Consider the following 82672-nt stretch of genomic DNA (forward strand, 5'->3'; position numbering starts at 1 on the left):
CATCAGAAAGGTGCTTCTTTCGGCCGGTGGAACAGTGCGTCAACAACACTATTTTCCCAGCTCAGAAGCACCTTTCGTCGATTAAACACACCCTACAGGCCCCACCCTCATGAAAACCCCGGGCTAGCATGAGAACTCTAGGGCAGGGCAACGTTCACGAGTTCTGACCGGCTCCCCGTCTCCAGGTCCTCGGTAAGGACCAGCGCACCGACCCCGGGGCAGTGATACTTATGCTCGCGTGCATTCTTTTCTAGCGGCGTCCAGTCGTAGACCTTGACGCAGTCAGTGTAGGTGCCGGATTTCGTGGTGACGGTCTCGCCGGCAGCCACCGTGTCCCGTATGTCTTCCGCATGACCAGCGTAAAATTCCTGCCGGTAGGAATCGCCGACGCGCTGCTCGGCCTTCATCCAGATGCCGGCTTTTGCCCCGTCTCGTCCATGTAAAAAGCTGCCGGAGTGGTTCAACAACATCCCGTTCCAGTAGTTGTCCACGTCCTCGCCGAAGTACCATACGTCGCCGTCTTTGTGCTGCGCCAGGTAATCCCGGGTTTCCTCGACGAGCTGCCCGTTCTTGTATTCCCTATCCAGATACACCACCGTCTCCACGCCCTCTATCGTCATGGTCTCCGGCAGGATTTCGATTTCAATCCTCTCGGTGACCTTTCCTTGCTCGGTGGTCTCGTAAGTCAATTTCTTGCCGACAGGGAGGGCGAAGTATTGATTGGTTATATTGGTGGTGAAATCGGCAGGGTTGATCTGCGGGTTGTACTCCGCGGCCCTGCTCCTTCGTGTGCTGTCGAAGGCAAACAGTGCCACCCCGCCAACAACCAGCAACAGGACGATGACACCAAAGAGGATCTTGGTTCGTGGATTCATGACCTTTCCCACTCCTTCTGAGTAGAAATTCCTGCAGGGGGTCAGAGCACTGTCGCTTGCCCATGGCCATAGACAAAAGGTAGTGCAGTCCGCACTGAACCAGAACACCCTTCGCAGACTGACTTCTGGGGAGGCTGCGCCATATGATGCTGGAAAGTTTTCCTCCCCGGTCTAGAGCAGGATGAAACCGAGCCTGCAGTAACCCAGTCGACAGATCTTGTCACGCAGTTAATGGCGCGTTCACACTGTCCATAGAACCTGTCCAACAGGCCTTCGTAGGGTCGAAGGCATGGATAACATTTCACGCAGATCCGTTCTTTCCGCAGGCCTCGGGGCCGGACTCGTCGCCGCCTGGCCCGGTGCCGCCGTCGCCGCTTCCACCGCGGACGACGCCGGCCTCCGCACCGATCCGTTCCAGCTCGGCATCGCCTCCGGCGAACCGTGGCCGGACGGCTTTGTGATCTGGACCCGGCTGGCGCTGGACCCCATCGCCGGCGACGGCCTCGGCGGGATGCCCTCGCGCAAGGTTGCGGTGGCTTGGGAAGTGGCAGAGGACGCCGGCATGCGCAAGGTGGTGGCCCGCGGCGTCGAGAATGCCCGGATCGAGACCGCGCACTCGGTGCACGTGGAGCTGAAAGGCCTCCGGCCGGGACGTGAGTACTTCTACCGGTTCCGCACCGGACGGCACGTCAGCGCCGTGGGCCGTACGCTCACCAGCCCGGCGCTGCACGAGACGCCGGCGGCGCTGGCCATGGCTTTCGCCAGCTGCGCCCAGTACGAGCACGGCTACTTCACCTCCTACAGCCGGCTGGCCCAGGACCAGCCGGATCTGGTGCTGCACCTGGGCGACTACCTGTACGAGTACAAGAAGGACAGCTACGTGATCGGCGGCGGCAACCCGCGCGACCACGAAGGTCCCGAGACCTCCAGCCTGGCCGGCTACCGGCAGCGCCACGCGCAGTACAAGGCCGACGCCGACCTGCAGGCCGCGCATGCGGTCGCGCCGTGGCTGGTGGTGTGGGATGACCACGAGGTGGACAACAACTGGGCGGACGAGATCCCGGAGAATAACGACGCGGCTCAGCTGAACGACACCACCGAGCGGTTCCGGCAGCGCCGCACCGCCGCGTTCCAGGCGTACTACGAGAACATGCCGCTGCGGGCGTCATCAGTGCCGACCGGGGTCGACATGAAGATCTACCGCACCATCCAGTGGGGCCAGCTGGCCAACTTCCACATGATGGACACCCGGCAGTACCGCGATGACCAGCTCGCCGGGGACGGCTGGAAGAAGAACGTGGCCGGACGCCTCGCCGAGGACCGCACCATCACCGGCGCGGAGCAGGAAAAGTGGCTGCTGGACGGCTTCAAGAACTCCACCCAGCGCTGGGACATCCTGGGCCAGCAGGTCTTCTTCGCCGAGAAGGACAGGAACCAGGCGCCGGAGATCGACGACGTCTCCATGGACGGGTGGGACGGCTACGCCGCCTCGCGCCGCCGCATCACCCAGGGCTGGGTGGACGCCAAGGTACGCAACGCCGTCGTCCTGACCGGCGACGTGCACCGCAACTGGGCCAACGACGTCAAGGTGGACTACAAGGACCCGGCCTCGCCCGTGGTGGGCTCGGAACTGGTGTGCACATCGATCTCGTCCACCGGTAACGGCACTGGCTCCACCACGGACCCGGTGCAGGCCTGGAACCCGCACCTGAAGTTCTACAACGACAACCGCGGCTACGTGAACACGAAGATCACCAAAGACGCGATGACCGCCGACTTCCGGGTGCTGGACTACGTCACGACGCCGGGATCCCCCGTACGCACCAAGGCCTCCTTTGAGATCCGGGACGGGGTGCCGGGGTTGCAGTAGCGCCACTCCCCAGTCCGGCGCCTCTTACAAGACGCAGTTGGGCTGGTACGCCGGATCAGCAGGCCCCGACACCATTCCCAATGCCTGGGCCACGAGCTGGTGTACCACGGGGTCGTTGGGCGTCTGGTCATGTTCGATCGGGTCGGCCGGGCATTTGTCCTGGATGGTGATGTTGGTGACCTGCCGCGCCGGCCCGTTGAGGAACTGGCTGTTGTAGGGGATGACCACTTCGTCGTTCACCGTGGAGATGACGGTGTAGGAGGGTCCCGCAACCGTATCGCCGATGGAGTTGAGCTTCTGCATAAAAGCCGATCCCGCCTGCTGGTCTGCGCAGGCGGCACAGCCCACGCCGGTGTAGTTGGGGTCCGGGACAGCGCCCGGCTGCGGGACGATTACACCTTCGGTGCCGTGGTTGGAGGGTGCGATCCCGATGAGGTGGTGGACGTTCTTGGCGCCGCCGAGGAAGCCCATGTAGTAGCGGGGCATCATGCCGCCCTGGCTGTGGCCCACAAGATCCACCTTCTTGGCGCCGGTGGCGGCACGCACTTTGTCCACGAACGGCGCGAGTTGTTGTGCCGAATCGGCGACCGGCGCGGTGGCATACACGCCGTTGGTCTCGCCGTAGTTGAGGGCGAAGACGCAGTACCCGGCGCTCTTGAGGTAGGGCGAGAGGGTGGACCAGTTCTTGTCCATGCTCTCAAAAGTTCCGGGCACCAGGATGACCGGATACGGATGCTCGGCGCTTGGTTTGCAGGACCAGTCGTTGGCGCCCGGCGGGGAAAGCTCAACAGGTCCCGCATGGGCGGGGGCCACGGCCAGGGAGCCGGCCAGGACGGCAGCGGCAGCGGTGGACAGGACTTTGGTGAGCAGTGACATTGAAACCTCTTTGTTCGTGTGTCAGCGGGCTGCGGGCCAGCAGGAATTCCTGTGCTGAGAGTCAGCCAGGGTTGCCCGGATACTCAACAGTAGGCAGCCCGGAGCCCGATGCGGCTACAGATTTGCACGGATGTGCACGAAAACCGGTTCCGCGGCCGAACACCTGTCCACCCTGAAATGACGCTCCCCCGCGACCCAAAGCTACTGGTCAGTACGTGCTTTTCGCCTTCGGGCAGCCTGGGAAAACGGCCAGCCTCGCCTGCACAAACGTTCATTGCAGGGAACAAACATCCGGCGCACAGTAACCCGGGCATTCGGATGAGTGCCCGCGCCCTGACCGCGTGAACGCCGCTCCAGCGGAAGTTACTGCGTCATGCCCCGGTAGTAAGTCCTACTTCACTGATCCGGCGGTGAGGCCGCCCACGATGAATTTCTGCAAGTACAGGAACAGGAGGAGCACCGGCAACGCGATCATGACCGAACCTGCCGCGAAGACACCGAGGTTGTTGCTGCGGTCCCCGGCGATGATCCCGAACATGCCCACCGCGAGGGTCTTCACGCCGTTGTCCGTGAGGAAGATGCTCGCCAGGATGTATTCGCCGATCACCGCCACGAAGACCAGCAGGCCGGTGACGGCCAGGACGGGACGGATCAGGGGCAAAATGATGCTGGTGAAGGTGCGGAAGTGCCCGGCACCGTCAATCCGGGCGGCCTCGTCAAGTTCGTGCGGGATGGAGTCAAAAAATCCCTTGATGAGCCAGACCTGTCCCAAGGCGCCGCCCATCAGCACCAGCGCGTAGCCGGAGAGTGTGTTCAGGCCGATGCCCGGGATGACCTTGCCGAAGTTCGCGATCATCAGGAAGAGCGCCACCACGGCGAGGAACTGCGGGAACATCTGGACCAGGAGCAGCGCCAGCAGTCCGCCGCGCCGTCCGTAGAAACGGAAGCGGGAGAAGGCGTAGGCGGCCAGGGTGCTCAGGATTACCTGTGCCACGGATACCACGGTGCACAGGATCAGCGTATTGAGGTACCACGCGCCGAACGGACCCTTGGATCCGCCCAGCAGCGTCTCGAAGTTCACCAGGCTGAAGGTCCGCGGAATGATTTCCGTGGTGGCCACGCTTCCAAGGGGGTTGAAAGCGGCGGAGACGATGTAGAGCACCGGAAAACCCGCGAACGCGACGCCGGCGAGGCCCACAATGTGGCGCCAGCCGACCTCGCGCCACCAGCGCCTGCCGCGGGGCACCTCCAGGCCGTTCTTCCGGACCCGCATCCGGGTGCTGGTGGCGGCGGCGTCGTCGGGCGTTGTCTTGGTGAGTGTGCTGGTCATCGCACGTCCTCCAGGGCTTTGGTGTAGCGGAACTGGATGCCTGCGAGCACTGCCGTGACAATGAACAGGACTACGGAAATGGCAGAGGCGAAGCCGAACTCGGCACCCGCGCCGCCGAAAGCGATCCGGTAGGCGCCGCTGATCAGGATGTCCGTGGCACCGATCTGTCCGCCGCCGTTCGGGAAGGGTCCGCCGCCGGTCACCAGCTGGATGACGTTGAAGTTATTGAAGTTGAACGCGAAAGACGAGACCAGCAGGGGCGCCACCGCAACCAGCAGCAGCGGGAACTGTACCTGCGTGAACGTCGTCCAGCCGCTGGCGCCGTCGATCTTCGCCGCTTCCGCAACATCCTGCGGGAGCGCCTGCAGGGCGCCGGTGGCAATCAGGAACATGTACGGGAATCCTACCCACAGGTTGGTCAGCAGCACGGCGATCTTCGCGAGGAGAGGGTCGCCCAGCCAGTCAATCTTCGCACCGCCGAGCATGGAGTTGATGAGCCCGAAGTCCTTGTTATAGAAGCTTTGCCACACGATGAAGGAGATGAACACCGGGATGGCGTAGGGAATGATCATCACCGCGCGGTAGAACTTCAGCCCGCGCACGCGCGGGTCATTGAGCGCACCGGCCAGAAGGAGGCCGACGACGAAGGTGCTCCCCACGGACCCGACGGCAAAGACCAGCGTCCAGACGAAGGATCCCAGCAGGGAGTCGCGGATCTGGGGGTCGGTGAACAGCCTGGCGTAGTTATCGAAACCGACGTTGCGTTCCCAGCTCTGGTCAAAGCCCTTGGCACCGCTGGCATCGGCGAAGTATTCACGGTCACCGAATTTCTGGACCGTGAAGACCTTCCCGGTGGCGGAATCGGTGATGCTGTCGCTGGCGGCGTCGTACTTCAACGTCTGGATGCCTTCGAAGGCCCTGTTGATGCCTTGGGCGCGGATGGCGCCCTTGTCCGTGGGAACGGTCACGCTGCTGACCTTGGTGCCAGCGGCATTAACCTCCTTGCCCGTGAGGATCGTGTAACCCGGAGCCTGCTTGACGAATCCGCCGGCTACTGCGGCGTCGGCTCCGGCGAGTGGTTTGAGTCCGTCGGCGTCTCCGGTATAGATCTCCTGCGAGGCCTTGTCCACCAGGAAGAAGATGAAGGGCCCGTCCGTCGTCGAGCCTTTTGTCCCCACGGAGAGGTTGTAGGTCTTCGAATCAGGCGCCTGTGTGACGGAATTCTGCACGATCGTGGCGACCGTGTCTTCCTTGGAGCCGCGGGTTCCGTCGCCGGAGTTTGTGAAGGACAGCTGCGCGGTGGAAATTATCGGCAGGAGCACAAAGACGGTGAGCAGCAGAGTGCCGGGAAGCAGATACTTCAGCGGCACCAGGCGCCGGGTCGAGTAGACGGCGATGAGGCCTGCCACGCCGATCCAGAGTCCGGTGAGCATGCCCCACTGCTCGCCCGCCAGAAGGAGCGGGGTCAGGGAGATGGCGGCGCCAAGGGCAGCGCCGAGGCCGAGGATCTTTGCCAGCAGGGCGGGAACTGACGTGGTGGAGCCCAGCGAAAGACTGGGCCCCACCACCTTTCCCGTTTTCTTCAGAGTTCGGGTAGCCATCGGGAAATTACTTCAGCGCACCGGCGATGGTGTTGCCGGCTTGTGTCATGGTCTCGGCCGGGTCGGCGCCGCCTACGATGGCTGTTTCTGCCTGGCCCAGTGGCGCCCAGACAGCGGCCATCTGGGGAAGCGATGGCATCGGGATGCCGGCTGCGGCGGCTTCAGCGGCTACCTTGGTATCCGGGTCGGCTTTGGCAACCTCGTCAATCAGGGCAGCAATTGCCGGCGGAATGTGGTCCGCCTCGTAGAGCGCGCGCTGGGTCTCCTTCTGGGAAGCAACGGTCTGCACGAAGGTCTCGGCAAAGGACTTGTTCTTGCCTTTGGACGCGACGTAGAAAGCCTGGACGCCGGTAAACGGCTGGGCCGGCTTCATGCCTGCGAACCCGGGGATGGGGCTCAGCGCGTAGTCGATGCCGGCCTTTTTGATGTCACCCAGCGCCCAGGGGCCGTTGATCATAAACGCGGTCTTGCCCTGGTTGAACAGCGCACTCGAGTTGTCGGCGCTGACGGACGTGCTAAGCACCTTGGAACCCTTCTCGCCGAGCTCACCGATCTTCTTGGCAGCAGCGAGGGAGCCTTCCTTGCCTACGCCCAGATCCGAGGGATCAAAGCTGCCGTCGGCTTTCTTGCCGAAGAGGTATCCTCCGGCCGAGGAAAAGATCGGCTGCATGAAGTAAGCGTCCTTGGGGCCCACCTGAAGATTGAGTGCCCGCTCGGCTTTTCCTGACTCAACTGCCGCCTGTCCTGCGGCGATGAGTTCTTCGAAGGATTTCGGCTCTACGGGCGCCAGGGCCTTGTTGCGGATCAGCACCAGTGATTCAACCGAGGCCGGCATCCCGTAGGTCTGCCCGTTGTAGGTCACCGCGTCCGTTGCAACCGGCAGGAACGCCTTCTTCTGCTCGGCGGTGATCTGCACGGGGTCGATGGAGCCGTTCTGGACCATGTTGCCGATCCAGTCGTGGGCACCGATGACCACGTCGGGGCCGTTCCCGGACGAGTTGGCGGTGACAAAGTTGGTCTGGAGCTCCGTCGCGACCGCCTGGACGGCCACGGTAATGCCGTTGTCTTTGCCGAACTTATCGGCGATCGGCGTCAGTGCCTGAACCACCGCGCCGTTGGCCCAGATGACCAGGTCCGCGTCGCCGCGGACGGGCGCCGCGTCGGAAGCCGAGGGTGCGGCGGCCGCCGTCGGGCTTTCCGAGGGCGTGGCGGTCGCGCTGCCGGCAGGAGCACCGCCGCCGGAGCAGCCGGAGGCGAGGAGCATGAGGGAAACGGCAGCGGCCGTGGTGAGTGATGCCCTGGCCCTCCGGGTCGAGGACTTGACAAGAGATGTGCGCACCGATGCGCCTCCTTTATAAAATGGGCATTTGCCCTCTGCTGTATCCGCGGCTTTCGACCTCTGGAAGTGATTCCAGGGCCGGACCGGGTGAGACAAGTCACTACTGTAAGCGATTCCACAAAAAACGTCCACTGTCCCCGAAAATGACCCGGCATCATGCAAACACTGAGTGGAAGCCGTTCCAGAAATTTCATCAACCCGGCTACCATTGCCCACATGAGTGAAACAATCGCCCCTGACGTGCCCCGCCTCTCCCCCGCCCGGCTGGTGCCTGTTCACCCCGCTGACGAAGGTTCGCAGTGGTGGCGGTCATCGGTGATCTATCAGATTTATCCGCGCTCGTTCAGGGACCTGAACGGCGACGGAGCGGGAGACCTGCCCGGCATTACCGCCGAGCTGCACCATCTCGCCGAACTCGACATCGACGCCGTCTGGCTGTCCCCCTTTTACGTCTCGCCGCAGCGCGACGGCGGCTACGATGTGGCGGACTACTGCGACGTCGATCCGCTGTTCGGAACCCTCACAGACTTTGACGCACTGGTCACACGGGCGTCTTCGCTGGACATCAAGGTCATCGTGGACCTCGTGCCCAACCACTGTTCCTCGGACAACGCACTCTTCCAGGCCGCGCTCAAGGCCGGCCCCGGCAGCCGGGAACGGGACATGTTCATCTTCCGGGACGGACGCGGCAAGGACGGCAGCCGTCCGCCGAACAACTGGCAGTCCCACTTCAGCGGATCAGCCTGGACCAGGATCACGGAGCCATCCGGGGAGCCTGGCCAGTGGTACGTGCACCTTTTCGACTCCTCCCAACCGGACTTCAACTGGGACAACCCCGCAGTCCGCGCCGAATTCGAACGCATCCTGCGCTTCTGGCTGGACAGAGGAGTGGCCGGCTTCCGCGTGGACGTGGCACATGCCCTGATCAAAGCCAAGGACCTTCCGGACTGGCATGGCCGGGCGGACGGCGTGAGCACCGATGACTACCCCGGCCACCTTGCACCCATGTTCGGCCAGCCCGAAATCCACGACATTTACCGCCGCTGGCGCGAGGTCCTGGCCGAGTACGACGGCGAGCGCATCCTCTGCGCCGAAGCCAGCATCGACCCGCTGTCCCGGCTGACCGACTGGGTCATGCCCGACCAGATGCACCAGGCCTTCAACTTCGCCTACCTCGGTACGCCGTGGGACCCCGCCGCGCTGCGCTCAGTCATCGAGAGTTCGCTGCGGATGTTCGACTCCGTCGGCGCACCCACCACGTGGGTACTGTCCAACCACGACGTCGTCCGGCACGCCACCCGGTTCGGCATCACCTCGCCGTCGTCCCGCCCGGGTGACGGCCTCGGCGCCGAGGACGTCCAGCCTGATGCTGAGCTGGGCCTGCGCCGTGCCGCCGCCGCGTCGATGCTTATGCTTGCGCTGCCCGGCGGGGTTTACCTGTACCAGGGTGAGGAACTGGGCCTGCCGGACCACACCACCATGGACCACGGGTTCCGCCAGGATCCCAGCTTCCGCCGGACCGCCGGCGAGCGGATCGGCCGCGACGGCTGCCGGATCCCGCTGCCCTGGGACGCAGCGGCCCCGGCTTTCGGCTTCAGCGGCACCGGGGACGCGTGGCTGCCCCAGCCTACGGACTGGGCCCAACTTTCCCGGAATATCCAGCGTGCGGACCCGTCTTCCGTGCTGTCGCTGTACCGCCGGGCCCTGCGTCTCCGCCGGGCCGAGAGCCTCGGTGCGGGCTCCCTGGACTGGCTGTCGGCATCCATCGGAACGGACTGCATCGCCTTCGTCAACAACGGAGTACTGGTCATGATGAACATGGGCAAGGAGCCTGTGGACCTGCCAGGCCTTGAGGTACTGCTGTCCACGGATGATCGGCCGTCCGGTCAGCGTAAGCTGGGACCCGCGCACTGCGTCTGGCTGCGTACGGACCCAAGGGGCACAGAGGATCAGTGGCAGGAATAAAAGACGTTGCGCGCCTGGCCGGGGTTTCTCCGGCCACGGCGTCGCGTGCGCTGAGCGGCAACGGCAGCGTCTCGGCCCGGGCGAGGCAGGCCGTCACCAGCGCGGCCAGCGAACTGGGCTTCATAGGGTCCTACCATGCTTCCAGCCTGGCGACAGGACGCAGCCGGAACGTGGGGCTGGTCCTCCCCTATGTCAACAGCTGGTACTTTTCCACGCTGCTGGAAGGCGCCAGCGCCGCCCTCATGGACGCCGGCTACGACCTCACCCTGTACGACTTCCAGGGCGACCGCTACCGCGAAACCGTGTTAGGCGACTTCCTCCTTCGCAAACGGCTCGACGGCGTCATCGCAGTCTCCCTGCAGCTCAACGAACACGAAGTAAAGCAGATCCTCTCGGCCGGCATACCCGTGGTGGGGGTGGGCGGACCCCTCCCCGGCATGGCAACAATCAGGACCGATGACCCCGGCATCGGCAGGCAGGCCACCGAGCACCTGATCAGCCTCGGCCACACCAGGATCGCGCACATCGGCGGCGAACACGAAGTGGGCCGGTACTTCAAGATTTCCACCGGCCGCCGCGTCGGCTACGAGGAAGCCATGGCCGACGCCGGCCTGCCGCTGCGCGATGCGTGGTCACTCGTCTCCGATTACACGCTCAACGACGCCTACGCCCAGGCCAAGCACCTGCTCGCCAATGCAGCCGAACGGCCCACAGCCATCTTCGCCGCCTCCGACGAAATGGCGGCCGGGGCACTCCTCGCCGCCCGCGATCTGGGACTGAGGATCCCAGACGAGCTCTCCGTGATCGGTGTGGACGGCCACGAGATGGGCGAAGTCCTTGGCCTGACCACCATCGACCAGTTCGCCCGCCAACAAGGCACCCGGGCAGTCGATCGGCTGCTGGCCCAGCTCAAACCCGGATCTGAACCGACGGAGCCAGCCGACGAACTCGTTCAAACCCGCTTCATCGTCCGTTCCAGCACCGCCGCACCCTATGTCAGAGCGCGCAGCCGCTAACTTGGTGCAGAAGTGGGACGGCGAAGTTCCGGGAGGCCGGGGTTGCCGTTGAGGTGGCGGCTGGTTCGAGGTGAGGCCGCGGATTACTCACGTCAGCGCCACCACGGACAGGCTCCCGTCTGCCGGGAAGTCCATCGGCGGCAGCAGCCTGCACGTCTGGGCGCCAGCGCGAGAATCATCGGGGCGATGGGCGAGAACGCTTCCGGCCGGCTGATGCTGGACGCCCTGGGACGCGCCGGTGTGGACACTTCGGCCGCCGCCGTGCTCGACGTCGACGCGACGGCACGGCGCTGATCGTGGTGGAGCCAAGGGCCAACTCCAGGTTCTCGTCGGAGGGCCCGCAGTTCGGTTCCGGCGACGGCTGGAAGAAGAACGTGGCCGGACGCCTCGCCGAGGACCGCACCATCACGGGCGCGGAGCAGGAGAAGTGGCTGCTGGACGGCTTCAAGAACTCCACGCAGCGCTGGGACATCCTGGGCCAGCAGGTGTTCTTCGCCGAGCGGGACCGGAGTCGGCCGTGAATCCGGACGGGCTATTTTGTCGCGGACACCTGAGACAATGGCTTGTCTGCTTAAACCGCTCGCCCAGCCCGTCCGTAGGATCGTTGGAGCGTGGCGCGTTAGACCAATTTTCTAGGGAGTTAAGTTTGCTGAGTGATCCTCGTTTACCTGTAGTGAGCCTATTTTCGGGAGCGGGCGGTCTCGATTATGCCGTTGAGCGAGCGGCCGACGAGCCCCTCAACGCGTCGAAGGCGGGAGTCCAACCCGTGAGAATAGCGGTTGCCACCGACTACGAAGAGTCCGCGTTAGTGACACTCCGAGCCAACATGCCCGAGACTGCAACAGTCTGTGGAGACATTCGAACCACGAGCACACGCGATTTGCTGAGCGTGGGCGGGCTTTCAGCCGGTGATCCTGTGCTAGTCATCGGTGGTCCCCCGTGCACACCATTCAGCAAGTCGGGTTTTTGGATCAAAGAAAAAAGGGAAAGCAGAGACCCTAACGCCTCCCTGCTAGACGAATATGTGCGCGTGGTGCGAGAATCCCGGCCAGAAGCATTCATCCTTGAGAATGTCCAAGGACTCACCTACAAGACCCATCGAGCACAGCTCGATCGATTGCTCGCAGCGATGACAGATCTTGGCTACAATCCCCAGTGGAAAGTTCTCGTGGCGGCCGATTTTGGCATTCCTCAGCTTCGTCGGCGAGTGTTCATTGTGGGCCGGCGCGACGGAAAGACGTTCCGGTTTCCAAAACCCACACATTCGGGATGGAGCGAGCGGGATCGAAAGACGGACCTCTCAAAGATTCCCTACGTGACTGCGAGGGAGGCTCTACTCGGTCTCCCCTCCGATCCTGAACCTGAGGAAATGGTCGAGGGAGAGTTCGCTGATCTCGCTGCTCAAGTACCTCCGGGGCAAAACTACCTCTGGCACACAGATCGATACGATGGGCAAAATGTCTTCAAGTGGCGAAGCAGATACTGGACGTTCCTGCTCCGCCTGGATCCGGACCGCCCGTCTTCTACTATTCAAGCTCAGCCCGGTCCATGGGTCGGTCCGTTTCATTGGGAAAATGTCTACAGTTCAGACGGTAATCCCCGGGCGCGACGACTGCGCTTGCCAGAAATGCTGCGGTTGATGTCATTCCCCGACACGTTCAAGGTCGTAGGCTCACGCTTAGATGCTCAGCGACAGCTAGGCAACGCGGTACCCGTGGAACTAGGTAAGGTGGTAGCGCGAGCGCTACTGACTCAACTTGGTTATTTGGGCGCCGACGCCGAGCGCGATTCTGATTCAGCCGAACAATTGATATTCAGCCTACCAGGCTAGACCGACCGTATATATTAGGAGTTTTCCAACTTGGGAATACAAATTGACTTAACACTTGCTAAGACGTGCCTGGACGCTGCGGCGAGGCGCGCGCTTTCCGACGAGTCGTTACCGATGCAGTGGTCGGAATTCTCCGCTCAAACATTTGATATGTCATCCAAGACCTATGCAGTTGCCCTTGGTACCGCTCTCCTCGCCCGATCTGTAGATTCGCGGGCCGATCCGCTTTCCATCAAGGCACAGTATTCGGAATACAGCTACAGCTCGCGGACTTTGGGGCACTCAGTCCTAGTTCCAGGAGCACAGAGGCTCGGTTTTTCCATCCGCGCCCGAGGCCGAGAGCCCCTGAACAACCAACCCTTTTTTCGATACGACCATATGTCGCTCATCGATCGAGTGAGAAACCGTGACCAACACGACGCCTTCGTAGGGCAACTCGGCAACCTCGCTCAAGCCAATGCTGAAGAAGCCCAATCGGCCCTGGCCGCGTACCTGAGAGTCGCCTACAATCACCATCAAGGCATTCCCGCATACGAGCCCTCGGCCCACACCATGGACATCGGCGTGATCTTCTCAATTGCACGTGACTATCTACGACCAGGTGTTCCAGAACGGCCAAAACGTCTCCAAGCGCTTGCGGCAGCTGCTTTGGACGTAGCTCATGGCGACGTTGGAACACGAAAAATCAATGACCCATCCCGAGATTTTCCCGGCGACATCCAGGTGTACGATGACCAAAAGCCCTTCCTGGCGGTAGAAGTACGTGGGAAATCCGTTCCAGCTGGCGAAGTTCTGGCGTTCGCGCACGCGTGTGCTCGCGCCGAAATATGGACCGCAGCGATTGTTGTCGATTGGCCGGGTCATGTACCACTCGATGTGACTGAACTGGGCACCCAAGCATTCAACGACACCGGGGTAATACTCTCAGTATTTGAAAGCTTTGATGCACTTATGAACCTGATTTTCGGATGGCCGGTCAACGGAAGATCCGTAAGCATTGAACGCTTCGTAAACTCCAGCATTATCAGACTCGAAGAAATAGAGACTAGCCGCGCCTCAATGAAGGAATGGGTGGAGCTCCTCCGAAACAATATTGACGGATAGTCAGCGTCCGATGACGTCAAGACCGCAGACTAGGCTTTCGCGGTTCGTTGAAGAGGTCGACGGCGAAGATGCAGTTGATCTCCCGTGTGCGGAGCCGTTCCAGGGCCGCTGCGCGGGCGGCGTCGTCGGTGCTCCCGTCAACGGCAACGGACTTGATGCCGGCGCGGTTGAACACCAGCGCCATGTAGTGGGCGTGCTGGACGGAGACGCAGAAGCCGATGGCCCGCATCTGGTCCGTGCTGGTGACCTTGTCACGCAGTTCGCGGATCACCTTGGCGGCGCGGGCGTCGTTGCCGGTGTAGAGGTTGCTCAGCTGCGCGGTGTCGTAGTTGCCGCGCTTCCACTCCAGCTGGCTCAGGTCGACGTCGTCCGAGACGCCGAAGTAGTGGAACGGCACCAGCAGGTCGGCGTCCAGGGCATCCCAGAGGCGCAGTTCGCTGGCGGTGCGGCCGTCGAAGAACTGCCTGGCGACGTCGACGCCGTCGCCGCGTTCCGGCGTCGCGGTCAGTCCGAGGAGCTGCTGCGGCTGGAGGTGGTCCAGCAGCCGGCGGTAGGTGGGAGCCATGGCGTGATGGAATTCGTCGATGACCACGACGTCGAAAAAGTCCGGTTCCAGTTGTTCGATGCCGAGGGATGACAGCGACTGGACGGAGGCGAAGATGTGCTTCCACTGCCGGGGCTTGTGCTCCCCGACGTAGAGTTCGCCGAAGGCACCGTCCTGCATGACGTCGCGGTAGGTGCGCATGGCCTGTTTGAGGATTTCCTGGCGGTGGGCCACGAAAAGCAGTTTCAGATCGCGGCCTGCAGTTTCGCAGAGTTGCTTGTAGTCCAGCGCGGCGACGACGGTCTTGCCGGTGCCGGTGGCTGAGACGACGAGGTTGTGGTTGAAGCCCTTGAGCCGTTCGGCTTCCAGGTCCTCAAGCATCTCCTCCTGGTGGAGGTAGGGCTGGACTTCGAGGCCGGTGGCTGCCCCAGGGATGGCGCTGCGCCGGCCGCCGTTTCGTTCCAGGGCGGCGTCCAGTTTTTCGCCGTCGCGTTCGGGATCGTAGTTCTGGAAGGCGCGCTGGGCCCAGTAGCTGTCGAAGGTGACCTCGAACTTCTGCAGCAGAGCGGGCGTGCCGACCGAGCTGAGCCGGACGTTCCATTCCAGTCCGTCCAGGAGGGCAGCCTGGCTGAGGTTGGAGCTGCCGACGTAGGCGGTGTCGAAGCCGGATTTCCGGCGGAACAGCCAGGCCTTGGCGTGCAGGCGGGTGGCCTGGGTTTCGTAGCTGATCTTCACTTCCGCGCCGTAACGCGTGACGAGCTCGTCGATGGCGCGGCGTTCCGTGGCGCCCATGTAAGTCGTGGTGATGACGCGGAGTTTGGCTCCGCGTTCCTTGAGTTCCTCAAGCGCCGGATGGAGCAGGCGGAGGCCTGTCCAGCGGACAAAAGCGCACAGAAAGTCCACCGTGTTGGCCGACTCGATCTCGGTCCGAAGCTCCGCGGCAAGGTTCGGATCGTCTTTGCTGTTGGTAAGTAGAGCCGAATCGCTGAGCTTGGTGGTGGGGCGGCGCAGGTTGCGGCGTTTGAGAGAGTCAGGGCGGTGCAGGGACTGGAGCTGACTTGGGCCGTCTGCGATGCGGTCCGTGGTGTTCAGTTCTTGGAGGAGCTTGTTCGCGAGGTGCACGCGCTCCGCTGGTTTCGTTGCTTCGAGGGCTTGGCGGACGGCTTCCGCGACGTGGCGGGAAAGGATGTCCGGGCCATCGTCGTCCTCAAAGTCTGCGAATATCGGCTGCAACTCTGCTGCTTGGACCAGGCGTGCGCCGAGTAGTTCCGTGCTGAACAGTTCGTACAAGCCCTCCGGCAGCTTCGCCTCTGCCCTTCCCCCAATGAAATTAGTCACTGCGCCAGGCCATGGCTCGTCCGGACAAATGCGAGTCGGATCAGGGGTCCTCGGCGTTGTTCTGGTCGTCACCACCGGAGATGGAGTCCGAGCCCCTCCTCCGGGGACAGGCAATCGGTGCCCAGAGAACCAAAAGCCAGAGCCTCAAAAAAGTCTCCGTGGAGAACGTGAAGCTTCGGATAGAAGTGGCGGTAGACGAAATCCACAAATCTTCCGACTCGAATCGGCGCAGAACAAGCGATCCGACATGTCGAAGAGTTGATCGTCAAGTGCGACGCAGGGTGGCCAGGCTTCGCCTGGCCTGGTGCGAAATCAAATCGCAGAGGAGAACGCAACCTTACATCGCCCAGCTTCTCAAGCTTATAGAGCTCCACGGCATCGCCCGGAGTCATTTCCAGCATGATGCCAGAATCAATATCAAAGGGACACGGGACGTATGCCAACCGATGACCTGACACCTCACCCTCGTCGAAATCATAGGAAATTTGGAGGAGAGAACCATCCATTAATATGGCAGAGTAGTGTCCATCTACTATCCATTGATGATATTGGTCGATGGTCGGGTCACCCCTGTGAGTAAGAAAACCGTTTCCCTTCCCTGCAGCCCAAGATATCGTACTTACCGTCTTTGACACAGCATTGGTAAAATATGCCAACTTCTTCTTCTGCATATAATCTAGGATATTTTGAGTTTCCTGATGCAGGCTATTCCAATCACTCATCTCTATCAGGCATGGCGGGCTCCGAAGAAGAAATCTTGCTCCGGAATTCCAACGGCAGATCATCCAAAGATAGTGAGCCATTCTTCAACGCAGTCAGCAGGTTTTCCAGAATCTCCTCTGCAGGTGCAAGAGTTGATCCCACATTCTCCTGATGTCGCAATACGGCCAAGGATTCGGCGCTGGGGATATTGAATTCCAACCTGTAATCAGAACGAACAATTTTATCGATTTCGTCGCGGATAACAGAAATTCTGGCTCCAAAACCGCAGACGCGTACCCACGCGCGGCTTCTAGTAATGGCTGTGAACAAAGTGTTTCGTCGTGAAACGTGGTTCTGACCGATAACGGTTCGCTGTGCATCCAAGACGTAGACCATTGGGGCCTCATTGCCCTTGGCGCGATGAATGTGGGTTATCGCAACCGAGCCGTCCCTGAAGACCTCGTCTTGGCTTGAGTTGACGCCGACCAAATGAGCAGCAATGCCAAGACGGGCAAGCATTGATATTATGGCGGCGGCGCGCGACTTTGCAGTGTAGGCATCGGGAAGGACAATCAAGATGTCATCTGATTCAAGCTCGTCATGACCCAGGTTAATACGGATTTGTTCCGCCACCCAACGATCCTGCTGTTCTTCCACTTCAAAAGCGTGAACCGAAAGTGCATCGCGATCGCTGAGCAGCGTACGGAAATACTCCGGCGTGTGGCGACTGGATCTTTGTAGGGAGACGCGCTCACCCAACTCGAGCTTCCCGGCCTTTACGTCATACCCGATTTCCGACCAGAGTTTCGGGTTGTCCGGATGTTGAACGAGACCTTCAGTTCTATAAACTCCTATTCCCAGTCCGTGCGCCACTGCCAGCGCCCATGGCGTATTGCGATAGCAGACCGGTAGGATAATGTCCCGCTTAGGAGCATTTTCCGCCTGGTGAAGACTGACCAAACTTTCGCCATCCTCGCCTTTTCCGAAAAGATCATCCGTTTCTGGCATCATTGCTTCCGAAAGCTTCTGGAGCTCGTCAAAGCCCCAAACAATTCTCTTTGGCTCCCGTGTAAACTTGTAGATCAGCTGAAAGAACTCCGGAGGAAGGTCCTGAGCCTCATCAATAAGCACCGCGTCGAACAAGGGAACTACGTCAATACCCCGAGAATAGTCTAAGAGCTCCCTGCAGATACCCTGGAATGCGTTATCGCGACCATACATTCCACTGGCATAAGCGAAGTCGCGAATAGGCGCATTTAGGCTCGAAGCGATCCGGCTGTAGATCCCCGACTTGCTGGCCGACCCCCATGAATGAAGAACCTGCAACTTGGCGGGGTCTGGCCTGTCGCTCATGTGCTCAAATGTGAACCTTGTGATTAAATCATCTATTTGCTGATACAGGGCGCGGGACTGAAAAGTAAACGCTATATCCCAGGTTGGATTATTTGAGTGAAGAAGAGCCGCTTTCAGTGCGAGGACTACGGTCTTCCCAGAACCTGCCAGACCGCGAATTCGTTGGGGCCCATCAGGTGTCTCGATGGCTGCAGCTTGCTGCCAGCGGTCGAGATTGGCAATCGATTTTTCGATTATTTTCAGTTTGGATCCCCGAGAACCCTCGCGGATGGCGTCAACCCGCTTCTTCAAGGGTTTGATGTTCGTAACACGCTGGAGGACAGAAAGAAGCCTCGCCACTAGGGCGTCGTCCAATGGCTCAAGACTCTGCAGCCATTCGGACAGTTGCCCGAATGAGAGGTACACACCATCCGTTTCGGGTACTTCTCCGATTGGGTGTGGGTACAGCGTTACGGTATTGACATCGAACGCTAGTCCCCGCCTGTGCCGGAGTGACTCATGCCTGCGAAGATGGGCCTCTAATCCGGTAAAAAGTCGATCCTGATCTCCGATTGCATCCTCCCAGCTAGCAGCATCAGAAGGGCTTTCGTCGGCAAATCGAAACGCGACAATCCCATGATCGGCACTGACCAGGATGGCGTCGACATTTATCGGTTCATCCGCAGTCGCCAGAAGCGGATAGCCAAGGTACAGCGTCCCTGAAGTGTTCAACTCCGTGAGAACAGCTATCAACATAGCCGCCGCGGGCTGGTTCTTGCCCGTCCCCATAATGATTGTGAGATTCCTTGTCACTGCCACCTCTTAGCTCGGTCCCTTTAGAAGCATAAGCTTCCTGCGGGTTCTCGCTGACATCCGCAAGGTAGTGCGCCACGGCCAACTCTGCCTTGCATACCGAGGCGCCCTGGAATGACGCGCGTGCTCTCCACCTCATGACAGCACACAGGGCTGTGTCCTCGGACCCCGCGAGTGTCAGCAGGGTGACCACCGACCACGGTATCAACCTCCCGTGGGCAAACTGGTCCTCGGACCCGTTTACGAAACGCAACGCGATCCCCACGCAACCCCCTACTGTTGATCCTGCACCCAACGAAACCGTTTACGTAAACCGTTTTCCGAAACCGATTACGTAACGCGGGCAGCAGACAACAAAGACACCCTCAGGGAGGAGGAACAGTGGTCACCATCCGCGATGTCGCCAAGCACGCCGGCGTCTCTCCGGCCACCGTCTCCCGGGTTGTCAACGGGCTCGTGGGCTACTCCGACGAGACGCGGGAACGGGTCGAGACTGCGGTCAAGAGCCTTAGCTACGAAACGGACCACCTCGCCCGCGGCCTCAAGACCCGGCAGACGTCCGTGATCGGGCTGCTCGCCCCGATGGTTTCCGATGCCCTGGCCTCCCAGGTCATGCAGGGTGTGGAGGAGGAAGCTCAGGAACGCGGCTTCGCCGTGATGCTTGGCCGCACCGGCGCCAAATCCGCCTACATCGCCGGCTACCTGCGGACGCTGCGCACCTACCGGGCCGCCGGCGTCATTCTCATCTCCGCGGTGATCACGCCGGAGACCAGGCAGCTGCTAGGGCCCAACGTCCCCATCATCTCGGTCGCCATCAGTGACAAGTCGGGCTCGCCCAGCGTGGCCATCGACGACGAGCAGGCAGCCTACGACGCGACCCGTCACCTGCTCCGGCTCGGCCACCGGCGCATCGGCCTGCTCACCGGCGATCCGGCGTCGATCTACGTCGCCCAGCCCCGAAAACGCGGCTACCTCCGCGCCATGGCCGAAGCAGACTGCACCCCGGTGACAGCGACGGGCAGCTTCTTCTACGAAAGCGGCGCCGCCGGCGTCGACGAGCTGCTGCAGCAGGAGCCCGGCCTCACCGCGATCTTCGCGATGAGCGACGAGATGGGTGCCGCCGTCGTTAATGATCTGCAGCGGCGCGGGCTCCGGGTGCCGGAAGACGTCTCCGTCCTGGGCTTCGACAACACCTCCACCTCACTGCACGTAAACCCTCCGCTGAGCACCATGGCGCAGCCGCTCGAGGAGATGGGGCGGATGGCCGTGAAGAAGCTGCTCCGCTCCCGCGACCTGGGGCCGAAGATCATGCCGCACCGGCTGATCGAGCGCGGCTCCACGGCGCCGCCGCATCAAACGGCGCCCGCCCCGCCCGGCACCCGAGAACACACCAGCTAAGTCCGCACAAACCCACGGCAGCAGCCGGCACTCCCCCGTGCCACAAACCAGCCCCCGCCGCAGTTCCGCAGGCACCAAACCACTCGCACCACCCACCCCGCACCACCCCAGAAAACAAGGAGCAACACATGAGGCAGCGCCGCCGCACCTGGCAGACTCTTCTCGCCACCACCGCATCCCTGACCGTCGCCGTCGTCGCCCTCACCGGCTGCGGCGGGACCGCTCCGGAAGCGAAGAGCACCCCGAAGGCCGCCGCCGCGTCCTTCGAGGGCAGGGGCCCCATCAACTACGTCTCCAACCGGGACGCCTCCGGCGCCGCGAACAAGACCATCGAGGAGTGGAACGCCGCCCACCCGGAGGAGAAGGTCACGTTCATTGAACTGCCCGACTCCGCGGACCAGCAGCGCCAGCAGCTCATCCAGAACGCGCAGATCAAGTCGGACACCTTCAGCGTGCTGAACCTTGACGTCGTCTGGACTACCGAGTTCGCCGCCAACAAATGGATCATGCCGCTGCCCGCGGACGCCGTCCCCACCGACAAGATGATCCCCGCCACGGTCAACGCCGCGAAATACCGGGACACGCTCTTCGGCGCGCCGTACTACACCGACGGCGCCCTGTTCTACTTCCGCTCGGACCTGCTCAAGGCCGCCGGCATCGCCACCCCGCCCAAGACCTGGGACGACATGAAGACAGCCTGCAAGTCCATCCTGGCGCTCCCCGAAGCCGCCGGCATGTCCTGCTACACCGGCCAGTTCGACAAGAACGAGGCCCTCACGGTTAACTTCTCCGAGGCCGTGGCCTCCGCCGGCGGCACCGTCGTCGACGCCGACGGCAAGCCCACCGTCAACACCCCCGAAGCCAAGGCCGGCCTGAACCTGCTGGTGGACGGCTTCAAGGACGGGCTCTTCCCGTCCGACGCCATCACCTACCTCGAGGAGCAGGGCCGCCGCGCGTTCCAGGACGGCAAGCTGGTCTTCATGCGCAACTGGCCGTTCTTGCACGCCTCACTCAGCGCCACCGACGGCTCCAGCAAGGTGAACGGCAAGTTCGACATCACCTCCATCCCCGGCACCGACGGCCCCGGCGTCTCCACCCTGGGCGGCCGCAGCCTCGCCATCTCCCCGTTCACCCCGAACAAGGCCACGGCGCTGGAGTTCGTCAAGTTCTTCACCAGCGAGGAGCAGGCCCAGAAGCGCCTCGCCCTGTCCTCCCGCGCCCCCGTCTACGCCTCCCTGTTCGCGGATCCCGCCGTCGTCGCCAAGCGCCCGTTCTTCCCCACGCTGCTTACCTCGCTGAGCAACGCCCAGCCGCGCCCCAAGGTGGTCCAGTATGGCGCCACCACCAAGGCGATCCAGGAAGAGGCCTACGCGGCCATCACCGGCAAGAAGGACACGGACACGGCCCTGAACGACATGCAGGCCAAGCTCACCGAGCTGGCCAAGTAACTCAGCCCGCAGTTCAGACCCCACGCCTGGCCGGCCAGTCCACCCCGGCCGGCCAGGCACGCTGCAACTCCAGTTAGGTACCCAGCATGACGACGACGACCGCCCCGCCCGCCGGCGCGCAGCCGGCCCCCGATACCCGGCCCACCCGGCCCCGGAAGCGCGCGCAGCGCACCGCCGGCGAAGGCCGCATGGCCGCGATGCTGCTCTCCCCCACCCTCCTGGTGCTGGCCCTGGTGATTGTGTACCCGCTGCTATCCGCGGTGCACCAGTCCCTCTACCGCGCCGAGTCCGGCCTGGACGCGGACGGCTTCGTGTCCGACGTGGATGCCTTCGTTGGCCTGGCCAACTACGCCGACCTCTTCGTCGGCGAATCCGGCCGGCGCTTCCTCAACGCCTTTTCGAACACCACCTTCTTCACCGTCACCACGGTCTTCTTCGAGACCGTCCTGGGCCTCTGCCTGGCCCTGGCCATGAACCGCGCCTTCCGCGGCCGGTCCTTCCTGCGCGCCAGCATCCTGGTCCCATGGGCCGTCCCCACCGCCGTCTCCGGCCTGCTGTGGCGCTGGATCTTCCAGTCCGACGGCATCGCCAACACCCTGATCGGCAACGAAATCCTCTGGACCGCCGAAGGGGACGCCTCCAAGCTCGCCGTGATCGTGGCCGAGGTCTGGAAGACCGCCCCATTCATCGGCCTGCTGGTCCTCGCCGGCATGCAGGTGATCCCCGGCGAAATCTACGAGGCGGCCAAGATCGACGGCGCCGGCTGGTGGCGCCAGCTCGGCTCCATCACGCTCCCGCTGGTCAAGCCCACCCTGCTGGTCGCCGTGCTGTTCCGCATGCTCGATGCCCTGCGGATGTTCGACCTGCCATTCGTGCTGATCGGCCCCGGCAAGGAATCGGTGGAAACCCTCTCCATGCTGGCGTGGGACGAATCCAACCAGCTCCGCTACGGCTCCGCCTCCGCGTTCGCCGTCATGCTCTTCCTGTACGTCGCCGTCGTCGCGATCGTGTTCGTGAAGGTCCTCGGCGCCGACGTCACCGGCGCTAAGGAACTGAAACTGCTCTCGAAGAAAAGCGCCAAGAAGTCCCGCACACTGGCTAACTCTGAACAGAAGAAGGCCGAGGCCGCCCGATGACCATCTCCGACCTCCGCAACGCCGCCGCCGATTCCGGCGCACCCGCATCCGGCGCACCCGAGGCGACAACCGCCGTCGGCCGCCCCGGAAAACCGAAAGCCAAGCGCACCTGGCGCTCCTACAGCGTCTACGCCGGCCTGGCCCTGATCTTCGCCTACTGCCTGGCCCCGTTCTACTGGATGCTGGTCTCCAGCCTCCGCCGCACCGCGGACATCTTCGACAACACCCTGCTGCCGGCCCCGTTCTCGCTGGAGAACTACGCCAAAGTGTTCAGCGGCTCCACCATGTTCGGCCAGGCGCTGCTCAACTCCCTGATCGTCGCAGGCACCACCACGGTGTTCGCGCTGGTCCTCGGCATCTTCGCGGCCTACGCCATCTCCCGGCTGACCTTCCGCTTCAAGTCGGTGATCCTCGGCGTCATCATTGCGACGTCGATGTTCCCCGGCATCTCCGTGGTGGTGCCGCTGCTGCGGCTCTTCACGGACATCGGCTGGATCAACACCTACCAGGCCATGATCGTGCCGAACCTGTCCTTCGCTATCCCGCTGGCGGTCTGGAACCTCACCACGTTTATGAAGGCCCTGCCGTTCGACCTCGAGGAGGCCGCCATGATCGACGGTTGCACCAAGTGGCAGGCGTTCCGCCGGGTGCTGCTGCCGCTCGCCGCGCCGGGCGTCTTCACCACCGCGATCCTGACCTTCATCCACAGCTGGAACGAATTCATCATCGCGCTGTCCATGGTCAACGATCCGAAGATCCAGACCGCCACGGTGGCCATCTCCAAGTTCACCGGCGCCACCGAATTCCAGGCGCCCTTCGGCGAGCAGATGGCCGCCGGCGTGATCGTCACCGTACCGTTGGTCATTATGGTGCTGATCTTCCAGCGGCGCATCGTCGAGGGCCTCACCGCAGGCGCNGCCCGAAGTGAACTGGTGGCATTCCGCCGTTATCTATCAGGTCTATCCACGCTCCTTTGCCGACGGCGACGGCGACGGCGTGGGCGACCTCGCCGGGCTCATCGCGCGGCTGCCGTACCTCGCCTCCCTCGGCGTCGACGGTATCTGGATGACCCCGTTCCAGCCCTCCCCGCAGGTGGACCAGGGCTACGACGTAAGTGACTACTGCGGCGTGGACCCGCTCTTCGGCACCATGGAACAGTTCGATACTCTGCTGGAGCTCGCCCACTCGCTGGGCCTGCGGATCCTGCTCGACGTCGTCCCCAACCACTGTTCCTCGGAGCACCCGCTGTTCCAGGCCGCTTTGGCGGCCGGCCCGGGCTCGCCGGAGCGGGACATGTTCCACTTTGTTCAGGGTCCAGTGGACATGTCCGACGGCGGCGGCTCTCCGTCTGGCGCTGCTGGCGTTGCTGGCGGCGGCGTCCCGCCGAACAACTGGCAGAGCGTCTTCGGCGGCCGGGCCTGGAGCCGCGCCAACCCTGGTTCGGAGACGGACCTGGACTGGTACCTGCACCTCTTCTCCCCCGAACAGCCGGACTGGAACTGGCGCAACGCGCGCGTCGGCGATTACTTCGACGGTGTGCTCCGTTTCTGGTTCGACAAGGGCGTGGACGGCCTCCGGATCGACGTCGCGCATGCCCTGTTCAAGGCCGAGGGCCTGCCCGACTCGCCCTCCACCGGGGCCGTGGTGGACGGTCTCCGGTCCAACCCGCAGGTCTCGGACCTGGAGGAAGTCCACGAGGTCTACCGCCGCTGGCGCAGGATCGCCGAGAAATATGAGCCGCACCGCCTGCTGGTGGGCGAGGTCAACCTGGAACCGGCCCGCGCCGCCCGCTACACCCGCGCGGACGAGATGCACCAGGTCTTCGCCTTCGCCTTTGCGAAACTCGGCTGGGACGCCGCGGCCTGGGCCGCCGTCGGGAACGAGCTCGAATCCGCGCGTCAGCTCCATGGCGCCACCCCCACCTGGGCGCTGGAAAACCACGACATCGTCCGCTCCGTGACGCGGTTCGGCGGCGGGGACGTTGGTGCCCTGCGTGCCCGCGCCGCCCTCGTGGCTCTGCTGGGGCTGCCCGGCCCGGCGTATCTCTATCAGGGCCAGGAACTCGGGCTGCCCGAGGTGGACGTCCCCCTCGAGGCCCGGGTGGATCCCATGTGGGCCCGCGGCGGCGTCTGCCGCGACGGCGCCCGCGTGCCGTTGCCGTGGACCTCGGACGCGGCGTTCAACCACGGCTTCTCGCTTCCTGACTCTGCGGCCGCGGTTCAGGCAACAGTGCCGTGGCTGCCGCAACCCGCGGGCTGGGGCGCGCACGCCGTCGAACTCCAGCAGCAGAACCCGGCGTCGTCGCTGGCGCTGGTCACCACGGCGCTGGAGCTGCGCCGCAAGTTGTGGGAGCAGGGCGTCTTCACGGCGGACGACGGCGGCGCCTGGCGCGTCGAGGCCGGGAACCTGCTGATCTGCGAGCGCGGGCCGCGGTTCGTCGTCGCCGTCGCAATGGGCGCCGAGCCAGCTCAGCTGCCGGCCGGAACGTTGCTGCTCAGCGCAGAACCGCTGGACGAGGACGGCTGGCTGCAGCCGAACAACGCCGCCTGGGTGCTGCGAGACTGAGCCGACCGGCCACACGAAAAAGTGGCCGTCCGCGTTTCCCCGGGGGAACACCCGTTGTCCTGTCACTTGCGGCTGCTCTCAGCGCTCAGAACACCCATAACTGATAGCGCACGGGGAACGTGGACGGCTGTTTCGCGTCCCGCTTGGTACGCACCGACGTCGCACGGGATCACCGGCTTTCCGTGCAACCCGGGCGTCGACGGCGTCCAGTCCAGTCAAAAGATCCGCCCTTCTGAGACCGTACGTGAACGCGCTGATCAGTTGCTGCCGCCGAACTCATTGACCGGGTGCAGGCCGAACTCTTCGGCCAAGAACGTCCCGATGCCGCCCGGCAGATGTCCGTCAGCATGGTGGGCACGGTCAACAGCGTCTGCGGCCGCCTGCTCCAGGAATACGCGGTCGACGCCGGGCTCTCGCCCGCGCTGCAGGTCATCACAGAAGACGAACAACTCCGGATCTTCCAACTGGCCACCGACGGCGTGTTCGCGGAGTTCACGCCGCGGATCCAGCCACTGGCACGGCGTTTGGGGTACGACGGCGAATCGGACATCCGGGGTACCGACGCCGACTGGCGCAAGATCGTCCGCGACATCACCGATGCCGCACGCGGCAACAAGATCAGCCCCGCGGAGCTGGCGCACTCAGCCTCCTCGTCATGGCAGGGACTGCAGCAGGTCCTCGGTCCCGTGAGTCTGGACGACCCGCGCTTCCTGGTCCAACCAGCTCTTCCAAGGCCTCATGAGAATGCGCGGGATGGCCGCTGACCTGCCTCAAGGGTTGCGCGCCCCGCCCCGACAGGGCGGAGAGTGCGGGAGCGGATGCGGAGCAGGCGTGCCCTGTGCCGGATGACGGACTCGGCTACCGTGAGATTGATCGCCCACGCTGTGCCCATGAGCACGGCCCGGGTTGAGGGTTCGGTCGGGCCGACGAAGCCGATCCAGAGTGCCAGCACAACGGCCTGGGTTCCGGCTGCAACGCCAAGTGCGTAGGCGCGCGTCATCCAGGCACCGTGACGAATGAAGTCCCGGCGCAAAATCGCCAGCAGCCCGAGCACGATGCTCGCCGCCATCGCGGAGCCGAAGACGAGCCGAATGACGAGCAGAAGCGTGCCGTCGCCGTTGGGGAAGGAATAAAAAACCGCCATCCACAATCCGGAGACCGCAGCGAACAGACCTGCGGGGACGAGAACGCGTCCGGCGATTCGGTGCCAACTACTCCCCCTGCGGCGAAGCGAAGGGACGAATTGGAAAGCTCCCAGGAAGCCGTAGACGGTGGCGCTCACTATATGGACCGCGACGGGTATCGGTGAATCGAGGAACCGGATGTTTTGCTCGGTGGCACTGGCTCCACCGGTCAGTTCTGTGAGGCGCGCTGCTCCGGCGATCACGGGGATGAGGCTGAGCAGGATGAGCCCGGTGGGTGCGAGCCACTGCCCTCGGGCACGTCTTGGCGCCGGGATGCCGGCGCAGATGGTGCTCATGGTGCTGTTCTCCTCACGGTTTTGACTCGCGGGGAAGTTGGGGCTTGGGGCTTGTGCTGAGCACCTTCACCGAGATCAAGGTGACCCCCAGATCGCCTACTCGCCTCAGCAGTCCATGCAGGGCAGCTTGATCGATGACTGGCCCAGTGAGGATCGTGTTTCCACCGCTATCGTTGATCAGAGTGAAACCCTCGAACCAGTCACTCCATCTCTGATCAAGCTGCCCTTCGAAACGAATTTCGTAGTGATTGCCGTCAATTGAGGTATTTCCTTGTGGTGAAGTCATGGGCTGGTCCCCGCCCTTTTCCGAGGAGTCGCGGTCGAGTTTCAGGCCGCGGCAGCCTGATCGACAGTGGACTCGTCCTTAACGGCGAGCGGGAGTGAGTTGGTCTTTCGCTGATCCGACCACAGTGAGTAGCCCAACCAGATCAGAGCCAGCCCCATCGGGACGGCGGCCGCTCGGTCAAGCGGGTGCGCAAGCAGTGCGCCAGCGACCGGCGTCAGCGCGGCGGCGACGATCAGTAGGATGCCCGCTCCGCGGGCCAGAACCCGCGCACGGATGATCGCGATACCGAACAGCAGTGCGCCAATGACATAGAGCGCGCTTCCCGCCAACGGCAGTGCGGCGAGCGGCCCGAGGTCCGTCACTGCGGGGACTCGGCCGAAGAGCCCGACGAGGTCCACGGCGAGCTGCGGCGCGCTTGTCGCGATGAGTGGTGCGATGAAGACTTCCACGAAGTTGAATGCCGACTGAAGGATGAAGAAGAACCCGAACATTAGGTAACCGATGAGGCCGAGTACCCCCAGCTGCCGAACCTGACGTAGGTAGAGGCCGGTGACGCCGAGCAAGGCGAGCACGGCCTCACCGAAGCTGAGAATGTGCACGGTCATCCAGGATTGACTCGCTAGTGAGGCGACCACGTCGGCCGGGTGGATGAACTGGATGACGATGTAGATCAGTCCCGCGACAGCGGCGGCGATGGCAGCGGTGCGGGTGAGCGTGGAAGTGGTGACGCGCATTGTGGTTCTCCGATGTTTTGAGTTGCCTCAGACCGTTGCCTGAGAACAACCCGAATCTACGAAGCCATGTGGTGACGCGGCATCACCACATTGGGTGATCACATGGTGATTGTTTCGTATGCCGGTCTAGATCAAGCCCAGCGCTTCAGCACGCCGAACGGCCGCGGGGCGGCTCGTCACGTCGAGTTTCAGGAAGATGTGCTTGGTGCGGGTGCGCATGGTGTTCAGTGACACGTAGAGTTCGCGCGCGATCTCTGGACCGGTCAGCTCGGTTGCCAGGAGCCGGAGTACGTGAAGTTCACGCTCGCTCAACATCTCGGGGAGAGGCAGGCCCGGCCGGCCCGTGCCTTCGGTCTGCCGCAGCGCCTGGTTGAGCTGGCGAACATAGTCGGGTCGGACCCCCGCCCCCGCGGCAGCACGAAGCAGCCGCAGCATCGCAGGGCCCTCATCGAGAAAGAGCCGGAAATAGCCTTCGGGTTCCGCCTGCTCGAGAGCGCGCTCCAGCGGTACGAGCGCCCGAGAGAGCTGGTCGTGCGCTTCCAGGGCGAGCGCCTGCAGAACGAGAATCTCATTGACACTACCGAGCCGGCCGCCCGCTTCCGCGGCGTCGAGGAGTCGTGCCAGTAGCCCGTCCACCTCGTGAATCGAGCCGGACTGCGGGTCCACTGCATCCTTCACGATCATCAGTCTTGCCAAGGTGATGTGCCCGAACTCACGCAGGTAGCTGGGTTCGTCCACAGCGGTGAGGCCCTGCTCCCTCACCCAGGCCTGTGCATCGTCTAGGCGTCCCTGCGCAATCCGCACGCGCGCTTTCATTCCTCCGATGGGTCGCGCGTCGGCGGAGAAGCCACGCCGGTAGTGCTGTTCTGCCTCGGTGAGCAAGTCGAACGCGACATCCAATTCACCCTCGGCTTCCCTGACCCTGGCCATCCCGACGAACCACCGGTAGTGATGCTCATGCGAGAAGGCGCCCTCTCCGAGGTCAGACGCCGCGTCAAGATGCTTTCGTGCACCGGCGAGAAGGTTGCGTTCCCGAAGCATTTCACTCATGCCACAATGTAGATCCGCGGTGGGATGCCCACCGTTGCCCCGCTCAATTGCCTCGTGCAGTGCTTCATCGTAGGCATGGTGCGCCTCCCGAAGCCGACCCAGCGGCATCAGCATGTCCGCGATCACCATCGTGGTGCTGAGTGCATCGGTCAGGTTTCCGGCCTGGGCCAAACTGGTCTTGCATACTCCAAATGAACGCACGCCCGCCTCAAGGTTTCCGCTTGCCCAGAATGCGAACCCCAACAGGCCAGCCGCCGCCCCTCGCCCAAAGTAATCGTCGGGCAGTGCGATATCTGCGGCGCGCTGAGCGTGTTCCTTGACCCCGGCCAGGTCTTCCTGAGCCAAAGCAACCGAGGCACGATAGAGCGCAATCGTCACCGGGAGGCTCCTTAACTCTTCGCCCGGCTCCGAGCCGTGCGCCGGCAGTCCAGTCTCGGTGGTGGCGGACAGGAGACGTTCCGCCTCCCTCAGCTGGGGCTCGACGGCGGCGATGTCGCCAGCGGCGATTGAGGACCACGCTGAGAAGACGCGCAGCACAGGTCGTTGGTCTATTACGTCGCTGGGAAACTTTGCCAGCCAACTCCGCAGCATCGCGTCCTGTCTGCTCTTGCGGACACTGGGAATGGTTGCCTCCAACACTTTGGCTGCGCGTGGGAAGTCGGAAGCAGCAAACGCATACTTGATGGCCTCTTCAGCCAAATCATTGCGCTCGAACCAGTCGCTGGCGCGAATGTTGAGCTTTGAAATGTGGTCGGTGCCGTCCTTGATCAGTCGTGCGCGGAGCACATCGGCGAAGAGGTGGTGGTACCGGTACCAGCGACGCTCGTCATCCAGCGGAACAAGAAACAGGTTTGCCCGCTCAATCGATGCGAGCATCTCACTACCGCCGTTTTTCCCGGTCACCGCGTCGCAGAGGGGACCGCAGAGACGGTCGAGTAGCGCGGTTTGACTCAGGAACTCGCGGACGTCAAGTGGCGCGCGCTCCAGGACCTCTTCGATCAGGTAGTCGATGACATAACGATTACTGCCGGTGAAGGCGGTGATGAATCCGGAAATGTCTGTACTTTCTCGCATTGACAGTGCGGCCAGCTGGAGACCGGCGATCCAGCCTTCCGTGCGCCTTTCGAGTGCGGTGACGTCCTCTGGTGAAAGCGACAGGCCCATCGCCTGATTGAGGAACGTGGCAGCTTCATCGGGGGTGAAGCGCAAATCGGCGACTCTCAACTCTGTCAGCTCGCCCCTGGCGCGAAGTCGCGCCAGGGGAAGTAGCGGGTCTGAGCGGCTCGAGATCATCACGTGCAGTGTGGGCGGCAGGTGGTCGATCAGGAATGCGACAGCGTCTCGAATGGATGCCTCCTCAATCAGCTGGAAGTCGTCCAGAACCAGAATTATCTCGTGCCGGCTTCGTGCCACCTCGTTTACGAGGGACGTCATCGTCGCATCGACCGGTAGCTGAGAGTTGTGACCGGTCGAATCAATGTCGGGATCGGCCTGGTGGAAGGCGGCAATGAGATAACTGAGAAAGCTGACCGGAAAGTTGTCGCGCTCGTCGAGCGATAACCATGCCACGCGCGCCTCTGGTTTGCGTCGCCGGGTCTCTGCAATCCACTCACTGACGAGAGTCGTTTTGCCGAAGCCTGCGGGGGCTGAGATTAGTGTCAGCTTTCGTCCCGCACGAACTCCCTCGTCCAGTTGTTTAACGAGGCGAAGCCGGGGAACAGCTTGGGCGCGTGGCGATGGTACGAAGAGTTTCGTCGCCACAATCGGCATCGCCATGTGCCCATACTATGCGCGCTGACAACGCTTCGTGGCTACGTCCCGTGGAGTGGATGGTCCTATTGAAGTCAAGCAGCTTCTTGTGCCAGAGGGGGTCGGGTTGTGCCTTCGTGCCATGCGCCGTAGGCGATTTCCAAGTTGGTGTTCTGGAGCTGCGCCGGCTGCTGTGGGAGCAAGGCGTCCGCGTTTCTAGAGGTGCCGGACGCGCGGCAGTACCGAAGCCGGCGGGCTGCCGTGGTCAACGATGAGGCACCCGACTGTGCGTGGTCGGCGGCCGAACAGGACGTAGACCTGCCCATCCGCTGCCGGGCCGTCGTGAACGCCTTTGTCTACCAGGAGCCCGTTGGCTGCTCCCGGATTCAGGGCCGCTGAAGGTGCCCGCAAGGCCATGGCGCCACGCAGCCTCAGGCGTGCCGCCTCGGCCCGGCACTGCGGATAGCAGTGCTCGTCGCCGAAAAGGAGATTCTCGGAAAGGTCTGGGGTTTCGAAGGTGTCATCGTCGACGTTGACGGCCCAGAGCGCCCGCGACACCCCTGCGAGATCCACTTCCTCGGTGATCCCTTCGTGGCGGAGGAATTCAGCCCAGGCTCCCGCGGGGGTGTCAGCAAGGTATTGGACTGGTTCCTGCCCTTGAGCATGCCACCGGGCTTCTGGCTGGTTGTTCGCCTCCCAAAAGAAGGGGTAGCGCGAGTCACATTATCTATAGGCAATCATGCGGAAAGAGGCGAGGTGAGGGCCGCGGCGAGTTGCTTCACTCGTCGAACATCAGCGTCGTCGGGGTCCCAGTCACCTTTCATTATTTCGGCGGGTGCCCGGCCGTCGAGCTGGGCGCGGGGGCGGGCAAACCATCGGCGGATGCCGAAATCGTTGTAGCTGCCTGCGAGATCTGCCGCGATAAGAGTGAGGGTGTGGAGTCTCTGGGCGACGTGGTCCGGAGTGTGTCGCTCTCCAGAGCGGTAGCGGTAAATGGATGAGACGGAGGCGCCGACCAGGCCCTCCAAAACGTCGTCGCCGAGAAGGGCTGTCATGCGCGGCCATTCCTGCTCCGGCAACGGTGAACGCTCTATCGCGTTCAGAGCGGCGGTGAGCGCCCTGACGATCGCAGCGGGTTCTGCGTGCTCGGCAACGGCCGCGGCGTCGCGGGCAATTCCCTGACGAGCGAAAGCGCGAAGGGTGGCCACGGCGTTCTCGTAGCTGCCTTCGACGCGCACGGGCGATCCGATATCCAGGATGTGAGCCCAACTTTGTAGAGGAGCGGTTAGCTGCGCGGCCTGGGCTTCGTCGGAAGCATCCTGAGGGTCGATCGTCGGTACCATGTCAAGGCCATTCGGGGAGGTGACGGAGGTCTGGCCGACTCCGATTGTTCCCTAAGGCCATGTTGGTTTCGCGGAGGGTGGATGTCAATGTCCGTGGAGCCGTTGCTGCCGCAGCCCGCGGGCTGAGACGTGCACGCCGTCGAACGCCAGGGACACCCGTTGCCCTATCACTTGTAGCTGCTCTCAGCGCTCAGAACGCCCATACGTGATAGCGCAACGGGAAAGCGGGCGGGCCGGGCCGCGGGCCGCAAGAATCCATGGGGCGCAGGGCGGCCGGAGACTGTCCTCTCGTGCGTGCACACCATTCCCGATGAGAAGTGTAAACAACACCGCTACGCCGTCCATGACCTGGAGGCGATCGAGGCGGATTCGTTGTTTACGGCCTGACGCGTCTCCTGGGATCAGTCAGAACGCCGCGGCCCATGAAGACCGGCTGCGTCTGGGACTCTCCTGTTACGAACATGTTGTTTTCCTCTGGGCCCGGCCGTACCGTGAAAGGACGGTCAGCCGAAGTGCAGGTGCGGGCATGCGGATTACATCCTGGTCATCGTTCCGGCTGCTCGTGTGCTTCCTGGCCGCCGTCGTCCTCGGCGGCGCCGCTTCGGCCGCACCTTCCTCTTCGGCCGCGCCGCCCACCGGACCCCCGAATCCCGGGCAGGCCTACGCGAAAGTGGACGACTTCCTCCAGGAGCAAATCGAGGCCCTCGGACTTCCGGGCGCCGCTGTCGCCGTCGTCCGGGACGGGGTGCAGGTGCACACCGCCGCCTTTGGCCGCGCGGATGACTCCGGACGGCCGATGACCGCGCAGACGCCGGTACTGCTGGCCTCCACCAGCAAGACCCTCACCGCCATCGCCGTGATGCAGCAGGTTGAGGCCGGCCGGCTGCGGCTGGACGAGCCGGTGCAGACCTATCTGCCCTGGTTCAGATTGGCCGACAGCCGCTCGTCCGCCATCACCGTCCGCCACTTGCTCCACCAGGCCAGCGGCATGGCCGCGAAGGACACCGCCTTCGAAGCCTCCGACGCGCAGGGCCCGGAAGCCCTCGAAGAAGGGATCCGGGCCCTGGCGAACGCCCCGCTGGCCGGCGAGCCGGGTGCGGGCTTCCGGTATGCCAACGCCAACTTCAACGTCCTGGGCTTCCTGGTGCAGACCGTCTCCGGCCAGCCGTTTGGCGCCTACCTGGAGCAGCACATCTTCGGACCCCTGGAGATGGCCAACAGCCATTCGACGCGCGCTGATGCCCGGGCAGGCAATGCGGCCGCTGGCTACTCGCGGTGGTTTGGCGCGTGGTGGCGCCAGACTGATGTCCCGGCTCCCACCACGGGAATGCCGTCCGCCACGATGTACTCGTCGGCCGAGGACCTGAGCCACCAACTGATGGCACTGCTCGACGGCGGCCGGTACGGCGACGCCCGGATCCTCCGGCCCGGGAGCGTGGCGGCGATGTTCGAGCCGCGGGTGCAGGTCAGCGAATCCCAGCGCTACGCCATGGGCTGGTTCACCCGGCCGTTGGTCGAGTCCACCGATCCCGCAGCACCGCCCGCTCCGGAAGAGTCGTTGCCCGTTCTTCTGGAGCATCAGGGGGAATGGGGCAACAGCCACACCTACCTGGCCATGGTTCCCTCCTCCCGGCTGGGCCTCGCCCTGGTCATCAACGCCAATGACACCTCCGCCCCGTCGCGGCTAAAGTCGATCGATACCAACCTTCTGCGGATTCTCCAAGGCCAGGCGCCGGTGCCTGCGGTGGTGTTCGAGGACTGGCTGCAGCGCTACAGCTGGGCGGTCGCGCTCGGGCTGCTGCTGGCGGAATTGCTGAGCCTGTGGCTGGCACTCCGGTTCCTGTTGTCCCAGCGACGTGCCCCTGCCGGGAAGCGGCTGGCTCTCCTGGCCTGGGCCGCTGCGGCCCTGGCCCTCGACGGGTTTGCGCTGTGGCTGTGCCTCATCTACGCACCCGCCCGCTTCGACACCCACCTGTTCGTCGTGGTCCGCCAGTTCCCCGACGTCGGCGTCTCGCTGGCATTGATTCTTGCGCTGGCTATCCTATGGCCGGTCCCGCGAACAGTGTGGCTGCTCCTGAGGCTGCGGGGGCACGCAGCCCGTCGCGGTTTCGAGGCTGTGCCGCCCATAAGATGAGGCATGGACTTTGAGGGCACGCTCTGGACGGTTTTGGGGGCCGGGCTGATTCTGCTGATGCTCGTCGACGTTTTCAGTACGCTCCTTTACCCGCACGGCACCGGGCCTGTAGGCCGGGCGATCATGCGCGGATTCTGGCTGGTGTCCAGAAAACTGCGCGGCCGGGGCTCCTTCATCGCAGCACCTCTGGCCATGGCCGCCGTCATTGGCACCTGGGCAGCTCTGGCGGCCATCGGCTGGGCACTGCTCTATCTGCCCCATCTGCCGGCCGGTTTTGTGCATGGAGCCGGAATTCCACAGCAGGGCGACTTTGCCGAGGCGCTCTATATCTCCCTTGTCACTCTTTCCACTGTGGGGTTCGGCGACATCGTGCCGGCGTATCCGCTGCTCAGGCTGGTGGTGGCCCTCCAGGCCGTCACCGGTTTCGGGTTGCTGACGGCAACTGTCACCTGGATCCTGCAAACGTACCCGGCCCTGAACCGCCGTCGGACCCTTGCCCACCAACTGAACCTGTTCAGGGAGGCTGCAGGGCCGGCGGGTCTATCGTCGCTGGATCCCGGGCACGCTGCCCGACTGCTGGAATCAATGGCCGGAAACGTGGCTTCGGTGAGCATAGATCTGCTGGCGTTCCATGAAACCTACTACTTCCGTGAAGTCGAGCAGCGCGGCTCCTTGCCGGCCACGGTGGCCTACGCCCAGGAGCTGGCATCCCAGGCCCAGCGCAGCGAGAGCCCGGAACTCCAGTTCGCCGGACGGATGCTCCACGCGGCGCTGGACGCACTTGCGGAGATCCTTCGCGGCAATTTCGGCCACTCCGGAACCACATCCTCCGATGTGTTCGACAGCTACGAGCTGCACCACCGGCACCTGCGGCGCGGGGACCCGGACACAAATTAGCTGGCACCGGCAGGGCCGGACTCCGGCCTCTTTCGGATGGGTATGGTCCTGCGGCCCGTACGGCTGGTAACCCAATTATTGGACCGATCAGTTTGTCCTGGCGGTTTTCGATTATCACTGGCAGCCTACGATGTCGGCCGCAACGAGGTGATCATCCGCTTGATATCCAGGTACTCGGGCGTGCCCATGTAAAGCTTGGCCTTTTCGAGGTACGGCAGCGACGGGTCGCCGGGAGTCTCATTGTTCTCTGAGTTATAGCCCGCGCCGAAGCTCGCGGACGTCGGGGGCCACGTGAAGAAGTGGAAGATGGGGCACGCCACTTCCCCCGTGGGTGCGGCGGCTGTCTCGATTCCGTACGCAGCTACGGTGTTGATGGTGGGATACGGCGCCGTGACGTCTCCGCGGGTCTCAAAGACATACCGCGGCGTGGAGCCGCCTTGGGTCAGGGCGGCCATCGGCTGGGTTTCCAATACCGAATATGGGAACCGCTCCACGCAGGCGGACCCCACGGCCATGTTGGTGCGGAGTGTTGCCATCGGCTTCCCGCCCTGGTTGGTAACTTCCGCGAATGCGCCACCACCTTCAGGCAAATCCCCAGCGGGATCCCTAATGCTCCAGGCCGTAGGCAAATCGAAAGTCAACTGGCCGTCGGTCGTCGTGTACTTAGTCCAGGCTGCGGACGCAGCGAGACTGGGGGTTGAGGTTGGCGACGCCGGCCTGCTCACCGTGGCGCTGGGGCTAGACTCGGCAGGCGCCGTCGTCGTCGAGGTCGCCGTCGTCGTCGTCGAGGTCGCCGGGGGCGCTGCCGGCTGGCCGCAGCCCACGAGCAGCAAGGCGAAGAGAAATGCCGCGGAAACCGCGACGCCGGAAGTTGCTGATCTGCTCATGTCACCCTCCAAGGGTCGATCAATGTCCCTTAAGTCTGGAGCCGACCGCGGCTTTAGGATCCGCTCCCGGGGCGATTGGCCCCGAAACGTAGCGGGGCATAACGATCGGTCCGCGATTTCAAATGACCATGCCCGGTTGATAGACGTTAAGTTTTGCCCCGAAGTTCCTGGCGTCGCAGAACTGACATGCAAATTGCGGTGACCAGGTGTCGGTGACCGCAGGATCCGGCGGGTTGGCATTCTGGCCGGTCGTTATCCCGATCATTGAAGGGGCTCGAGGGTAACCTGGTGGCCAAGGGATTCGAGCTGTCCGATTGCGCGGGCCTTGCTTCTGGCTGGTGCCTGGCACGAGGATCCCCCGAGGCCCGCAGGACCGTGATGTCATTGATTACCTATGAACCGCCCGTAGATTGTCACACCGGCCCAGTAGCCTGCCTTAACGAGCTTGGCGAGTTCAACGGGGGCTGACATGACGGACCTGATCCACAAGGCAATCGAAAGGACGGCCCCCGGGCTTGCGGCGGCTGCCTCGGTCCCTGCCTCGTTCCCGCCGGACGACGCCGACTGGCCGGAACCGCCGTCAGGTAGCGGCAGGAAATGGAACTGGCGCAAGAAATCGAGGCAGGACTTTCCGCGGAACACCTCCTGGCGGACGGAACATCGCGGCCCAGCAAGGACACAGGCGAGCTTCGGACCATCGTCAAAGGCGGAACCGAAGCGCTGGCCGAACAACTGGTGGACCTGCTGATCTCGACGCGACAGATGTGCTTTTCCATCAAGAGCTGGAGGCGCGGGTACAGGCCGTCCTCGACGCGCTTGAGGAGCGGGAGGCAGCGGTCATTGCGATGCGCTTCGGCCTGACGAGCGGTGACGGGATGACCCTGGCTGCTGTCGCAAAAGAGTTCGGCGTGACCCGCGACCGCGTCCGCCAGATCGAGGTCGTGGCTATGAAGAAGCTTAAACACCCGTCCCGGTCCAACGTCCTGCGGCAGTATCACTGTGACGGCGGGAACCCATCCGGCGCGGAGACGGCGCCGATATCCGCACCGGTATCCGCGCCGGAGGAGCGGGTCTGATCAAGAGACTGTCGGTCCTCCAGCCGTTCGCCGAAGATGGCCGCCATTTGGGGTCCGCGGGGCTCCGGCACGACGCTCCCGCCCAGTTACTTGCACGCGCACCGTCCGGCACCCGCGGAATCCCACGGAATCCCGCGGTTTCTTGGAGCTGAAATGGGTTCCGGAACCGAGTAACTGGGCTGGAACGTCGTCACCCGGGGCTACCAAACAAGGTACCGGGAGCCTGGACGAACACAGCAGCCCCGCCACTGAGCATGCCCAGCGGCGGGGCTTCGTGGTTGCGGGCCGGCAGATTCGTTGGGGCATGGTCGCCGACGAGGCGGCCACCAGCAACCGCGGCAGAGACGGGGCGGCCACCAGGTCAACGATTCGCCGAAGATGGCCGCCAAGGGAAGTCCCATAGCGGCCATCTGTGGCAAATTGACAACGATGGCCGTCTTGGGAGATCCCATAGCGGCCATCTGTGGCAAATTGACAACGATGGCCGTCTTGGGAGATCCCATAGCGGCCATCTGTGGCAAATGGACAACGATGGCCGTCTTGGGAGATCCCATAGCGGCCATCTGTGATAAATGGGCGCCCGCAAACGGCGCCCGCCAGCAGTCGCACGATAGATTCACGCATCCTGCCCTCGGCGAGCTCAGCTGCTGGAGTAAGCCGGTCTGACCTGAAAACCAGATTCGAAAGTCCATGGAAAAGGTCTTCGAAATCTGTATCAAAACCACTCCGGAGCGGCTCCGGGAAGCCATCACGGACAGCGGGTTCCGCAGCAAATAGGCGCGGGTACAGGCCGTCCTCGACACGCTTGAGGAGCGGGCCACCATGCCACCGGTTCGCCGCAGATGGCCGCCGCGGGGCTCCGTCACGACGCTCCCGCCCAGTTACTTGCACGCGCACCGTCCGGCACCCGCGGAATCCCCCGGAATCCCGCGGTTTCCTCAAGCCGAAATGGGTTCCGGAACCGAGTAATAGGGCTGGAACGTCGTCACCCGGACGGCCGCGGCTCCCGGCGCGGCGATAAAGTGTTCACCCGACGTCCAGATCGCCGAACACGGCAGTCCATCTCGTCTCCGTAGGGTTGACGGGTCGCCGGCGCAACGCCGGTAACCGTCACCCAGGAGGAACCATCACCATGCGCACAGTCCTGACTGCCGCGGCCGCCGCCGCGCTCATCGCCTCCCTGGCGAGCCCCGCCGTCGCCGCTCCACACGCCGAAGCCGGCTCCGCGCCGTCGTCGAACGCTGCCGCAACCGCTGCCGCAAAGGCAACCGACAGCATCAAGACCAACGAGAGCAACGGTTCCTTTGACCTGCAGTCCCACCGCGGAGGCCGCGGCGAGTGGACCGAGGAATCCCTGGCCGCCTTCGCCAACTCCCTGAAGCTCGGCGTGACCACCCTGGAACTGGACACCCATCTGACCAACGACGGCAAGGTCATCGTCTGGCACGACGACACCATCCAGGCGGACAAGTGCAAGGACACCTCGCCGGCCACGCCGGGCGACGCCCGCTTCCCGTACGTGGGTGACCGTGTCGCGGAGCTGTCGCTGGCCCAGGTCAAGACGCTGGATTGCGGGTTTACCCAGCTCAGGGGCTACCCGGAGCAGGACGTGATCGAGGGCAACCGGATCGCTGAACTCAAGGACGTGTTCGGGCTGGTTCGCGACGCCGGCGCCAAGAAGGTCCGCTTCAACATCGAGACCAAAGTGGAGGACGGGAAGGCCGGCGGCGAGGGCATGGTGGCCCTGACCAAGGCCGTGGTCACGGAAATCCAGGCCTCCGGCATGGCCGAGCGAAGCACGGTGCAGTCGTTCGACTGGTCGTCGCTGAACCTGACTAAGAAGATCGCCCCGGAACTGCCGCTCGCTGCGCTGTCCAGCGGCGACGCCTGGCTGGAGGTCGGGAAGCCCGGCGCCAGCCCCAACCTCGGCGGCATCGACATCGACACCTATGGCGGGTCCCTCGCGAAGGCAGCGGCGGCCCAGGGCTACGACTCCATCTCCCCCGCCTTCCGCTCCGTCACCCCCGGCATGATCACCGAAGCCCATGAGCTCGGCCTGCCGGTCATCCCCTGGACCGTCAACACCACCGCGGACATGAACCGACTGATGGACCTCGGCGTGGACGGCATCATCAGCGATTACCCCACCCGCCTGCGCACCGTCATGGAAGAGCGCGGACTGAAGCTGCCGAAGGCTTACTCAGCAAAGATCTAGAAGTACGACGGCGGCGGCTGGCTGCAGCCGAACAGCGCGGCCTGGATGCGCAGCGACTTAGCCTCCGCAGACAAACTCCGCCGGCAAGGGGCTGTCCACGTTTCCCTGGGGGAACGTGGACAGCCTTTTCTGTGCCGGCCGGCGGTGTTGCCGGGACGCCGACGAGGGCGAGATTTCGGTCCCCAACCTCCTCTGGGTAGAACCGCTTGATCAATCCAGTTAGGTCGCGTGGAACGGGCGAAACGCTCCATTAGGGCAAAACGTAGTCCGGGAGTCATCACCGTCAAGATGCCTTTGCTGCCGCCCAGAAAGGTCTGCCAATGCCACCTCAAATTGTCACACCGGCCACATAGTCTGCCTTCACGAGCTTGACCCGCCTGACAGGGGGATGACATGGCTGACCCGATCCACGAGGCAACCGGCACGGCGCGTACTTCGCCCGCAGCGGTTGCCTCTGTCCCTGCATCATTCGAGCCGGATGACCCTGGCTGGCCGGAACTACTGGCAGCCAGCGTCGGGTTTACTGACGACGCCGTCGGGGACTACCTGCGCCGGTTGCGTCGCTACGCCTTGCTCACCGCCGAGCAGGAAGTGGAACTGGCGCAAGAAATCGAGGCGGGGCTTTTCGCGGAACAGCTCGTGGAGGCCGGTAGATCGCGGACCGGTCAGGACGTCCGGGAGCTTCAGGCCATCGTCCTTCTGGGCAAGCGTGCCGCCGATGCACTGCTCCACGCCAATCTCCGGCTTGTAGTGTCGATCGCCAAGCACTACACCTACCGGGGCCTCGACTTTCAGGACTTGATCCAGGAAGGAAATCTGGGACTGCTCAAGGCCGTCCGCAAGTTCGACTTCACCAAGGGATTCCGATTTTCCACCCACGCCACGCTGTTCATCCGCGGCGGCATACTCCGGGCGCTGGGTGATCAGGCCCGTCTGATCCGGTTGCCGCTAAACGTCGTCGATCAGCTGCAGAAAGTGAGGTCGGCACAACGAGCGGCCGCCATGACAGGAACCGTCTGCAGCGCCGAAGATCTTGGCCAGCTGACGGGCAGTTCGCTCGGGAAGGTTGAGTATCTGCTGACGTTGGACAAGCCGGTCTCTTCTTTGGACTCCGAGGTGCCCAACGAACGGGGCGGCACCGAAGCCCTGGCCGAACAGCTGTCGGATACCTCCGACCCCGACGCGACCGATTCGCTCTTCCATGAACAGATGAAGGCGCAGGTATATGCCGTACTCGACACGCTCGAGGACCGGGAGGCCCGGGTCATTGCGATGCGCTTCGGCCTGACGGGCCGCGGAGCGACAACCCTGGACGCGATAGCGAAAACTTACGCCTTGCCCCGCGAACGCATCCGCCAGATCGAGGTCGCGGGGATGGAGAAGCTCAAGGACCCGTCCCGGTCCAAGGTCCTGCGGCAGTATCTGTTCGACGGCGAGTGCCCATCCGGCGGGGAGGTTGCGTGGGAGTCCGAGCCGGCGTCCCTCAGCCTCGCCGTTCCCGCCACAACAGCGACACCACAAACACCACCGCACCCAGCCCCAGCATCACCAACACCATAAGACCCCAGTTGGCCTGGTTCACGCCCGTGCCGTAGAAGATGCCGATCAGCACCGTGGCCGTGATGGCCCCGACGTACCGGCAGGTCTGATAGATCCCGGCGGCCACCCCGCGCTCCTCGGGCCGGGTGGAGACGTACATGCCCTGGCTCGAGGCGATGCTGACCACCCCGTACGGCACCCCCAGCAGCGCGGTCAGCGCTATCACCAGCGGAATGGCGAACGACGCCGTCAGCAGCCACATCATGCCCGACGCGGCCACCAGCAGTACAACGCCGGCAATCAGCACGCGCTTCACGCCGAACCGGTCAATCGCGCGGACAGCGACCGGCGTAACCACCACCGACATCGCGGCCAGCGGCAGCATCAGCACGCCGACGACGGCGGGACTGTAGCCTCCGGCCTCCTGCAGCAGTTGGGGCAGCCCGAAGAACGCAAAGTAGTACACGCCGCTGAAAATGGCAAAGCCCAGATAGACCAGCAGCAGCGGCCGGTTGCTCCCCAGCAGGCGCAAGTCCAGGAACGGCGTGGCAAACCGCAGCTCGCGCCAGGCAAACAGAAAAGTCAGCAAGGTGCCCGCGCCCAAGAGCCACCAGCGGTAGTCCGGGAGCACGTTCAGCAGCGCCATCATCACCAGCACCATGGAGCCGACGAAAGCCAGGATGCCGGGAATGTCCGAGTCCCGCAGCAGCTCCGACGCGCGGCCGCGTTCGCTGCCCTCGTCGGCCGGCGCGAACCGCCGGACCAGGAAGATCGCCGCGAGCGATAGCGGGACGTTGATCAGGAACAGGGCCTGCCAGCCGACGAAGCCCACCAGCAGTCCGCCCACCACGGGTCCGACAGCAGCCGCCGAGGTGTTGGCCATCTGGATCCGCCCCAGCGGCCGGGTGGACTTCACGTTCGCTTGCTTGGCCAGCGCCCCGACCATCACGACAGCGCTCGGGTAGGCCGTCGCCGTGCCGAGGGCCATAAAGGCGCGGGCCACGCAGAGCACGGCGAAGTTCGGCGCGAACGGAGCCAGCGCGCAGGTTACGGCCACCACGGCCATGCCGAGCATAAAGAGCCGCCGCGGCCCGAATCGGTCCGCCAGCCGGCCCATCAGCGGCTGGCCGGCCGCGGAGGTGAGGTAGAAGGACGTAATCACCCAGGTGACGGTGGCGACGTCGAGCCCGAAATCCGCGCGCAGCACCACCAAGGCGACGGCGATCATCGAGGAGTTCAGCGGGTTCAGGGCTGTACCCAGGCTGAGTCCTGCGACGGCCAGGCCCGTCCGTGGAGAGTTGCTCACGGCAACAGTCTGTCCCACCAGAGGTTCCGGGCACCAACTGCATGACATGTGCCGCCGCCGCCAACCTCAAGTATCTTTCCGTGGATTGTCATCGTTGCCAGAGGCTGCCGACGAACAACGCCGTGCGGGCGGGGCGCGGCTGGTGTTGTCGATCGTCAGGGGTTTCAAGTTTCCACCTTGGCCTCGTTGCTCATCCGGCAAACCATCACCGGGCGCTGGCTGATCAAGCCCGTCTTATCCGGCTGCCGGTTTACGTCGTAGACCAAATGCAGAAACTCCGGGCAGCACAACCGACGGCCGCGATGGCGGGGACCGTCTGCAGCACGGAACATCTTGGCCGGCTGACGGAATATTCGATCGGAGAGGTTAAATATCTGCTGACGCTGGACCAGCCGCTCAATTCGCTGGACAGCCAAGTTCCCGACGGCAAAGGCGGCGCCAGTGCGATGCGCTTCGGCATAGCGGGCAGTGCAGGTGAAACCTTGGACACGGTGGCGAAAGCGTTGGGCCTAACCCGCCACCGCATCCGCCAGATCGAGGTCACGGCCCTGAAGAAGCTCACACCCCCGTCCCGGTCCGCCGTCCTGCGGCAGTATCAATTTGACGGCGAAGACTCATTCGGCGGGGAGACGGCGCCGGTGCCCGCGCCCGCGGAGCAAGGATGATCCACAAACTGTAGATGCTCCGGCGGTTCGCTAACGACGGCCGCCGTCAGGGGGTCCTCTGGGCTCCGGCAGGACGCTCCCGCCCAGTTACTTCCACACCCGCCGGCCTGCACCGGCGGATTCCCGCAGTTCCCCGGGGCTGACACCGGTTCCGGCACCGAGTAACTGGGCTGGAACGTCGTCACCCGGGGAGCCCGGACGAACGTCTGGCCGTGCGCGGGCGCGCAAATGGTATTTTAAGGATCACGGACGCTGTTCGTCCGCTCACCGAGGAGCACCCCATGGCGCGCACAGCCCGGACCGCCGACGACAGCATCCGCCGTCTTCGCCCCTACAACCTGGTGGCCGGGTCTCTGCACCTGGTCCAGGCCATCGTCTTTGCGATCATCTTGGCAATGCTGAGCACCCAGGTCACCTTCGGTGTGACAGCAGACTACCTCTCGGGTCCGCCCGGCTTCCCGCTGCCGCCTGAGCGCGTGGAACTCTTTGCCGTGAACGTGGGTGCCGGTGTTGTGGTGTTCCTCGCACTCTCCGCGCTGTTCCACTTCGCCGTCGCATCGCCCCTGTTCTTCCCCCGCTACGGCGCCGGGCTCAGGGCAAACCACAACTACTTCCGCTGGGTCGAGTACTCCCTCAGCTCGTCCGTGATGATCTGGCTCATCGCCCAGACCACCGGCATCACCGATATTGCCGCTCTCTTCTCAGTCTTCACAGCCAACGCCGCGATGATCGGCTTTGGTGCGCTGCAGGAAAAATACGAGAAGCCCGGCAGCGGCAATTTCCTGCCCTTCATTCTGGGGTCCCTCGTCGGGCTGGTGCCCTGGATCGTGATCCTGATCTACTTCTTCTCCCCCGGGTCGACCAGCACGGTGCAGCCGCCCGCCTTCGTCTACGGCATCATCATTTCGCTGTTCCTGTTCTTCAACACCTTCGCGATCAACCAGATGCTCCAATACCGCCAGGTGGGGCCGTGGCGCGACTACCTCTACGGCGAACGGGTCTACATCACACTCAGCCTCATCGCCAAGACCGCCCTCGCATGGCAGGTGTTCTCGGGCGCCATCATCCCGGCATTGACCAACTGACCGCACCGCGCGCACCGGGAATGAGATGCACCGGGAATGAGACGCCCAGGGAACACGCCGCGCCGGCCGGAGCGCCGGTGACCGTCCGGGCTGCGGCTTAGGCTAGGCCCATGCCACCGACTCCGTCTCCCCCACCGGTAGAGGTCTTCGTCCACACCGGCCCCGCCGAGTGGTGGCAGATTCTTGCCGCTTTGGGGCCGTTGGCGGTGATCCTCGGTGCCGTCATCGCCGGGGTCATCGGATGGCGGACCCTGCAGCAGAAGGCTGAAGCGGACAACCGCGCCGAATGGTGGAAGCGAACCCAGTGGGCTTTGGACGCCGTGCACTCCGGGGACAGGAACCGCGGCACCATCGGGCTGAAAGTACTCAAGGTCCTCGGCGAAAGCGAACTGGCCGGCGACGGGGAACTCGCCGTCCTGGAAGCAGCATCGGAAAAGTCTCTCTACCAGGCAGCCCAGGTCCGTACGGTCCGCGCAAAGGCCGAAGCACACGCGCCGCACGGCGCTCACGCCGCGCCCGCACACACCGTGCCCGCCCACGTAGAACCGGAAGAAATTGTCGACGACGACGGCCGAGCCATGCAGATCGCCGCGGCCCAGCTCCGGGAAGTCACGGACCGGCGCCTTGGCAAGGTGACTGCTGAATGGGTCAGGGACCTCGCCCACGAACAGCCCCCCGGCCATACCGCCTGAGCGCTGCGGGGCCGGCAGCTCGACTTACCCCTTTTCAGCCATAGCCGGATCCGTTATGACGGCCACGGCCCGGCCAAGGGCAACGGGCCCGCCTGCCGGCCGGTAGCGTTAAGCCGTGACATCCACATAGCCGCCCCAGCTCGCCGCCCCTGCGATCAGCTCCCTGGTGGGTGGCACCTGCCTGAGCCGCGGCCGCACCTATGCGCGCCGGGGCGCAGTTTCCGACGTCGAGTGGTATCCCAAATCCCTGGAGCTGAAAGCCAGGGTCAAAGGCAACCGCAGCGCCCCTTACCGGACCAAGGTCTCCTTCAAAGAAGGTAGGAGCGGTTTGGCACCTGACTGGGGCGATTGCTCCTGCCCTATGCGCGCCAACTGCAAGCATGTGGCCGCTTTGCTCGTGGAAATCAGCAGCGGGTACACCGTCGTGCAGCCGGCGCTCGTGGACATTCCGCCGGCCACTTCAGGCACCAACGCACCCGTGCAGCCGGCAACGCCGAAGCAGGCGACGCCTGGAAAGCAATCCGCGCCCACCGTCCCGAATGCCGCCCAGAACCCTTTCAGAAACCCGCCGTCCAGAAATCTGTCCAGAACGCCGCCTAGAAACAGGCGCCTCCCGCTTCCTGGCAGGAGCAGATCCAGTCGCTTCTTCACCCGGAGGCGGCTTCGCGGTATCCGGGTTTCGCCGGCGGACAGGGACTTCGCGGCGCCAGCAGACCAACGCTGAAGCTCGGCGTGCAGCTGGAACTCCAGGTTTCCGGTGCCAGCCAGCCGTCCTGGTCCCAGCGTGCCCGCGTTGACCCGTGGCAGAATCAATCCGCCCCGCCGATCAGCCTGAGCGCCAGGCCGGTGCGGCAAAACGCCAAGGGCAAGTGGGTGGCGGGCAACCTGCGCTGGGATACCTTCGGGCGGACGTATTACGGATACCAGCTCGAGGAATTCAGTCCGGAACAGATCCGTTGGATGCGCATCTTTGCCACACTCTTCGCTGCCGAGGGCACGCAACTGCCGTACACGCACCTGCCGCTGGAACGCTTCGACAGCCCGTTGCTGTGGCAGCTCCTCGCCCAAGCCCGTGACATCGGTGTGGCGCTGGTGTCCGCAAAGTCCGGCGACGCCGTCGTGGTTCATGAGCCCGTCACCATTTCGCTGGACATCCGCGCTCACGACGGCGGGCTGCGGCTGGCACCGCACGTGAGCGTCGGCGGCGTCGTCGACGGTGGTTCCGTGGATCCCGCCGCGATGGGCGTCATTGGCCAGCCCGGCCACGGACTTTTTTGGTGGGACGCCGGCACGGGGCCGGACACCTCCACGGCAGCCCGTGATCTCCAGCTGGCCCCGAGCACGGCTCCCGTTCCCGACGCCGTCCGGCCGCTGATCCGCCACCGCGCGGAGCTGTTAGTTCCCGCGGCGGCCCGCGATGCCTTCCTGGGTGCCAGTTTCCCGCAATTGGCCCAGGCCGCAAACCTCATCTGCAGCGATGACTCCGTGGAGCTGCCGCAAATCCTGCCGCCGGAGCTGGTGCTGACGGACGCCTGCGGCCGCACGGCGCCATGTCACAGCTCTTCGGAAATTCCCTCCGCCTTGAGGTTTTTTCAGGGCCTCACATGATGCTGCAGGCTGCGGAGGTCCAGTTCTATTTCGCGACCGTTGACGTGTACAACCATCTTTGCATCTTCGACGCCCGCGGCTGAGAGATAGTCCACAAGCGTAGAAAGCAGCATGTCTTCGCGTCGCTCCGTCTTCGAAACTACGCTCTGATCTATCCCGAGTCTCTGCGCCAGTTCATCCTGGGTCAACTCCGCAGCCTTGCGGATAGTTGCCAGGTTCAGCGCATAAATGCGGTCCTCCCGCGCTGCGGTTTCTCGGATTTCAGCGACGCGTTCGGTCATACCCGGCTTTGCCAGGATGCGGTCGAGCCGGTCATTACCCTTCCTGAATGTCTTCCTGACCATTTTCATCAACCTCCCCTTCTCGGATCCATTGATCGATTATTTGGTCGGCTCGACGGCCGACGCTGTCGTAGAAGACGTCGCCCATGATGGCATTGTCACCTGAAAACAGGGCGACAACGGCGGTGCTCTCATCAGGAGGAAACCAGCAGATCAGTCGTACCGCGATGCCGTGGTGGTAGGGGTGGGAAACCCGCCCTCTCATCGCCGCGATCAGCCTCGTCTTCCAGTCGGTCAAGCCGCTTGTCGAAGCTTTCGGCCAGAAAAGTTCGACAGCCAATTATGGCTTCAAAGACATATGCATTGCAAGTCATCAAACGAGTGGCCAGGAGTCTACGAACCCGATGTCGGCCCTCCACTTGTGGTCCGGTGGCCATCACCCGAATCCGACGAACGCCACGGCACATCAATGACCCGCGCAGGTGCCATCGTCGTAACCTCTGCGTCGGCCATCCTCAGAGAGCAGCCGGCCGCCCCCGGGTAAGCTGGTGGCAAAGAAAAAAGCAGATTCTGAGGGCGCCGGGCTCAGTACCCGCTACCCTCGGCTCGTGCCGCTGGCTGTAAGTGAAAGAGAGAGCATGCAAGTTTCAACCCTGGTTTGGGCCCTGACGATCGCCGGAATCGCGGGCCTGCTGGCCTTCGATTTCTTTTTCCACGTGCGGAAAGCCCACACGCCCACCCTGAAGGAATCGGCCATCTGGTCGTCCATCTACGTCAGTATCGCCTTGATCTTCGGGGTCGGCGTCCTGATCTTCGGCGGCGTCGAGATGGGAACGGAGTACTTCGCCGGCTACGTCACGGAGAAGGCCCTGTCCGTGGACAACCTCTTCGTCTTCCTCATCATCATGGCCAGCTTCCGGGTTCCCCGCGCCGATCAACAGAAAGTGCTGCTCTTCGGGATCGTCTTCTCGCTGATCGCGCGGACCGCGTTCATCTTCCTCGGCGCCGCCCTGATCAACAGCTTCTCCTGGGTGTTTTACATCTTCGGCCTCATCCTGCTGCTCACGGCGGGTAACCTGCTCCGGCCGGATTCGCACGACGACGACTCCGACGGGCTGATCGTCCGCTTGACCAAGAAGTTCCTGCCCACGTCCTCGCACTACGACGGCGACAAGTTGTTCACGATCGAAAACGGCAAACGCGTCCTCACCCCGATGCTCCTGGTGATGATTGCCATCGGCGGGACGGACATCCTCTTTGCACTCGATTCGATCCCGGCGATCTTCGGCCTGACCCAGAACGTTTTCGTCGTCTTCACGGCCACGGCGTTCTCGCTGATGGGCCTGCGGCAGCTGTTCTTCCTGATCGATGGCCTGCTGGACCGGCTGATCTACCTGTCCTACGGCCTTGCCGCCGTCCTCGGATTCATCGGGGTGAAACTGGTCCTGCACGCCCTGCACGAGAACACCCTGCCGTTCATCAACGACGGCGAACACGTCAACGTCCTTGAGATCAGCACCGGTGCCTCACTTACGGTCATCCTCGGGGTCCTTACCGTCACCGTCCTGGCCTCCATCTTCAGCCCCAAGGGCAAGGCCAAAAACGCCATCTCCGGTGCCAAGCGGCACGCCACCGACTACCTGGACCTCAACTACGAGACCGACATCGCGGAACGGGATGCGATCTTCACCAAGATGGTCAGTGAAGAGGAGCAGCTGCGGAAGCTGCCGGAGAAGTACAAGCGGCTCATCCACGATGAGACCGAGTTCATGGACCTGCTGCACCGCGCCCACGCCGAGCACGACAAAGCCCTCCAGCGGGAGGAACAGCGCTAGCTGCCGCGGATGGGTCTAGCGCGGACCCGGGTTGCCTGGCGCGGGCCCGGGTTGCCTGGCGCGGGCCTGATTGCCCTGGCGCGGGCCGGCTGGCCTAACTCAGGGACATGCCCCGCGCTGGGGCCAGCGGATGGACATACTCCCCTTATGCCCAGTCCCGGTTGCGAAGAATGAGCATGTCCCCCGGCCGACCTAACGCGGGCCGAAATCGGCGGCGTCGGGGTCGATACCGCGGGTTTCCGAGCGTTCGTTCCGGCGGCGGACCCAGTCGGAGACGTATACCTTCGGCAGGGTCTTGGCGACCGCCAGGGCAACATACATCACGGTGTTGATAGCAACGAAACCCGCCAAGGTTGCGAACACCTCGCTTTCGAGCACTGCGTGCGGCAGCAGGATTCCGGCCGGCACTGCCAGGTGGTGTGTGATCATCACGGCCTCGCTTCTGCGGCGGGCCGCGTGGCGGGCAGCACTCCGGCCGGGGTGGCGGCGGGTAGCGCACGGGCCGGGGTGCCGGCGTGCTCCAGGTGCTTCCACGTGGCCTGCCGGCCCAGGGACGAATCGATGACACCCTTGACATAGACGATGTTCAGGTACATGTCGAAGACCAGTTCTGGGAGGATCAGCAAGGCAAGAAGTCGAGCGCGCCAGCCACCTTTCCACACCGTAATGACGCGTTCAACGGTAAAAATTGCCCCGAGGCCCAGCCAAAACGGGAACCAGACCCAGTCGTCCAGGGCCAGGAGCATCAGCACAATAAGCAGCAGGTAGGAGCCCAGCGCGATCACGCCGTAGCCAATGCCAAGCTGCTGGGCCCAGTAGCGCATGGTCTGAGGCGTGATCCCGTAGGCCCCGATGTTCTCCAGTGCGCCCCGCTGCCAGCGCAGGCGCTGCGCCCAGAGCGTCCGCCACGTTGGCATAAGCTCGGTGACCACGGTGCAGTCCTGCGGGGATACCATCAGCCCGCCCAGCGACTTCAATGCAATCGTCAGCTCGTTGTCCTCGGTCAGTGCCGCGGTGTCGTAGACGTCCCCGGGCGTTCCGGGGATCGAGACGCCGCGGCTTCGGGCCACGGCTCGCAGCGCCGCCGGCCGGAAGACCGAGGCTGTGCCGGTCAGGACGAAGACCCGGCCCCTCCTGCGCCTCATCTCGCGGGCGTAGCGGATGTATTCGTTGCGTTGGAACTGGCCCAGTATCCCGTGGCCCTCCTCGCCGTAAAACAGGCCGCCGACGGCCATCAGGGCCCGGTCGTCGCTGAGGCGCCGCACCGCTGACGCCAGGAACCCGTCGTCGAGCTGGGTATCGGCGTCCATAATCATCACCGCGTCGTTGTCCCCCTGCCCGGGAAGGACTTCGCGCAGCACCTGGTTCAGGGCGCCGCCCTTTTTGTGGGTGTTGCCCACCGTTTCGAGGACCTCGACGCCGGCGGTGCGGCAGACAGCCACGGTCCCGTCCGTGCAGTTGTCGGCAACCACCATGATCCGCTCTGGCGGGTGGGACTGTTGCCTCAGCGAAGAGAGGGTCAGCGGCAATGAGGCCTCCTCGTTGTGCGCGGGAATGAGCACCGTGACGGTCAGCGGCCCGGCGTAAACGCCGCGCGTAGCCGCCATGACCACCTTGGGCGCCAACGGCTTGGAGCTTATGTTGAAGGACCGGCGCGTGCGGGTACCGATCCGCTGCTCCAGCAGGGCCACTCCGGCAGCCAGAAATACAATGGCGGCAATTGCGACGGCGATGACCCGCGGTGCCGGCGCCTCGTTGGCGTAGAGCACATTCCACAGGCCAAAGACAACACCCTTCTCGGGCGTGTTGTAGGTCATCCCGCCGCCCGTCGACACGGTCACCCACAGCGCCGCGGCCGCCGCCACGGTTGCCGCCGCGATCAGCAGCCCGGCGGAGCGGGGATTCGTCCGCACCTGCTGCTCCCCGCCCGAAAGCCTGCCCTCCGGCTCACCAGCCGGCGCAACGGGCCTGCCGAAGGACACTTGGTCCGGGGCCAAGGGCTCGCCGGCCGACACCTGGTCCGGCGCCACGGACACCGGGCTATCGCCGCCGTCGCCACCATCGGATGCGCGGTGTCTATTCATCTGTTACTCCAGCCACTTCTATCCCCAAGACTCCGTCAGGATCTGCAACCCCAGACCAACGCTCCAGCATATCCGGGGAGGGTTCGGCACCGCCGTCAAGAACGGATGGGGCGGATCCTGCTTCGTTGCCGTTTTGTAACCCTGCGCCATCACCGGCAGGTCGATGCGTCACGCACGGCAGACTTTCCGTCCTGCGGCAGTCGGGATTTCCCGGAAAACCACGGAATACCCCGCCTCCGGAACCGAAAAGACTGCCTCCCGTGACATCACCGCCGCGCGATTCGCTCCGCGCGTCACAGGACCTTGGAAAGGAACGCCCTGGTCCGGTCGTGCCGCGGGTCGCTTAGGATCTGCCGGGGAGGGCCTGCCTCCACCACCACTCCTTCGTCCATAAAGACCAGGGTGTCCGCCACCTCGCGCGCAAAACCCATTTCGTGGGTCACCACGATCATGGTCATGCCGCTCCTGGCCAGTTCCTTCATGACATCCAGCACCTCACCCACCAGTTCCGGGTCCAGGGCGCTGGTTGGTTCGTCGAAGAGCATCAGCTTGGGATCCATGGCCAGGGCACGGGCAATAGCGACCCGCTGCTGCTGCCCGCCGGACAAGTGCGCCGGGTAGTGGTCGCCCTTGTCCCCCAGGCCCACACGCTCCAGCAATTCCTTGGCCCTGGCCGTGGCCTTAGCCTTGGAAAGCCGCTTCACCCGCATGGGCGCCAGGATGATGTTCTCCACCGCCGTCAGGTGCGGGAAGAGGTTGAACCGCTGGAAGACCATGCCGATTTCCTGGCGCTGGAGTGCTGCTTCCTTCAGCTTCAGTTCGTAGAGCTTGCCTCCCTTTTCGCGGTAGCCAACCAGCTGGCCGTCGACCGAGAGCCTGCCGGCGTCGACCCGTTCGAGGTGGTTGATGCAGCGCAGAAACGTGGATTTACCCGAACCGCTGGGACCCACGATGCACAGCACCTCGCCCGGGTTGACCTCCAGGCTGATTCCGCGCAGCACCTTGTTGGAGCCGAAGTTCTTCGAAACCCGGTCCGCCAGAACCATTGGCATGCCGGTCATCCCTTGCCTCCAATATCCGTGACGAGCGGCCCGCCCGGGACTGTGCCCTGAGTTTGGGCCGGCATTGGGCCGGGATTTGTGCCCGCATACTGTCCGGGAGCCGCCGTCGGGCCCGGCTCCGGCGATGCCGGCCCCTTGCCCGTCTTGAGCCGTCCGGATCCCCGCGAGAACCGCTTTTCAATGAAATGCTGGCCCACCATCAGGGCCGAGGTGAAGAGCAGGTACCAGAGCGACGCCACGATCAGCAGCGGCACCGGCGTGAACGTCACGGCGGAAATGCCCCGGGACACCCCGTAGAGGTCGATGCTCAACGGAATGGCCGCCACCAGCGAGGTGGTCTTGAGCATCGAGATCACCTCATTCCCGGTGGGCGGGATGATAATTTTCATGGCCTGCGGAACCACCACATACCGCATGGTCTGCCCCCAGGACATGGCCAGCGCCGTAGAGGCTTCCTCCTGGCCCTGGTCCACGGACAGCAGCCCGGCGCGCACGATCTCGGACATGTAGGCGGCCTCGTTCAGGGCCAGCCCGATCACCGCGGTGATGAAGAGGTTCGTGAAGATCTCGTTCGGAACAGTGACCCACGGCGTCGCGAACGGAATCCCCAGCGTGAACACCGGGTAGATCAGCGACACGATGCCCCAGAACACCAGCTGCACGTAGACCGGCGTTCCCCGGAAGATCCAGATGTACAGCCACGCCACGCTTTTCAGTACAGGGTTGGGTGAGAGCCGCATGATCGCGAGCAGCAGGCCCAGGACAATCGCGCCGGCCATCGCGTAGATGGTCAGTGCCAGCGTCACCCAGGCCGCCTGGCTGATCCGGCGGTCGAAAATGTACTTGCCGACGTCGGGCCAGCCGTAGTCCGCACGTTGGGCGGCGTCCAGCACGAAGATTGCCAGCATGAGGACCAGGACCACTGCCACCAGGATCCGCCACGGGTGGCGCAGCGGGACCGCGACAATCGGCGTTGGCTCAGTCATCCTGTCGGTTTCCGGTTGGCTCATGGTAGGTCATCCTTTGGCCGCGACGTTCAGTGTCGCCGTCTTGACGCCGCCGGATTCCACGCCCCACTTGGCCAGGATCTTGTTGTACGTGCCGTCGTCGATCAGGGACTGAAGCGCCTTCTGCAGAACCGGGGTGAAGGCGCTGTCCTTGGCTACGGGCATCCCGTATGGTGCCACCTCAAAGGCGTCGCTGGCGGTCTGCAGCTTGTCCTTGGTCTTGGAGATCGCGTAGAGGGTCACCGGCGAATCGGCGCTCATCGCGTCCACCTGGCCCACCACCAGGGCGTTGGTGGCCTGGTCCTGTGCGTCGTACTTGAAGATAGTGATGGCCGGTTTGCCGGCATCGGTGCACGCCTTGGACTTCGCGGGTACCTCGTGGGTGTCCTGGTAGGTGGTTGCCTGGACGGCGACCTTGAGCCCGCAGGCGTTGGCGGGGTCCACGGTCTTGCCCTTGGGAGCGGCCCACTGGATTCCGGCGGAGTAGTAGTTCACGAAATCCACCTGCTTTTCGCGTTCCAGGGTGTCAGTGAAAGAGGACACCCCGACGTCGTCTTTACCGGCCTTCACCGCGGGAAGAATGTTGTCGAAGGTGCCGATGTCGAAGTTGACCTTCAAGCCCATCACCTGGCCCAGGGCGTTGGTGAGGTCCACGGCCCAGCCCGCCGGCGCACCGTTGCCGTCCTTGAACTCGTTGGGCGGGTAGTTGTTCGCCATGCCGACGTTGAGGACACCGGCGGACTTGATCTTCTCCGGAAGCGACGCCGCAATGGAGTCGTTCTTCTTCACCGCGACGGCGTCTGCCGTTCCGGAAGCGCCGGCCGTGGCGGCCGGTTCGCTGTTATTGACGCAGGCTGACAGCGACATTGCCGTGACTACGGCGAGAACGGGAAGCAGGTATCGAGTGCGCATGGTTTCCTTAGCTGTTCAGGGATTCTTAGGACTCCCGCAACGTCGCGGGAAGGCACGGTGTGCCACATTCGGTACTGACTAGTGCATGGAGCTCGCGGCTGGTGCTTCGAGGACTTCTGGGGAATGACGGATGTCCCGCAGAATTTCCCCGCCCCGCGCCTTCAGCTCAGGAATGCTGGAAACCCCCACCAGCGTCATCGTACGCCGCAGTTCATCCGAGAAGATCTCAATGATGCGTCCGACACCCGGCGAGCCGGCCGCCACCAGGCCGTAAAGGTACGCCCTGCCGATCGAACAGGCATCGGCTCCGAGCGCCAGCGCCTTAAGGATGTCGCTCCCCCGGCGGATCCCGGAGTCCACGTAGATCTCGATCGACGCGCCCACCCGCTGCCTCGATTCCTTCAGGACATCCATAGGGCTGAGCATGTGGTCAAGTTGGCGACCGCCGTGATTGCTCAACTGGACGGCGTCGATGCCAATGCCGGACGCCTTTGCGACGTCGTCCGGGTTGACGCAGCCCTTGAGCACGATCTTGCCGTGCCAGGCCTGCCGCAAGGCCACCAGTTCCTTCCATCCGCTGCTCGCCTCCGAGTGGCCAAGAACGTGCTGCCACATGGTGGGGGTTACCACCGAGGAGGCCGCGGGGCCTTCCGCCGCCAGATTCGGGAAACTGATACCTTCGGACCTCAGGAAATTCACCCACCAGGAGGGGCGTCGTGCGATGTCCGCGATGGTGGACAGCGTCAGCGCGGGAGGAGCGGTGAATCCGTTGCGCAGATCACGCTCTCTGGCGCCCAGCGCCCGCGTATCGACGCCGACAATCAGAGTGTGGAACCCGGCAGCCTCGCAGCGCGCCAGTTTTTTCTTCATTACCTGGTCGTCTGAGGTGAGTCCGAAGTTGAACCAGCGGTCGAGGTTCGGGTGCTGCTCCGCGATCGTTTCCATCGGCACGGTGCTCAATCCGGCCAGTCCGTAGGGGACGCGGGCGCGGTCGGCGGCGGCTGCGACGGCGAGCTCGCCGTCGGGATGGAAGAGCCGGGTGGCCCCGGTGGGCGTCAGGGTGAGCGGCAGGGCAGTGGCTTTTCCGAGCACGGTGGTACTGGTGTCCGGGCCCGAAACCGGGCCCCAGGTGGGCATAAGGGCCCAGGAGTCGAAGACGGTTCGATTGCGGCGGAGCGTCACCTCATCCTCGGATCCGCCGTCCAGGTAGTCGAAAATCCCCGACGGCAGGACTTTCCGGGCCGATTGCCGGTACTGCTCAACATTGAATGCGTCTGCCAGCACTCGTCGCCGTCTGGACAGCACGGGTACTTTGACCTGCATGAGCTGCCTGGCTTCGCTGATTTTCAATGAGGACCTTCCCTTCGCTGTGGTGCGTTATGGTTCAGCGTAGGAACTCCGCCACCGTGCCACTATGGAGATAGCGACAAACTGAGGGGACCATCATTAGCAACAACTACCAAGCGGCTCAGACGGTTGCGGAGTGACAGCGCGCCCGGCGGCGGAACGGCACGCTCTGCCGACGCTGGCAGATGTGGCCCGTTCGGCCGGTTCGGAAATCTTGAGCCTCGTCGAGATGCCGGCAGATGATCAGCAACTGGTCGCAGGCTCCGTCCTCTACGACTCGACAGCCCACCCTGCCCAGTACCCGGGGGCTGTCGCCCTGGCCATCGGTCTCTCACTGTCCGGCAAGCGCCTGGCCGCGAAGGTGCGGGAGCTCAGCGACGCCGGCTACGTGGCAATCGTCTATAAATCCAACGGGACTTCGGATGAGGGACTGCGGGCGGCCGCTCGGGACACGGATATGGCCCTGTTCCGGGCCTCAGACTCGGTTCCCTGGAACCAGATCGCAGAGATCATGGACGCCGCCGTCGTCCCGCACCGGCAATCAGGACGCACGCTGGTGGACATACGGCCCGGGGACCTTTTCGATCTGGCAAACACGGTCGCGGCACAAGCGGGCGGCGCAATCGCGATCGCCGATCCGGAGCAGACCATTCTGGCGTATTCGACCCTCCCCGACCAGCCCATCGACGAGACGCGCCGGAATTCCATCCTGCGTCTGCACGTGCCACATTCCGCTCGAACTGACAGGGACTACCGCCGCGTCCATGCCGCCAGTGAGGCGTTGAACGTGGGGACGGAGGATCCCATGCTCCGGCGGACGGCTATCTCGGTCCGGGCCGGCAACTCCGTTCTGGGCTCGCTCTGGCTCCTCGAGACGGAGGCACACCACAACGAGGACGCGAAACGGATACTTCGTGAGGCTGCAAACGTTGCTGCGCTCCACATCCTGCACAAGCGGACCACCTACGTCTCGAACTTGACCCGCCAAATTGATCTGGTCCAGCCGCTGCTGTTCGAGCCGAATCGAGCGGAACTGGCCGCCATCAGGCTGGGGATCTCGGCGGCCTCCATCCGCGTTGCGGCCGTTGGCATCTGGCCGGCCGATGCCATCGCAGCCGAGACCCTGCAATCGAGGCTCCGGCTCTTCGACACCATCAGGACGGCCTGCGCCGTCCGGCTTCCCTCGGCGGTCTGTGGGCTCTCGGACAACATCGTCTACATCGTCCTCCCGCAAACCACCGAATCCTCACGGCAATTTCAACGGGGCGCGATTCTGAAAATTGTGCAGAATGCCCGTCGGCTTCTCTCACGCCCGGTTCTGGCCGCGCTCGGGACGGCAGCCGGGATCGACCGTCTCGAAGAATCGCGGGTCAATGCCGAACTGGTCCTGTCCGAGCTGCTGCGTAACGTCGCTGAGGGCCGGATTTCCGCCGATTCCGATGACATCGTGGCCGACGACGACTCGCTCGGCTCACGGTTGCAGCTACGCCAGATAGTGTCTTCGCTGACGACGTCGGGCCAATTGCCCGGTGCCCACGCCCTCAGGATCGCCGAGTACGACGAACGACATAAGAAGTCATTCGGGGATACCATCCACGCCTACCTGGACTGCGGCGGAAATGCCATTGATGCCGCGACGTCCCTCGGCGTGCACGTCAACACCGTCCGTTACCGTTTGTCCCGCGTGCAAGTCCTCTTCGGCCTTGACCTGACCGATCCCGAAACGCGCCTGCTCGTATGGCTGCAGCTGTGGGCGAGGCACAATTAGCAGCCCTGCGCCGTTCGAGGACTAATTGTCCTGGTTCCTACCTGCTGAGTTTCGCGACCGTCATCAGGATCGCCGAGTCCTCTTCCGCTTCCAGGCTGTGCAGCCCGTCGGGCACGATCAGCAGATCGCCGGCTTTGCCCTGCCAGGAGTCCTTCCCTGCGCGCAGACGGACACAGCCGCGCAGCACAAACACCGTGGCTTCGCCGGGGTTCTGGTGTTCGCTTAGCCGGGTGCCCGCCTTGAACGCCATGACGGTCTGGCGGAGGACTTTCTCGTGCCCGCCGTACACCGTGTCCGCGGCCCGGCCGCTGCCCGCCGCGAGAGCCGCCGCGATCTGCTGACGGGCCAGTGCGTCAATCGATATCTTCTGCATGAAGCCACCGTACCGACAATCCGGCCCGGTGCCGAGGGCCCGAAACTGCTGCCGACCAATGCGCTCAGTTCACCGCCCGGAAATCCCTAAACGCCCCCGTCGCCCGGGAGACCGATTCGTCCACGTTCTCCACCCTTCCCGGGGCCGCCGGCGAGCGCAGCCAGCGCCGGAGCTCAAGGATGGCCGTTTGCGGTCCCTCCGCCACAATGCCGACCGAGCCGTCGTCGTTATTCCTTACCGTTCCCTTCAGCCCAAGCTCCTCGGCCTTGCGCACCGTGCGGTAGCGGAAGCCGACGGCCTGCACCACTCCGTCCACCCTCGCTGTGAGCCGAACCCAATCCCCGGCATCCCTCGCTGGAAACTTAGCCATGATCCCAATGTAGCGCCCGCCGCGGGCGTCACCAGCAGCGCAGGATCGTTGATGACATTGGGACTTTTGCCCCTTACTTTCCGCCGCCCTCAGCAGTCAGGCTGGGCAGGAACGTTGCGGGGACCTGTCGAGCAAACGGCATCGCACCTGGATGTGCCCCACCCGCCCGCAGCGCTGCGTGGCCCGAAAAGACAAGACGATGGCTGGACAATTCGAAATCTTCACGGACGCCGAGGCGAACGTCCGGTTCCGTCTGCTCGGGGCGGACGGAACGGTGCTGGCCATTTCCAGGGCCTACGACGACAAACGGGCAGCGGCAGAGGGCATCATGGAAGTGCGCGAGTGCGCCGGCACCGGCCTGATCAAGGAGACCCGATCCAACGCCTGGGGCGGGACTGGCCGGACACGCACAGGGCTGCCGACGCCGGCGCACCGCCGGCACCGGCACTTCCCCGCCGTCTAGGCAGGGCATGGGGTAGGCGGCCGGACGGGGCGGTCGGGGCCGCATCAAGCACAGCGGCAGTATCCCGACGCCGGCCCCTGAGTTTTTGGGACACGCCTACGGGGCTGTCTGCTGGCCCCGAGGAACTTCCTGATCTCCTCGGCCATGCGCTTCGCCTGGGTCCAGTGCAGGTAGTGGCCGGCGGCGAGGGGATGATCTCGTGGCGTCTGAGGTTCTTCAGCAGGTCCTTCAGCGACTCCGTTTTCGTCGCTCCCTCCGCCGATCCGGCACTGGAGACGAACGTCAGCACGGGCAGGAACCGGTGAGGAAGCATCACTGCGATGAGGATTCATCCTCATGGCGACCCTTTCTGTGCCTGGTGCCAGAACTAAAAGTGCCAGAACTAAAAGCCTGACGGCCTCGCATCGTGCCTGGCCGCGTTCCAGAGAAGGACACCCAGCCCTGCCGTCACCGGCGTCCAGATCATTCGTTCAACCAACGACGGCGACGCGAGATTCACCATGGCCCCGACGGCCATCAAGCCAGCCGCCCCGGACACCACCCGCCGGCGCAGGGTAGGCGCGGCCAACGAGGTTCCGGCAGTTGCTGCAAGCACTATGTACACCCCTGACGCCACGGCACTGGCAGTTCTAAAGGAATCGGGAAGGACACCCGGATGCGCTCCGCCGTAGGCTGCCGCCCCCCACGGCACCCCCAGGGCGAGGGCTCCTTGAAAGCCGGCCACTCCGAGGAATAGGAGCGCTGCCGTCTTCCCAGCACGGCTCGCAGGGAACCGGGCTGCCACAACCTTCACATCCATCACCGCTTCTTCTTCCGGGTCACGACCACAGCTGGCACTTCCATCTTCCAGAGCTAAACTATCTACTAGATACACTAACCCGGCCAACCCAGTGTGGCCAGCAGTTTCACGAAGGAGTAATGATGGCACGCTCGGACCAGACCCAGACGGCGGTTCTTGGCGCGCTCAGCATCATGCCGATGTCCGGTTACGCGCTCAGGGAAGAAATCAAGCACACGCTGGGACACTTCTGGAGCGAAAGTTTCGGGCAGATCTATCCGGCGCTGGCGGATCTTCGGCGCGGAGGACTAGTTGGGCGCCAGGACGGTACCGGCGACCGGTCCTTGCGCTACGGCATCACGGCCGCCGGCACAGCCCGGCTCCGTGAACTGCTGGCCGAGCCGCCGCAGCAAAGCAAGCCTCGAAATGGCGTTCTCCTGCGACTCTTTTTCGGCCGCCAGCTTGGACCGGTAGCGTGCCGCCAGTTGGTGCTAGAGACGGCAGCCCAGGCCGAACGGCAGCTTGCCGCCATGAAAGATGCCCGGTCCGAGTTGGCGGGGGGCGAGCTGGGTGCGAACACGCCGTATGCGCTCATCACTATCGCAGCCGGGGAGCACTCCGCCCGGGCCACGATCGATTGGGCGAAGGACGCCCTGGGAGTCCTGGCCAGCCTTGACGAGGCGCCTGGTTCTTGACCGGCGGCTTCCCCTGCGGCCTCTCCACCCGCCTTTCCACCCGCCTTTCCACCCGCCTTTCCACCCGCCTTTCCGCCGGTCTCTCCGCCGGTCTCTCCGCCGGTCTAAGTGACGTAATCATCCGCCAGAGATCCTGATCTTCTTTTTCTGCTGCGTTGAACGCGGCCGTGACGCCCCCCACGTTGACAGTTCCCCGATTTCAGTTGCCCCCGGAAGCTTGCTAGAGATTGAGTAATGCAAGACTTCCTGATCCCAGCAATGCCCTTCCTTGCCATGGCCTTCGCCGTGGCCTCGGGACTTGTCCTGTCCTGGCTGCTGCGCCGGATTGTGCTCCGGCTCAACCGCAAGCAGACCGAGTTGCGGGAGACGTCGCGGGTGGCCCGGCTGCCACTGCGCTTGGCCCTCTGCCTGATCGGTGTGCGGATCGCGCTGGCGATGACCACCGAGGACGTCCAATGGCGCCGCAATGTGGACCACGTCCTGCTGATTGCCCTCATCGCATCTCTGGCCTGGCTGGCCATTGCCGTGCTGCTCATCATCGAGGCCATGGTCCTGGATCGCTACCGGGTGGATGTGGCGGACAACCGCCGTGCCCGGCGGCTCCGCACCCAGGTAATCCTGGCCCGGCGGATCGCCGTCGCCCTGATCGCGCTGGTGGCCCTCGGCAGCATGATGCTGACCTTCCCTGCGATCCAGGCCCTCGGCGCCGGGCTGCTGGCCTCCGCCGGCGTCATCTCGATCGTGGCCGGCCTCGCTGCGCAAACCTCCCTGGTCAACGTTTTCGCCGGCATCCAGCTGGCCTTCACCGATGCGATCCGGGTGGACGACGTCGTCGTGGTACAGAAGGAATGGGGCCGGATCGAGGAGATCACCCTGACCTACGTGGTGGTCCACATCTGGGACGACCGCCGGCTGATCCTGCCCTCCACGTACTTCACCACCACCCCGTTTGAAAACTGGACCCGGCGGCAGTCCGAGGTCATGGGCACCGTCGAATTCGACCTCGACTGGCGCGCCCCGGTCGAGGAGATGCGCACCGAGCTGAAGAAGGTCCTCGCCGGAACCGGGCTCTGGGACGAGCGCGTGGGCATCCTCCAGATCACCGACGCGACGGCGGGCTTCGTCCGGGTCCGCATCCTGGTCAGCGCCGCGGACAGCACCTCGCTCTTCGACCTTCGCTGCCTGATCCGGGAGGAACTGGTGCTGTTCCTGCAGCAGGACCACCCGACGGCACTCCCCCACATCCGCCTCGAATCGCTGCCTTCCGCAGCGGCCGGATCCCACACCTCCGGTGCCGCGGCCCGGCGCCCCGGCACGGTGTCCTCCGCCGACGAGCAACCCCGGCACCACGCGGATCCGCAGGATTCCCAGCTCTTCACCGGCTCGATCGAGGCCTTGGAACGCTCGCGGGCGTTCTCCGGACCCGGCGAGGACGTGTTTGAGGACCGGGACAAGACCATCGCCGCGCAGAACTAGCGCTGACAGATTTAGCACCGCGCAGAACCAGCACCCGCGGAAGTACTACCGCGGGCTGAAAGACAGTGGGTGCGGGCTAGTCAGCCACCACCCAGATGGCTCCGGACGCCGACGCACCCAGATCGATGTCCCGGTCACGCCCCTGGAGACGGATGGTGGTGACGTCCGCGTAAGGACGGTGTTCCCGAACGGAAAGCTTCGTATCCGGCGCGAGGCCCAGTTCGGTGAAGTACCGCAGCATCTCCGGGTCGGCGTCGGAAATGCGGGTAATGGCCACCATCCGGCCGGTATCCGCGGCGGAGAGCCGCGTTGCGGCGGGCAAATGCGGCTGGCCGTCGGCGGTGGGTATGGGGTCGCCGTGCGGATCCCGCCTCGGGTACCCGAGTTTCTGATCGATGCGTTCGATCAGCTTGTCGGAGACTGCATGCTCCAGGACTTCGGCCTCGTCGTGGACTTCATCCCAGCCGTAGCCCAGCATCTGGACCAGGAATGTTTCCAGGAGGCGGTGCCTTCGGACCATCGCGACGGCGTGTTCCCGTCCCTCGTCCGTTAGCCCGATACTCCCGTAGGGTGCGTGCGCCACGAGGCCCAGCCTGACCAGTTTCTTAACCCCATCCGACACAGTCGAGGGCCTGACGCCCAGCCGCTCGGCCATCGCGCCGACGGTCATCTGGGTTGCTGACCACTCCGTGGCTGACCAGATGAGCTTGAGGTAGTCCTGGGCTGACGGGGATAAATCGGAGACGGGCATGGCATCCATGGTAGCAAGCGGCAACACAATGTTAGGCTAAGCGAACAATATTGTTTGCATAACGAACCGATGGGGATGGGTATGCCGAAAAATCCCTCTAGACAGTTGCCGAGCAGGCGGTCCATGCTGTCCGGCGCCGCCGCGTTCGCCGCAGTCCCGGCCTTTTCCGCCCTTCAGCCGCAGGCCTCGGACGGTCATGGCCAGCACGGCGGGGCGGCAAACGGCGGCGGGGCAGCCCCGCCGTCGGGCCCCAATACGGCGGCGGGCGGAGATTCGGGCGGCGGGACGCGCGGGACGAGTCCCACGGCAATGACCAACCATGCCGGTCATGCCGGCTTTGCGGGCGGGTCCGTCCTGCCGGAGCTCGCCGGCATCGACCCCACCGCGATCCTGCGCGACTTTGACCGCGGCAGGACCAGCACACTGCCGGACGGCAGGACCCTGCGCGAATGGGACATCGTAGCGGTGGACAAGGACTTCGAAATCGCCCCCGGCATCATCTTCAAGGGCTGGAGCTACAACGGCCGCATCCCCGGGCCGACGCTGTGGGCGCGGGAGGGGGACGCGCTGCGCATCCACTTTACGAACTCCGGAGCACATCCGCACACCATGCACTTCCACGGCATCCACCGCGCCACCATGGACGGCACGCCGGGAATCGGCGCGGGATCAATTGCCCCCGGGCAACGCTTCACCTACGAATTTGATGCCACGCCGTTCGGCACGCACCTGTACCACTGCCACCAGTCACCGCTGGCTCCGCACATCGCGAAAGGCCTCTACGGCGGCTTCATCATCGAACCCAGCGAGGGCCGGCCAAAGGCCGACGACGAGATGGTGATGGTCATGAACGGCTACAACACCGACGGCGGGGATGACAATGAGTTCTACTCCGTCAACGGCCTCCCGTTCCACTTCATGGACTTCCCGGTCCAGGTCAAGCAGCACGAGCTGGTGCGCATCCACCTGATCAACGTCCTGGAATACGATCCCATCAACTCGTTCCACGTGCACGGCAACTTCTTCCACTACTACCCCACCGGGACCATGCTGACGCCCAGCGAGTACACGGACACCATCTCCCAGGTACAGGGGCAGCGCGGCATCGTGGAACTCCGCTTTCCCTACCCGGGAAAATTCATGTTTCACGCCCACAAAACCGAGTTCGCCGAGCTGGGCTGGATGGGCTTCTTCGAGGTGATCGCATCATGACGGCTAAAGACACCACAGTGGTCACATCCACGACGTCGGCACCCACGACGGCGGCACCCGCACCCGGGCGCGGGCGGCTGCAAGCCCCCCGCTGGCTGCTTGGGCTGGGGCCGCTGGTCCTGATCGCGGTCCTGCTGGGCCTGTTTTCACTCTTGAATGCGCCGGGGCTCGCCAAACTCTCCGACGGCGTTCCGCCCAGGGAAGAGATCGCCGTCGAGAACATCCGGCTGACGCCCGGCCAGATCTCCGTCACGGTCCGCAACGAGGGCCCGGACCCCGTTACTATCGCCCAGGTGAACGTCTCTGACTACTACGCAATGTTCACCCAGACCCGCGACACTATGGCGCCGCTGGAGTCCTCCACCCTTGCCGTCGACTACAACTGGGTCGACGGCGATCCCTACGAGATCGCCCTCGTGACCTCCAGCGGCGGCAAGATCCTGGCGGACATCGCAGCGGCGGCCCCGAGCCCGGAACGCGGCAGCCAGTTTTTCGGACTCATGACGCTCCTCGGCGTCTACGTCGGCGTGATCCCGGTAGCCCTGGGGATGCTGTGGATGCCGTTTGTGCGCCGCTCCTCCGCAGCGTGGATCCGGGTGCTGCTGGGAGTCACCGTGGGGCTGCTCGCCTTCCTGGCCCTCGACGCGACCCTGGAAGCCGTGGAACTCGTGGCCAACAACGGCGCCTTCGGCGGGACCATGGTGGTATTCCTCGGCGCCCTGACCTCTTATCTGGTGCTGGAAGGAACTGACGCGTGGATGCGCCGCCATCAGAAGCTCGGCGATACCGGCCGGCCAGAGGCTCTTCCCCCGCGACGCCTGGCACTGCTGATCGCCATCGGCATCGGGCTCCATAACTTCGGCGAAGGACTCGCCATCGGCTCCGCCTACGCTGTCGGTTCCCTGGCCCTGGGCGCCTCACTGATTGTCGGTTTTGCCATCCACAACACCACCGAGGGCCTGGCGATCGTCACCCCGCTCGCCAAGGAGCCGGCCGGACTCGGCCGGCTTGTTGCCCTCGGACTCATCGCCGGGGCACCCGCCGTCGCCGGCGCCGTCGTCGGATCCGCTGTCTTCCAGCCCGCCCTGTCGGCGTTCCTGTTGGGCGTCGGCGCCGGAGCGGTGGCCCAGGTCGCGGTCAAACTCCTCCCCCTGCTGAAGGATGGGCAGGGGAAGACCTTCACCGCGCTCACCAACCTCGGCATCATCCTTGGACTGGCCGTGATGTTTGTGACGGGGCTGCTGGTCCGGGCCTAGGCACGGAGTGGCCCGGCGTGGCGTCCACACTGGACCTTGGGTTCGCCGGTGGCCGTGCAGCCGGACGCGCACGTCGGCCGCAGCCGCGCCTGGTCAGGGGTTGGGGTCAGTCGTTGGCGGGTCAGGCGTGGGGGTCGACGCGGGGGTCAGTCGTTGGGTCAGTCGTTGGGGTCAGTCGTCGTGGGGTCAGCCATGGGTGGGTTCGCCGGTGACTTTGTGGTCGGCGTGGTTCAGGCCTTCGATGACGAGGCGGCTCAAGTGTCCGTCGGCGATGCTGTAAACGACGCGGCGGCTCTCTTTTTGGGTGGTGACCAGTCCGCTGAAGCGCAGCTTGGCCAGGTGCTGGCTGACGGAGGTCCGGGATGCCCCGGTCCGCTCCACCAGGGACGTCACGTCGGAGGGTTCCTGGGTCAGGAGCCAGAGGATATGCAGGCGGGTGGGGTCCGAGAGCATCCGGAACGTGGCGGTGGCGGTCTCGAGCCGCCGGGTGTCGGGAGCCCCGGGGTGGTGCAGGCTGGGTGCCGTGCTGCGTTTGATGCTGTCCACCCGATCACCCTTTCGTGGTTGCCGGCGCTGAACCGGTCCGGGATGTTGCGGGCCAGAATCTCAGGGCCGCCACGGTACTGAGTGTAGCCACCGCCGCGAGGATAGCGGCCGCGGCGGGCTGGCCGGCAGTGGCGCCGATCCAGCCGGCGACGGGGTAGGTGACGATGTAGCAGGCGTGGGAGAGGGAGAACTGGGCGGTGAAGATGTAGGACCGCGTACTGTCTGTCGCGGCGCGGCGCAGCAGCCGGGCCGCGGGTGTGTTTATCATCGACGTTCCGGCGCCCAGGACTACCCACAGGCCCAGCAGTACAGGCCAGGGCCCGGACACGGCGAGCAGCAGGAACGCCCCGGCCAGGCCGAGGGAGAGCAGCACGGCCCCTGCCCGCATGAAGGCCCGGTCCGGCACACGGTCCAGAATCCGGGGGGCCGTAAGGGCTACCACCATGGACCCGGCGCCGAAGCAGGCCAGAGCGATGGCGACGTCGGTGTTGGACCCGCCGAAGAGCTCCCGTGCGTAGACCACGGTGTTGACCAGCACCAGGGCTGTGGCGGCGGCCACGGCGAGGTTCAGGGCCATGAGCCCGCGCAATTCCGGGGTGCCGGCAAATATCCGGGCGCCCAGGGTGGTGCGGTGCCACAGGCTCCCCTCCAGCGGCGCAGCATCCGCGGCGGGCAGTCTGGTGGTGACGACCAGCGCCGCCGAGAACAGGAACCCGGCCACGGTTCCCAGGAACAGCTCGTGGAAGGACAGCACCGTCAGCAGCGCCGCCGCCAGGGCCGGGCTGACCAGGGATTCAAGGTCGTACGCCAAACGGGAGAGTGACAGGGCCCGCGTGTAGTGCCGCTCATCGGGCAGCACCACCGGGATCAGTGCCTGGAAGGCCGGAGTGAAGGTAGCCGAGGCGCTCTGCAGCACGAAGACCAACACATAGATCTGCCATGCCTGGTCCACCATTGGCAGCATCAGCGCGATGCCCGCGCGGATCAGGTCCGCGCCGACCAGTACGGCCTTTTTGGGCAGCCGCTCCACCAGGGCCGCCATCAGGGGAGCAATGAAGACATAGGCCAGCATTTTGATCGTCAGGGCTGTGCCGAGAACGGCGCCGGCCTGTCCGCCAGCGAGGTCAAAGGCCAGCAGGCCCAGTGCGACCGTGAGGAGACCGGTGCCGAGCAGGGCCACGATCTGCGCCGAAAAGAGCTTCCGGTAGGCCGGAACGGCCAGGACTTCAAGCAACGGGACTCCTCGGATCGGCTTGAAAATTCAATAAGTGCTTACGTATGCACATAGACTAACCCATTTCCCGCGTCACGATCTCCGCAGCCCCCGTTCACCACCCTGAACGGCCGGCAACATCCCGGCGCCGGCCGTGATGCCAATATCCGGGCCACTCGTTCCGGCCACTCATCGGAGCCCGGGATCTCGGAGCCCGGATAGCGGAGCCCGGGATCTCGGAGCCCGCCACGACAGTACACAATTGCCTGAGTACATTCATGCATGTACTTTGGAGTCATGGAAACCCTCACCCACGCCCCGGTGCTGGCCCGGTTCGGCTTCGCCGTGTCCGATCCCACCAGGGCCCGGATCCTGCTGGCCCTCGCTCACGCGCCCGCCTACCCGTCGGACCTCGCCGATTCCCTCAACGTGTCACGGCAGAGCATGTCCAACCATCTGACCTGCCTGCGGGGCTGCGGGCTGGTGGTGGCTATTCCGGATGGCCGGCGGAGCCGGTACGAGCTCGCCGACGCCCGGTTGGGTCACGCGATCGGTGACCTGATCGGCGTCGTACTGGCCGTGGACCCGGCCTGCTGCGCCCCCGACGGGACGTGCCTGGCATGACGGCGCTCAAGTTGGCGCCCAGCCCCGTGCGCCGCGCCCTGCTCAGCCGGCGCATCCGGGTCTTCGCCGCCGCGACCATCAGCTACAACATTGTTGAGGCCGTCGTGGCGCTGTGGGCCGGCAGTGCGGCCGACTCGTCCGCGCTCATCGGCTTCGGCCTGGACTCCGTGATCGAGGTAGCGTCCGCCGTCGCCCTGTCCTGGCAGTTTGCCGCCAAGGACCCCGAACGGCGCGAGCACCTTACCCTGCGGATCATCGCCATCTCCTTCTTCGCCCTCGCCGCCTTTGTCACCCTTGACTCCCTGACCTCCCTGGCCGGGGGCGGTGCGGCACGTCACTCCACGCCGGGCATCGTGATCGCGGCCCTGAGCCTGGCCATCATGCCTGTGCTGTCCTGGCTGCAGCGCCGGGCAGGGCGCGAACTCGGCTCCCGGACGGCGGTGGCCGACTCCAAACAGACCCTGCTGTGCACCTACCTCTCCGCCGTCCTGCTGGTCGGGCTGGTGCTGAACAGCACCCTGGGCTGGTGGTGGGCCGACGCCGGCGCTGCCCTGGTCATCGCCGTGATCGCCGTCCGCGAAGGCGTCAGCGCATGGAAGGGCGCCATCTGCTGCACCGTTCCCCAGAATGCAGTCCCGCAGGCGGCGGCAACCGACGACGCCGAAGCGGACGACTGCTGCCAGGCCCCGGCCCCTGTACCTGCGCCCACCCCGGGCCCAGACCCGGTCCCCGCCACCGTTGCAGCCCCCGCCATCGTTGCAGACCACGGCCGCGGTACGGTCATTCAGGACTCATCATCGGCCGCGAAGAAGAACCCTGAGGTGGGGGGCGAGCGGTCCGCCTGTTGCCCGGGCTGTGCTTCCAGCCGGGAACCTCAGGCCGTCACCGTGAGCCTCGGCCCGGGCTCGGGTCTGGGCCCGGACTCGGGCCGCAGCTCGGGCTCGGCTCACAGAAACGCCTGAGTCATGGACTTCGAACTGCGCACCTTTCCGGGCTGCCCGAACGCCGTCCCGGCCCTGGAACTATTCTGTGCCGTCCTGCCGGCAGAAGGGTTCGACGCGGAACACGTGACCGTCCGTGAGATATCCTCCGAGCGCGAGGCCGAGGAGCTCCAGTTCCACGTCTCCCCGTCGTTCATCGCTGAGGGAAGTGACCTGTTTCCCCCGGATTCCGCACCGGCCCTGAACTGCCGCCTCTACCGCACCGGGAACGGCGTGACAGGACTTCCTTCCGTCGAGTCGTTGCGTACCGCGGTCCGTAGCCCCGGCACTCCGGCGTGAGCTGTCAGCGGCTTCATTCCTCCGGCACCCAGAACTTGGAGACACGCGCATGAGCGGTCATGACCACGGCCACGGAGCAGCCGGCGCCCCCGGACCCGGCAACCGCGGCAAATTGATCATCGTCTTCGCGATTACGTTCACGGTCATGATCGCGGAAATCATCGGTTCGAGCCTCACCGGCAGCCTGGCACTCCTGGCCGACGCCGGCCACATGTTCACGGATTCCAGCGGGCTGCTGATCGCATTCATCGCCGCGTCGCTGGCACTGAAACCGGCCACTCCGAAGCGGACGTGGGGTTACAAGCGGGCCGAAATCGTCGCCGCTGCGGGCCAGGCAGCCCTGCTGCTCGGCGTCGGCGGCTTCGTCATCGTCGAGGGAATCCGCCGCCTCTTCGAGCCTCCGGAGGTCGGCGGGGACACGATGCTCTGGTTCGGCATCATCGGTCTCGCCGGGAACGTCGTCGGGCTGATCGTCCTTGCGTCCGGCCGGAACCACAACTTCAACATGAAGGCCGCGTTCCTCGAAGTGCTCAACGATGCGCTGGGGTCCGTGGCTGTGATCGTCGCGGCGATCATCATCGCTGTGACCGGCTGGGTCCAGGCTGACGCCGTCGTGTCGCTGTTCATCGGCGTCCTCATCATCCCCCGCACGCTCAAGCTGCTGCGCGACACCGTGAACGTCCTGATGGAGAACGCGCCCCAGGGGCTGGACATGGCCAAGGTCCGCGAACACATCCTGGCACTCCCTCACGTCATCGACGTCCACGACCTGCACGCTTCCCTGGTGGCCTCCGGCACACCGGTCCTCTCGGCGCACGTGACCGTCGAGGACAGCTGCATGACGGATGGCCACGCCGCCACCATATTGGCGGATCTGCAGCGCTGCGTTGCCGAACATTTTGACGTCAGCGTCGAACATTCCACCTTCCAAATCGAACCCGCCGCCCACCGTGACCAGGAAAGCATCCCGCACTAATGACTCAGACACCTCTAAAAACCGCCTCCGCCCCGAAAGACCCTGCGAAGAAAGCCCGCCTCGTGATCTGGATCCTGCTCGGCGTCATCGTCGCCGCCGGAGTGATCTGGTACGCGGTTTTTTCTGCGAACAAGACGGCACCGCCTACCCCGCAGCCCGCCGCAGACGCGCAGCTTGTCCGCGACGACAGCCACCGGGTTACTTCACCTGTCACGGAGAAGGCCCAGCTTGTAGAGTTCCTGGACTTCGAATGCGAGTCCTGCCGAGCAGCGCAGCCCCTCGTGGAGGAACTCAAGAAGGAGTACGGTGACCGGATCACCTTCGTGAACCGATACTTCCCCCTGCCCGGACACCGTAACTCCGGCACGGCGGCCCTGGCCGTGGAAGCCGCTGCGCAACAGGGCAAGTATGAGCAGATGTATGCCAAGATGTTCGAGACGCAGCCCCAGTGGGGCGAAAAGCAGGATTCGCAGGCGCCGCTGTTCAGGACCTTCGCGCAGGAGCTGGGACTGGACCTAGGCAAGTATGACGACGCCGTGGCGGATGAGCAGACCATTGACCGGATCCGCAAGGACGTCACCGACGGCAAAGCGCTGGGCGTAACAGGAACCCCTACGTTCTTTCTCGACGGTAAAAAGCTGACGCTGAGTACCGAGGCAGACTTCCGCCAAAAACTCACCGACGCCGCTATATAGCAGCGGCAGACCAGGGCGTGCCCGCTCAGGGTGCTGCCGTGGTCAACGGGCACTCACCAGAAACACATGCCTACTGACTTCCGTATCCTCGACGCTTCGTCGACGGCCCGGTCAAGGTCTCCCAACAACGTCAGAGCCCCCAACCCTGGCGGCACCCAACCGCTATTTCTCGCCGCCAGCCGCATGTTGACATACTGAATCCGGTGGCGCGGACGACCGGAGGGCCGGGCCAGAGACCAACGGCTCGGCCGGAATGCCTATGCGGACGGAGAGTTTCCCGGCTCGGAACGGCAGATATGCGAACGCCATCGTAAAATTCGTATGGTCCCCTGTTGAAGAAACCGATCTGCGCACCCGACTTTGGACATGCGCGGGACAGCGTCGGAGAATAACACGTGGGCCGCTGCTCCGGCACACCGAGTGCACCGGAGCAGTCAGCCCTGATCGACCAGCCGGATCGACGACAAGCGAGGGAGCTCGGCATGACCATTCCACCACCCTACGAACCCGACCCGTTTCCGCCGGAGCCCGGCCCGGTGACGCCTCCGGCGCCGATCCCGGCACCGGGACCCGCGCCAACTCCCGGGCCGTTTCCCCTCCCCGGTCCGCTGCCGGTTCCCGACCCGGGACCGGTTCCGCCGCGGCCTGACCCGACCCGGTTCTAAACGCCTGGCCACGGCACGCGTCTCACGACGCGCAAAGCCCTACGCGACACGGGAATTCCGGTGTCGAAGGGTCATTTGCGCGTCGCCAGGAAGAAAGCGCGTCGCCAGGAAGAAAGTGCGTCGGGAAGACTGCGCGTCGGTGCTTACGGCAGGATGATGTCGCGCGTGCGGTGGTCGTAGTGGATGACCAGTTGGCCGCCGCCGTGGCGCACCTCGTGATTGGCGCCGTCGAAGGCTCCGAACGCGCCGAAGTTCTCATCCCAGGAGCGGTTGAGGGCGATCTTGAAGCTGTAGAAACCGGCTGGGAGGTCAGCCGTGAGCTTCCAGAGCTGGTCAACGAGATCCAGTTCCATCTGGACTTCGTCATACTGCGGTGCCCAATTGGCGGGCGCGCCCAGCAGGACGTTGAAATCACCGACGACGGCGACTGCCTCCGGCTGGTCGATGGTCTGGACGCTGGCGGCGGCAGCAGCCGGGGCGGCGGCTGAGCCGGGAGCCGAGGCAGCCTCGTGTGCCTTCGCGGCAGCTTTAGCAGGGGCCTTGACTGCATCCGCGCGCTTGCGTACGCCCTTGGCGACCGGGGCATCGGCCTCTTCGACCAGCTTGGCGGCCTTCGACGGTGCAGCAGCCTTCGGGGCAGCCTTGCCGGAAACCTTGGGATCAGCTTTCGACGGTGCTTCCGCCGCGGCGGCAGCCTTCGGAGCAGCCTTTGGAGCCGGGGCAGACGGCAGCGGGGTGCCGGCAGGGACTGGAGTTCCGGCGTCGAGCGCTGCGGCAAAAGCTGCAGGCGCAGCGAAGGCGACCGTGGCGCGCTGTCCGTCGTCGGTGATGCTCCAGCCGGAACGGCCCTTGACCAGCCAGCCGGCCTTGACCAGCTTCGCCGTGGCAGTGGTCAGCGTCTTGTGTCCGCGGGGAATTCCACCGCTGAGCAGCTCGCGCTCAAACTCGTTGAGTGGAACGTGTGCGATTGCCTCGCCCAGCACCGCCCCGGCGTTCAGTTTCTCACCCGTCCATACCCCCTCGGCCAGAACGTCCAGCACGGCCTTCAGCCGAAGGTTGGTGTTTTCCGCAGTGTTCGCGCCCATGGGTCTCCTCTAGCAGCAATTGATCCACCTGCATCTTGCCAAGGTTGGGTGCATTTTCGCGAGTAGAAACGGTTAACTTTGTGTGTCGTGACCCACTATTACGGTCCGGCCGGGAGGTCGCAGGAACGCCCAGTCATCCCTACCCGCCAGTAGAAAACAACGCGGGGTCACTTACGGCCCGTCCCAGCCCTCAGCATGGGCCGTAAGTGACCCCGCGTTGCTTGATGCTGTTAGTGCCCGGATGCTGCCAGTTCGGCCAGCAGTTCCGTTTTGCGTTCCTCGCTCGCGAAGGAGGAACGGATCGAGTTCGCCGCCATCCGCACGCAGTCGAACTCGGACAGGCCCATCACTGATTTCAGCTGCGCGAAGTTGTCATCCACGTACCCGCCGAAATACGCGGGGTCATCCGAATTCACGCTGACGTTCAGCCCGGCCGCGAGCATTGCCGCCAGCGGGTGCTCGGCCAGCGTGTCCACAGCCCGCAGCCGGACGTTGGACAGGGGGCACACGGTCAGCGGCGTGAGCTCGTTCACCAGCCGCTCCACCAGCTCGGGGTCCTCCATACAGCGGATGCCGTGGTCGATCCGCTCGACGTCGAGGATGTCCAGGGCATCAATGATGTACGACGGCGGGCCCTCCTCGCCGGCGTGCGCTATCCGGTGCAGCCCGGCCTCGTTCGCCCGGGCAAAGAGCCTCTCGAACTTGGCCGGCGGGTTGCCCACCTCGGCCGAATCCAGCCCGATCCCGGCGATGGGCGCATTCATGGCCAGCAGCTTTTCGAGCACCTCCAGCGCGGATTCCTCGGACAGATCACGCAGGAAGGCGGCGATCAGCAGGGTTGAGATGCCGAATTCCTCCACGGACGTCGCCAGCACCGACGCGACGCCGTTGACGCAGGTCTCCAGCGACACCCCGCGCGACAGATGCGCCTGCGGGTCCAGCATGATCTCGGCGTGCCGCACCCCGGCGAGCGCAGCCCGGGTCAGGTAGGACCGGGTCATGTCGGCGAAGTCCTGCTCGGTCCGGAGCACGGCCATGTTGGCGTAGTACAGGTCCAGGAACGACTGCAAATCCGTGAACTCGTACCGCGAGCGCAGCTCATCCAGGTCCGCGTACGGCAGCTGGATCCCGTTCCGCGCGGCGAGCGCAAAGATCAGTTCCGGTTCCAGCGTTCCCTCGATGTGCAGGTGCAGCTCCGCAACCGGAAGCGGGCCGTGCACCTCCTCCGGGACCTCGAAGAGCTCCGGCGCCGCGCCGCCGTCCGGGTACGGCTGGGCTGCTTTGGTGCCGGCAACAGCGTCGCCGTCGTTAGTTTCCATTGGGTAAGGATATGCCCGCGGCTGGCAGACACGGATAGAGTCGATTGGATGCACAGTGATCAGCATGCTTCCGATCTGCCCGGCCCGCCCCCTGGCCTGTCCCCGGACCGCCCCGCGGACGGCTTCGTCCGGGTCCGCGGCGCGCGGGAAAACAACCTGCGGAACGTGGACGTGGACGTCCCCCGCGACGCGATCGTCGCCTTCACCGGCGTCTCAGGTTCGGGCAAGTCCTCGCTGGCGTTCGGCACCATCTATGCCGAGGCCCAGCGCCGCTACTTCGAATCCGTGGCGCCCTACGCCCGCCGGCTCATCCAACAGGGCCACAACCCAAAGGTGGAAATGATCACCGGGCTGCCTCCCGCCGTCGCGCTCCAACAGCGCCGCGGCACGCCCAGCTCGCGGTCCACGGTCGGCACGGTCACCACGCTCTCCAACTCGCTGCGGATGCTCTTCTCCCGCGCCGGCAGCTACCCCGACGGCGCCGGCCAGCTCGACTCGGACGCCTTTTCCCCCAACACCGCCGCCGGTGCCTGCCCGGTCTGCCACGGCCTCGGCATCGCGCACACCGTCACCGAGTCATCACTGGTCCCGGATACCTCGCTCAGCATCCGCGACGGTGCCATCGCGGCCTGGCCCGGCGCCTGGCAGGGTAAAAACCTGCGCGACATCCTCACCCACCTGGGCTACGACGTCGACACACCGTGGCGCAAGCTGCCCAGGAAGCACCGCGACTGGATCCTCTTCACCGAGGAACAGCCCGTAGTGGAGGTGACCCCGGAGCGCGACCGCGTGGCCAAACCGTACAAGGGCCGGTTCTGGAGCGCCAAAAGCTATGTGCTGCACACCCTCGCCGATTCCAAAAGCACCACCATGCGCGACCGCGTGCTGCGCTATATGGAAACCGGCCCGTGCCCCCGCTGCGGCGGCAGCGGACTGACGCCCGCAGCCCTCGCCGTGACCTTCGCGGGCCGGACCATCGCCGGGCTTAACGCCGTGCCGATGGCCGAGCTTGCCGAGATCATCCGCCCCACCACCGAACTCACGGAGGCCGGCACCGCCTCGCGCAAGCAGGCCTCCGGCGAAGGCAACGAGGTAGCCGTGGCCATCACCCGCGACCTCCTCCAGCGGATCACGGTGCTGCTGGATCTGGGCCTCGGCTACCTGGCCCTGGGCCGCGCCACGCCCACGCTCTCCCCCGGCGAAATGCAGCGCCTCCGGATCGCCACCCAGCTGCGCTCCGGCCTGTTTGGCGTGATCTACGTGCTGGACGAGCCCTCCGCCGGCCTGCATCCCGCCGACGCCGAGCCCCTCCTGGCGGTCCTGGACCAGCTCAAGTCCGCCGGCAACTCGGTGTTCGTGGTGGAGCACAACATGGACGTGGTCCGCCGCGCCGACTGGCTCGTGGACGTCGGACCGCACGCCGGTGAAGGCGGCGGCGAGGTGCTCTACAGCGGCCCCGTGGCCGGCCTCGCCGAGGTGGAGGCGTCCGTGACCCGGCCGTTCCTGTTCCCCGACGCCGCGGATACTGGTACTTCCAGCGGTGCCGGGGGTGCCGGTGGTGCCGGGATGGGGAAGAGGAACGACGACGGCGCCTCCGGTCCGGGGGATGGCGGCCAGCGGGAAGCGTCGGGCTGGCTTGAGCTGCGCGACATCAGCCGGCACAACCTGCGGGAGCTGGACGCGAACTTCCCGCTCGGGGTATTGACGGCCGTCACGGGTGTCTCCGGTTCCGGCAAATCGACCCTGGTCAGCCAGGTCCTGGCGGAGGTGGTCGGCGCCCGGCTGCACCCGGAAGCCGGAACCAACGCGGCGGACACCTGGACCGGGGAGGAGCAGGAGCTCAGCGAATCCAGTGAGCCGCTGACGGTCGGACCCGTGTCCGGCCTGGACCAAATCGACCGGCTCGTGAAGGTGGACCAGAAGCCGATCGGCCGCACCCCGCGGTCCAATCTCGCTACCTACACCGGCCTCTTCGACGCGGTCCGCAAGGAATTCGCCGCCACGGACGGGGCCAGGGCCCGGGGCTTCGGCGCCGGACGCTTCTCCTTCAACGTGGCCGGCGGGCGCTGCGAAACCTGCCAGGGCGAGGGCTTCGTGGCTGTCGAGCTGTTGTTCCTGCCTGGCAGCTATGGCCCCTGCCCCGAGTGCCACGGCTCGCGTTACAACCCGGATACCCTCGAAGTCACCTACCGCGGCAAGAACGTGGCGGAGGTCCTCGGCATGACAGTTGACGCCGCCGCCGAGTTCCTGGCCGGGGTCCCGGCCGCCGCGCGCAGCCTGCAGACCCTGCGCGAAGTTGGTCTGGGCTACCTCCGCCTGGGCCAGCCCGCCACCGAACTCTCCGGCGGCGAAGCGCAGCGGATCAAGCTCGCCACCGAATTGCAGCGCGCCCAGCGCGGCCACTCGCTCTATTTGCTGGACGAGCCAACCACGGGGCTGCACCCGGCCGACGTCGAACTCCTCATGGCCCAGCTGCACCGGCTCGTCGACTCCGGAAACACGGTGATCGTGGTGGAGCACGAGATGGACGTAGTGGCCGCCGCAGACTGGGTGGTCGATCTCGGCCCGGCCGGTGGCGACGCCGGCGGCAGGATCATGGCGGCCGGAACGCCCGCCGCCGTCGCGCGTTCCACGACGAGCCGGACCGCACCGTACCTGGCTGCGGTTCTCCGGGACTGACCCGGACCAGAGAATCCTTTAAAAATCACGTCTTGATAACGGCGGGAGCCTGCCTTAACCTAGATGCCATGCCCGGGATCCGGGCCATGAATGCCCGGTGCTGCCACCACCTGCCACTGCCCGACAGGCGGACACCGAACACGACCTCAATTGTCAGGGGCGGGCAGTGGCGTGACAACGTCCGGGGACGGGCCGAGCGCTGGTGGCCCTCAGGAGCATGTGTCGCCATGAACAAATCAATCCATCGCTCTGCCGCGCGCCGCGCCATCACGGTCGCGGCCGTCTCGATCGCCGGCGTCGCGCTGTCCGCCACGGCCGCCAGCGCAGCTGTCCCCAACGCTGCCGCCGCGTCCGTCTGGGATTCCCTCGCCCAGTGCGAAAGCAGCGGCAACTGGGCCATCAACACCGGTAACGGCTACGCCGGCGGGCTGCAATTCAGCCCCAGCACGTGGGCGGCCTATGGCGGAACCGGGTCTGCGGCGAATGCCAGCCGTGAGCAGCAGATCGCTGTCGCCGACAGGGTGCAGGCCGGCCAGGGCTGGGGAGCGTGGCCGGCCTGCGCCGCAAAGTTGGGCCTGGCCGGCGGCGCAGTGGCACCGCCCAGCGCCGCCAGGCCGCAGGCGGCCGCTGCTGTTCCGGCCCCGGTTGCTGCTGTCCCGGCCCCGGCGGCCAAGGTGCCCGCCCGGGCGGCTGCCGCTGTACCGGCCCCGGCGGCCAAGGTACCGGCCCCGGCGGCCAAGGTGCCGGCCCGGAGCGCCGCGCCCAAGGCAGCCGTTCCGGCACCGCGACACGTTGCGGCGCTCGCCCTGAGTGGCCGGACTTACACAATCCGGAGCGGCGACAACCTGAGCAAGATCGCTGCGGAGCTCAACATCGCTGGAGGCTGGCAGCCGCTCGCCGATGCCAACGCCGCGACCATCAGCAACCCGAATCTGGTGTTCCCCGGCCAGGTGCTGCAGCTCCCCGCCTAGCTACTGACTCGTCAGCGGCTCACTGGTAAAACCACGACGCCGGAGCGAACCCTTGCGGGGGCGCTCCGGCGTCGGCTATATCTTTTGGGTGAAAATCTTGTTGGTGACGCTGGCTCAGGTGGCCCGTGGAATTTCGCGGACGATCCGAACCTTCCAGGCGGCGTCGTCGCTGGTGTCCAGCAGTGCCACGGTGCCCATGGCGAGGTGCAGGGCCACCCGCTTGGCGGCGAGGAGTTCGAGGTAGAGGTTTTCGTTCATCCGGGCCGGGGCGTCGATCACGTACTTCACGGCATCGCGGACTTTGCGATAGTTGGCGCTCTGCTCCCGGTGCAAATGGAGTTCCAGCATCCGCCGCTGACGGATCTTCGGCTCCTGGCGGTTCAGCCAGGAGATCGCCGCGTGGACCGCCACCACGAGCGTCAGCGAGATGGCGTAGATTTCCCAGCCGCTGGAGAGCAGGAACAACGGCAGGTTGCCGATCGCGACGACGGCGATGAAGAGTCGGAACGCGAGGATGCGCCGCATAGTGAGAGCGAAGGTGGCAAGTGCCAGAGGGAAACCGCGTTGCTCCCGGCGCGCCGCCGCAGGATCGATCGTGAATTCTTCCAGCACCAGCATGCCGTTGGCTTCCGGGCCCAGCATTTGTCCGTACTTGGGCGCCAACGGCGCTGTATCTTCGGGTACTGCTTCACTCGACATGGACGTGTCTTCCGGGCGGCAGGGGTATTTGGGCTAGTTTACGCTCCGATGCCGTGGGCCGTCCGTCCCGTTCCGGAATGTGAACACGCTCACCCGTGATCCCGTGCAATTGGCGCATTGGCTCCGTGGCCCCAAACTGGAGAGATGCAGACCTTTCTCCCTTTCCCCGATTTTCAGCAGAGCGCCGCGGTGCTGGACCGCGCACGGCTCGGCAAGCAGCGCGTTGAAGCGCTGCAGGTCCTCCGCGCGCTGGTGATCCCGGAGTACGGCTGGCAGTCGCACCCGGCCATCCGGATGTGGATGGGATACGTTCCCGCGTTGACGCTTTACGGCCTCACGATGGTGGACGAGTGGACGGCCCGCGGCGGCGAGGACACGACGCGCGGGAAAATCATGGAGTTCGCGCCCCAGGCCGCGCACCCGGACTATGCGGCCAAGATTCCGATGCCGCCGTGGCTGGGAAACCCTGAGCTGCACCTCAGCCACCGCTCCCGGCTGATCAGCAAGGACCCGCGCTTCTACACAGCGTTGTTCCCGGACACCGATCCGGACCTCGAATACGTCTGGCCTGAGCCGAGGCGCGACCTGCCGCCGGAGGATCCCGCCGGAGAGCGCATGTGGGTCCTCCGCCTGCCGCTTGGCGACACCGACCCGGCGAAGCTGGACACCGTCAGCCTGCCCCTCGTGGGTCGCGCGAAGGCCGCCGCCGAGGACGACGAGTACCAGTTCGTCTACGCCGATTCCGGAGCCCGGCGCCCGGCGAAGCAGCGCAAGCTTCCACCAAAGCAGCTCGTCAAGAAGCCGACGCGCAAGCGCCAGCAGCAGGAAGAAGCGTTCACCACCCTTCCCGGCAACTCCGTGGTGGCCATCCCGATCGCCGGCGGCACCTCCTTCGCGGTAGGCAAGGTCCTGGGCCGGCCCATCACCGTGGACGGCCATTTCGCCCGCAACTTCCAGGTCGACGAAATCCTGGACCGCTCGGCCTTCGACTACCCGGCGCTGCTGCAGGATCCCCGGGTCTTCTTCCCGATTCCGGCCAGGTAACCGCCCGCCGTCGTGAGGCTTCGACGGCGGGCGACCGGTGCCGCCGTCGTGAGGCTTCGACGGCGGGCGACCGGTGCCGCCGTCGTGAGGCTTCGACGGCGGCGGCCGGCCCACAAAAGCGCACAACGGCGGCGGCCCACCTGCGACGGAGCGATTACGCCCCGATGCCGTGAGACCCACCGCTGCATTCCGGCGGTCCTGCTGGTGTTAGGAGCTGGCGGCGCTGGTATTGATCTCGCCGTTGACGCCCTTGGGGAAGAACCCGCCTTCGCGTACTGCCTTGGGAGTCAGATAGGCGATATTCAGGACCTGACCGGCGGTCCGGCTGAAGGCGATCCCGTTCGCGTCCGTAGGGACGAGGTTGGCGGTCGCCTTGGTCCCGATGCCCTGGTCGAGGTCGGTGGATCCGTCGAGACTGTCCCGGGCATCGGAGATGGCCTGGACGGGCATCTGCAGATCCCGGGCGTACAGGGTGGTCCGGATGATGCCGGCGTGGTAGGCCTCGACGGCGAGGATACCGGCGGCGGCTTCGAGGTAAGTTTTGTTATCGATCAGCGGGGCTGCTCCCTTGTAAGCGGTGACGCCGACGTCTTCGAAGATGAAGGCACCCAGCAGGAAACTGGTTTCATCGGCGAAGGGGTTGAATTTCTGGCCTGCCTTGATCAGGCCCGCGGCCTTCGCCGCGGCGGTGAAGCTGGCCTCCAGATCGATTTGGGGTCGGGAAACAGCGGCTTTTCCCAGTGCTGCGCGGAGGAACTTCACATGGGCTTCTTCATCTGCGGCTATTTCTTTGGCGTATTTTTCGATCAGGCTGCCGGACTTGAACGGTACCTTCGCTCCGCCGGTGACACCCCCCTTGCGTCCCTTGCCGTCCGTGAGCCCGTCGTCCAGGCCGCGGCCGGTCACAGCACGCAGGTAGAACTCCGCCTCGAGGTATTCGAGGTTGAGGGCGAAATTCAGGATGGCCCCGTCGCTGGGCCCCTTGCCGGAATCCTCGTCCTCCCCGGACGCATAGGCCGGTGAACTCGCGAGCAGCGCGGCGGCGCCGCCAATCCCTGCGATGCCGGCGGCGCGGAACAAAATGCGCCGATCCATCGGGTCTTCGGCGCTGCGGCTCATTGCATCGGTAATGAACTTTTGGTCGAACATGGGTGTTCTCCTGTCATGAATGCGAATTTTGAGACCATGACAACTCGGAGGATACGCCCGCAGGGCGCCAGCCGGAAGAGCCCGCCGCAAACTGACAGGAACGAGGGCCTTGGTCGCGGAACTCGAATTGACGTTCGCCAGCGGGCCGGTGGAAACAAGATCCCGCCAGGATTTGCTCAAGGCTGACCGGAGCGGAGCCCGAAAGCTGGCAGACTTGCCGTCATGACTGTACTTCTGGCCGGTTGCGGCGATCTGGGAACCGAGGCCGGGCTGCGCTTTGCAGCCGCCGGCCACCGCGTGGTGGGCTGGCGGCGTTCGCCGGAGAAACTTCCGGCTGCCATCGAAGGCGCCGCGGCTGACCTGAGCGCTGGCGAACTGCCGCCCGTCCCGGCGGACACCACCGCCGTCGTCGTCGCCATTGCAGCGGACTCCCCCACCGAGGATGCCTACCGCGCCGCCTATGTGGACGGGGTATCGAACGTACTGGACGCGGTGCTGGCCTCCCCCGCGCCCGTCCGGCGCGTGCTGTTCGTCTCCTCCACCGCGGTGTATGGCGACGCCGACGGCGGCTGGATTGACGAAAGCACGACGCCGGAACCCGCCGGATTCTCAGGCCGCATCATCCGCGAAGCGGAAGAACTCCTGGCCAGCCGCCTGCACGGCACAGGGATCACGCCGGTGGTGCTGCGCCTCGGCGGAATCTACGGCCCCGGGAGGACCCGGCTGATGGACCAGGTGCGCAGCGGTGCCGCCGTGATCCCGGCGGAATCGCGCTTCACCAACCGGATCCACCGCGACGACGCCGCGGCCGCGATCGTCCTGCTGTGCACCATGTCCGGGACGCCGGCTCCCTTGTACGTGGGCGTGGACAATGAACCGGCCCAACTCGGCGAGGTGCTGCGCTTCCTGGCCGCCGAGCTGGGACTCCCGCAGCCGCCGTCGCGAACGGAAAACGGCACCCGGGCTGACGGTTCAACCGTCCAAGCGACCGGCGGAGAGCCTCCCCGCAAAGGCGAGCCTCCCCGCACAGGCGAGCCGACCCGGGGCGGCAACAAACGCTGCACCAACACCCTGCTGCGTGGCACCGGTCTGGAGTTCCAGTACCCGAGTTTCCGGGAAGGCTATCGCGCCATTCTCGCCGGCGTGGGCGTCCGGCACCCCTAAGGGTCCGGCACGCCTAAGGGTCCGGCACGCCAGTTCCTGCCCTGTCCGGACAACACCAGGCCCAGAAATAACCAGGCCCAGACAACAGCCACCGAGCTTCCAGTAAGGGAAACAATGGACTTGCAGCAGATTATTGAAGCGGCAGGCCGGTATATGGACATCGCCGGCGTGGCCGTCATGGTGATCGGCGCCGTCGTGTCCATCCCGATGGCTATGCGCGGATTCCAGCCGCGGCGCCTGCCTGCGGGGTCCGAACCGCTGTCCGTGTACCGCTCCTACCGGCAATTGCTGGGCCGCTCGATCCTGCTGGGGCTGGAACTGCTTGTGGCCGCCGACATCATCCGGACTGTCGCCGTCGCTCCCACCTTTGAGAGCGTCGGCGTGCTGGCCATTATCGTGCTCATCCGGACCTTTCTGAGCTTCTCGCTCGAGCTGGAAATCACCGGCCGCTGGCCCTGGCAGCATCAGCCCGAAGCAGCCCCCACCGCGTCCGCGGCGAGCTGAATTCCTTCCAGCTGACGCCGTCCCCGGCTAGGCTCGGGGAATGACAGAAAACGTGCGTTCTCTTGCCCCCAAAGCCACCGAACTGCTCCGCCTTCACCACGCGCCCGACATCCTGCAGGTCATCAACGTCTGGGACGCGATTTCCACGAAAGTGGTGGCTGACATTCCCGGCACCCGCGCCGTGGCCACAGCCAGCCACTCCATCGCCGCATCGCTAGGCTATGCGGATGGCGAGAATATCCCGCTGGAAGACATGATCGACGCCATCCGGCTGATCTCCGACGCGACGTCGCTCCCGGTCAGTGCCGACCTCGAGTCTGGCTACGGAAACCCCGGGGAGACCGTGCGCAAGGCCATTGGTGCTGGCGTCGTCGGCGCCAACATCGAGGACCAGATGCGCTCCCTCGGCGATGCCGTGGCGCAGATGCGCTCCGTGGTTCGGGCAGCCGAGGCAGAGGGCATCGACTTCGTTCTCAACGCCCGAACCGACGCCTTCGTAAAGGGCCAGGACAGGGATCCCGCGGCTGTGCTAACCGATGCCATCGAGCGTGGCCGCGCTTTCCTCGAGGTGGGTGCAACGACGGTGTTTGTGCCGGGCCTGCTGGATGAGGCCACCGTCACCGCGCTGGTGGATGGGATTGGCTGGAACAAGGTTTCCGTCATTAATGTGCCCGGTTCGCTGGCGCCGGCAAGGCTCCAGGAACTCGGCGTCGCCCGCATCTCGTACGGCCCGTGGACCCAGCGCGTGGCGCTGACAGCCTTGGCTGACGCCACAACGGCGTTGTTGGCCGGGGGGATGCTTCCGGAGGGAACCCGGGCCCTGAACTAATGGATCACAACTGATGAGTCTCGATCCCTGGCCAAGCGCCCCCGGCCTTCCGACCCCGATCATCATGGATCAGCGATGGACGGATGCCGTCTTTCTGCATTGGCGCATCCCTGATGCCGTTGCAGCGTCGTTCATGCCTCCGGGCGTGGTCCCGGACGTCTTCGACGGATCCGCCTGGGTGGGGCTGATCGGTTTCCGCATGCAGGGCGCCGGCCTTGGCCAGGGGCCCGGGATTCCGTACTTCGGCAGTTTCAACGAGATCAACGTTCGCCTCTACTCCCGGGAACCGGACGGCACCCGGGGTGTAGTTTTCCTCAGCCTGGACGCCTCGCGGCTGGCTGTGGTGCTCGCTGCGCGGGCCGCCGGGATTCCCTATGTGTGGTCGCGCGACCACTTCCGGGCAACAAGTCCGGCGGACCCGTCCATCGGGTACTCGGTGCGCCGTTTTGGGCGAGGTGCCCGGAGCGATTTCGCGGTGGCCCCGGAGTCCGACGCCGGAGCTACCGATCCGCTGTCCGTCCACCTCACCGCCCGGTTCGGACTTCATACCAGCTTCCGCGGCAAGACGCTCTACGTTCCGAACACACACAGCGCGTGGCCGCTGCACCGGGCGCGGGTGACCGTTTTGGAGGACCAGCTCATCGCTGCAGCAGGGATCATTGTAGAAGGGCCGCCTGAGTCGGTGTTGTTCTCGCCTGGAGTGCGCACGCAGTTTGGCCGGCCGCGGGTGCTGGGCGGCGGGTCCTGATTTTGTTCGACCGGGTCGGCGGTCCTGAATCTGTTTTGCCTGGGCGGCGGGTCCTGAATTTGTTTTGCCTGGGCGGCGGGTCATGAATCTGTTTTGCCTGGGCGGCGGGTCCTGAATCTGTTTTGCCTGGGCGGCGGGTCATGAATCTGTTTTGCCTGGGCGGCGGGTCATGAATCTGTTTTGCCTGGGCGGCGGGTCATGAATCTGTTTTGCCTGGGCGGCGGGTCATGAATCTGTTTTAGGGCGGGCGATCTGGCGCCGGAGATGCCCATCGAGCGCGGAGTCGGTTTCGTGTCGGACCCCCTTAGTAATGTGAAGTTATGGAAACCGTCGGGGAATTCATTCCTTTCCAGGACACGGATCCGGGCCCAGCCCGGGCCGGGGCCCGGGGCGGGCTCCGTGGCGCATCCCTGGACCAACAGCCCGGCGTGGACAGCGCCCTTGCGGTGCTCCGGGATGTCGCTTCGACGGCGGTGGCCGACGCCGGGGGCTGGGGATTCCGGACTGCGGCGGACTTCGCCGGGCAGGTGGAAGAGCTCTCCCGGACCGTGGAGTATCTCCAACTCGTGGCAGCCGCCGCCGTGGACCGGACCCGTAAGCAGCCCGCCACCGCGGTGAAGGGCACCACATCGTGGACCACCGGCTGGCGCGACACCCCCGCCGATACGGAGGTCGCCAAAGTTACCGAAGTTACCGAAGTTGCTGGTGTTGCCGGTGACGACGGCTACCGGAACACCACCGAGTTCCTCCGGGCGCGGCTGCGGATCAGCGCATCCGAGGCACGCCGCCGGCTCTGCCTCGCGGAGAGCCTCCTGCCCCGGCAGGGACTAACCGGCCAGCAACTGCCTCCCGCGCGACAGGAACTCGGCTCCGCCGTCGCCGCCGGAGAAATCGCATCCCGGGCCGGGACCATCATCGCCGTGGCCCTGGACCGTGTCCGGCACACCTGCAACGCCGCGGCCGCGGCCCGGATGGAGCACGCCC

General features: G+C 64.7%; 69 protein-coding genes and 7 pseudogenes. 43 read left to right on the forward strand and 33 right to left on the reverse strand.

All coding sequences use genetic code 11. The features are described 5' to 3' along the window. Positions 1 to 137 precede the first annotated feature (137 nt). The gene (locus AC50X6_RS16265; RefSeq protein ID WP_494967208.1) at positions 138 to 875 is read right to left on the reverse strand and encodes a hypothetical protein; all 738 of its coding nucleotides are present in this window, start codon (positions 873 to 875) and stop codon (positions 138 to 140) included. A 289-nt stretch (positions 876 to 1164) separates the two neighbouring features. Between AC50X6_RS16265 and AC50X6_RS16270 the strand changes: the two genes are divergently transcribed. After that, the gene (locus AC50X6_RS16270) at positions 1165 to 2745 is read left to right on the forward strand and encodes an alkaline phosphatase D family protein (RefSeq protein ID WP_494967209.1); all 1581 of its coding nucleotides are present in this window, start codon (positions 1165 to 1167) and stop codon (positions 2743 to 2745) included. A gap of 24 nt (positions 2746 to 2769) precedes the next feature. Here AC50X6_RS16270 and AC50X6_RS16275 read toward each other — a convergent pair whose 3' ends face one another. From AC50X6_RS16275 to AC50X6_RS16290, 4 genes are all read right to left on the reverse strand, one after another. After that, positions 2770 to 3621 carry an esterase/lipase family protein gene (locus AC50X6_RS16275; RefSeq protein ID WP_494967210.1) on the reverse strand — a complete coding sequence of 284 codons (852 nt, stop codon included), beginning with the start codon at positions 3619 to 3621 and terminating at the stop codon, positions 2770 to 2772. 391 nt (positions 3622 to 4012) lie between these two features. Then, the gene (locus AC50X6_RS16280; RefSeq protein ID WP_494967211.1) at positions 4013 to 4951 is read right to left on the reverse strand and encodes a sugar ABC transporter permease; all 939 of its coding nucleotides are present in this window, start codon (positions 4949 to 4951) and stop codon (positions 4013 to 4015) included. After that, complete coding sequence (locus AC50X6_RS16285) at positions 4948 to 6552, reverse strand: ABC transporter permease subunit (RefSeq protein WP_494967212.1); 1605 nt, start codon at positions 6550 to 6552, stop codon at positions 4948 to 4950. The genes AC50X6_RS16280 and AC50X6_RS16285 overlap by 4 nt, the downstream gene beginning before the upstream one ends. A 7-nt stretch (positions 6553 to 6559) precedes the next feature. Continuing rightward, on the reverse strand, positions 6560 to 7891 hold the full coding sequence (locus AC50X6_RS16290) for a sugar ABC transporter substrate-binding protein (protein WP_494967213.1): 1332 nt from the start codon (positions 7889 to 7891) through the stop codon (positions 6560 to 6562). A 216-nt stretch (positions 7892 to 8107) separates the two neighbouring features. Here AC50X6_RS16290 and AC50X6_RS16295 point away from each other — a divergent pair, with 216 nt between their 5' ends. The 5 genes and pseudogenes from AC50X6_RS16295 to AC50X6_RS16315 all read left to right on the forward strand — a co-directional run bounded on the left by AC50X6_RS16295 (position 8108) and on the right by AC50X6_RS16315 (position 13807). Beyond that, entirely contained in the window at positions 8108 to 9856 is a 1749-nt protein-coding gene (locus tag AC50X6_RS16295) for a glycoside hydrolase family 13 protein (protein WP_494967214.1), read from the forward strand. After that, the gene (locus AC50X6_RS16300) at positions 9844 to 10872 is read left to right on the forward strand and encodes a LacI family DNA-binding transcriptional regulator (protein ID WP_494967215.1); all 1029 of its coding nucleotides are present in this window, start codon (positions 9844 to 9846) and stop codon (positions 10870 to 10872) included. The genes AC50X6_RS16295 and AC50X6_RS16300 overlap by 13 nt, the downstream gene beginning before the upstream one ends. Before the next feature lie 350 nt (positions 10873 to 11222). Further along, positions 11223 to 11387 (forward strand): annotated as a pseudogene (locus AC50X6_RS16305) (alkaline phosphatase D family protein); the annotation flags it as partial. Positions 11388 to 11545: 158 nt separating this feature from the next. Beyond that, positions 11546 to 12703: a DNA cytosine methyltransferase gene (locus AC50X6_RS16310; protein WP_494967273.1), complete on the forward strand. Its 1158-nt coding sequence runs from the start codon at positions 11546 to 11548 to the stop codon at positions 12701 to 12703. Positions 12704 to 12733: 30 nt separating this feature from the next. Beyond that, positions 12734 to 13807 carry a restriction endonuclease, SacI family gene (locus tag AC50X6_RS16315; protein WP_494967216.1) on the forward strand — a complete coding sequence of 358 codons (1074 nt, stop codon included), beginning with the start codon at positions 12734 to 12736 and terminating at the stop codon, positions 13805 to 13807. 16 nt (positions 13808 to 13823) lie between these two features. Here AC50X6_RS16315 and AC50X6_RS16320 read toward each other — a convergent pair whose 3' ends face one another. The 3 genes from AC50X6_RS16320 to AC50X6_RS16330 all read right to left on the reverse strand — a co-directional run bounded on the left by AC50X6_RS16320 (position 13824) and on the right by AC50X6_RS16330 (position 18536). Next, complete coding sequence (locus AC50X6_RS16320; protein WP_494967217.1) at positions 13824 to 15689, reverse strand: DEAD/DEAH box helicase; 1866 nt, start codon at positions 15687 to 15689, stop codon at positions 13824 to 13826. Between the two features lie 68 nt (positions 15690 to 15757). Further along, the gene (locus AC50X6_RS16325; protein ID WP_494967218.1) at positions 15758 to 16360 is read right to left on the reverse strand and encodes a DUF2290 domain-containing protein; all 603 of its coding nucleotides are present in this window, start codon (positions 16358 to 16360) and stop codon (positions 15758 to 15760) included. Between the two features lie 43 nt (positions 16361 to 16403). Next, positions 16404 to 18536: a DEAD/DEAH box helicase gene (locus AC50X6_RS16330; protein ID WP_494967219.1), complete on the reverse strand. Its 2133-nt coding sequence runs from the start codon at positions 18534 to 18536 to the stop codon at positions 16404 to 16406. A gap of 381 nt (positions 18537 to 18917) precedes the next feature. Here AC50X6_RS16330 and AC50X6_RS16335 point away from each other — a divergent pair, with 381 nt between their 5' ends. The 6 genes and pseudogenes from AC50X6_RS16335 to AC50X6_RS16360 all read left to right on the forward strand — a co-directional run. After that, positions 18918 to 19934, forward strand: a complete 1017-nt coding sequence (locus AC50X6_RS16335) for a LacI family DNA-binding transcriptional regulator (protein ID WP_494967220.1) — start codon at positions 18918 to 18920, stop codon at positions 19932 to 19934. 128 nt (positions 19935 to 20062) lie between these two features. Beyond that, on the forward strand, positions 20063 to 21382 hold the full coding sequence (locus AC50X6_RS16340; RefSeq protein ID WP_494967221.1) for an ABC transporter substrate-binding protein: 1320 nt from the start codon (positions 20063 to 20065) through the stop codon (positions 21380 to 21382). Between the two features lie 86 nt (positions 21383 to 21468). Then, entirely contained in the window at positions 21469 to 22518 is a 1050-nt protein-coding gene (locus tag AC50X6_RS16345) for a carbohydrate ABC transporter permease (protein WP_494967222.1), read from the forward strand. A 284-nt stretch (positions 22519 to 22802) separates the two neighbouring features. Continuing rightward, positions 22803 to 23354 (forward strand): annotated as a pseudogene (locus tag AC50X6_RS16350) (carbohydrate ABC transporter permease); the annotation flags it as partial. Between the two features lie 88 nt (positions 23355 to 23442). Beyond that, the gene (locus AC50X6_RS16355; RefSeq protein ID WP_494967223.1) at positions 23443 to 25083 is read left to right on the forward strand and encodes an alpha-amylase family glycosyl hydrolase; all 1641 of its coding nucleotides are present in this window, start codon (positions 23443 to 23445) and stop codon (positions 25081 to 25083) included. Positions 25084 to 25358: 275 nt separating this feature from the next. After that, a pseudogene (locus tag AC50X6_RS16360) lies at positions 25359 to 25847 on the forward strand (hypothetical protein); the annotation flags it as partial. Here AC50X6_RS16360 and AC50X6_RS16365 read toward each other — a convergent pair. The 6 genes and pseudogenes from AC50X6_RS16365 to AC50X6_RS16390 all read right to left on the reverse strand — a co-directional run bounded on the left by AC50X6_RS16365 (position 25820) and on the right by AC50X6_RS16390 (position 31725). Next, positions 25820 to 26563 (reverse strand): DUF2306 domain-containing protein, encoded by a 744-nt coding sequence (locus tag AC50X6_RS16365; protein ID WP_494967224.1) that lies wholly within the window; start codon positions 26561 to 26563, stop codon positions 25820 to 25822. The pseudogene AC50X6_RS16360 and the gene AC50X6_RS16365 overlap by 28 nt on opposite strands. A 13-nt stretch (positions 26564 to 26576) precedes the next feature. Further along, the gene (locus AC50X6_RS16370; RefSeq protein ID WP_494967225.1) at positions 26577 to 26849 is read right to left on the reverse strand and encodes a DUF8691 family protein; all 273 of its coding nucleotides are present in this window, start codon (positions 26847 to 26849) and stop codon (positions 26577 to 26579) included. A 41-nt stretch (positions 26850 to 26890) separates the two neighbouring features. Beyond that, entirely contained in the window at positions 26891 to 27583 is a 693-nt protein-coding gene (locus tag AC50X6_RS16375; protein ID WP_494967226.1) for a hypothetical protein, read from the reverse strand. 126 nt (positions 27584 to 27709) lie between these two features. After that, on the reverse strand, positions 27710 to 30409 hold the full coding sequence (locus tag AC50X6_RS16380; RefSeq protein WP_494967227.1) for a winged helix-turn-helix domain-containing protein: 2700 nt from the start codon (positions 30407 to 30409) through the stop codon (positions 27710 to 27712). Positions 30410 to 30598: 189 nt separating this feature from the next. Further along, positions 30599 to 31063, reverse strand: a pseudogene (locus AC50X6_RS16385) (RES family NAD+ phosphorylase); the annotation flags it as partial. Positions 31064 to 31119: 56 nt separating this feature from the next. Then, positions 31120 to 31725, reverse strand: a complete 606-nt coding sequence (locus tag AC50X6_RS16390; protein WP_494967228.1) for a hypothetical protein — start codon at positions 31723 to 31725, stop codon at positions 31120 to 31122. 526 nt (positions 31726 to 32251) lie between these two features. Between AC50X6_RS16390 and AC50X6_RS16395 the strand changes: the two genes are divergently transcribed. Then, on the forward strand, positions 32252 to 33859 hold the full coding sequence (locus AC50X6_RS16395; protein ID WP_494967229.1) for a serine hydrolase domain-containing protein: 1608 nt from the start codon (positions 32252 to 32254) through the stop codon (positions 33857 to 33859). A gap of 3 nt (positions 33860 to 33862) precedes the next feature. Next, entirely contained in the window at positions 33863 to 34756 is an 894-nt protein-coding gene (locus tag AC50X6_RS16400; RefSeq protein WP_494967230.1) for a potassium channel family protein, read from the forward strand. A gap of 125 nt (positions 34757 to 34881) precedes the next feature. On the opposite strand, the gene AC50X6_RS16405 is transcribed toward AC50X6_RS16400, so the two are convergent. Beyond that, positions 34882 to 35643, reverse strand: a complete 762-nt coding sequence (locus AC50X6_RS16405) for a hypothetical protein (protein ID WP_494967231.1) — start codon at positions 35641 to 35643, stop codon at positions 34882 to 34884. Positions 35644 to 36443: 800 nt separating this feature from the next. Here AC50X6_RS16405 and AC50X6_RS16410 point away from each other — a divergent pair. From AC50X6_RS16410 to AC50X6_RS16425, 4 genes and pseudogenes are all read left to right on the forward strand, one after another. After that, positions 36444 to 36638, forward strand: a pseudogene (locus AC50X6_RS16410) (sigma factor-like helix-turn-helix DNA-binding protein); the annotation flags it as partial. A gap of 739 nt (positions 36639 to 37377) precedes the next feature. Continuing rightward, positions 37378 to 37493, forward strand: a pseudogene (locus AC50X6_RS16415) (ArsR family transcriptional regulator); the annotation flags it as partial. A gap of 358 nt (positions 37494 to 37851) precedes the next feature. Continuing rightward, positions 37852 to 38934, forward strand: coding sequence for a glycerophosphodiester phosphodiesterase family protein (locus tag AC50X6_RS16420; protein WP_494967232.1), 1083 nt, complete (start codon positions 37852 to 37854; stop codon positions 38932 to 38934). A gap of 393 nt (positions 38935 to 39327) precedes the next feature. Further along, entirely contained in the window at positions 39328 to 40494 is a 1167-nt protein-coding gene (locus AC50X6_RS16425) for a sigma-70 family RNA polymerase sigma factor (RefSeq protein ID WP_494967233.1), read from the forward strand. Here AC50X6_RS16425 and AC50X6_RS16430 read toward each other — a convergent pair. Continuing rightward, positions 40418 to 41779, reverse strand: a complete 1362-nt coding sequence (locus AC50X6_RS16430; RefSeq protein ID WP_494967234.1) for an MFS transporter — start codon at positions 41777 to 41779, stop codon at positions 40418 to 40420. The two genes, AC50X6_RS16425 and AC50X6_RS16430, sit on opposite strands and share 77 nt — an antisense overlap. A gap of 41 nt (positions 41780 to 41820) precedes the next feature. On the opposite strand from AC50X6_RS16430, the gene AC50X6_RS16435 reads away from it, so the two are divergent. From AC50X6_RS16435 to AC50X6_RS16455, 5 genes are all read left to right on the forward strand, one after another. Continuing rightward, positions 41821 to 42444, forward strand: coding sequence for a sigma factor-like helix-turn-helix DNA-binding protein (locus AC50X6_RS16435; protein WP_494967235.1), 624 nt, complete (start codon positions 41821 to 41823; stop codon positions 42442 to 42444). 281 nt (positions 42445 to 42725) lie between these two features. Next, positions 42726 to 43529 carry a heliorhodopsin HeR gene (gene heR / locus AC50X6_RS16440; protein WP_494967236.1) on the forward strand — a complete coding sequence of 268 codons (804 nt, stop codon included), beginning with the start codon at positions 42726 to 42728 and terminating at the stop codon, positions 43527 to 43529. A gap of 110 nt (positions 43530 to 43639) precedes the next feature. Then, complete coding sequence (locus AC50X6_RS16445) at positions 43640 to 44221, forward strand: hypothetical protein (protein WP_494967237.1); 582 nt, start codon at positions 43640 to 43642, stop codon at positions 44219 to 44221. Positions 44222 to 44387: 166 nt separating this feature from the next. After that, positions 44388 to 44945, forward strand: coding sequence for an SWIM zinc finger family protein (locus AC50X6_RS16450; RefSeq protein WP_494967238.1), 558 nt, complete (start codon positions 44388 to 44390; stop codon positions 44943 to 44945). An 8-nt stretch (positions 44946 to 44953) separates the two neighbouring features. Further along, positions 44954 to 45829, forward strand: a complete 876-nt coding sequence (locus tag AC50X6_RS16455) for a hypothetical protein (protein ID WP_494967239.1) — start codon at positions 44954 to 44956, stop codon at positions 45827 to 45829. Here AC50X6_RS16455 and AC50X6_RS16460 read toward each other — a convergent pair. Then, positions 45814 to 46173, reverse strand: coding sequence for a helix-turn-helix domain-containing protein (locus AC50X6_RS16460; protein ID WP_494967240.1), 360 nt, complete (start codon positions 46171 to 46173; stop codon positions 45814 to 45816). The genes AC50X6_RS16455 and AC50X6_RS16460 overlap by 16 nt on opposite strands. Continuing rightward, positions 46145 to 46450, reverse strand: coding sequence for a hypothetical protein (locus AC50X6_RS16465; protein WP_494967241.1), 306 nt, complete (start codon positions 46448 to 46450; stop codon positions 46145 to 46147). Before AC50X6_RS16465 ends, AC50X6_RS16460 begins: the two co-directional genes overlap by 29 nt. Positions 46451 to 46748: 298 nt before the next feature. Between AC50X6_RS16465 and AC50X6_RS16470 the strand changes: the two genes are divergently transcribed. Next, the gene (locus tag AC50X6_RS16470) at positions 46749 to 47945 is read left to right on the forward strand and encodes a TerC family protein (RefSeq protein WP_494967242.1); all 1197 of its coding nucleotides are present in this window, start codon (positions 46749 to 46751) and stop codon (positions 47943 to 47945) included. 192 nt (positions 47946 to 48137) lie between these two features. Here AC50X6_RS16470 and AC50X6_RS16475 read toward each other — a convergent pair whose 3' ends face one another. The 6 genes from AC50X6_RS16475 to AC50X6_RS16500 all read right to left on the reverse strand — a co-directional run bounded on the left by AC50X6_RS16475 (position 48138) and on the right by AC50X6_RS16500 (position 54359). Next, complete coding sequence (locus AC50X6_RS16475; RefSeq protein WP_494967274.1) at positions 48138 to 48374, reverse strand: hypothetical protein; 237 nt, start codon at positions 48372 to 48374, stop codon at positions 48138 to 48140. Further along, positions 48374 to 50029, reverse strand: a complete 1656-nt coding sequence (locus AC50X6_RS16480) for a glycosyltransferase family 2 protein (RefSeq protein ID WP_494967243.1) — start codon at positions 50027 to 50029, stop codon at positions 48374 to 48376. Before AC50X6_RS16480 ends, AC50X6_RS16475 begins: the two co-directional genes overlap by 1 nt. Before the next feature lie 293 nt (positions 50030 to 50322). Then, on the reverse strand, positions 50323 to 51090 hold the full coding sequence (locus tag AC50X6_RS16485) for an amino acid ABC transporter ATP-binding protein (RefSeq protein ID WP_494967244.1): 768 nt from the start codon (positions 51088 to 51090) through the stop codon (positions 50323 to 50325). Next, complete coding sequence (locus tag AC50X6_RS16490; protein ID WP_494967245.1) at positions 51087 to 52100, reverse strand: amino acid ABC transporter permease; 1014 nt, start codon at positions 52098 to 52100, stop codon at positions 51087 to 51089. The genes AC50X6_RS16485 and AC50X6_RS16490 overlap by 4 nt, the downstream gene beginning before the upstream one ends. Before the next feature lie 6 nt (positions 52101 to 52106). Next, on the reverse strand, positions 52107 to 53009 hold the full coding sequence (locus AC50X6_RS16495) for an ABC transporter substrate-binding protein (protein WP_494967246.1): 903 nt from the start codon (positions 53007 to 53009) through the stop codon (positions 52107 to 52109). Positions 53010 to 53087: 78 nt separating this feature from the next. Beyond that, positions 53088 to 54359: an alpha-hydroxy acid oxidase gene (locus AC50X6_RS16500; protein WP_494967247.1), complete on the reverse strand. Its 1272-nt coding sequence runs from the start codon at positions 54357 to 54359 to the stop codon at positions 53088 to 53090. Positions 54360 to 54492: 133 nt separating this feature from the next. Between AC50X6_RS16500 and AC50X6_RS16505 the strand changes: the two genes are divergently transcribed. After that, on the forward strand, positions 54493 to 56124 hold the full coding sequence (locus AC50X6_RS16505) for a PucR family transcriptional regulator (protein WP_494967248.1): 1632 nt from the start codon (positions 54493 to 54495) through the stop codon (positions 56122 to 56124). A gap of 37 nt (positions 56125 to 56161) precedes the next feature. Here the strand turns inward: AC50X6_RS16505 and AC50X6_RS16510 are convergent, their stop codons facing one another. Together AC50X6_RS16510 and AC50X6_RS16515 are read right to left on the reverse strand one after the other, a co-directional pair. Then, positions 56162 to 56497 (reverse strand): cupin domain-containing protein, encoded by a 336-nt coding sequence (locus AC50X6_RS16510; RefSeq protein ID WP_494967249.1) that lies wholly within the window; start codon positions 56495 to 56497, stop codon positions 56162 to 56164. A gap of 64 nt (positions 56498 to 56561) precedes the next feature. Further along, the gene (locus tag AC50X6_RS16515; protein WP_494967250.1) at positions 56562 to 56867 is read right to left on the reverse strand and encodes an acylphosphatase; all 306 of its coding nucleotides are present in this window, start codon (positions 56865 to 56867) and stop codon (positions 56562 to 56564) included. Between the two features lie 199 nt (positions 56868 to 57066). On the opposite strand from AC50X6_RS16515, the gene AC50X6_RS16520 reads away from it, so the two are divergent. The 3 genes from AC50X6_RS16520 to AC50X6_RS16530 all read left to right on the forward strand — a co-directional run bounded on the left by AC50X6_RS16520 (position 57067) and on the right by AC50X6_RS16530 (position 60279). Further along, positions 57067 to 57330 carry a YegP family protein gene (locus AC50X6_RS16520; protein ID WP_494967251.1) on the forward strand — a complete coding sequence of 88 codons (264 nt, stop codon included), beginning with the start codon at positions 57067 to 57069 and terminating at the stop codon, positions 57328 to 57330. Between the two features lie 921 nt (positions 57331 to 58251). Beyond that, complete coding sequence (locus AC50X6_RS16525) at positions 58252 to 58803, forward strand: PadR family transcriptional regulator (RefSeq protein ID WP_494967252.1); 552 nt, start codon at positions 58252 to 58254, stop codon at positions 58801 to 58803. Positions 58804 to 59037: 234 nt separating this feature from the next. Further along, a complete protein-coding gene (locus AC50X6_RS16530) occupies positions 59038 to 60279 on the forward strand; it encodes a mechanosensitive ion channel family protein (protein ID WP_494967253.1) in 1242 nt (413 codons plus the stop codon). 76 nt (positions 60280 to 60355) lie between these two features. On the opposite strand, the gene AC50X6_RS16535 is transcribed toward AC50X6_RS16530, so the two are convergent. Next, positions 60356 to 61030, reverse strand: coding sequence for a metal-dependent transcriptional regulator (locus AC50X6_RS16535; RefSeq protein WP_494967275.1), 675 nt, complete (start codon positions 61028 to 61030; stop codon positions 60356 to 60358). Between the two features lie 123 nt (positions 61031 to 61153). Between AC50X6_RS16535 and AC50X6_RS16540 the strand changes: the two genes are divergently transcribed. Beyond that, a complete protein-coding gene (locus AC50X6_RS16540; RefSeq protein WP_494967254.1) occupies positions 61154 to 62242 on the forward strand; it encodes a multicopper oxidase domain-containing protein in 1089 nt (362 codons plus the stop codon). Continuing rightward, positions 62239 to 63498, forward strand: a complete 1260-nt coding sequence (locus AC50X6_RS16545) for a ZIP family metal transporter (protein ID WP_494967255.1) — start codon at positions 62239 to 62241, stop codon at positions 63496 to 63498. The genes AC50X6_RS16540 and AC50X6_RS16545 overlap by 4 nt, the downstream gene beginning before the upstream one ends. Positions 63499 to 63684: 186 nt before the next feature. Here the strand turns inward: AC50X6_RS16545 and AC50X6_RS16550 are convergent, their stop codons facing one another. Together AC50X6_RS16550 and AC50X6_RS16555 are read right to left on the reverse strand one after the other, a co-directional pair. Continuing rightward, positions 63685 to 64035, reverse strand: coding sequence for an ArsR/SmtB family transcription factor (locus tag AC50X6_RS16550; protein ID WP_494967276.1), 351 nt, complete (start codon positions 64033 to 64035; stop codon positions 63685 to 63687). Between the two features lie 13 nt (positions 64036 to 64048). Beyond that, complete coding sequence (locus tag AC50X6_RS16555; protein ID WP_494967256.1) at positions 64049 to 65278, reverse strand: MFS transporter; 1230 nt, start codon at positions 65276 to 65278, stop codon at positions 64049 to 64051. Positions 65279 to 65554: 276 nt separating this feature from the next. On the opposite strand from AC50X6_RS16555, the gene AC50X6_RS16560 reads away from it, so the two are divergent. The 5 genes and pseudogenes from AC50X6_RS16560 to AC50X6_RS16580 all read left to right on the forward strand — a co-directional run bounded on the left by AC50X6_RS16560 (position 65555) and on the right by AC50X6_RS16580 (position 68832). Beyond that, positions 65555 to 65881 (forward strand): ArsR/SmtB family transcription factor, encoded by a 327-nt coding sequence (locus tag AC50X6_RS16560; protein ID WP_494967257.1) that lies wholly within the window; start codon positions 65555 to 65557, stop codon positions 65879 to 65881. Further along, positions 65878 to 66609, forward strand: a pseudogene (locus AC50X6_RS16565) (cation diffusion facilitator family transporter); the annotation flags it as partial. The gene AC50X6_RS16560 and the pseudogene AC50X6_RS16565, both read left to right, overlap by 4 nt. Before the next feature lie 237 nt (positions 66610 to 66846). Next, positions 66847 to 67161, forward strand: coding sequence for a hypothetical protein (locus AC50X6_RS16570; protein ID WP_494967258.1), 315 nt, complete (start codon positions 66847 to 66849; stop codon positions 67159 to 67161). 49 nt (positions 67162 to 67210) lie between these two features. Then, positions 67211 to 68137: a cation diffusion facilitator family transporter gene (locus AC50X6_RS16575; RefSeq protein ID WP_494967259.1), complete on the forward strand. Its 927-nt coding sequence runs from the start codon at positions 67211 to 67213 to the stop codon at positions 68135 to 68137. Then, positions 68137 to 68832, forward strand: coding sequence for a DsbA family protein (locus AC50X6_RS16580; RefSeq protein ID WP_494967260.1), 696 nt, complete (start codon positions 68137 to 68139; stop codon positions 68830 to 68832). Before AC50X6_RS16575 ends, AC50X6_RS16580 begins: the two co-directional genes overlap by 1 nt. A gap of 808 nt (positions 68833 to 69640) precedes the next feature. On the opposite strand, the gene AC50X6_RS16585 is transcribed toward AC50X6_RS16580, so the two are convergent. Together AC50X6_RS16585 and AC50X6_RS16590 are read right to left on the reverse strand one after the other, a co-directional pair. Further along, positions 69641 to 70582, reverse strand: a complete 942-nt coding sequence (locus AC50X6_RS16585; RefSeq protein WP_494967261.1) for a pullulanase X25 domain-containing protein — start codon at positions 70580 to 70582, stop codon at positions 69641 to 69643. A 230-nt stretch (positions 70583 to 70812) separates the two neighbouring features. Further along, entirely contained in the window at positions 70813 to 71901 is a 1089-nt protein-coding gene (locus tag AC50X6_RS16590; RefSeq protein ID WP_494967262.1) for an adenosine deaminase, read from the reverse strand. A gap of 48 nt (positions 71902 to 71949) precedes the next feature. Here AC50X6_RS16590 and AC50X6_RS16595 point away from each other — a divergent pair, with 48 nt between their 5' ends. After that, complete coding sequence (locus AC50X6_RS16595; protein ID WP_494967263.1) at positions 71950 to 74580, forward strand: excinuclease ABC subunit UvrA; 2631 nt, start codon at positions 71950 to 71952, stop codon at positions 74578 to 74580. Positions 74581 to 74807: 227 nt separating this feature from the next. Next, complete coding sequence (locus AC50X6_RS16600; RefSeq protein ID WP_494967264.1) at positions 74808 to 75551, forward strand: transglycosylase family protein; 744 nt, start codon at positions 74808 to 74810, stop codon at positions 75549 to 75551. Between the two features lie 114 nt (positions 75552 to 75665). Here the strand turns inward: AC50X6_RS16600 and AC50X6_RS16605 are convergent, their stop codons facing one another. After that, positions 75666 to 76250, reverse strand: a complete 585-nt coding sequence (locus AC50X6_RS16605; RefSeq protein ID WP_494967265.1) for a hypothetical protein — start codon at positions 76248 to 76250, stop codon at positions 75666 to 75668. 144 nt (positions 76251 to 76394) lie between these two features. Between AC50X6_RS16605 and AC50X6_RS16610 the strand changes: the two genes are divergently transcribed. Next, positions 76395 to 77294 carry an MSMEG_6728 family protein gene (locus tag AC50X6_RS16610; protein WP_494967266.1) on the forward strand — a complete coding sequence of 300 codons (900 nt, stop codon included), beginning with the start codon at positions 76395 to 76397 and terminating at the stop codon, positions 77292 to 77294. 207 nt (positions 77295 to 77501) lie between these two features. Here the strand turns inward: AC50X6_RS16610 and AC50X6_RS16615 are convergent, their stop codons facing one another. Continuing rightward, positions 77502 to 78443 (reverse strand): ferritin-like domain-containing protein, encoded by a 942-nt coding sequence (locus AC50X6_RS16615; protein ID WP_494967267.1) that lies wholly within the window; start codon positions 78441 to 78443, stop codon positions 77502 to 77504. 222 nt (positions 78444 to 78665) lie between these two features. Between AC50X6_RS16615 and AC50X6_RS16620 the strand changes: the two genes are divergently transcribed. The 5 genes from AC50X6_RS16620 to AC50X6_RS16640 form a co-directional block, all read left to right on the forward strand. Further along, positions 78666 to 79607 carry an SDR family oxidoreductase gene (locus AC50X6_RS16620; protein ID WP_494967268.1) on the forward strand — a complete coding sequence of 314 codons (942 nt, stop codon included), beginning with the start codon at positions 78666 to 78668 and terminating at the stop codon, positions 79605 to 79607. Positions 79608 to 79721: 114 nt separating this feature from the next. Continuing rightward, positions 79722 to 80111, forward strand: coding sequence for a DUF1622 domain-containing protein (locus AC50X6_RS16625; protein WP_494967269.1), 390 nt, complete (start codon positions 79722 to 79724; stop codon positions 80109 to 80111). A gap of 40 nt (positions 80112 to 80151) precedes the next feature. Beyond that, the gene (locus AC50X6_RS16630; protein WP_494967270.1) at positions 80152 to 80940 is read left to right on the forward strand and encodes an isocitrate lyase/PEP mutase family protein; all 789 of its coding nucleotides are present in this window, start codon (positions 80152 to 80154) and stop codon (positions 80938 to 80940) included. Positions 80941 to 80953: 13 nt separating this feature from the next. Then, positions 80954 to 81688 (forward strand): YqjF family protein, encoded by a 735-nt coding sequence (locus AC50X6_RS16635; RefSeq protein WP_494967271.1) that lies wholly within the window; start codon positions 80954 to 80956, stop codon positions 81686 to 81688. Between the two features lie 320 nt (positions 81689 to 82008). Next, on the forward strand, positions 82009 to 82672 hold a 664-nt coding region (locus AC50X6_RS16640; RefSeq protein ID WP_494967272.1), incomplete at its 3' end, for a DUF222 domain-containing protein.

It is taken from the genome of Pseudarthrobacter sp. HLT1-7 (genome assembly GCF_059383435.1).

Excerpts from the sequence above, each read along its gene's own strand:
- AC50X6_RS16265 (WP_494967208.1), bottom strand. The coding sequence starts at position 875 with ATGAATCCACGAACCAAGATCCTCTTTGGTGTCATCGTCCTGTTGCTG.
- AC50X6_RS16270 (WP_494967209.1), top strand. The coding sequence starts at position 1,165 with ATGGATAACATTTCACGCAGATCCGTTCTTTCCGCAGGCCTCGGGGCC.
- AC50X6_RS16275 (WP_494967210.1), bottom strand. The coding sequence starts at position 3,621 with ATGTCACTGCTCACCAAAGTCCTGTCCACCGCTGCCGCTGCCGTCCTG.
- AC50X6_RS16280 (WP_494967211.1), bottom strand. The coding sequence starts at position 4,951 with ATGACCAGCACACTCACCAAGACAACGCCCGACGACGCCGCCGCCACC.
- AC50X6_RS16285 (WP_494967212.1), bottom strand. The coding sequence starts at position 6,552 with ATGGCTACCCGAACTCTGAAGAAAACGGGAAAGGTGGTGGGGCCCAGT.
- AC50X6_RS16295 (WP_494967214.1), top strand. The coding sequence starts at position 8,108 with ATGAGTGAAACAATCGCCCCTGACGTGCCCCGCCTCTCCCCCGCCCGG.
- AC50X6_RS16325 (WP_494967218.1), bottom strand. The coding sequence starts at position 16,360 with ATGCAGAAGAAGAAGTTGGCATATTTTACCAATGCTGTGTCAAAGACG.
- AC50X6_RS16340 (WP_494967221.1), top strand. The coding sequence starts at position 20,063 with ATGAGGCAGCGCCGCCGCACCTGGCAGACTCTTCTCGCCACCACCGCA.
- AC50X6_RS16345 (WP_494967222.1), top strand. The coding sequence starts at position 21,469 with ATGACGACGACGACCGCCCCGCCCGCCGGCGCGCAGCCGGCCCCCGAT.
- AC50X6_RS16365 (WP_494967224.1), bottom strand. The coding sequence starts at position 26,563 with ATGAGCACCATCTGCGCCGGCATCCCGGCGCCAAGACGTGCCCGAGGG.
- AC50X6_RS16370 (WP_494967225.1), bottom strand. The coding sequence starts at position 26,849 with ATGACTTCACCACAAGGAAATACCTCAATTGACGGCAATCACTACGAA.
- AC50X6_RS16375 (WP_494967226.1), bottom strand. The coding sequence starts at position 27,583 with ATGCGCGTCACCACTTCCACGCTCACCCGCACCGCTGCCATCGCCGCC.
- AC50X6_RS16380 (WP_494967227.1), bottom strand. The coding sequence starts at position 30,409 with ATGGCGATGCCGATTGTGGCGACGAAACTCTTCGTACCATCGCCACGC.
- AC50X6_RS16390 (WP_494967228.1), bottom strand. The coding sequence starts at position 31,725 with ATGGTACCGACGATCGACCCTCAGGATGCTTCCGACGAAGCCCAGGCC.
- AC50X6_RS16395 (WP_494967229.1), top strand. The coding sequence starts at position 32,252 with ATGCGGATTACATCCTGGTCATCGTTCCGGCTGCTCGTGTGCTTCCTG.
- AC50X6_RS16400 (WP_494967230.1), top strand. The coding sequence starts at position 33,863 with ATGGACTTTGAGGGCACGCTCTGGACGGTTTTGGGGGCCGGGCTGATT.
- AC50X6_RS16405 (WP_494967231.1), bottom strand. The coding sequence starts at position 35,643 with ATGAGCAGATCAGCAACTTCCGGCGTCGCGGTTTCCGCGGCATTTCTC.
- AC50X6_RS16420 (WP_494967232.1), top strand. The coding sequence starts at position 37,852 with ATGCGCACAGTCCTGACTGCCGCGGCCGCCGCCGCGCTCATCGCCTCC.
- AC50X6_RS16425 (WP_494967233.1), top strand. The coding sequence starts at position 39,328 with ATGGCTGACCCGATCCACGAGGCAACCGGCACGGCGCGTACTTCGCCC.
- AC50X6_RS16435 (WP_494967235.1), top strand. The coding sequence starts at position 41,821 with ATGACATGTGCCGCCGCCGCCAACCTCAAGTATCTTTCCGTGGATTGT.
- heR (WP_494967236.1), top strand. The coding sequence starts at position 42,726 with ATGGCGCGCACAGCCCGGACCGCCGACGACAGCATCCGCCGTCTTCGC.
- AC50X6_RS16445 (WP_494967237.1), top strand. The coding sequence starts at position 43,640 with ATGCCACCGACTCCGTCTCCCCCACCGGTAGAGGTCTTCGTCCACACC.
- AC50X6_RS16460 (WP_494967240.1), bottom strand. The coding sequence starts at position 46,173 with ATGGTCAGGAAGACATTCAGGAAGGGTAATGACCGGCTCGACCGCATC.
- AC50X6_RS16470 (WP_494967242.1), top strand. The coding sequence starts at position 46,749 with ATGCAAGTTTCAACCCTGGTTTGGGCCCTGACGATCGCCGGAATCGCG.
- AC50X6_RS16475 (WP_494967274.1), bottom strand. The coding sequence starts at position 48,374 with ATGATCACACACCACCTGGCAGTGCCGGCCGGAATCCTGCTGCCGCAC.
- AC50X6_RS16480 (WP_494967243.1), bottom strand. The coding sequence starts at position 50,029 with ATGAATAGACACCGCGCATCCGATGGTGGCGACGGCGGCGATAGCCCG.
- AC50X6_RS16485 (WP_494967244.1), bottom strand. The coding sequence starts at position 51,090 with ATGACCGGCATGCCAATGGTTCTGGCGGACCGGGTTTCGAAGAACTTC.
- AC50X6_RS16490 (WP_494967245.1), bottom strand. The coding sequence starts at position 52,100 with ATGAGCCAACCGGAAACCGACAGGATGACTGAGCCAACGCCGATTGTC.
- AC50X6_RS16495 (WP_494967246.1), bottom strand. The coding sequence starts at position 53,009 with ATGCGCACTCGATACCTGCTTCCCGTTCTCGCCGTAGTCACGGCAATG.
- AC50X6_RS16510 (WP_494967249.1), bottom strand. The coding sequence starts at position 56,497 with ATGCAGAAGATATCGATTGACGCACTGGCCCGTCAGCAGATCGCGGCG.
- AC50X6_RS16515 (WP_494967250.1), bottom strand. The coding sequence starts at position 56,867 with ATGGCTAAGTTTCCAGCGAGGGATGCCGGGGATTGGGTTCGGCTCACA.
- AC50X6_RS16520 (WP_494967251.1), top strand. The coding sequence starts at position 57,067 with ATGGCTGGACAATTCGAAATCTTCACGGACGCCGAGGCGAACGTCCGG.
- AC50X6_RS16525 (WP_494967252.1), top strand. The coding sequence starts at position 58,252 with ATGGCACGCTCGGACCAGACCCAGACGGCGGTTCTTGGCGCGCTCAGC.
- AC50X6_RS16530 (WP_494967253.1), top strand. The coding sequence starts at position 59,038 with ATGCAAGACTTCCTGATCCCAGCAATGCCCTTCCTTGCCATGGCCTTC.
- AC50X6_RS16535 (WP_494967275.1), bottom strand. The coding sequence starts at position 61,030 with ATGCCCGTCTCCGATTTATCCCCGTCAGCCCAGGACTACCTCAAGCTC.
- AC50X6_RS16540 (WP_494967254.1), top strand. The coding sequence starts at position 61,154 with ATGCTGTCCGGCGCCGCCGCGTTCGCCGCAGTCCCGGCCTTTTCCGCC.
- AC50X6_RS16545 (WP_494967255.1), top strand. The coding sequence starts at position 62,239 with ATGACGGCTAAAGACACCACAGTGGTCACATCCACGACGTCGGCACCC.
- AC50X6_RS16560 (WP_494967257.1), top strand. The coding sequence starts at position 65,555 with ATGGAAACCCTCACCCACGCCCCGGTGCTGGCCCGGTTCGGCTTCGCC.
- AC50X6_RS16570 (WP_494967258.1), top strand. The coding sequence starts at position 66,847 with ATGGACTTCGAACTGCGCACCTTTCCGGGCTGCCCGAACGCCGTCCCG.
- AC50X6_RS16575 (WP_494967259.1), top strand. The coding sequence starts at position 67,211 with ATGAGCGGTCATGACCACGGCCACGGAGCAGCCGGCGCCCCCGGACCC.
- AC50X6_RS16580 (WP_494967260.1), top strand. The coding sequence starts at position 68,137 with ATGACTCAGACACCTCTAAAAACCGCCTCCGCCCCGAAAGACCCTGCG.
- AC50X6_RS16585 (WP_494967261.1), bottom strand. The coding sequence starts at position 70,582 with ATGGGCGCGAACACTGCGGAAAACACCAACCTTCGGCTGAAGGCCGTG.
- AC50X6_RS16590 (WP_494967262.1), bottom strand. The coding sequence starts at position 71,901 with ATGGAAACTAACGACGGCGACGCTGTTGCCGGCACCAAAGCAGCCCAG.
- AC50X6_RS16595 (WP_494967263.1), top strand. The coding sequence starts at position 71,950 with ATGCACAGTGATCAGCATGCTTCCGATCTGCCCGGCCCGCCCCCTGGC.
- AC50X6_RS16600 (WP_494967264.1), top strand. The coding sequence starts at position 74,808 with ATGAACAAATCAATCCATCGCTCTGCCGCGCGCCGCGCCATCACGGTC.
- AC50X6_RS16605 (WP_494967265.1), bottom strand. The coding sequence starts at position 76,250 with ATGTCGAGTGAAGCAGTACCCGAAGATACAGCGCCGTTGGCGCCCAAG.
- AC50X6_RS16610 (WP_494967266.1), top strand. The coding sequence starts at position 76,395 with ATGCAGACCTTTCTCCCTTTCCCCGATTTTCAGCAGAGCGCCGCGGTG.
- AC50X6_RS16615 (WP_494967267.1), bottom strand. The coding sequence starts at position 78,443 with ATGTTCGACCAAAAGTTCATTACCGATGCAATGAGCCGCAGCGCCGAA.
- AC50X6_RS16620 (WP_494967268.1), top strand. The coding sequence starts at position 78,666 with ATGACTGTACTTCTGGCCGGTTGCGGCGATCTGGGAACCGAGGCCGGG.
- AC50X6_RS16625 (WP_494967269.1), top strand. The coding sequence starts at position 79,722 with ATGGACTTGCAGCAGATTATTGAAGCGGCAGGCCGGTATATGGACATC.
- AC50X6_RS16630 (WP_494967270.1), top strand. The coding sequence starts at position 80,152 with ATGACAGAAAACGTGCGTTCTCTTGCCCCCAAAGCCACCGAACTGCTC.
- AC50X6_RS16635 (WP_494967271.1), top strand. The coding sequence starts at position 80,954 with ATGAGTCTCGATCCCTGGCCAAGCGCCCCCGGCCTTCCGACCCCGATC.